At 71.7% G+C, this 115,343-nt stretch carries 90 protein-coding genes, 1 tRNA gene, 1 rRNA gene and 2 pseudogenes; 61 read left to right on the top strand and 33 right to left on the bottom strand.

The window, feature by feature from the left end:
* From rrf to KUM03_RS07770, 3 genes are all read left to right on the top strand, one after another.
* Window positions 1–91 (top strand): 5S ribosomal RNA (gene rrf / locus KUM03_RS07760); the annotation flags it as partial.
* A gap of 114 nt (window positions 92–205) precedes the next feature.
* Window positions 206–868 carry a DegT/DnrJ/EryC1/StrS family aminotransferase gene (locus KUM03_RS07765; RefSeq protein WP_254399007.1) on the top strand — a complete coding sequence of 221 codons (663 nt, stop codon included), beginning with the start codon at window positions 206–208 and terminating at the stop codon, window positions 866–868.
* Window positions 869–947: 79 nt separating this feature from the next.
* A tRNA-Thr gene (locus KUM03_RS07770) sits at window positions 948–1,023 on the top strand.
* A gap of 56 nt (window positions 1,024–1,079) precedes the next feature.
* Here the strand turns inward: KUM03_RS07770 and KUM03_RS07775 are convergent.
* Window positions 1,080–3,833 carry a SpoIIE family protein phosphatase gene (locus KUM03_RS07775; RefSeq protein WP_217246282.1) on the bottom strand — a complete coding sequence of 918 codons (2,754 nt, stop codon included), beginning with the start codon at window positions 3,831–3,833 and terminating at the stop codon, window positions 1,080–1,082.
* Between the two features lie 391 nt (window positions 3,834–4,224).
* Here KUM03_RS07775 and KUM03_RS07780 point away from each other — a divergent pair, with 391 nt between their 5' ends.
* From KUM03_RS07780 to KUM03_RS07825, 11 genes are all read left to right on the top strand, one after another.
* Window positions 4,225–9,702, top strand: a complete 5,478-nt coding sequence (locus KUM03_RS07780) for a HAMP domain-containing protein (RefSeq protein WP_217246283.1) — start codon at window positions 4,225–4,227, stop codon at window positions 9,700–9,702.
* Window positions 9,703–10,119: 417 nt separating this feature from the next.
* Window positions 10,120–10,794 (top strand): two-component system response regulator, encoded by a 675-nt coding sequence (locus tag KUM03_RS07785; protein WP_217246284.1) that lies wholly within the window; start codon window positions 10,120–10,122, stop codon window positions 10,792–10,794.
* Window positions 10,795–10,950: 156 nt separating this feature from the next.
* Window positions 10,951–13,698, top strand: a complete 2,748-nt coding sequence (locus KUM03_RS07790; RefSeq protein ID WP_217246285.1) for a DNA translocase FtsK — start codon at window positions 10,951–10,953, stop codon at window positions 13,696–13,698.
* Window positions 13,699–13,961: 263 nt separating this feature from the next.
* Complete coding sequence (locus tag KUM03_RS07795) at window positions 13,962–14,837, top strand: helix-turn-helix domain-containing protein (protein WP_217246286.1); 876 nt, start codon at window positions 13,962–13,964, stop codon at window positions 14,835–14,837.
* Between the two features lie 91 nt (window positions 14,838–14,928).
* A complete protein-coding gene (gene rimO / locus KUM03_RS07800; RefSeq protein WP_217246287.1) occupies window positions 14,929–16,419 on the top strand; it encodes a 30S ribosomal protein S12 methylthiotransferase RimO in 1,491 nt (496 codons plus the stop codon).
* Window positions 16,416–17,120, top strand: coding sequence for a CDP-diacylglycerol--glycerol-3-phosphate 3-phosphatidyltransferase (gene pgsA / locus KUM03_RS07805; protein WP_217246288.1), 705 nt, complete (start codon window positions 16,416–16,418; stop codon window positions 17,118–17,120). Before rimO ends, pgsA begins: the two co-directional genes overlap by 4 nt.
* Complete coding sequence (locus tag KUM03_RS07810; RefSeq protein ID WP_217246289.1) at window positions 17,117–17,662, top strand: CinA family protein; 546 nt, start codon at window positions 17,117–17,119, stop codon at window positions 17,660–17,662. The genes pgsA and KUM03_RS07810 overlap by 4 nt, the downstream gene beginning before the upstream one ends.
* A gap of 109 nt (window positions 17,663–17,771) precedes the next feature.
* Entirely contained in the window at window positions 17,772–18,152 is a 381-nt protein-coding gene (locus tag KUM03_RS07815) for a helix-turn-helix domain-containing protein (protein WP_007387871.1), read from the top strand.
* A gap of 228 nt (window positions 18,153–18,380) precedes the next feature.
* Window positions 18,381–18,851: a Dps family protein gene (locus KUM03_RS07820; protein WP_217246290.1), complete on the top strand. Its 471-nt coding sequence runs from the start codon at window positions 18,381–18,383 to the stop codon at window positions 18,849–18,851.
* A gap of 7 nt (window positions 18,852–18,858) precedes the next feature.
* Window positions 18,859–19,161, top strand: a complete 303-nt coding sequence (locus tag KUM03_RS38170) for a hypothetical protein (protein ID WP_308406277.1) — start codon at window positions 18,859–18,861, stop codon at window positions 19,159–19,161.
* Window positions 19,162–19,256: 95 nt separating this feature from the next.
* Window positions 19,257–19,742: an SRPBCC domain-containing protein gene (locus KUM03_RS07825; RefSeq protein ID WP_217246291.1), complete on the top strand. Its 486-nt coding sequence runs from the start codon at window positions 19,257–19,259 to the stop codon at window positions 19,740–19,742.
* A gap of 1 nt (window position 19,743) precedes the next feature.
* Here KUM03_RS07825 and KUM03_RS07830 read toward each other — a convergent pair whose 3' ends face one another.
* Both KUM03_RS07830 and KUM03_RS07835 read right to left on the bottom strand, forming a co-directional pair.
* Entirely contained in the window at window positions 19,744–20,595 is an 852-nt protein-coding gene (locus KUM03_RS07830; RefSeq protein ID WP_217246292.1) for a DNA-formamidopyrimidine glycosylase family protein, read from the bottom strand.
* 23 nt (window positions 20,596–20,618) lie between these two features.
* On the bottom strand, window positions 20,619–25,712 hold the full coding sequence (locus KUM03_RS07835; protein ID WP_217246293.1) for an ATP-dependent helicase: 5,094 nt from the start codon (window positions 25,710–25,712) through the stop codon (window positions 20,619–20,621).
* A 175-nt stretch (window positions 25,713–25,887) separates the two neighbouring features.
* Between KUM03_RS07835 and KUM03_RS07840 the strand changes: the two genes are divergently transcribed.
* The 3 genes from KUM03_RS07840 to KUM03_RS07850 are packed head-to-tail and all read left to right on the top strand — an operon-like array spanning window position 25,888 to window position 27,799.
* Window positions 25,888–26,754 carry an AraC family transcriptional regulator gene (locus KUM03_RS07840; RefSeq protein WP_217246294.1) on the top strand — a complete coding sequence of 289 codons (867 nt, stop codon included), beginning with the start codon at window positions 25,888–25,890 and terminating at the stop codon, window positions 26,752–26,754.
* Window positions 26,751–27,494 (top strand): AzlC family ABC transporter permease, encoded by a 744-nt coding sequence (locus KUM03_RS07845; protein WP_217246295.1) that lies wholly within the window; start codon window positions 26,751–26,753, stop codon window positions 27,492–27,494. The genes KUM03_RS07840 and KUM03_RS07845 overlap by 4 nt, the downstream gene beginning before the upstream one ends.
* Window positions 27,491–27,799, top strand: coding sequence for an AzlD domain-containing protein (locus KUM03_RS07850; protein WP_217246296.1), 309 nt, complete (start codon window positions 27,491–27,493; stop codon window positions 27,797–27,799). Before KUM03_RS07845 ends, KUM03_RS07850 begins: the two co-directional genes overlap by 4 nt.
* 41 nt (window positions 27,800–27,840) lie before the next feature.
* On the opposite strand, the gene KUM03_RS07855 is transcribed toward KUM03_RS07850, so the two are convergent.
* Window positions 27,841–28,794 carry a hypothetical protein gene (locus KUM03_RS07855; RefSeq protein WP_217246297.1) on the bottom strand — a complete coding sequence of 318 codons (954 nt, stop codon included), beginning with the start codon at window positions 28,792–28,794 and terminating at the stop codon, window positions 27,841–27,843.
* Window positions 28,795–28,874: 80 nt separating this feature from the next.
* On the opposite strand from KUM03_RS07855, the gene KUM03_RS07860 reads away from it, so the two are divergent.
* Window positions 28,875–29,069: a DUF3046 domain-containing protein gene (locus KUM03_RS07860; protein ID WP_007445009.1), complete on the top strand. Its 195-nt coding sequence runs from the start codon at window positions 28,875–28,877 to the stop codon at window positions 29,067–29,069.
* Window positions 29,070–29,129: 60 nt separating this feature from the next.
* Window positions 29,130–30,374, top strand: a complete 1,245-nt coding sequence (locus KUM03_RS07865; RefSeq protein ID WP_308406279.1) for an AI-2E family transporter — start codon at window positions 29,130–29,132, stop codon at window positions 30,372–30,374.
* A 5-nt stretch (window positions 30,375–30,379) separates the two neighbouring features.
* Here the strand turns inward: KUM03_RS07865 and KUM03_RS07870 are convergent, their stop codons facing one another.
* Complete coding sequence (locus KUM03_RS07870) at window positions 30,380–30,580, bottom strand: type II toxin-antitoxin system VapB family antitoxin (protein ID WP_217246298.1); 201 nt, start codon at window positions 30,578–30,580, stop codon at window positions 30,380–30,382.
* 277 nt (window positions 30,581–30,857) lie between these two features.
* Between KUM03_RS07870 and recA the strand changes: the two genes are divergently transcribed.
* On the top strand, window positions 30,858–31,976 hold the full coding sequence (gene recA / locus KUM03_RS07875) for a recombinase RecA (protein WP_217246299.1): 1,119 nt from the start codon (window positions 30,858–30,860) through the stop codon (window positions 31,974–31,976).
* A gap of 3 nt (window positions 31,977–31,979) precedes the next feature.
* Window positions 31,980–32,714 (top strand): recombination regulator RecX, encoded by a 735-nt coding sequence (gene recX / locus KUM03_RS07880; RefSeq protein WP_217246300.1) that lies wholly within the window; start codon window positions 31,980–31,982, stop codon window positions 32,712–32,714.
* A gap of 43 nt (window positions 32,715–32,757) precedes the next feature.
* Here the strand turns inward: recX and KUM03_RS07885 are convergent, their stop codons facing one another.
* The 8 genes from KUM03_RS07885 to KUM03_RS07915 all read right to left on the bottom strand — a co-directional run bounded on the left by KUM03_RS07885 (window position 32,758) and on the right by KUM03_RS07915 (window position 39,158).
* Entirely contained in the window at window positions 32,758–33,150 is a 393-nt protein-coding gene (locus KUM03_RS07885; RefSeq protein ID WP_217246301.1) for a rhodanese-like domain-containing protein, read from the bottom strand.
* Entirely contained in the window at window positions 33,147–33,704 is a 558-nt protein-coding gene (locus KUM03_RS07890; protein ID WP_217246302.1) for a cysteine dioxygenase, read from the bottom strand. The genes KUM03_RS07885 and KUM03_RS07890 overlap by 4 nt, the downstream gene beginning before the upstream one ends.
* A gap of 76 nt (window positions 33,705–33,780) precedes the next feature.
* Window positions 33,781–33,936 (bottom strand): putative leader peptide, encoded by a 156-nt coding sequence (locus KUM03_RS39180; protein ID WP_374225276.1) that lies wholly within the window; start codon window positions 33,934–33,936, stop codon window positions 33,781–33,783.
* Window positions 33,937–33,979: 43 nt separating this feature from the next.
* Entirely contained in the window at window positions 33,980–35,608 is a 1,629-nt protein-coding gene (locus KUM03_RS07895) for an FAD-dependent monooxygenase (RefSeq protein WP_217246303.1), read from the bottom strand.
* A gap of 175 nt (window positions 35,609–35,783) precedes the next feature.
* Window positions 35,784–36,683: an amino acid ABC transporter permease gene (locus KUM03_RS07900; RefSeq protein ID WP_217246304.1), complete on the bottom strand. Its 900-nt coding sequence runs from the start codon at window positions 36,681–36,683 to the stop codon at window positions 35,784–35,786.
* Window positions 36,680–37,345 (bottom strand): amino acid ABC transporter permease, encoded by a 666-nt coding sequence (locus tag KUM03_RS07905; RefSeq protein ID WP_217246305.1) that lies wholly within the window; start codon window positions 37,343–37,345, stop codon window positions 36,680–36,682. Before KUM03_RS07905 ends, KUM03_RS07900 begins: the two co-directional genes overlap by 4 nt.
* 84 nt (window positions 37,346–37,429) lie before the next feature.
* Complete coding sequence (locus KUM03_RS07910; protein ID WP_217246306.1) at window positions 37,430–38,269, bottom strand: glutamate ABC transporter substrate-binding protein; 840 nt, start codon at window positions 38,267–38,269, stop codon at window positions 37,430–37,432.
* A 112-nt stretch (window positions 38,270–38,381) separates the two neighbouring features.
* The gene (locus tag KUM03_RS07915; protein WP_217246307.1) at window positions 38,382–39,158 is read right to left on the bottom strand and encodes an amino acid ABC transporter ATP-binding protein; all 777 of its coding nucleotides are present in this window, start codon (window positions 39,156–39,158) and stop codon (window positions 38,382–38,384) included.
* A 318-nt stretch (window positions 39,159–39,476) separates the two neighbouring features.
* Between KUM03_RS07915 and KUM03_RS07920 the strand changes: the two genes are divergently transcribed.
* Entirely contained in the window at window positions 39,477–40,163 is a 687-nt protein-coding gene (locus KUM03_RS07920; protein ID WP_217246308.1) for a response regulator transcription factor, read from the top strand.
* Window positions 40,164–40,172: 9 nt separating this feature from the next.
* Window positions 40,173–41,615, top strand: coding sequence for a HAMP domain-containing sensor histidine kinase (locus tag KUM03_RS07925; RefSeq protein ID WP_217246309.1), 1,443 nt, complete (start codon window positions 40,173–40,175; stop codon window positions 41,613–41,615).
* On the opposite strand, the gene KUM03_RS07930 is transcribed toward KUM03_RS07925, so the two are convergent.
* Window positions 41,594–42,589 (bottom strand): TAXI family TRAP transporter solute-binding subunit, encoded by a 996-nt coding sequence (locus KUM03_RS07930; RefSeq protein WP_217246310.1) that lies wholly within the window; start codon window positions 42,587–42,589, stop codon window positions 41,594–41,596. The two genes, KUM03_RS07925 and KUM03_RS07930, sit on opposite strands and share 22 nt — an antisense overlap.
* A gap of 110 nt (window positions 42,590–42,699) precedes the next feature.
* On the opposite strand from KUM03_RS07930, the gene KUM03_RS07935 reads away from it, so the two are divergent.
* On the top strand, window positions 42,700–43,128 hold the full coding sequence (locus KUM03_RS07935) for a MazG nucleotide pyrophosphohydrolase domain-containing protein (protein WP_217246311.1): 429 nt from the start codon (window positions 42,700–42,702) through the stop codon (window positions 43,126–43,128).
* A gap of 100 nt (window positions 43,129–43,228) precedes the next feature.
* Here KUM03_RS07935 and KUM03_RS07940 read toward each other — a convergent pair whose 3' ends face one another.
* Window positions 43,229–44,479 carry a cation:proton antiporter gene (locus KUM03_RS07940; protein ID WP_217246312.1) on the bottom strand — a complete coding sequence of 417 codons (1,251 nt, stop codon included), beginning with the start codon at window positions 44,477–44,479 and terminating at the stop codon, window positions 43,229–43,231.
* 4 nt (window positions 44,480–44,483) lie between these two features.
* On the bottom strand, window positions 44,484–44,969 hold the full coding sequence (locus KUM03_RS07945) for a cation:proton antiporter regulatory subunit (protein WP_073731731.1): 486 nt from the start codon (window positions 44,967–44,969) through the stop codon (window positions 44,484–44,486).
* A 102-nt stretch (window positions 44,970–45,071) separates the two neighbouring features.
* Here KUM03_RS07945 and KUM03_RS07950 point away from each other — a divergent pair.
* From KUM03_RS07950 to KUM03_RS07965, 4 genes and pseudogenes are all read left to right on the top strand, one after another.
* Window positions 45,072–46,112 (top strand): annotated as a pseudogene (locus KUM03_RS07950) (HAMP domain-containing sensor histidine kinase); the annotation flags it as partial.
* A gap of 188 nt (window positions 46,113–46,300) precedes the next feature.
* Window positions 46,301–46,963: a response regulator transcription factor gene (locus tag KUM03_RS07955; RefSeq protein WP_217246314.1), complete on the top strand. Its 663-nt coding sequence runs from the start codon at window positions 46,301–46,303 to the stop codon at window positions 46,961–46,963.
* A 97-nt stretch (window positions 46,964–47,060) separates the two neighbouring features.
* Entirely contained in the window at window positions 47,061–48,578 is a 1,518-nt protein-coding gene (miaB, locus tag KUM03_RS07960) for a tRNA (N6-isopentenyl adenosine(37)-C2)-methylthiotransferase MiaB (protein ID WP_217246315.1), read from the top strand.
* A gap of 49 nt (window positions 48,579–48,627) precedes the next feature.
* Entirely contained in the window at window positions 48,628–49,350 is a 723-nt protein-coding gene (locus KUM03_RS07965; protein WP_217246316.1) for a class III extradiol dioxygenase subunit B-like domain-containing protein, read from the top strand.
* A gap of 139 nt (window positions 49,351–49,489) precedes the next feature.
* Here the strand turns inward: KUM03_RS07965 and KUM03_RS07970 are convergent, their stop codons facing one another.
* Together KUM03_RS07970 and KUM03_RS07975 are read right to left on the bottom strand one after the other, a co-directional pair.
* Complete coding sequence (locus KUM03_RS07970) at window positions 49,490–49,783, bottom strand: antitoxin (protein ID WP_217246317.1); 294 nt, start codon at window positions 49,781–49,783, stop codon at window positions 49,490–49,492.
* A 24-nt stretch (window positions 49,784–49,807) separates the two neighbouring features.
* Window positions 49,808–50,080: a hypothetical protein gene (locus KUM03_RS07975; protein WP_217246318.1), complete on the bottom strand. Its 273-nt coding sequence runs from the start codon at window positions 50,078–50,080 to the stop codon at window positions 49,808–49,810.
* A 183-nt stretch (window positions 50,081–50,263) separates the two neighbouring features.
* Between KUM03_RS07975 and miaA the strand changes: the two genes are divergently transcribed.
* From miaA to hflX, 6 genes are all read left to right on the top strand, one after another.
* Window positions 50,264–51,202, top strand: coding sequence for a tRNA (adenosine(37)-N6)-dimethylallyltransferase MiaA (gene miaA, locus KUM03_RS07980; protein ID WP_217246319.1), 939 nt, complete (start codon window positions 50,264–50,266; stop codon window positions 51,200–51,202).
* A 107-nt stretch (window positions 51,203–51,309) separates the two neighbouring features.
* Window positions 51,310–51,810, top strand: coding sequence for a hypothetical protein (locus KUM03_RS07985; RefSeq protein ID WP_217246363.1), 501 nt, complete (start codon window positions 51,310–51,312; stop codon window positions 51,808–51,810).
* Between the two features lie 130 nt (window positions 51,811–51,940).
* Complete coding sequence (gene dapF, locus KUM03_RS07990; RefSeq protein WP_217246320.1) at window positions 51,941–52,810, top strand: diaminopimelate epimerase; 870 nt, start codon at window positions 51,941–51,943, stop codon at window positions 52,808–52,810.
* A gap of 216 nt (window positions 52,811–53,026) precedes the next feature.
* The gene (locus tag KUM03_RS07995) at window positions 53,027–55,195 is read left to right on the top strand and encodes a bifunctional (p)ppGpp synthetase/guanosine-3',5'-bis(diphosphate) 3'-pyrophosphohydrolase (RefSeq protein ID WP_217246321.1); all 2,169 of its coding nucleotides are present in this window, start codon (window positions 53,027–53,029) and stop codon (window positions 55,193–55,195) included.
* A 194-nt stretch (window positions 55,196–55,389) separates the two neighbouring features.
* Window positions 55,390–56,877, top strand: a complete 1,488-nt coding sequence (locus KUM03_RS08000; protein ID WP_217246322.1) for a M1 family metallopeptidase — start codon at window positions 55,390–55,392, stop codon at window positions 56,875–56,877.
* Window positions 56,878–57,033: 156 nt separating this feature from the next.
* The gene (gene hflX, locus KUM03_RS08005; RefSeq protein ID WP_217246323.1) at window positions 57,034–58,527 is read left to right on the top strand and encodes a GTPase HflX; all 1,494 of its coding nucleotides are present in this window, start codon (window positions 57,034–57,036) and stop codon (window positions 58,525–58,527) included.
* A gap of 111 nt (window positions 58,528–58,638) precedes the next feature.
* On the opposite strand, the pseudogene KUM03_RS08010 reads toward hflX, so the two are convergent.
* Window positions 58,639–59,853: pseudogene (locus KUM03_RS08010) on the bottom strand (serine protease).
* A 74-nt stretch (window positions 59,854–59,927) separates the two neighbouring features.
* The gene (locus KUM03_RS08015) at window positions 59,928–61,157 is read right to left on the bottom strand and encodes a serine protease (protein WP_217246324.1); all 1,230 of its coding nucleotides are present in this window, start codon (window positions 61,155–61,157) and stop codon (window positions 59,928–59,930) included.
* A 323-nt stretch (window positions 61,158–61,480) separates the two neighbouring features.
* On the opposite strand from KUM03_RS08015, the gene KUM03_RS08020 reads away from it, so the two are divergent.
* The 4 genes from KUM03_RS08020 (at window position 61,481) to KUM03_RS08035 (ending at window position 67,517) form a co-directional block, all read left to right on the top strand.
* Window positions 61,481–62,656: an aminotransferase class III-fold pyridoxal phosphate-dependent enzyme gene (locus KUM03_RS08020; RefSeq protein WP_217246325.1), complete on the top strand. Its 1,176-nt coding sequence runs from the start codon at window positions 61,481–61,483 to the stop codon at window positions 62,654–62,656.
* A gap of 42 nt (window positions 62,657–62,698) precedes the next feature.
* Entirely contained in the window at window positions 62,699–64,636 is a 1,938-nt protein-coding gene (locus KUM03_RS08025) for an IucA/IucC family siderophore biosynthesis protein (RefSeq protein WP_217246326.1), read from the top strand.
* Window positions 64,637–64,689: 53 nt separating this feature from the next.
* Window positions 64,690–65,400, top strand: coding sequence for a GNAT family N-acetyltransferase (locus KUM03_RS08030; RefSeq protein ID WP_217246327.1), 711 nt, complete (start codon window positions 64,690–64,692; stop codon window positions 65,398–65,400).
* A 134-nt stretch (window positions 65,401–65,534) separates the two neighbouring features.
* Window positions 65,535–67,517, top strand: coding sequence for an ATP-dependent DNA helicase (locus KUM03_RS08035; RefSeq protein ID WP_217246328.1), 1,983 nt, complete (start codon window positions 65,535–65,537; stop codon window positions 67,515–67,517).
* A 127-nt stretch (window positions 67,518–67,644) separates the two neighbouring features.
* Here KUM03_RS08035 and lexA read toward each other — a convergent pair whose 3' ends face one another.
* Complete coding sequence (lexA, locus tag KUM03_RS08040) at window positions 67,645–68,424, bottom strand: transcriptional repressor LexA (protein ID WP_073731750.1); 780 nt, start codon at window positions 68,422–68,424, stop codon at window positions 67,645–67,647.
* A 603-nt stretch (window positions 68,425–69,027) separates the two neighbouring features.
* Between lexA and nrdR the strand changes: the two genes are divergently transcribed.
* On the top strand, window positions 69,028–69,582 hold the full coding sequence (gene nrdR, locus KUM03_RS08045; protein WP_217246329.1) for a transcriptional regulator NrdR: 555 nt from the start codon (window positions 69,028–69,030) through the stop codon (window positions 69,580–69,582).
* Between the two features lie 166 nt (window positions 69,583–69,748).
* The gene (locus KUM03_RS08050) at window positions 69,749–72,652 is read left to right on the top strand and encodes a vitamin B12-dependent ribonucleotide reductase (protein ID WP_217246330.1); all 2,904 of its coding nucleotides are present in this window, start codon (window positions 69,749–69,751) and stop codon (window positions 72,650–72,652) included.
* Between the two features lie 84 nt (window positions 72,653–72,736).
* Here KUM03_RS08050 and KUM03_RS08055 read toward each other — a convergent pair whose 3' ends face one another.
* A complete protein-coding gene (locus KUM03_RS08055) occupies window positions 72,737–73,270 on the bottom strand; it encodes a TerD family protein (protein WP_217246331.1) in 534 nt (177 codons plus the stop codon).
* Between the two features lie 157 nt (window positions 73,271–73,427).
* Here KUM03_RS08055 and KUM03_RS08060 point away from each other — a divergent pair, with 157 nt between their 5' ends.
* The 3 genes from KUM03_RS08060 (at window position 73,428) to KUM03_RS08070 (ending at window position 75,738) form a co-directional block, all read left to right on the top strand.
* Window positions 73,428–74,033 (top strand): YdbC family protein, encoded by a 606-nt coding sequence (locus tag KUM03_RS08060; protein WP_073731754.1) that lies wholly within the window; start codon window positions 73,428–73,430, stop codon window positions 74,031–74,033.
* Window positions 74,034–74,160: 127 nt separating this feature from the next.
* Window positions 74,161–74,820: a histidine phosphatase family protein gene (locus tag KUM03_RS08065; RefSeq protein ID WP_217246332.1), complete on the top strand. Its 660-nt coding sequence runs from the start codon at window positions 74,161–74,163 to the stop codon at window positions 74,818–74,820.
* 12 nt (window positions 74,821–74,832) lie between these two features.
* On the top strand, window positions 74,833–75,738 hold the full coding sequence (locus KUM03_RS08070) for an ADP-ribosylglycohydrolase family protein (protein ID WP_217246333.1): 906 nt from the start codon (window positions 74,833–74,835) through the stop codon (window positions 75,736–75,738).
* A gap of 296 nt (window positions 75,739–76,034) precedes the next feature.
* Here the strand turns inward: KUM03_RS08070 and KUM03_RS08075 are convergent, their stop codons facing one another.
* Complete coding sequence (locus tag KUM03_RS08075) at window positions 76,035–77,582, bottom strand: MFS transporter (RefSeq protein ID WP_217246364.1); 1,548 nt, start codon at window positions 77,580–77,582, stop codon at window positions 76,035–76,037.
* Between the two features lie 184 nt (window positions 77,583–77,766).
* Here KUM03_RS08075 and KUM03_RS08080 point away from each other — a divergent pair, with 184 nt between their 5' ends.
* From KUM03_RS08080 to KUM03_RS08090, 3 genes are all read left to right on the top strand, one after another.
* Window positions 77,767–78,390 (top strand): TetR/AcrR family transcriptional regulator, encoded by a 624-nt coding sequence (locus tag KUM03_RS08080; RefSeq protein ID WP_217246334.1) that lies wholly within the window; start codon window positions 77,767–77,769, stop codon window positions 78,388–78,390.
* A gap of 81 nt (window positions 78,391–78,471) precedes the next feature.
* Window positions 78,472–79,173, top strand: a complete 702-nt coding sequence (locus KUM03_RS08085) for a ribonuclease HII (RefSeq protein WP_217246335.1) — start codon at window positions 78,472–78,474, stop codon at window positions 79,171–79,173.
* Between the two features lie 68 nt (window positions 79,174–79,241).
* On the top strand, window positions 79,242–79,874 hold the full coding sequence (locus tag KUM03_RS08090; RefSeq protein ID WP_217246336.1) for a hypothetical protein: 633 nt from the start codon (window positions 79,242–79,244) through the stop codon (window positions 79,872–79,874).
* Window positions 79,875–80,068: 194 nt separating this feature from the next.
* On the opposite strand, the gene KUM03_RS08095 is transcribed toward KUM03_RS08090, so the two are convergent.
* Both KUM03_RS08095 and KUM03_RS08100 read right to left on the bottom strand, forming a co-directional pair.
* Window positions 80,069–80,683, bottom strand: a complete 615-nt coding sequence (locus KUM03_RS08095) for a hypothetical protein (protein WP_217246337.1) — start codon at window positions 80,681–80,683, stop codon at window positions 80,069–80,071.
* A 282-nt stretch (window positions 80,684–80,965) separates the two neighbouring features.
* Window positions 80,966–83,131: a RecQ family ATP-dependent DNA helicase gene (locus KUM03_RS08100; protein ID WP_217246338.1), complete on the bottom strand. Its 2,166-nt coding sequence runs from the start codon at window positions 83,129–83,131 to the stop codon at window positions 80,966–80,968.
* A gap of 141 nt (window positions 83,132–83,272) precedes the next feature.
* Between KUM03_RS08100 and KUM03_RS08105 the strand changes: the two genes are divergently transcribed.
* The 8 genes from KUM03_RS08105 to KUM03_RS08140 all read left to right on the top strand — a co-directional run bounded on the left by KUM03_RS08105 (window position 83,273) and on the right by KUM03_RS08140 (window position 96,190).
* On the top strand, window positions 83,273–84,832 hold the full coding sequence (locus tag KUM03_RS08105) for a DUF4192 domain-containing protein (protein WP_217246339.1): 1,560 nt from the start codon (window positions 83,273–83,275) through the stop codon (window positions 84,830–84,832).
* Window positions 84,833–85,593: 761 nt separating this feature from the next.
* A complete protein-coding gene (locus KUM03_RS08110) occupies window positions 85,594–87,513 on the top strand; it encodes a glycogen debranching N-terminal domain-containing protein (RefSeq protein ID WP_217246340.1) in 1,920 nt (639 codons plus the stop codon).
* A 131-nt stretch (window positions 87,514–87,644) separates the two neighbouring features.
* Window positions 87,645–88,403 carry an NUDIX domain-containing protein gene (locus KUM03_RS08115; protein ID WP_217246341.1) on the top strand — a complete coding sequence of 253 codons (759 nt, stop codon included), beginning with the start codon at window positions 87,645–87,647 and terminating at the stop codon, window positions 88,401–88,403.
* Between the two features lie 124 nt (window positions 88,404–88,527).
* Window positions 88,528–90,861 (top strand): ATP-binding cassette domain-containing protein, encoded by a 2,334-nt coding sequence (locus tag KUM03_RS08120; protein ID WP_217246342.1) that lies wholly within the window; start codon window positions 88,528–88,530, stop codon window positions 90,859–90,861.
* Window positions 90,862–91,022: 161 nt separating this feature from the next.
* Window positions 91,023–91,910, top strand: a complete 888-nt coding sequence (whiH, locus tag KUM03_RS08125; protein WP_073731767.1) for a sporulation transcriptional regulator WhiH — start codon at window positions 91,023–91,025, stop codon at window positions 91,908–91,910.
* 429 nt (window positions 91,911–92,339) lie between these two features.
* Window positions 92,340–93,884, top strand: a complete 1,545-nt coding sequence (locus KUM03_RS08130) for an RNA polymerase sigma factor (protein WP_217246343.1) — start codon at window positions 92,340–92,342, stop codon at window positions 93,882–93,884.
* Window positions 93,885–93,967: 83 nt separating this feature from the next.
* Window positions 93,968–95,194, top strand: a complete 1,227-nt coding sequence (locus KUM03_RS08135) for an IS30 family transposase (RefSeq protein ID WP_217246344.1) — start codon at window positions 93,968–93,970, stop codon at window positions 95,192–95,194.
* Window positions 95,195–95,332: 138 nt separating this feature from the next.
* A complete protein-coding gene (locus tag KUM03_RS08140) occupies window positions 95,333–96,190 on the top strand; it encodes a trypsin-like serine protease (protein ID WP_217246345.1) in 858 nt (285 codons plus the stop codon).
* A gap of 111 nt (window positions 96,191–96,301) precedes the next feature.
* On the opposite strand, the gene KUM03_RS08145 is transcribed toward KUM03_RS08140, so the two are convergent.
* Window positions 96,302–96,532 (bottom strand): hypothetical protein, encoded by a 231-nt coding sequence (locus tag KUM03_RS08145; protein ID WP_019325822.1) that lies wholly within the window; start codon window positions 96,530–96,532, stop codon window positions 96,302–96,304.
* A 441-nt stretch (window positions 96,533–96,973) separates the two neighbouring features.
* On the opposite strand from KUM03_RS08145, the gene KUM03_RS08150 reads away from it, so the two are divergent.
* The 3 genes from KUM03_RS08150 to KUM03_RS08160 all read left to right on the top strand — a co-directional run bounded on the left by KUM03_RS08150 (window position 96,974) and on the right by KUM03_RS08160 (window position 101,309).
* Complete coding sequence (locus tag KUM03_RS08150) at window positions 96,974–99,100, top strand: type IIA DNA topoisomerase subunit B (RefSeq protein WP_217246346.1); 2,127 nt, start codon at window positions 96,974–96,976, stop codon at window positions 99,098–99,100.
* A gap of 113 nt (window positions 99,101–99,213) precedes the next feature.
* Window positions 99,214–99,720, top strand: a complete 507-nt coding sequence (locus KUM03_RS08155; RefSeq protein ID WP_217246347.1) for a DUF485 domain-containing protein — start codon at window positions 99,214–99,216, stop codon at window positions 99,718–99,720.
* On the top strand, window positions 99,717–101,309 hold the full coding sequence (locus KUM03_RS08160) for a cation acetate symporter (RefSeq protein ID WP_217246348.1): 1,593 nt from the start codon (window positions 99,717–99,719) through the stop codon (window positions 101,307–101,309). Before KUM03_RS08155 ends, KUM03_RS08160 begins: the two co-directional genes overlap by 4 nt.
* Window positions 101,310–101,331: 22 nt before the next feature.
* On the opposite strand, the gene KUM03_RS08165 is transcribed toward KUM03_RS08160, so the two are convergent.
* The 4 genes from KUM03_RS08165 to KUM03_RS08180 form a co-directional block, all read right to left on the bottom strand.
* Complete coding sequence (locus tag KUM03_RS08165; RefSeq protein ID WP_217246349.1) at window positions 101,332–102,012, bottom strand: response regulator; 681 nt, start codon at window positions 102,010–102,012, stop codon at window positions 101,332–101,334.
* Window positions 102,009–103,724 carry a sensor histidine kinase gene (locus KUM03_RS08170; protein WP_217246350.1) on the bottom strand — a complete coding sequence of 572 codons (1,716 nt, stop codon included), beginning with the start codon at window positions 103,722–103,724 and terminating at the stop codon, window positions 102,009–102,011. Before KUM03_RS08170 ends, KUM03_RS08165 begins: the two co-directional genes overlap by 4 nt.
* A 128-nt stretch (window positions 103,725–103,852) precedes the next feature.
* Entirely contained in the window at window positions 103,853–104,797 is a 945-nt protein-coding gene (locus KUM03_RS08175) for a sucrase ferredoxin (RefSeq protein ID WP_217246351.1), read from the bottom strand.
* 53 nt (window positions 104,798–104,850) lie between these two features.
* Window positions 104,851–106,110 (bottom strand): citrate synthase, encoded by a 1,260-nt coding sequence (locus KUM03_RS08180; protein WP_217246352.1) that lies wholly within the window; start codon window positions 106,108–106,110, stop codon window positions 104,851–104,853.
* 114 nt (window positions 106,111–106,224) lie between these two features.
* Here KUM03_RS08180 and KUM03_RS08185 point away from each other — a divergent pair, with 114 nt between their 5' ends.
* Window positions 106,225–107,397, top strand: a complete 1,173-nt coding sequence (locus KUM03_RS08185) for a citrate synthase/methylcitrate synthase (protein WP_217246353.1) — start codon at window positions 106,225–106,227, stop codon at window positions 107,395–107,397.
* A gap of 135 nt (window positions 107,398–107,532) precedes the next feature.
* On the opposite strand, the gene KUM03_RS08190 is transcribed toward KUM03_RS08185, so the two are convergent.
* On the bottom strand, window positions 107,533–107,769 hold the full coding sequence (locus KUM03_RS08190; protein WP_079187841.1) for a hypothetical protein: 237 nt from the start codon (window positions 107,767–107,769) through the stop codon (window positions 107,533–107,535).
* A 56-nt stretch (window positions 107,770–107,825) separates the two neighbouring features.
* Complete coding sequence (locus KUM03_RS08195) at window positions 107,826–108,377, bottom strand: DUF6082 family protein (RefSeq protein WP_217246354.1); 552 nt, start codon at window positions 108,375–108,377, stop codon at window positions 107,826–107,828.
* A gap of 320 nt (window positions 108,378–108,697) precedes the next feature.
* On the opposite strand from KUM03_RS08195, the gene KUM03_RS08200 reads away from it, so the two are divergent.
* A complete protein-coding gene (locus KUM03_RS08200) occupies window positions 108,698–109,780 on the top strand; it encodes a GTP-binding protein (protein ID WP_217246355.1) in 1,083 nt (360 codons plus the stop codon).
* A gap of 18 nt (window positions 109,781–109,798) precedes the next feature.
* Here the strand turns inward: KUM03_RS08200 and KUM03_RS08205 are convergent, their stop codons facing one another.
* Window positions 109,799–112,255: a DNA topoisomerase (ATP-hydrolyzing) subunit A gene (locus KUM03_RS08205; protein ID WP_217246356.1), complete on the bottom strand. Its 2,457-nt coding sequence runs from the start codon at window positions 112,253–112,255 to the stop codon at window positions 109,799–109,801.
* Window positions 112,256–112,575: 320 nt separating this feature from the next.
* Here KUM03_RS08205 and KUM03_RS08210 point away from each other — a divergent pair, with 320 nt between their 5' ends.
* A complete protein-coding gene (locus tag KUM03_RS08210; protein ID WP_217246357.1) occupies window positions 112,576–113,943 on the top strand; it encodes a pitrilysin family protein in 1,368 nt (455 codons plus the stop codon).
* The gene (locus tag KUM03_RS08215; protein WP_217246358.1) at window positions 113,940–115,328 is read left to right on the top strand and encodes a pitrilysin family protein; all 1,389 of its coding nucleotides are present in this window, start codon (window positions 113,940–113,942) and stop codon (window positions 115,326–115,328) included. Before KUM03_RS08210 ends, KUM03_RS08215 begins: the two co-directional genes overlap by 4 nt.
* Window positions 115,329–115,343 lie beyond the last annotated feature (15 nt).

The following is a 115,343-nucleotide window of genomic DNA, read 5'->3' on the forward strand; positions in this document are numbered from 1 at the left end:
GCCCGGTTACATTCCGAACCCGGAAGCTAAGCCTTACAGCGCCGATGGTACTGCAGGGGGGACCCTGTGGGAGAGTAGGACGCCGCCGAACAATTATTCAAAGGGTTGGACCCCGAACTTCGGTTCCGGGTCCAACCCTTTTTTGTTGTCCGTCACTTGAAGTTCACGTTGCGCTACCAGCATCTGCCGTATGGGTACTGCAGCAATGCTCAGGGCCGCCGGCGTAGGAGTCGGCGACGAGGTCGTCGTACCTGCCTTCGGGAACGTGGAAGTCGCGGAGGCCGTGGCTCTGGCCGGCGCTCTGCCGGTGTTCGCCGACATAGATCCTGCCTCGTACTGCCTGGACGCCTCGGCGGTGGAGGCGGCGCTGACGTCCCGTACTGCCGCCGTCGTCGTGGTCCACCGCTTCGGCAGGCCGGCGGACCTGGGGCCGCTGCACGCGGTCGGCCGGCGGCACGGGCTGCTCATACTGGAGCACGGCGAGTCCGAGGCGCCGTACGACGAGGTGGCGCAGCGGCGGCAGCGGGCGGCCTACCTGGACGGGAAGTTGAAGGGGGTGCGCACTCCGGACTGGGGAGACGGGCACACCTATCAGCAGTACGTGGTGCGAGTGCCGGGCAACGGGCGTCCGGACCGGGACGCCTTCGCACGGGCCGTGCGGTTGCGCGGGGTCGGATGCTGGGTGCCGGTGAAGACGCCGGTGCACCGGATGCCGGGCTTCCGTCGGTGCGTGTCGCTGCCCGAGACGGAGCGGGCGGCCGACGAGACGCTCGGCCTGCCGGTCGACGCCGCGCTGACCAAGAGGGACATGCAGCGGATCGTGTCCGCCTGCAATGCCCTGGGCGGGCTTCTGCAGCAGGCCTTCTGAAAGGCGTGGTTGGGAGCACCGGTCTGTTCGGGGTATGATCTATTCCGTTGCCGCGGGGGAAACCTCGAAAAAGTGACAGGCCCCTATAGCTCAGTCGGTAGAGCGTCTCCATGGTAAGGAGAAGGTCAACGGTTCGATTCCGTTTGGGGGCTCCACCACGAAAGGCCCCGCCCAATAGGGCGGGGCCTTTCGCATGCCCTGATGCGACCGGTCAGTCCGCGTGCGGCTCCGGGACGCGCATCGCCAGGATCGCCATGTCGTCGGACGGGGCGTCCGAGGCGAAGCGCTCGACCGCGCGCATGATTCGGGCCGCCACAGCGCCCGCCGTGAGCCCGGTGCAGGTGGTGAGGACGTCGGCGAGGCCGTCGTCGCCCAGCATGCGCGTGCCCTCCCGGCGTTCCGTGACGCCGTCCGTGACGCAGAGCAGGACGTCGCCCGGGTCGAGGGTGACCGTCTGCTCGTAGAGCTCCAGGTCCTCGATGACACCGAGGAGCGGCTGAGGTTCGGCGGCGGGCTCCACCATGCCGTTCTGGCGCAGGCGGAGAGGGAGCGGGTGGCCGGCGCAGACCACCTTCAGCTCGGCGCTGCCGTCCGCCTGGGGGCGCATCTCGCCGTACAGGAGGGTGAGAAAGCGGCTGCGGGCGCCCTCGTCGAGGATGGCGGAGTTCAGGCGCTCCAGGACCGCCGGGCCGCTGAGACCCTCGCGGGCGAGCAGGCGCAGGGCGTGCCGGGCCAGGCCCGTGACGGCCGCCGCGTTCGGGCCCGTACCGCAGACGTCGCCGATGGCGAAGCCGTACGCGTCGTCGCGGATGGGGAAGAGGTCGTAGAAGTCGCCGCCGACCTCGTTGCCCTCGCCGGCCGCGCGGTAGATGACCTCTACCTCGACGCCGTCGATGACGGGGAGCTCCGGGGGCAGCAGGCTGCGCTGGAGGGACTGGCTGATGGCCGTGCGCTCCGAGTACAGGCGGGCGTTGTCCAGGGCCAGGGCGGCCCGGCGGGACAGGTCCTCGGCGAGTTCCAGGATCTCCTGGCGGAAGTGCTCGTCGGTCGGCTTGCCGAGCGTCAGCATGCCGATGACGCGGTTGCGGGCGACGAGGGGGAGGACGACGGTCTCGCCGCCGACCGCGGCCGCCGTGGCGAGCGTCGGGCCGATGCCGGTGCTCAGCTGGGGTGTCGTACCGCTGTTCAGGCCCAGGTCGCGCATGGAGGTGCGCAGGGCGGCCTGGTGGGCCAGCTCGCCGGGAGCCGACCAGACGCGGGCGCCGGGGGTGGGCACCGGGTCGGGCGGGGCGATCTTCGAGAGCAGGGACTTGATGCCGTCGATGAGTTCCTCGTCCTCGTGCAGGACGTAGGAGAGGTACGGCTCCGAGGCCTGGTCGGCGATGGTGTAGACGGCGCACCAGGTGGCCAGGGTCGGGACCGTCATCTGCGCCATCAGGGCCAGGGTCTGGTCGCGGTCCAGGGTGCCGGCGAGGAGGTCGGAGGCCTCGACGAGGAAGCTGAGCGAGCCGCGGCGCAGGCGCTCCAGCTCGCCCAGGCGGGCGGACTCGACGGCCAGGGCGATGCGGTCGGCGGCGAACTGGAGGCGCAGCGCCTCCTCGTTGGAGTACCGGCCGGCGGCCTCCGCGGCGACGCCGAGGGAGCCGGTGAGGCGGCCCTCGACCTTGAGCGGGACGGTGACGACGGAGCGCATGCCGGTGCCGTTGAGCAGCGGGACGGCGCCGGGGACCGCGGCCAGGTCGTCGTGGACGGCGGGCATGCGGGCGGAGCCGTAACGGCCGGGGCCGGCCTCGACGGGGACCCGCGCGAAGCGCTGGCGGGCGGAGGGCAGGCCGGTGGAGGCGCGGACCTCCAGCTCCGTCTCGTCGTCGGTCGCCAGGAGCAGGAAGGCGGCGTCCGCGTCGAGCATGTCGCGGGCGCGTTCGACGGTGCGCTGGAGGAGGCCGTCGAGGTCGTCCGGGGCGGGGGAGCCGATGAACACCTCGAAGGGGTCGGTGCTCTGGCCCTCGGAGGAGCTGGAGGTGTCGGAGGCCGGTACGCGCAGCGGCGTCTGCAGGACGGCGCGTTCGTGGTCGCGCACGAGGAGGCAGACCGTGGAGGGCTCGCCGCCGGCGTCGCGGACGCGGAGGTGGGAGGCGTAGACCGGGGTGACGCGGCCGTTGGCGTCCCTTATGCCGTAGCTGCCTTCCCAGCGGGAGAGCTGGAGCGCCTCCGCGATGCCGGTACTGGTGCCCGGCGTGTGCGGCCAGGCCGCGAGGTCGGTCAGCGGCTTGCCCACGACCTGCTCGGCGGCGTAGCCGAAGAGCTCACCGGCGTCCTCGTTCCAGGACGTGACGGCGCCGGTGCGGTCGATCTGGACGACGGCGACGCGGACGCGGCCGTCGGCGAGCGGGAGCAGGTCGGCGGGGAGCGACGGTCCCGCGGCGCGGGTGCCGACCGGGCGCTCGGGCAGGTGGAGGTGGAACCAGACGTTCTTCAGTGTGGGCGTGTACTCGACACCCCAGCGGTCGGCCAGGGCCGCGCACAGCTGGAGTCCGCGGCCGCCCTCGCGGTCGAGGCTGCCCATGGTGGCGGGGGAGCCCTGGAGCGGGACCTCGCGCTCGGGGTAGTGGTCGGCGACCTCGATCCGTACGCCGTCGTCGCTGCGCAGGCAGACGACGTCGGCGGTGGTGCCGGCGTGCACCACGGCGTTGGTCACCAGCTCGCTGGTGAGCACCACGGCGTCGTCGACGATGTCGGCATGGCCCCAGCCCTGCAGCGTGTCCCGGACGAAGGACCGGGCGCTCGCCACCGATCGTCCGACGGGCTCGAAGCTGGCGGCCGCGCGCGCGGTGATCACAGAACTCCTCGACCCTCTCTCCCCGTGCACGGCCTCATGGCCGACCGGCTCGCGCCGCTGCTGCGGCAGTCCACCCGTCGGCCCGGGATCCGGGGGCTGCTCCCCCGGGATCAGTCCGGTGGTCATTCCGGCCGCCCCTCCGATGCCCGCTCGTCTCCGTGCCACCGCCCAGGCCGGACGGACCGGCATGGCTGGACAGCCGCATGCAAGGTTACTTACCTTCGCCGTCCATGCGGATGCCGGTCTGCAGTGTTTACGCCCAGAGGGTGTGCGGACGATGTGCGAAGCTGCCGAACTGTTATGGCCTGGTTCGGCCGGGGTGAAACACTGGGCAAGCTTCCAGTGAAGGTCCGGGCAGGTTGAATGCGCACCCAGTGCGGCGGGCAGCAGCCCCGGAGCGGTCCGGCGAACCCGTGCGGACCGCGTGGCAGCACAGGCAGTACGCGGCAGTAACCGGTCCGCCGAGAGGTGGCGGCCGGGCACAGCAGTAACGGTCGACCCCTGCGGGAGGGACACAGTGGAGTCTGGCGCAGCGACGCGGGGCACTAAGGCGCGCGCGAAAGGCGGACAGTCCCTGAGTAACCAGGGCAAAACGCGGGGCGGCAGTACGACGGTGGACACGGCCGCGCTGAACCGGCTGCTGACGGCACTGGTGGCGATGCGGGAGGGCAACTTCCGCAAGCGGCTCACGGTGTCCGGCGACGGCGTGATGTCGGAGATCGCGGCGGTCTTCAACGAGGTCGCCGACCGCAATCTGCACCTCACGGGCGAGCTGGCCCGGGTGCGGCGGGTGGTCGGACGTGAGGGAAAGCTCACCGAGCGGCTGGAGACGGGGGCCTGCGAGGGCTCCTGGGCGGCCGCCATCGACAACTCGAACGCGCTGGTCGACGACCTCGTACGGCCGGTCTCCGAGGTCAGCCGAGTGCTGTCGGCGGTGGCGGACGGTGATCTGTCGCCGCGCATGGAGCTGCGCACGCAGTCGACGGAGGGCACCGGGCAGCCGCTGCGCGGGGAGTTCCTGAAGGTCGGCCGGACGGTGAACAACCTGGTCGACCAGTTGTCGACGTTCACGGACGAGGTCACGCGGGTCGCCAGTGAGGTCGGCACCGAGGGCAAGCTCGGCGGGCAGGCCCGGGTGCGCGGTATGTCCGGTTCGTGGAAGGACCTGACGGACTCCGTCAACACGATGGCGTACCGGCTCACCGCTCAGGTGCGGGACATCGCCCTGGTGACGACGGCGGTGGCCAAGGGCGATCTGTCCCGGAAGGTCACGGTGCACGTGGCCGGCGAGATGCTGGAACTGAAGAACACCGTCAACACGATGGTGGACCAGCTCTCCGCGTTCTCCTCAGAGGTGACGCGCGTCGCCCGGGAGGTGGGCACCGAGGGCGCCCTGGGCGGGCAGGCCCAGGTGCCGGGCGTGGCCGGGGTGTGGAAGGAGCTGACCGACTCCGTCAACACCATGGCCGGGAACCTGACGGCCCAGGTGCGGGAGATCTCCCACGTGACGACGGCGGTCGCCAACGGTGACCTGTCGAAGAAAGTGACGGTGCCGGCCCGCGGTGAGGTCGCGCAGCTCGCCGAGACGATCAACCAGATGACCGAGACGCTGCGGATCTTCGCGGACGAGGTCACGCGGGTGGCCAACGAGACCGGTGGCGAGGGTCAGCTGGGCGGTCAGGCGAACGTGCCGGGTGCGGCGGGGATCTGGAAGGACCTGACGGATTCCGTCAACACGGTCTTCCGGAACCTGACGACTCAGGTGCGCGACATCGCCGCGGTGACGACGGCGGTGGCCAGCGGTGACCTGTCGCAGAAGGTCACCGTGGACGTGGCCGGCGAGATGCTGGAGCTGAAGAACACCGTCAACACGATGGTCGACCAGCTGTCCGCCTTCGGTGCCGAGGTCACGCGCGTGGCCCGCGAGGTCGGAGTCGAGGGCGAGCTGGGCGGCCAGGCGCAGGTGCCGGGCGCGGCGGGGACCTGGAAGGACCTGACGGACTCCGTCAACACGGCGTTCCGGAACCTCACCGGTCAGGTGAGGAACATCGCCCAGGTGACGACGGCGGTGGCCAACGGCGACCTGTCGCAGAAGGTCACCGTGGACGTCTCCGGCGAGATGCTCCAGCTGAAGAACACCGTGAACACGATGGTGGACCAGCTGTCGTCCTTCGCCGACCAGGTGACGCGGATGGCCCGGGACGTGGGCACGGAGGGCCGCCTCGGCGGTCAGGCGCGGGTCGACGGGGTGTCGGGCACCTGGAAGGAGCTGACGGACTCCGTCAACTCGATGGCGTCCAACCTCACCGGTCAGGTGAGGAACATCGCCCAGGTGACGACGGCGGTGGCGCGTGGCGACCTGTCCCAGAAGATCGACGTCGACGCGCGCGGCGAGATCCTGGAGCTGAAGAACACCATCAACACGATGGTGGACCAGCTGTCGAGCTTCGCGGAGCAGGTCACGAGGGTGGCCCGCGAGGTGGGCACGGAGGGCCGCCTCGGCGGTCAGGCGCAGGTGCCGGGCGTGGCCGGTGTGTGGCGCGACCTGACCGACTCGGTGAACGGCATGGCCGGAAACCTCACCGCGCAGGTGCGCAACATCGCGCAGGTCGCGACGGCGGTGGCGCGCGGTGACCTGTCCCAGAAGATCACCGTGGACGCGCGCGGGGAGATCCTGGAGCTGAAGAACACGTTGAACACGATGGTGGACCAGCTGTCGTCGTTCGCCCAGGAGGTCACGCGCGTCGCGCGCGAGGTGGGCACCGAGGGCATCCTCGGCGGCCAGGCGGAGGTGCAGGGCGTCTCCGGCACCTGGAAGGACCTCACGCAGTCCGTGAACGGCATGGCCAACAACCTGACCATGCAGGTGCGCAACATCGCCGAGGTGACGACGGCCGTCGCCAAGGGCGACCTGTCGAAGAAGATCACCGTGGACGCCAAGGGCGAGATCCTGGAGCTCGTCACCACCGTCAACACGATGGTGGACCAGCTGTCGTCCTTCGCCGAGCAGGTCACGCGCGTGGCCCGCGAGGTCGGTACGGAGGGCATCCTGGGCGGCCAGGCGAGCGTGCCCGGTGTCGTGGGTATCTGGAAGGACCTCAACGACAACGTCAACCTGATGGCCAAGAACCTCACCGTCCAGGTGCGGAACATCTCCCAGGTTGCCGCGGCCGTCGCCAACGGCGACCTGACACGGACGGTGACGATCGAGGCCCGCGGCGAGGTCGCGCAGCTCGCCGACACCTTCAACACCATGGTGCGGACGCTGCGTTCCTTCGCCGACCAGGTGACCAAGGTGGCGCGCGAGGTGGGCACCGACGGCATCCTGGGCGGTCAGGCGCAGGTGCCGGGGGTGGCGGGCACCTGGAAGGACCTCACCGAGTCGGTGAACCAGATGGCGTCCAACCTGACCGGTCAGGTGCGCAACATCGCCATGGTCACCACGGCCATCGCCAAGGGCGACCTGACCAAGAAGATCGACATCGACGCGCGCGGCGAGATCCTGGAGCTGAAGACGACCATCAACACGATGGTCGACCAGCTGTCGTCGTTCGCCGAGGAGGTCACCCGCGTGGCCCGCGAGGTGGGCACCGAGGGGCAGCTCGGCGGTCAGGCACGCGTGCGTGACGTCGACGGAACCTGGCGGGACCTGACGGAGTCCGTGAACGAGATGGCCGGGAACCTGACCCGGCAGGTGCGTGCCATCGCGCGCGTGGCGACCGCGGTGACCCGCGGCGACCTGAACCTGAAGATCGACGTGGACGCCTCGGGTGAGATCTCCGAGCTCCAGGACTACATCAACAAGATGATCGCCAACCTGCGCGACACCACGATCGCCAACAAGGAGCAGGACTGGCTCAAGGGCAACCTCGCCCGGATCTCCGCGCTGATGCAGGGCCGCCGGGACCTCCAGGACGTGGCCTCGCTGATCATGAGCGAGCTGACCCCGGTGGTCTCCGCGCAGCACGGCGCGTTCTTCCTCGCCATGCCGCACGTCGACGGCCAGGAGCAGGCCGGCGCCGACGGCGACCAGTACGAACTGCGCATGCTCGGCTCGTACGGCTACTCGATGGGCTCCATGCCCACCTCGTTCCGGCCGGGGGAGGCGCTGGTCGGCACGGCGGCGCAGGAGAAGCGCACGATCCTGGTGGAGAACGCGCCGAGCGGCTACCTGAAGATCTCCTCCGGGCTCGGGGAGGCCCCGCCCGCCCAGGTGATCGTCCTGCCGGTGCTGTTCGAAGGGCAGGTGCTCGGGGTCATCGAGCTGGCGTCCTTCACCCCGTTCACGCAGATCCAGAAGGACTTCCTCAACCAGATCGCCGAGATGATCGCGACCAGCGTCAACACCATCTCCGTCAACACCAAGACGGAGGTGCTGCTGAGTCAGTCGCAGGAGCTGACCGAGCAACTGCGCGAGCGGTCCGAGGAGTTGGAACAGCGGCAGAAGGCGCTCCAGTCGTCCAACGCCGAACTGGAGGAGAAGGCCGAACTGCTGGCGCAGCAGAACCGCGACATCGAGGTGAAGAACACCGAGATCGAGGAGGCGCGGCAGGTCCTGGAGGAGCGCGCGGAGCAACTCGCGGTCTCCATGCGCTACAAGAGCGAGTTCCTGGCCAACATGTCGCACGAGCTGCGTACGCCGCTCAACTCGCTGCTGATCCTGGCCAAGCTGCTCGCCGACAACGCGGACGCCAACCTGTCCCCGAAGCAGGTCGAGTTCGCCGAGACGATCCACGGCGCCGGCTCCGACCTGCTCCAGCTCATCAACGACATCCTCGACCTGTCGAAGGTCGAGGCGGGCAAGATGGACGTCTCGCCGACGCGCATCGCGCTGGTCCAGCTCGTCGACTACGTGGAGGCCACCTTCCGGCCGCTGACCGCGGAGAAGGGCCTGGACCTGTCGGTGCGGGTGTCGCCGGAGCTGCCCGCCACGCTGCACACCGACGAGCAGCGGCTCCTCCAGGTGCTGCGCAACCTGCTGTCCAACGCGGTGAAGTTCACCGACTCGGGAGCGGTCGAGCTGGTCATCCGGCCGGCCCGGGACGACGTTCCGCAGGCCATCCGGGAGCAGTTGCTGGAGGCCGGTTCGATGACCGACCCCGACGCGGAGCTGATCGCGTTCTCGGTGAGCGACACGGGCATCGGCATCGCGGCCAGCAAGATGCGGGTGATCTTCGAGGCGTTCAAGCAGGCCGACGGCACCACCAGCCGCAAGTACGGCGGTACGGGCCTCGGGCTGTCCATCTCGCGGGAGATCGCGCAGTTGCTGGGCGGCGAGATCCACGCGCAGAGCGAGCCGGGCCGCGGGTCGACGTTCACGCTGTACCTGCCGCTGCACCCGAGCGAGCTGCCCGCGCACGGCTACCAGCAGCCCCTGCCGGCCCTGGAGCCCGGCGGGGCGCTCGCCACGCCGGGCGCCGATGTCGCGCTGCCGGGGGCGCAGGCCGAGCTGCCCGCCGAGGTGAAGTCGTACCAGGATGCCCAGAACGGCGCCGCCTCCCTCTTCCGGCGCCGTCGCCGGGCCGCGTCTCAGGCCGCGCAGGGACCCGCCGCGCAGCCGGAGCAGCAGCCGTCCGCCGAGCAGGACCCGGCGCCGCACTCGAGCCGTGGCATCCGGTTCGGCGGGCAGAAGGTGCTGATCGTCGACGACGACATCCGCAACGTCTTCGCGCTCACCAGCGTCCTGGAGCAGCACGGCCTGTCCGTGCTGTACGCCGAGAACGGGCGCGAGGGTATCGAGGTGCTGGAGCAGCACGAGGACGTGGCGGTCGTCCTGATGGACATCATGATGCCCGAGATGGACGGATACGCGACGACCACGGCGATTCGCCGGATGCCCCAGTTCGCCGGTCTGCCGATCATCGCGCTGACCGCGAAGGCGATGAAGGGCGACCGGGAGAAGGCCATCGAGTCGGGCGCCTCCGACTACGTGACGAAGCCGGTCGACCCCGATCACCTGCTGACGGTGATGCAGCAGTGGATGCGGGAGGAGTGAGGGCCGGGTCCTCGCGGGCACGGGGCGGTACTTCGGGGCAGCGTGTCGGCGGTCCCTTCGGGCACAGTGCCCGGGTTGTGAACGGGGGCCGTCCGCACGGCACCGTCGGGCGGTGTGCGAACGTGGGTGTACGCACGTGGCGGGAAGCGTCGGAGTTCACGCCGGGTCGCTGACTCAGTGTGCCCGCGGCCGTGTAGAAGCGCGGGATTCGGGGAACCTTCTGGTCCCCCGCCGCGTTTCTGCTACGTGCACAGTGACATCGCGGTGACAGGGTGTGGCGACAGGCGGGGTGCGGCTACGATGACCGGCACAAGGACGGGCGGCGCAAGGGAGTCGTCCCCTGGGGCGGCACCCGCCGGTGCTGCGCCAAGTCCTGCGGACAGGGGAGGCCCCACGCCGGGGCGAGGAGGGCGGGCCATGGTGCAGAAGGCCAAGATCCTCCTGGTCGATGACCGGCCGGAGAATCTGCTGGCGCTGGAGGCGATCCTCTCGGCGCTCGATCAGACGCTGGTGCGGGCATCGTCCGGGGAGGAAGCGCTCAAAGCACTGCTCACGGACGACTTCGCGGTCATTCTGCTGGACGTCCAGATGCCGGGCATGGACGGTTTCGAGACCGCCGCGCACATCAAGCGGCGGGAGCGGACCCGGGACATCCCGATCATCTTCCTCACCGCGATCAACCACGGCCCGCACCACACCTTCCGCGGGTACGCGGCGGGCGCGGTGGACTACATCTCCAAGCCGTTCGACCCGTGGGTGCTGCGCGCGAAGGTCTCCGTCTTCGTCGAGCTCTACATGAAGAACTGCCAGCTGCGCGAGCAGGCGGCGCTGCTGCGGCTCCAGTTGGAGGGCGGCGGCAAGGCGGCGGCCGGCGAGGCCAAGGAGCCGGCGGGGCTGCTCGCCGAGCTGTCGGCGCGGCTGGCGGCAGTCGAGGAGCAGGCCGAGGCGCTCTCCAAGCAGCTGGGCGACGAGTCGACGGATGCGGCGGCGGTGGCGACGGCGGCCCACCTGGAGCGCAAGCTCACCGGGCTGCGGCGGGCGCTGGACGCCCTGGAGCCGGGCTCGTCCGGAGGGCAGGCCGCGGTCAACTGAGCGTCCCAGTCGGCGCCGTCCCCGTGTGACGTGCCGTGAGGGCACGTCAGGGGCAGTACTGGAGACGTCAGTTCCGCTTTCACCCGGGGGCGACACGAACGGGTGAAGCGGTGGGCACACGTGTCGACCGCCGTCTCCCCCGGTAACCTCACACCTATGGCCTCACGTCCCTCCGCAGCCAAGAAGCAGCCCGCGAAGAAGGCGGCCGCTCCCGCGAAGGGTCCGGCGAAGAAGGCCCCTGCCAAGAAGGCGCCGGCGAAGAAGGCACCCGCCAAGAAGGCCGCGGCGAAGAAGCCCGCGCCCAAGCCGGCGCCCAGCCCCACGGGAGGCGTCTACCGGGTCGTGCGCGCCCTGTGGCTGGGCATCGCCCACGCCGTCGGCGCCGTCTTCCGCGGCATAGGGCAGGGCGCGAAGAATCTCGACCCGGCGCACCGCAAGGACGGCGTCGCCCTGCTGCTGCTGGGCGTCTGCCTGATCGTCGCCGCGGGCACCTGGGCCGACCTCAAGGGTCCCGTCGGCGACCTCGTCGAGATCCTCGTCACCGGCGCCTTCGGCCGACTCGACCTGCTCGTCCCGATCCTGCTCGGCGCCATCGCCGTACGCCTGATCCGGCACCCGGAGAAACCGGAGGCCAACGGCCGGATCGTGATCGGCCTCTCCGCGCTCGTCGTCGGAGTCCTCGGCCAAGTCCACATCGCCTGCGGCTCACCGGCCCGCGGGGAGGGCATGCACGCCATAAGGGACGCCGGCGGCCTCATCGGCTGGGGCGCGGCGACCCCGCTGTCGTACACCATGACCGACGTCCTGGCCGTACCGCTGCTCGTGCTGCTCACCGTCTTCGGGCTGCTGGTCGTCACGGCCACCCCGGTCAACGCCGTCCCGCAGCGGCTGCGGCAGCTCGGCGTACGGCTCGGCCTCGTCCGCGACCCGGAGGCCGACGAGTACGGCGACGACGACGAGCGGTACGACGAACAGTGGCGCGAGGCGCTGCCCGCGCGGTCACGCAAGCGCGGGGGACCGGCCGCCGAGCCGTACGACCCCGACGGGGCGGAGCAGGAGGCGCTCGCCCGGCGCCGTACCAGGCCCCGGCGGTCCGCCGTGCCGCAGCCCGACATGGACCGGCCGATGGACGCCGTGGACGTCGCCGCCGCGGCGGCCGCCGCCCTCGACGGCGCCGTACTGCACGGAATGCCGCCGTCCCCGCTGGTCGCCGACCTCACCCAGGGCGTGAGCACGGGGGAGCGGGAGTCGTCGGCGCCGACCCCGACCCCGACGCCGGTCCCGGCGGCGCGTCCGCAGCCGGGGAAGCTGAAGAAGGAGGCCGTCGGCGAGGAGACTGGCGAGGCGGGCGTCCCGGACCTCACCAAGACGCCGGTCCCGCAGGAACGGGAGCTTCCGCCGCGCGCCGAGCAGCTCCAGCTCTCCGGCGACATCACCTACTCGCTGCCGGCCCTCGACCTCCTCACCCGCGGCGGCCCCGGCAAGGCGCGCAGCGCCGCCAACGACGCCATAGTCGCCTCGCTGACCACCGTCTTCACCGAGTTCAAGGTCGACGCCGCCGTCACCGGCTTCACGCGGGGCCCGACGGTCACCCGTTACGAGGTGGAGCTCGGGCCCGCCGTGAAGGTCGAGCGGATCACCGCGCTGGCCAAGAACATCGCCTACGCCGTCGCCAGCCCCGACGTGCGGATCATCAGCCCGATCCCCGGCAAGTCCGCGGTCGGCATCGAGATCCCCAACACCGACCGGGAGATGGTCAACCTCGGTGACGTGCTGAGGCTGGCCGAGTCCGCCGAGGACGACGACCCGATGCTGGTCGCCTTCGGCAAGGACGTCGAGGGCGGCTACGTCATGCACTCGCTGGCGAAGATGCCGCACATGCTGGTCGCCGGCGCCACCGGCTCCGGCAAGTCGTCCTGCATCAACTGCCTGATCACCTCGGTCATGATGCGGGCGACCCCGGAGGACGTCCGGATGATCCTGGTCGACCCCAAGCGCGTCGAGCTGACCGCGTACGAGGGCATCCCGCACCTGATCACGCCGATCATCACCAACCCGAAGCGGGCCGCCGAGGCGCTCCAGTGGGTCGTGCGCGAGATGGACCTGCGCTACGACGACCTCGCCGCCTACGGCTACCGGCACATCGACGACTTCAACCGCGCGGTGCGCGAGGGCAAGGTCAAGCCGCCCGAGGGCAGCGAGCGCGAGCTCCAGCCGTACCCGTACCTGCTGGTGATCGTCGACGAGCTGGCCGACCTGATGATGGTGGCGCCGCGCGACGTGGAGGACGCCATCGTGCGCATCACACAGCTCGCGCGCGCGGCCGGCATCCACCTGGTGCTCGCCACCCAGCGGCCGTCCGTGGACGTCGTCACCGGCCTGATCAAGGCCAACGTGCCCTCGCGGCTGGCCTTCGCCACCTCCTCCCTCGCCGACTCGCGGGTCATCCTCGACCAGCCCGGTGCGGAGAAGCTGATCGGCAAGGGCGACGGCCTCTTCCTGCCGATGGGCGCGAACAAGCCGACCCGTATGCAGGGCGCCTTCGTCACCGAGGAGGAGGTCCAAGCGGTCGTCCGGCACTGCAAGGACCAGATGGCGCCCGTCTTCCGGGACGACGTCACCGTCGGGACCAAGCAGAAGAAGGAGATCGACGAGGACATCGGCGACGACCTCGACCTGCTGTGCCAGGCGGCCGAGCTGGTCGTCTCCACGCAGTTCGGGTCGACCTCCATGCTCCAGCGCAAACTGCGCGTCGGCTTCGCCAAGGCCGGGCGGCTGATGGACCTGATGGAGTCGCGCAGCATCGTCGGGCCGAGCGAGGGATCGAAGGCTCGTGACGTTCTTGTGAAGGCTGACGAGCTGGACGGCGTGCTCGCCGTGATCCGGGGGGAGTCTGAGGGGTAGGGAACGGTAAGCGAGGGGTTCCGCCGACGGAGAGTCACGGCGGCCGGCCGGCCGATCGTGACTCACCCGTTAGGGATCATTGAGCAACCGTTTCCTCATGGCGTACGTCAAGTTGAGGGAAACGACAAACAGATAGTCCACCATCGGGATGCCGGGCCATACCGATGGCGTACAAAGTCGTACCGCCCGGTTGCCCCACCCGTTTGCACCCCCCCTAGACTGAACGTCCAGCACAGGCGGCTAAACGCTCGAAAGGCGCCCCCGTGTCCATCGGCAACTCCCCTGAAGACGAGCGTCCGATCGCAGACGTGTCCCCAGATGTTCCTGACGAGGTCTCCGAAGACGCCCCTCAGGAATCCGGCCCCTCCGTCGGCCGCGCCCTGCAGCAGGCGCGGATCGCCGCCGGGCTGACCGTCGACGACATCACCACCGCCACCCGGGTCCGGATCGCCATCGTGCACGCCATCGAGGCGGACGACTTCGCTCCGTGCGGCGGGGACGTGTACGCGCGCGGCCACATCAGAACCCTCGCCAAAGCCGTCGGGCTGGACCCGGCGGAACTGCTCGCCCAGTTCGACGCCGAGCACGGCGGCCGCCCGGCGCCGACGCCGGCCGCTCCCCTGTTCGAGGCGGAACGCATCCGTCCGGAGCGGCGCGGGCCCAACTGGACCGCCGCCATGGTCGCCGCGATCGTCGCCGTGATCGGCTTCGTCGGCTTCTCGTTCGTCAAGGGCGGCGACGACGGCGGCAACGAGGCGAGCGTCGCCGAGGGCGCCCAGCCGTCGGCCGGCGAGTCCGCCTCGCCTAGCGCCAAGCCGAAGAAGCCCGCCGATCCCAAGCCGGAGCCGACCGACAGCGCCATCGCCGCCGCGCCCCGGGACAAAGTGACCGTCAAGGTCACCGCCGCCGACGGACGCAGCTGGATCTCCGCCCAGGACCACAACGGCCGGCTGCTCTTCGACGACATCCTCGAGAAGGGCGACTCCAAGACCTTCCAGGACAACGAGAAGATCAAGCTCGTCCTCGGCGACGCCGGCGCCATCGAGCTCTACGTCAACGGCAAGAAGATCGACGACGACTTCCAGCCGGGCGCCGTGGAACGCCTGACGTACACGAAGGGCGACCCGCAGGTCGGATAGGGGACCGAGGGGACGCGTCACCACGGGGTTGGCCGGGATCGGCCAACCCCGTCGACATGGGCTGTCGGCGGGACGAAGTACTCTTGAGCCCATGCCTGAAAGCCGTACCGTCGCACTCGTCACCCTTGGCTGCGCCCGTAACGAGGTGGACTCGGAGGAGCTCGCAGGCCGTCTGGAGGCGGACGGCTGGAAGCTCGTCGACGACGCCGAGGAAGCGGACGTCGCCGTCGTGAACACGTGCGGCTTCGTCGAGGCCGCCAAGAAGGACTCCGTAGACGCCCTCCTGGAGGCCAACGACCTCAAGGGCCACGGCAGAACGCAGGCCGTCGTGGCCGTGGGCTGCATGGCCGAGCGGTACGGCAAGGAGCTCGCCGAGGCGCTGCCCGAGGCCGACGGCGTCCTCGGCTTCGACGACTACTCCGACATCTCCGACCGCCTGCAGACCATCCTGAACGGCGGCATCCACGCCGCCCACACCCCGCGTGACCGGCGCAAGCTGCTGCCGATCAGCCCCGCCGAGCGCCAGGAGGCCGGTGCCTCCGTCGCCCTGCCCGGGCACGCCCCGGCCGACCTGCCCGAGGGCGTCGCCCCCGCCTCCGGGCCCCGCGCGCCTCTGCGCCGCCGTCTGGACGGCTCCCCGGTCGCCTCGGTGAAGCTGGCCTCCGGCTGCGACCGGCGCTGCTCCTTCTGCGCCATCCCGTCCTTCCGCGGCTCCTTCATCTCGCGCCGCCCGAGCGACGTGCTGAACGAGACGCGGTGGCTGGCCGAGCAGGGCGTCAAGGAGATCATGCTGGTCTCCGAGAACAACACCTCCTACGGCAAGGACCTGGGCGACATCCGCCTGCTGGAGTCCCTGCTGCCGAACCTCGCCGAGGTCGACGGCATCGAGCGGGTGCGCGTCAGCTACCTCCAGCCCGCCGAGATGCGCCCCGGCCTGATCGACGTGCTGACCTCCACCGAGAAGGTCGTGCCCTACTTCGACCTCTCCTTCCAGCACTCCGCGCCGAACGTGCTGCGCGCGATGCGCCGCTTCGGCGACACCGACCGCTTCCTGGAGCTGCTGGACACCATCCGGAGCAAGGCGCCCGAGGCCGGCGTGCGCTCCAACTTCATCGTGGGCTTCCCCGGCGAGTCCGCCTCCGACCTCGCCGAGCTGGAGCGGTTCCTGAACCACGCGCGGCTGGACGCCATCGGCGTCTTCGGCTACTCCGACGAGGAGGGCACCGAGGCGGCGACCTACGACGACAAGCTGGACGAGGACGTCGTCGCCGAGCGGCTGGCACGCGTCTCCCGCCTCGCCGAGGAACTCGTCTCCCAGCGGGCCGAGGAACGCGTGGGCGCGACCGTGCGGGTCCTCGTCGAGTCCGTGGAGTCCGCCGACTCCGCCGACGAGGGGGACGGCGTCCGCGGGCGGGCGGAGCACCAGGCGCCCGAGACCGACGGCCAGGTGCTGCTCACGAGCGGCGAAGGGCTGCGGGTCGGAAGTATGGTCGAGGCGAAGGTGGTCGGTACGGAGGGTGTCGACCTGGTGGCCGAGCCGCTGCCGGGGTCGTCCGCGTGGCGTGAGGAGGCCGGCAGATGACGGGAGTCCCGGCGTCCGCGGCGGGCGGTTCCTCCGGTGCGCGCAGGACCGGCGGTGCGACCGAGGGCGGAGCCGCCGGGCGCGGCGGCAAGATCGCGGCCGCCGCCGTCAACCAGGCGAGCGTGTGGAACGTCGCCAATCTGCTGACGATGCTCCGGCTGCTCCTCGTACCGGCCTTCGTCGCCCTGATGCTCGGCAACGGCGGGTACGACCCGGCCTGGCGCTCCTTCGCCTGGGCCGCCTTCGCCGTCGCCATGATCACCGACCTGTTCGACGGGCACCTGGCGCGCACCTACAACCTCGTCACCGACTTCGGGAAGATCGCCGACCCCATCGCCGACAAGGCGATCATGGGGGCGGCGCTCATCTGTCTGTCCGCCCTGGGTGACCTGCCGTGGTGGGTGACGGCCGTGATCCTCGGCCGGGAACTCGGGATCACCGTGCTGCGTTTCGTGGTCATCCGGTACGGCGTCATCCCCGCGAGCCGGGGCGGCAAGCTCAAGACCCTCACCCAGGGTGTGGCCGTCGGCATGTACGTCCTGGCGCTGACGGGCCCCCTGGCGACCCTGAGGTTCTGGGTGATGGCGGCGGCGGTCGTCCTGACCGTGGCGACCGGACTGGACTACGTGAAACAGGCCATTGTGCTGCGCCGCCGGGGAATCGCCGAGCGCAGAGCGGCGTTGAAGGAGACGGAAGTTTGAGTTCCACGGCCGCCGACGTGGTGCGGCTACTCACGGTCAGGGGCGAGACCCTCGCGGTCGCCGAGTCACTGACCGGTGGACTGGTGGCGGCCGGGATCACTGCGGTCCCCGGCGCCTCCAAGGCTTTCCGGGGATCGGTCACCGCCTACGCGACGGAGCTGAAGCGGGACCTGCTCGGCGTCGACGGGGAACTGCTCACGGCGCGCGGAGCGGTGGACCCGCAGGTCGCCGCCCAGATGGCGGCGGGCGTGCGGAAGGCGCTGGGCGCCGACTGGGGCATCGCGACGACGGGCGTGGCCGGCCCCGACCCGCAGGACGGACAGCCGGTGGGCACGGTCTTCGTGGCCGTGGACGGGCCCTGCGCAGGAGACGGTGGTTCCGCCCGTGGCGGAAAAGTGGAGGCGCTGCGGTTGAACGGCGATCGCGCGGAAATTCGTATGGAGAGTGTACGGAGCGTACTCGCACTCCTCTTGAGGGGGCTTGCGGGCGAACAGACCGGGAATGAGCGGGCACAGGATACGGAACGGAACGGGGGGTTTTGATGTTTGCAGCCCTGAGTGAACACGACATCGCTCCCCGCACGGCCGCGGCGCGAGGCGGTACGGTGGGGCGTGAAGGATGCGGTTACACGGTCCGAGGAGGGAGCCACCGATGATTCTGCTCCGTCGCCTGCTGGGTGACGTGCTGCGTCGGCAGCGCCAACGCCAGGGCCGTACTCTGCGCGAAGTCTCCTCGTCCGCCCGAGTCTCACTCGGCTATCTCTCCGAGGTGGAGCGGGGGCAGAAGGAGGCCTCTTCCGAACTGCTCTCCGCCATCTGCGACGCGCTGGACGTACGGATGTCCGAACTCATGCGGGAAGTGAGCGACGAGCTCGCGCTCGCCGAGCTGGCCCAGTCCGCTGCGGCCACGCCCAGCGAGACCGTTCCCGCGCCGGTTCGCCCGATGCTTGGTTCCGTGTCGGTGACCGGTGTGCCGCCGGAACGGGTGACCATCAAGGCGCCCGCGGAGGCGGTGGACGTCGTCGCCGCCTGAGCGCTGCGAACGTGTGCGTGTGAGGCCCCGGCCGGGGCTTCTCCGGGAAGCCGGAGAGGTGCGGTCGGGGTTTTTGCGTGCGTGTTCGGGACTCTTGCGTGTGCGGCGGCAGGAGCGCCGGTGGGTGACGGCCGGTCGTGTCCGGTTTGCCGGTCTTCGGTGGTGCGGTCATCGTGGAAGGACTGGCCGTGGCGGGAGCGGCCGGGGGGCCGACCGACGGAGGTGTGGATGTACGTCGTGAAGAGCCCGTTGTCCGACGCGGACCTGAAGGCCGTCTCCGAGGCGCTCCAGGGCGGCCTCGTGGACCTGGTGGACCTGGCCCTGGTGGCCAAGCAGATCCACTGGAACGTGGTCGGCCCGCGGTTCCGCTCCGTCCACCTCCAGCTCGACGAACTCGTCGACACCGCGCGCACGCACTCGGACACCGTGGCCGAGCGGGCCTCGGCGCTGGGAGTCTCCCCTGACGGGCGTGCCGCGACCGTGGCCGTCGGCAGCGGCATCGACGTGACGCCGGACGGATGGGTCGACGACAACACCGCGGTGCAGACGATCGTGGACGCGCTGGGCGCGGTGATCACGCGGATGCGGGAGCGGATCGCGGCGACCGGGGACCCCGACCCGGTGAGCCAGGACATCTTCATCCAGATCACCGCCGATCTCGAGAAGCAGCACTGGATGTTCCAGGCCGGGAACGGCTGACGCGGCCGTGGTGTCGGCGCGGGCCGCTCGCCGGGCGGCCGCGCTGGGGGCCGGCACGCTGTGGTGGTGGGCCGTGCTGCGCCTGGCGCTCGAACCCGGGGCCGGGGTGCTCGAAGGGGCGGTCGCGGTCGGTGGCTGGGGGCTGAGTGTGCTGCCGGTGCACTGCGTTCCCAGGCGGCAGGCGGTGGGGGCGATGGGCGCGGGGCGGTGGCGGCGGGCACTGCTCGCGGCCGTGGGCGGCCGGGGATCGCCGAGGGGTGGTGCGGACGGGGGCCGAGGTCCGGAGGGGCCCGGCCGGACGGGGACATGACTCAGCGGCTGCAAGGGCTTCGGGCGGCAGCGCTTACTGCTCGCCGCAGAAGCAGACCCCGACGACGCGCCCAACCCGATGGAAGGACCGGATCGATGAGCGTCACCAGTCTGAACAAGGACCTCGAGAACCTGACCCTCACCCCGATCGCCGACTTCTCCGCTCCCGTGGAACGGGTGTGGGAGCTGTGGTCCGACCCCCGGCAGCTGGAGCGCTGGTGGGGCCCGCCGACCTACCCGGCGACGGTGGAACAGCACGACCTGACCCCGGGCGGGGACGTCACGTACTTCATGACCGGACCGGAGGGGGACAAGTACCGCGGCTGGTGGCGGGTCGCCACGGTGGACGCGCCGACGTCCCTGGAGTTCACCGACGGGTTCGCCGACCAGGACGGTGTGCCCGACGCCGACATGCCGACGACCACGACCAGGGTGACGCTCACCGAGCGCGACGGCGGCACCCGTATGGAGATGCTGTCGGTCTTCGACACCCGGGAGCAGATGGACCAGCTGATGAAGATGGGCATGGAGGAGGGGCTGCGCGAGGCGGCCGGCCAGATGGACGGCCTGCTCGTCGGCTGAGTCAGCGCGGCCCGCGCTGCCACCCGGGCTCGCCCCGCGGGCCGGTGGCGGCGCGAACGGGGGCGGGGCCGGCCTGGCAGACCGGGCACCAGTACGTGGGACGCTCACGCGAGCCGTCGCCCTGGTTGGCCACCCGGACCGGGGTACCGCAGCGCAGGCAGGGCCGGGGTGCCCGGCCGTACACGAACAGGTCCGCGCCGCGCAGGCTCCCCGTCGTACGGCGGACCGGGCGGTCGCGGTTCGCCTCCAGCAGCCGCTTCGCCAGCGCGGGTACCTTCGCGGCGTGCGTGGCGGGCAGCTCGCCGACGGGCAGCCAGGGAGTGACGCCGAGCAGGAAACAGAGCTCGCACTTGTAGACATTGCCGATACCGGCGAGGTTGCGCTGGTCCAGCAGGGCCTCGCCTAGGGGGCGGGCGGGGTCACCCAGCAGGTTGGCCAACGCCTGGTCGGGGTCCCAGTCCGGGCCCAGCAGGTCGGGGCCGAGGTGGCCGACGGCGCGCCCCTCGTCGGCCGTGCGGAGGATCTCCAGCACCGGGAGGCGGTAGCCGACGGCCGTGCGGTCGACGGTGCCCAGCACGGCGCGGATCTGGTGCGCCGGCCCGCCACTCCAGCGCCGGCCCGCCGCGAACACCTTCCAGGAGCCGTCCATCCGCAGGTGCGAGTGCACCGTCAGACCGCCCTCCACGCGGGCCAGCAGATGCTTGCCGCGCGGGGTGACGTCCAGGACCGTGCGGCCGGTCAGGTCGGCCGTGGCGTAGCGGGGGACGCGGAAGTCGCTGCGCGTCAGCACCTCGCCCGCGAGGGCGTCGTGCAACCGCCGCGCGGCCTGCCAGACCGTGTCTCCTTCGGGCATGGGTCAAGGGTGGCATGGCAGGCTCAGGCGCGGATGCGCAGACCGCGCGGGGTGGCGACGAACCCCGCGTTCTCCAGCAGCGGGCCGAACGGGGAGGTCAGAGCCGCCGCGCCGTTGACACGCTCCACCGTGACCGTGCCGAGGGAACCGGCACGGGCAGCATCGGCGAGCGCCTCCGTCGCCGCGCGCAGGCGCGGATCGTCCGTGGGCAGACCGTCGGGGGCGGACGGCCACAGCAGGAGCGTCTTGCCGCCGCGCTCCATGTACAACGCGGGCTCGCCCTCGACCAGCACCACCAGGGACCCCGCCTTGCGGCCGGGTTTGTGCGTGGAGCCGGCCGGGGGCTCGGGCCAGGGAAGCGCGGCGCCGTACGCGTTCGCCGGGTCGGCGGCGGCCAGTACGACGGCGGGCGGACCGGCGGGAGCACGGCCGCGACGGTCGGCGAATCCGGTGCCGTACGGACCGCGCCGGCCGCCGAAGCCGCCGTCAGCGCCTCCGGGGGGCCCTCCGAAGCTGCCGGAACCGCCCTGTGCGCCGCCGCCGCGCGGGCCGCCGGCGCCCGGCTCGGCGTAGTCGCGGGGTGAGGTGTAGTCGCGGGGTGAGATGTAGTCACCACGGGACGGGGACCGGCCCAGACCGTCTGGATCCGCGAAGACGTCGTCCCAGGGGTCCGGGGCACCGGAAGTGCCGGAAGCGCCGGAAGCGCCGGGCGGCGACCCGTGGCTGCCGGGCGGGAAGCCGTCGGACGGGGCGTCGAACGAGCCGTCGTAGGGGCCGGCCCAGGGCGAGCCGGGGACCGGGCCGGGGAAGCCGTCGGACGCCGCCGGGCTGTCGGGGCCGCCGGCGAGGGGCGCCGGTCCCGGAGGGCCCTCGCCGCGCTCCCGGGCGTTCGCCACCGCACGCAACCGGTCCACGGCGCCCTCCATGGCGAACTGCGCCGCCCCGAGCCCTTCCACGACATAGCCCCGCCGGGCCTGCCCGCTCTCCTCGAAGGCGGCCAGAATGCGGTACACCGCCGAGAAACCCCCCTCGACGCCCTCGGCGGCGACCGCGCCCCTGGTCACCACGCCGTGCCGGTCGAGGAGCGTGCGGGCCAGCGCATGAGCGCGCACCGTCGTGTCCGGCTCGCGGGCCGGGAGCAGCGACCACCGTCCGGCGACGGTCGGCGGGCCGCCGCGGGAGGCGGGCCGGGCGGCGGCCGTGAGCGAGCCGTAGCGTCCGCGCGGGACGGATCGCTTGGCGCGGTGAGCGGTGGAACCCGCGGTGCGGCCGGAGCCCAGCAGGGAGCGCAGGGGCGCGAGCGTGTCGTTGGTCAGCCGTCCGGACCACGCCAGCTCCCACAGGGCGTCGGCCAGCTGTGGATCGGTGACGTCCGGGTGGGTGGTCGCACGGACCTGGTCGGCGATCTGGCGGAAGAAGAGGCCGTACCCGCCCGAGAGGGCGCTCAGGACGGACTCGTGCAGAGCGGTCGTTTCCAGGGGGTGCGGAGGCGGCAGGAGCACCGGGGCCGCGTCCGCGAGGTAGAGCGAGACCCAGCCGTCCTTGCCGGGGAGCGAGCCGGCTCCGGCCCACACCACCTCGCCGGCGGCCGTGAGCTCGTCCAGCATCGCCGGGTTGTAGTGCGCGACCCGCGACGGCAGGACCAGTTTCTCCAGGGCCGAGGCGGGCACCGAGGCGCCCTGCAACTGCTCGACCGCGCGGACCAGCCCGTCGACGCCGCGCAGTGCGTGCCCCTTGCCGATGTGCTGCCACTGGGGGAGGAACTGCCCGAGCGCGGCCGGCGGAACCGGCTCCAGTTCGTGCCGGAGCGCGGCCAGGGAACGGCGCCGCAACCGGCGCAGGACGGTCGCGTCGCACCACTCCTGGCCGATACCGGCCGGATGGAACTCGCCCTGCACGACCCGGCCCGCCGCCGCGAGCCGCTGCAGGGCGCCCTCGGTGACCGCCACGCCGAGGCCGAAGCGGGCCGCCGCGGTGACCGACGTGAACGGGCCGTGGGTGCGGGCGTGGCGGGCGAGGAGGTCGCCGAGGGGGTCCTTGACCGGCTCGGTGAATGCCTCCGGCACGCCGACGGGCAGGGCCGTGCCCAGCGCGTCGCGCAGCCGCCCCGCGTCCTCGATCGCCGCCCAGTGGTCGGCCCCGGCGATCCGCACCTTGATCGCGCGCCGCGCGGCGGCCAGCTCCGGCGCCCACCGAGGCTCGGCACCCCGCTCGGCCAGCTCGGCGTCGGTGAGCGGACCGAGCACCCGCAACAGGTCCGCGACGCCCTCCGGGTCCTTCACCCGGCGGTCGTCGGTGAGCCACCGCAGCTCGCGCTCCAGCTCGGTCAGCACCTCCGCGTCGAGCAGCTCGCGCAGCTCCGCCTGGCCGAGCAGTTCCGCCAGCAGCCGGGAGTCCAGCGACAGGGCGGCGGCCCGGCGCTCGGCGAGGGGCGAGTCGCCCTCGTACAGGAACTGTGCGACGTAGCCGAAGAGCAGCGAGCGGGCGAACGGCGACGGCTCCGGCGTGGTGACCTCGACCAGACGCACCTTGCGCGACTCCAGGTCGCCCATCAGCTCGACCAGCCCGGGCACGTCGAAGACGTCCTGGAGGCATTCGCGGATCGCCTCCAGGACGATCGGGAACGAGCCGTACTCGCTCGCCACCTCCAGCAACTGCGCGGCGCGCTGCCGTTGCTGCCACAGCGGGGTGCGCTTGCCGGGGCTGCGGCGCGGCAGCAGCAGCGCACGGGCGGCGCACTCACGGAACCGGGACGCGAACAGCGCCGAGCCGCCCACCTGGTCGGTGACGACCCGGTCGACCTCCCCCTTGTCGAAGACGACGTCGGCCGCGCCGACGGGCGCCTTCTCGGCGTCGTACTCGAGGCCCGGCTTCGCGGGGTCCTGGTCGAGGAAGTCCAGGCCCATCAGGTCGGCGTCCGGCAGGCGCAGCACGATGCCGTCGTCGGCGTGCATGACCTGCGCGTCCATGCCGTACCGCTCGGTCAGCTTGGCACCGAGCGCCAGGGCCCACGGGGCGTGGACCTGCGCGCCGAAGGGGGAGTGGACCACGACCCGCCAGTCGCCCAGCTCGTCCCGGAACCGTTCGACCACGATGGTGCGGTCGTCGGGGACGTGTCCGCAGGCCTCGCGCTGTTCGTCGAGGTACGACAGCACGTTGTCCGCCGCCCAGGCGTCCAGCCCGGCGGTGACCAGGCGCAGCCGGGCGTCCTCCTTGGCGAGGGAGCCGACCTCGCGCAGGAACGCGCCCAGCGCGCGGCCCAGCTCCAGGGGGCGGCCCAGCTGGTCGCCCTTCCAGAACGGCAGCCGGCCCGGCACACCGGGAGCCGGGGAGACCAGCACCCGGTCGCGGGTGATGTCCTCGATCCGCCAGGAGCTGGTGCCGAGCGTGAAGACGTCCCCCACGCGGGATTCGTACACCATCTCCTCGTCGAGCTCGCCGACCCGGCCGCCGCCCTTCTTCGGGTCGGCTCCGGCGAGGAAGACACCGAAGAGCCCGCGGTCGGGGATCGTGCCGCCGGACGTGACCGCGAGGCGCTGCGCGCCCGGCCGGCCGGTGACCGTCCCGGCCACCCGGTCCCACACCACGCGCGGGCGCAGCTCCGCGAAGGCGTCGGACGGATAGCGGCCCGCGAGCATGTCCAGGACCGCCGTGAAGGCCGACTCCGGCAGCGAGGCGAACGGGGCGGCGCGGCGGACGGTGGCGAGCAGGTCGTCGACCTGCCAGGTGTCCAGGGCCGTCATCGCCACGATCTGCTGCGCCAGGACGTCCAGCGGGTTGGCCGGGATCCTGAGCGCCTCGATGGCGCCGTCGCGCATCCGCTCGGTGACCACGGCCGCCTGCACCAGGTCCCCGCGGTACTTGGGGAAGACCACGCCCGTGGAGACGGCGCCGACCTGGTGTCCCGCGCGGCCGACACGCTGGAGGCCGGAGGCCACGGAGGGCGGCGACTCGACCTGGACGACCAGGTCGACGGCGCCCATGTCGATGCCCAGCTCCAGGCTGGACGTCGCCACCACCGCGGGCAGGCGGCCCGCCTTGAGGTCCTCCTCGACCAGGGCGCGCTGCTCCTTGGAGACCGAGCCGTGGTGGGCGCGGGCGATCACGGGCGGGGCACCCTGCGCGGCGCCCGACCCGCCCATGAGCTCCGCGGGGGAGTGGTGCTCGCCCAGCGGCTCGCCGGTGGCCCGCTCGTACGCGATCTCGTTGAGCCTGTTGCACAGGCGTTCCGCCAGGCGCCGGGAGTTGGCGAAGACGATCGTGGAGCGGTGCGACTGGACGAGGTCGGTGATGCGCTCCTCGACGTGCGGCCAGATCGACGGTCGCTCCGCGCCCTCGTTGCCGTCCGCGACCGGGGAGCCACCCAGCTCGCCCAGGTCTTCGACCGGGACGACGACGGACAGGTCGAACTCCTTGCCCGACTCCGGCTGGACGATCTCCACCTTGCCGCGCGGGGCCAGGAACCGGGCGACCTCGTCCACGGGGCGGACCGTCGCCGACAGCCCGATGCGGCGGGCCGGCTTCGGCAGCAGCTCGTCCAGCCGCTCCAGGGTGAGGGCGAGATGGGCGCCGCGCTTGGTGCCCGCCACCGCGTGCACCTCGTCCAGGATCACCGTCTCGACGCCGGTCAGCGCGTCGCGCGTGGCCGACGTCAGCATCAGGAACAGGGACTCCGGGGTGGTGATCAGGATGTCCGGCGGACGGGTGGACAGGGCACGGCGCTCGGCGGCCGGGGTGTCGCCGGAGCGGGTACCGACCTTGACCTCGGGCTCGGGCAGACCGAGGCGCACGGATTCCTGGCGGATGCCGGTCAGCGGACTGCGTAGATTGCGCTCGACGTCGACGGCCAGGGCCTTGAGCGGGGAGACGTACAGGACCCGGCAGCGCTTCTTGGGGTCGGCGGGCGGAGGTGTCGAGGCCAGCTGGTCCAGGGCGGCGAGGAAGGCGGCCAGCGTCTTGCCGGAGCCGGTGGGGGCGACCACCAGGACGTCGGAGCCCTCCGAGATGGCCTGCCACGCCCCCGCCTGGGCGGCGGTGGGCGCGGAGAAGGCCCCCGTGAACCAGCCGCGGGTCGCGGGGGAGAAGCCGTTCAGGGCTCGGTGTGCGGAGCTGACCATGGATCCATCGTGCACCCGAGCACTGACAATCGGCCTGAGCTGGGCGGATGCGGGGTGCCTGCGGCTGCGGTGGCAGGGCGGCAGCGTCGCGTCGCCCGGCTGACTGGGACGGGCGCGGCGGGTGGCCGCTGCCGACCGACGGGGCCGCGCGGAAGCGGTGACGGAGAATGGACGCATGGCGGGATCGAGTGAGCGGGCGCGGCACTGGCGGTACCCGGAGCTGCCCGGCGTCGACCTGCTCCGAGCCCAGTACATACGGAAGACCTTCATCCGCCACACGCACGAGCACTTCGTCATCGCCGCCATCGCCGACGGAGTGGAGATCTTCCACCACGGCGGGAGCGACCAGCACGCAGGGGCCGGATCGCTGGCCCTCGTCAACCCGGACACCCCGCACACGGGCCGGGCAGGCGTACCGGAGGGCTGGCGTTACGGGGCCGTCTACCCGGCGCCCGAGCTCGTGGCCGGCATCGCGGCGGAGACGACCACGCTGCGCGGGACGCCCGGATTCGTCAGGCCGGTGCTCGACGACCCGTACACCGTCGAGCTGGTGCACCGCGTGCTGCGGGCCGCCGACGAGGGGAACGCGCTCGCCGCCGACACCCTGCTGCGCGTGGCCGTCACCCGGCTGCTGCGGCTGAACGGCGGTGCGCTGCCGCGCCGGGAGGTGCGTACGGCCGGGACGCGGATCGCGGCACGCGCGCGTGCCGTGCTGGAGGAGCGGATGGCCGGCCCGCCGAGTCTGGAACGGCTCGCCGCCGAACTCGGCAGCAGTCCCTTCGCGCTGCTGCGCGCCTTCCGGGACGCCTACGGGATGCCGCCCCACACCTGGCTGACGGACGCCCGGGTGCGCCGGGCACGGCGGCTGCTGGACACCGGGACGTCACCGGCCGAGGCCGCCGTGGCGGTGGGCTTCACCGACCAGCCGCACCTGAACCGGCACTTCGCGCGGATCGTGGGTGTGCCGCCCGGCGCCTACCAGCGGGAGCGCAAGAACGTACAAGACGCGCGGCGGAGACTTCTCCTACCGTCCGAGGAGTGACAGATCAGACAGTAGTCCCGGAAACGAACGTGGAGGGCAAGCCGGACGCCGCCGTCGTACGGGACGCCCTAGGTGTCGGAGTCGCCGTCGGACTGTCCGGGTTCGCCTTCGGGGTGACCTCGGCCGGCAGCGGACTGACACTGGCGCAGACCTGCGCGCTCAGCCTCCTGGTGTTCACCGGGGCGTCCCAGTTCGCGCTGGTGGGGGCGCTGGCGGCCGGCGGAAATCCCCTCACCGCCGCGGCGGGGGCCTTCTTCCTGGGCGTGCGCAACGCCTTCTACGGATTGCGGCTGTCGCAGTTGCTGGCCCTCCCGCGCGCGGTGCGCCCGTTCGCCGCGCAGTGGGTGATCGACGAGACGACGGCCGTGGCCCTCGCCCAGCCCACGCGGCGCGGCGTCCGGATCGGGTTCACGGTCACCGGACTCACCCTGTACCTGCTGTGGAACCTCACCACCCTGCTCGGCGCGCTGGGTGCGGAGGCCATCGGGGACACCGACGCCTGGGGGCTCGACGCCGCCGGGCCCGCGGTCTTCCTGGCGCTGCTCGCACCGATGCTGAGGACCACCACGGAAAGGATGGTCGCCGCCCTGGCCGTCCTCCTGGGGCTCGGCCTGCTCCCCGTCCTTCCCGCCGGTGTGCCCGTTCTGGTGGCCGCACTGGCGGCCCCGGTCGTCCTCTGGGCGCGCGGACGCCGCGGGAGCGGGGCCGGTCGGGACTTGGCGCGGGAGGAGGACCGTTGAGCGTCTGGATCGCGATCGGCGTGACCGCGGTGGGGTGCTATGCCGTCAAACTCATCGGGCTGCTGGTGCCCGCGGGCGCGCTGGAGCGGCCCCTGGTCCGGCGCCTCGCCGCCCTGCTGCCCGTGGCGCTCCTCGCCGCGCTCACCGCGCAGCAGACCTTCGCCGACGGGCAGACGCTGGTGCTGGACGCGCGGGCCGCAGGAGTCGCCGCGGCAGCCTTGGCGCTGGTCCTGCGCGCGCCGTTCCTGCTCGTCGTCGCGGCGGCCGTGGTGGTGACCGCGGGCGTACGGGCCATGGGCGGCTGACGAGCCCGCAAGCCCACGAGCCCGGTCAGCCGGTCAGCCGATCAGCCGATCGGGCGGCCGTACGCGCGGAGCGTGCGCAGGGCCTCGAGCGTCACCCCGGGACGGGCCTCCAGGGCGGGAGCGGCTGCCCAGCGGCGCCAACGGACGGGCCAGCCCCCGTCCTCCTCCTGCTCCGAGGCGAGGAAGTCGAGGGAGCGGGCCATCTCGGCGTCCGTGAACCACGCGCGCGCGAGGGAGTGCGGGTGGCCCGCGTAGTCGTGGGGGAAGTGGTGCTCGCCCGGGGCGTAGCCGGGGGAGACCGGATACGCGTCGCGGTCGTCCGGGTCCAGCACCGCGAGGCGCTGTCCGCGCACGAGTCGGCCCAGCCGGTCGGCGGCCGCCTCCGCGCGGGGACGGTCGGAAGCGCTGTCCAGGAAGGCCACGGCGGCCTCGATCTCGTAGGGGTGAGAGGTCTCCAGCGACTCCGCCGCCTGCCAGCAGAAGTCCGTCGCCCGGAACAGCCAGGCGTGCCAGACGTCGTTGCGGTGCAGCAGGCCGACCACCGGCCCCGTGGCGAGCAGCTCGCCGGGCGGGTCGTCCACGACCGGTACGAACGGGGCCGCCGGATACCCCCGCTGACTGGGATGGACCGCGGGCAGGGCGCCGTCCCGCGTGGACACGGAGGTCAGGTAGCGGCACATCCGCTCCACGCGCTGTCCGCCGCAGCTGCCGACGGCGTCCAGGACGCGCAAGGCACGCGCGGTGTGCAGAGGCTGGCTGACCGGGCCGCGCAGATCGGGTTCCAGCCCGTGACCGTACCCGCCGTCCTCGTTGCGGTAGGCGTCCAGGGCGCTCTCCACCGGACGGGCGTCGCCGTCGCGGAAGTGGTACGCGAACAGGCGCTGTTCCAGCACCCGCGCGGTGAGCCAGACGAAGTGCTCCGCGCATGCGAGCGGAGAGCGCCCGGCGGGAGGCGGGGGTGTCGTGGGGAGTGGGGAAGATCCGTTTTCGGCCATGGTCAGACCGTAGGACGGAAAGCGGTCCCGGTACGTGGTCCCGGCACGGGGCCCACCCTCAGGGGCGGGATACTGGAGTCATGCGGTTGACGGTCTTCTGGGAGCGGATGACGGATCACTTCGGTCCGGGCTACGCCGACACCTTCGCGCGCGATCACGTGATGGCGGAGCTGGGCGGGCGTACGGTGCACGAGGCGCTGGACGCCGGCTGGGACGCCAAGGACGTGTGGCGGGTGGTCTGCACCGTCATGAACGTGCCGCGGGAGCAGCGCTGACCGGGCATGAAGATCAGCGAACGGGACTCCGCCGTCCGCGGCGTGGGTGAGACTTGATCCGTGGCACCCACTGACGAGACCGGGCAGGCGACCCGGCACGCATCCACGACCGGCACGACGCCGCCCGACCCGCCCCCGCCCGGGGGCGCCGCCGGGCCGGGCGCGCGCATGCCGCGCTGGCTGCCGCGCGCCATGGTGCTCGCTCTCGCGCTCATCGCCGTCTTCCAGCTGGGCAGCTGGGCCTTCCACCAGCTCACCGGCCTGCTGATCAACATCCTCATCGCGTTCTTCCTGGCCCTCGCCATCGAGCCCGCGGTGAGCTGGATGGCCGGGCGCGGCATGCGCCGCGGACTGGCCACCTTCTTCGTGTTCCTCCTCGTGCTGATCGCCGCCGCCGGGTTCGTCACGCTGCTCGGCTCCATGCTCGCGGGCCAGATCGTCAAGATGGTCGAGGACTTCCCGGAGTACCTCGACTCCGTCATCAACTGGGTCAACGGCCACTTCCACACCGAGCTGAGACGGGTCGACATCCAGGAGGGCCTGCTCCGCTCCGACTGGCTGCGCAACTACGTGCAGAACAGCGCCACCGGCGTCCTGGACGTGTCGGCCCAGGTACTCGGCGGGCTCTTCCAGCTGCTGACGATCCTGCTGTTCTCCTTCTACTTCGCCGCCGACGGCCCCCGGCTGCGACGCGCGCTCTGCTCCGTCCTGCCGCCCGCCCGGCAGGCCGAGGTGCTGCGCGCGTGGGAGATCGCCGTCGACAAGACGGGCGGCTATCTGTACTCGCGCGGTCTGATGGCGCTCGTGTCCGGTGTCGCGCACTACATCCTGCTGGAGTTCCTGGAGGTGCCGTACGCCCCCGCGCTCGCCGTGTGGGTGGGCCTGGTGTCGCAGTTCATCCCCACCATCGGCACCTATCTCGCGGGTGCCCTGCCGATGCTGATCGCCTTCACGGTCAACCCCTGGTACGCGCTGTGGGTGCTGGTCTTCGTGGTGATCTACCAGCAGTTCGAGAACTACGTGCTGCAGCCCAAGCTGACGTCCAAGACCGTGGACATCCACCCCGCGGTCGCCTTCGGCTCGGTCGTCGCGGGCACAGCCCTGCTCGGTGCGGTCGGTGCGCTGATCGCCATTCCGGCGATCGCCACGCTGCAGGCGTTCCTGGGGGCGTACGTCAAGCGCTACGACGTCACGGACGATCCGCGCGTCCACGGACGCCGGATCCGCCGGCCGGCCGGGGCCGGAGGTTCCACGCGTCTGCGCAAGCTGTGGGCCAAGAGGCCGGAGGACGGGGCCGGCTCTTAGGCCAATCAGCCCTGCGGCTCCTGCGGCTTGGCGTCGACCTCCCGCAGTCCGAGGTCCGTGCCGCCGGTGCGGGTCTCCGTGCGGTGGCCGCGGGCGATGTAGTCCCGCACCACCGCCTCGACGGCGTCCTGGGGCGAGCCGATGCCGGCCAGGACCATCACCTCCACCACCAGTTCGGCGTCAAGACTGATGTTGATCTTGGCCACGGTGCCCCCTCTTCTCGTCGCGACCGCACTCTAGCCAGGTGGCCGCCGGGCCGGCAGACGTACGCTCGGAGGAGCCGCGTGGTGCGCTTGACACGAAAATCGAACATCCATTCTCATGGAGGCTCCGGCGAGGCTCGTGACGGGTGATTCGACTGGGTTTGGACGGAGAAGTGCCCGAGTTATCCACAGGCCGGACCCGCATCGGGGCGCATTGTCAGTGGCAGGCATTAGCGTCTTTGACGTGAAGCGATCGAATCAAGCAAACCGGGTGGAACCCATGGCAGGAACCGACCGCGAGAAGGCCCTGGACGCCGCGCTCGCACAGATTGAACGGCAATTCGGCAAGGGCGCGGTCATGCGCATGGGCGAGCGGTCGAGGGAGCCCATCGAGGTCATCTCGACCGGGTCGACCGCGCTCGACGTGGCCCTCGGTGTCGGCGGCATCCCGCGTGGCCGGGTCGTGGAGATCTACGGCCCCGAGTCCTCGGGCAAGACGACCTTGACCCTGCACGCCGTGGCGAACGCGCAGAAGGCCGGCGGCCAGGTCGCGTTCGTGGACGCGGAGCACGCCCTCGACCCCGAGTACGCGCAGAAGCTCGGCGTCGACATCGACAACCTGATCCTGTCCCAGCCGGACAACGGCGAGCAGGCCCTGGAGATCGTGGACATGCTGGTCCGCTCCGGTGCCCTCGACCTGATCGTCATCGACTCCGTCGCCGCGCTCGTGCCGCGTGCGGAGATCGAGGGCGAGATGGGCGACAGCCACGTCGGCCTCCAGGCCCGGCTGATGAGCCAGGCCCTCCGGAAGATCACCAGCGCGCTCAACCAGTCCAAGACCACCGCGATCTTCATCAACCAGCTCCGCGAGAAGATCGGCGTCATGTTCGGCTCCCCGGAGACCACGACCGGCGGCCGGGCGCTGAAGTTCTACGCCTCGGTGCGCATCGACATCCGCCGCATCGAGACCTTGAAGGACGGCACGGAGGCAGTCGGTAACCGCACCCGCTGCAAGGTCGTCAAGAACAAGGTCGCGCCGCCCTTCAAGCAGGCCGAGTTCGACATCCTCTACGGCCAGGGCATCAGCCGCGAGGGCGGTCTGATCGACATGGGCGTGGAGCACGGCTTCGTCCGCAAGGCCGGCGCCTGGTACACGTACGAGGGCGACCAGCTCGGCCAGGGCAAGGAGAACGCGCGCAACTTCCTCAAGGACAACCCCGACCTCGCCAACGAGATCGAGAAGAAGATCAAGGAGAAGCTGGGCGTCGGGGTCCGTCCCGAGGAGCCGGCGGCCACCGAGCCGGCACCGGACGCCGCCGCGGCCGACGCCGCACCGGCGGTGCCCGCCCCCGCGACCGCCAAGGCCACCAAGTCCAAGGCCGCGGCAGCCAAGAGCTGATCCGTGACGCGACGAACCGACTGGGCGGTGACCACGTACGAGACGGATTCGTTCGCCGTCGACGCCGGTGACGGAGGCGAGGCGCGCCACGGTGACGGCGAGGCGCGCCGCGCAGGCGGACGGGGCCGTGGAACAACGGGCGGCGGGCGCGGACGGCGCCGGCGCGAGCGCGCGGAGCCGTCCGCGGAGGACGGAGGCGCCACCTCCTCGTCGAGGGCCGAGAAGGCGGAACCTCCGCGGGACCCGGTGGAGCAGGCACGGGCGATCTGCCTGCGCCTGCTCACCGGGACCCCGCGCACCCGCAAGCAGCTCGCCGACGCGTTGCGCAAACGAGAGATCCCCGACGAGGCCGCCGAGGAGGTGCTGTCCCGGTTCGAGGAGGTCGGACTGATCAACGACAGCGCCTTCGCGGACGCCTGGGTGGAGTCCCGGCACCACGGCCGCGGGCTGGCCCGGCGCGCCCTCGCCAGGGAGCTGCGGACCAAGGGCGTCGACACCACGCTCATCGACGCAGCGGTCTCCCGGCTGGACTCCGAGCAGGAAGAGGAGACCGCACGCGAGCTGGTCGCCCGGAAGCTGCGCGCCACCCGGGGCCTTGACCGCGACAAGAGACTGCGCCGCCTCGCGGGCATGCTCGCCCGCAAGGGCTATCCCGAGGGCATGGCCCTGCGGGTGGTCCGCCAGGCGTTGGAGGAGGAGGGCGAGGACACGGAGTTCCTCGGCGAGGAGGGATTCTGATCGGTACCAGGGCGCCGGGTCTCGGAAGCGTCCGGCCGGCCGGTTACGGAGTGACGACCGGCAGTCCCGCCGCCCGCCACGCCTGGAACCCGCCGATCAGATCGGTCGCCCGGTGCAGTCCCAGACGGTGCAGGGACTCCGCCGCCAGGCTGGAGGCGTAGCCCTCGTCGCAGATGACGACGACACGCAGGTCATGGCCCGTGGCCTCGGGGATACGGTGGCTGCCCCGCGGATCCAGGCGCCACTCCAGCTCGTTGCGCTCGATCACCACGGCGCCGGGGAGCACACCGTCCCGTTCGCGGAGGGCTGCGTAACGGATGTCGACCAGCAGCGCCGTGCCGGCCGTGGCGGCGTCGTACGCCTCGTGCGGCCCGATCCGCGGGTAGCCGCTGCGCACCCGTTCCAACAGTGCGTCGATGCCGGTCGGCTCCCTCATTGCCAGTCCTCCGGACGCTCGACCTGCTCCAGGCGCAGGATGTGGCCGCTGCGGCTGTAGCGGCGGATGCGCGGCAGGGGCGGGTAGTAGGCGTGCACGGAGATCGCGTGCGACTCGGTCGACTCGTTGAGGACCTCGTGCACGTGGTGCCGCCCGAAGGCGCGTCCCTCGCCGGCAGGCAATCGGCGTTCCCGGTCCACGCCGTCGGTGAGTTCCAGGGATTTCCAGCCGTCGGCGGGCAGACGGGCGGCGAGGGCGTTCTCCTTGAGTTCGCCCGCCGCGGTCACGAAGGCACCGACCGACTCGGCGTGATCGTGCCAGCCGGTGCCGGTACCGGGCGGCCAGCCGATCAGCCAGGCCTCGCTGCCGCCGGGCCCGGCCAGCCGCACCCAGGTGCGGCCCTCGGGATCGAGTGGGAGAGAGGCGATCAGATCGGTGTCGGCGGCCGTGCGCCGCGCGAAGTCGAGCAGTTCGGCGTGTGCGGGCGCGGCGGTGGCCGCAGAGAGTGAAGCGGAGGCGGAGGAAGACGCAGAGGCAGGGGAGGAGACAGTCACGGATACCGTCCTGTGTGGTTCGCGAAGAGCGCGCGGCGGCACGTCGAGCGGCGCGCGCGAAAAAAGTGATGCGAATTCAGCAGGACGGGCGACACACGCAGCCCGCGTAGCGGACGAGGTCCATGTGGACCCTCCGCCACAGGCGCACACAGGTGTCGGTCACGATCCGGAGTAGACCACGGCGGTGCCGGCCGGTCAACTCACCGTCACCATGCGGACGGCGACCGGCCACAGCCGGTCGCCCACGAGTCGTCGACGCGGACCGTGCCCGCCGGTCAGCGGCGGGACCCGGCCACCGCGCCCGCCTCCGCCTCGTCCTCCGCGGCCGTCGCGCTCGCCGCCGCCCCGCCCAGCGCGGTCTCCGCCGCCGCGTACAGGTCGGCCGGACGTACGCCGCTCTGCGCCGAGACCAAGTGGCCGTCGGGCCGCACGAGCAGCACGGTGTGGGCGGCGGCACCCGAGTACGCCTCGGCGACGAGCAGTTCGGCGCGATGCGGCAGCGCCGTCACCGCGGCCGCCAGCCGCGGCATGATCCCGGCGGTCACCCAGTGCTTCCGGTCCCACACCCCCGTGCCCGGCGCGACCAGCACCACCAGCAGCGCCCCGCGCCCGAGCCGGTCGCGCAGCCGAACGAACGTGCCGTCCTCAGCCGTGACCCGCACGTCGCTTACGGGCGAACCCGGCGACGTGCCGACGACCGTCTCCCCCGTGAGTTTCCCGGGCATGAGCGGCGAGTCGGCGTACGCCCCCGGCGCGCCCAGCGCTCCGCGCCCCAGGTGGCCGTCGGCGAGCAGCGCGTCGTTGCCCCGGGACGAGCCAGGCACGTAGGCACGCAGTCCCCCGCCGCCGCGCAGCAGCGGAAGTACCTGGTCGGCGGCGCGCAGCCGCGCGGCGATCGCCGTACGCCGCTCCTCCTGGTAACTGTCGAGCAGCGCGTCACGCGGCCCGTGATGCCAGGCCAGGGCCAGTTTCCAGGCGAGGTTGTCGGCGTCCCGCAGTCCTTCCTCCAGGCCCTGCGTGCCGAGCGCGCCCAGGAGGTGGGCCGCGTCCCCGGCGAGGAAGACGCGTCCCACCCGCCAGCGGCGGGCCAGCCGATGATGGACGGTGTGCACGCCGGTGTCGAGGAGCTCGTACGACGGAGTCACCCCCTCGGCCCAGCCGGTGAGCGTCTCACGAACGCGATTCACCAGCAGTTCGGGTGTGACCAGTTCCTTCCCGGGCGGCAACAGCCAGTCCAGGCGCCAGACACCGTCCGGCAGGGGGCGGCCGACGATCTCTCCCGCCGACGGACCCGACGTCCGCCACGGCGGCATCCGGTGGAGCAGCGCCTCGTCGGTCCACGGGAGTTCCGTACGCAGCGTGGCCACGGCGTATCGTTCCACCGCCGTACGGCCGGGGAAGCGGATGTCCTGGAGCTTGCGGACGGTGGAGCGGGGGCCGTCGCAGCCGACCAGGTAGCTGCCGCGCCACCAGGTGCCGGCGGGCCCGCGGGTGTGGGCGGTGACGCCGGAACCCTCCTGCTCGATGCCGTCGAGACGGCTGTCGACGGCGACCTTCACGAGCGTTTCGCGGGCGAGCGCGGCGCGCAGGACGCCGGTCAGTTCGTGCTGGGCGATGTGCAGCGGCGCGGGGTCGGCGTCGCCGAATTCGACCTCGCGCGTCACCTGCTTGCGCCGCATCGACCGCCATCCGGCCCAACGGGAACCCAGTCCCGTCAGCGGTGTTCCGGTGAGCCGCTCGACGAGGGCGACGGTGTCCTCGCGCAGCACGACGGTGCGCGCGGGGCGCGGTTCGTCCTTGCCCGGCCCTTCGTCGAGGACGACGCAGGGCACCTCCTGCCGCGCCAGTGCCAGGGCGAGCGTGAGCCCGACGGGCCCCGCTCCGGTGACGATCACCGGGTCCACGGTGCGGCGCCCCCTGCCCGTGGCGGTGTCCCGGGGGACGTAGGTGAACAGGACGTTGGAGCAGGGTGCACGGTCACAGAACGTATGCAACCCATTGGCGCTGCTTGCGTCAAGCGACGGAGGCAGTGGCGATCATGCCACTGCCTCCGTTGGTGTTGTGCGGGGTGACCGAGTGTCAGGCGTTGGCACCACCGGCGCCGGTCGCCGACGTTCCGGGGATTCCGGCGTCGTCCGCCTTGAGCACCGCGCCGGTCGACTTCTTGCCCCGCCGCAGCCGGCGCTCCAGCCAGCTCGCGAAGCTGGTGAGGGCGAAGTTGAGCGCGATGTAGATGACCGCGATGACGGTGTAACTGGCGATGACGTTGGCACCGTAGTAGGCGCTCATCGTGTTCGCGGAGGCGAGCAGCTCGGGGAAGGTGAGGACGGCACCGCCGAGGGCCGTGTCCTTGAGGATCACCACGAGCTGGCTGACGATGGCCGGCAGCATCGCGGTGACCGCCTGGGGCAGCAGGATCAGTCGCATCGACTGGCCCTTGCGCAGCCCGATGGCCATCGCCCCTTCGGCCTGCCCCTTGGGCAGCGCGAGGATACCGGCGCGGACGATCTCCGCGAGGACGGAGGCGTTGTACAGGACCAGACCCGTGATGACCGCGTACAGGGGACGGTCGTCGGTGCTCACGTTCGTGTACTCGGCGAACAGTGCGAGACCGAAGATCATCAGGACCAGTACGGGGATGGACCTGAAGAACTCCACCACAACCGAGACCGGGACCCGCACCCACGCGTGGTCCGACAGCCGTGCGATGCCCAGTACGGCGCCGAGCGGTAGCGCGATGACCATTGCGAGAGCGGCGGCCTTCAGGGTGTTCTGCAGACCTGGCCAGATGTACGTCGACCATGGTTCGCCGCTGGTGAAGAACATCTGCCACTTCGCCCAGTCGAGCTGGCCCTTCTCGTCGAGAGCCTTGTAGACCCACCAGAGCAGGGCCGCGAGGGCGACCAGGAAGACGGCTGTGAAGAGTATGTTGCGCCGCTTGGCGCGCGGGCCTTGGGCGTCGTAGAGAACAGAGCTCATCGCTTCACCGCCACCTTCTTGCCCACCCAGCCGAGGATCAGGCCGGTCGGCAGCGTCAGGACCACGAAACCGAAGGCGATGACCGCGGAGATCAGCAGCAGCTGAGCCTCGTTCTCGATCATGTCCTTCATCAGTGCCGCCGCTTCGGCGACGCCAATGGCGGCAGCCACCGTGGTGTTCTTGATGAGCGCGATCAGTACGTTGGCCAGCGGGCCGACGGTGGAACGGAACGCCTGTGGCAGCACCACCAGGCGGAGCACCTGACCGAAGCTGAGTCCGATCGCCCGGGCAGCCTCCGCCTGACCGACAGGGACCGTGTTGATGCCGGCACGCAGCGCCTCGCACACGAAGGACGACGTGTAGAGGACCAGGCCGAGGACGGCGAGCCGGAAGTTGATCGTCTCGAAGTCACCGCCGCCCAGGTCGACCCCCAGCGTCTGGTTCAGACCCAGGGACGCGAACAGGATGATCACCGTGAGCGGAATGTTCCGCACGATGTTCACGTATGCGGTCCCGAAGCCGCGCATCAACGGCACCGGGCCGACCCGCATGCCGGCCAGTATGGTGCCCCAGATCAGGGAGCCGACGGCCGAGAGCACAGCGAGCTGCACTGTCGTCCAGAAGGCTCCCAGCAGGTCGTAATCCTGAAGAAAGTCGAACACGATCTCCCGCGCTTCCGCGTGTAGGGATGCCCGCCAGGGTGCGCCGTCCCTTCCGGAGGACGGCGCACCCTGTCAGGCCCGGCCTCAGCTCTTGACGTCGCCGATCTTCGGCGCCGGCTCGTTCTTGTAGTTGGCCGGGCCGAAGTTGTCCTTGACGGCCTTGTCCCAGGCACCGTCGGCGACCATGGCCTCGAGCGCGTCGTTGATCTTGGCCTTGAGGTCGCTGCCCTTCTTGACGCCGATGCCGTAGTTCTCGTTGGTCATCTTGAAGCCGCCGAGCTTGAACTTGCCCTTGAACTGCTCCTGCGAGGCGTAGCCGGCGAGGATCGAGTCGTCGGTGGTCAGCGCGTCGATGGCGCCGGTCTGCAGACCGTTGAGGCAGGCGGAGTACGTCGGGTAGTTCTGCAGCTGCGCGTCGGGAGCCAGCTTGTCCTTGACGTTCTGGGCCGAGGTCGAACCGGTGACGGAGCAGAGCTTCGCGTCGTTCAGGTCCTCCGGCGACTTGATCTTGTCGTCGTCGGCGCGGAGCAGGACGTCCTGGTGGGCGAGCAGGTACGGGCCGGCGAAGTCGACCTTCTCCTCGCGCTTGGGGGTGATCGAGTACGTCGCGGCGATGAAGTCGACGTCACCGCGCTGCAGCATGGTCTCGCGGTCGGCGCTCTTCGACTCCTTCCACTCGATCTGGTCCTCGGAGTAGCCGAGCTTCTTGGCGACGTACGTGGCGACGTCGACGTCGAAGCCCTCGTAGCCGTCCGGGGTCTTCTGGCCGAGGCCCGGCTGGTCGAACTTGATGCCGATGGTGATCTTCTTGTCGCCCCCGCCGGAGGAGCCGTTGTCGCCCCCGTCGTCGGAGCCGCACGCGGTGGCGGTCAGGGCGAGGGCGAACACGGTGGCCGAGGCGGCGGTGACCTTGCGGAGCTTCATGGTGAACATCCTTTGGCTGTGATCGAACGGCGATCGGGCGATCAGATGATCGGGCGATCAGAGGTTCAGGTGATCGGATGCGGCCGACGCGGGGTGTCGGAGCCGCACCGGGTCAGTGGTGCAGGATCTTCGACAGGAAGTCCTTGGCACGGTCGCTGCGCGGGTTGCTGAAGAACTGGTCCGGCGTGGCCTCTTCGACGATCCGGCCGTCCGCCATGAACACCACGCGGTTGGCCGCCGACCGGGCGAAGCCCATCTCGTGGGTGACCACGATCATGGTCATGCCGTCCTCGGCGAGCTGCTTCATGACCTCCAGGACCTCGTTGATCATCTCGGGGTCGAGAGCCGACGTCGGCTCGTCGAAGAGCATGACCTTCGGGTCCATGGCCAGCGCCCGCGCGATGGCGACGCGCTGCTGCTGGCCACCGGAGAGCTGCGCGGGGTACTTGTCCGCCTGGGCGCCGACGCCGACCCGGTCGAGGAGGGCGCGTGCCTTCTCCTCGGCCTTCTTGGCGTCGACCTTGCGGACCTTGACCTGGCCGAGGGTGACGTTCTCGAGCACGGTCTTGTGCGCGAAGAGATTGAAGGACTGGAAGACCATGCCGACGTCGGCCCGCAGCCTGGCCAGCTCCTTGCCCTCGGCGGGCAGCGGCTTGCCGTCGATCGCGATCGATCCCGAGTCGATGGTCTCCAGGCGGTTGATGGTGCGGCACAGGGTGGACTTACCGGACCCGGAGGGCCCGATGACCACGACGACCTCGCCGCGGGTGATCGTCAGGTCGATGTCCTGGAGCACGTGCAACGCGCCGAAGTGCTTGTTGACACTCTTCAGGACGACCAGTTCGCCGGTCGAGGCCTTGTCTTCCTTGGCCACCGATACTTCGGTCATCGCTCTCGGGCTCCGTCCTCCTCGGTTTCGGAGGACAGTAGTAACGCCGATCGACCTGCGTCTCTATATCTGAGGGGAATCTGAGCATCACGATCCGATAGCAATCGGACACGAGTCGTAGCACTTGTGAGCAGGGCGCATATCGGCCGGATAACTTCGAGCGGCCGCAACCGGAACCCTCTTGACGCCGTCCCCCTCCATCGGCGTCACTGCACAGGACGCACGCGCGCGTGCGTGCGGTTCCGCATCTGCTCGATGCCCGCCCACCATGACGATCAACCCCCCAGACGTACGGCCGATGAACCGAAGGGAGCCCGGATGAGACTGCTGCTCGTCGAGGACGACAACCACGTGGCCGCCGCCCTGTCCGCGATCCTGGCCCGGCACGGCTTCGACGTCACCCACGCGCGCAGCGGCGAGGAGGCGCTCCAGGCGCTCGTCCCCGACGGCGACTGCTTCGGCGTCGTCCTGCTCGATCTCGGTCTGCCCGACCAGGACGGCTACGAGGTCTGCGGCAAGATCCGCAAGCTCACCGCCACCCCGGTCATCATGGTCACCGCCCGCTCCGACGTCCGTTCCCGCATCCACGGCCTGAACCTCGGCGCCGACGACTACGTGGTCAAGCCGTACGACACCGGAGAGCTGCTCGCCCGCATCCACGCCGTCAGCCGGCGCACCGCCCACGAGGACGCCACGGGGAGCACCGAGACCGTGGTGCGCCTGGGAGCCGTGCGCATCGAGCTGCCGACGCGCCAGGTCAGCGTGGACGGTGCGGCCGTCCAGCTCACCCGCAAGGAGTTCGACCTGCTCGCCCTGCTCGCGCAGCGACCCGGGGTGGTCTTCCGCCGGGAGCAGATCATCAGCGAGGTGTGGCGCACCAGCTGGGAGGGCACCGGGCGCACCCTGGAGGTGCACGTCGCCTCGCTGCGCGCCAAGCTGCGTATGCCGGCGCTCATCGAGACCGTCCGCGGCGTCGGCTACCGCCTCGTCGCCCCCGGCGCGTAGCGGGGCCGGGTGAGCACACGCCTTCTCCCGCTGCTCATCGTCCTGATGGCGGCCGTACTCCTCGCGCTGGGCGTCCCCCTGGGCGTGAGCGTCGCCCGCGCCGAGCAGCAGAAGGTCGTCATCGACCGCATGGACGACACCGCGCGCTTCGCGGCGCTCGCCCAGTTCGTCACCGAGGAGGTGCCGGGCGGCTCCCGCCCCACCAGCACGGACGAGCGCCTGGAGACCCTCCAGACCGAGCTGACCAGCTACCACGAGGTGTACGGCATCAAGGCGGGCGTCTTCTACCGCAACCACATCCCGATGGCCAACGCGCCGACGACCTGGTTCCTGCCGCAGACGGGCGAGGTGCGCGAAGCCTTCGACGAGGCACTGCTCAGCCGCCGCAGTCACGACCCCCAGCAGGTGTGGCCCTGGCAGGACGGCACCCTGGTGGTCGCCTCGCCGGTCATCCGGGACGGGGACGTCGTCGCCGTCGTGGTCACCGAGTCGCCCACCGACTCGATGGCGTCGCGCACCCTGCGCGGCTGGCTGATCATCGCCGCCGGGGAGACGGCGGCGATGCTGCTCGCCGTCGGCGCCGCGCTCCGGTTGACGGGCTGGGTGCTCAGGCCGGTGCGTGTCCTGGACGCCACGACGCACGACATCGCCACCGGACGCCTCAAGTCCCGGGTCGCGCCCGCCGGGGGACCGCCGGAGCTGAGGCGGCTGGCGCGGTCGTTCAACGAGATGGCGGACCACGTGGAGGACGTGCTGGAGCAGCAGCGCGCCTTCGTCGCCGACGCCTCGCACCAACTGCGCAACCCCCTCGCGGCACTGCTGCTGCGCATCGAACTGCTCGCCCTGGAGCTGCCCGAGGGCAACGAGGAGATCGCCTCCGTCCAGACCGAGGGCAAACGCCTGGCCCGGGTCCTGGACGACCTGCTCGACCTGGCGCTGGCCGAGCACACCCAGGCGGACCTCGCGGTCACCGACATCGGCGCGCTGGCCGCCGAGCGGGTGGCCGCCTGGGCGCCGACGGCCGAGGCCAAGGGCGTACGACTGGTGGGGGACTGCCCGCCGACCACCGGGTGGGCCGATCCGGTGGCGCTCTCCAGCGCCCTGGACGCGGTGATCGACAACGCGGTGAAGTTCACGCCCGCCGACGAGACCGTACGCGTCACGGTCGCCTCCACCGGGGACTCGGCGACCGTCGTGGTCACCGACGAGGGCCCCGGGCTGACCGACGACGAACTCGCGCGCGTGGGGGACCGTTTCTGGCGCAGCGGCCGGCACCAGAACATCAAGGGCTCCGGCCTCGGCTTGTCCATCTGCCGGGCGCTGCTCGCGGCGGGCGACGGATCGATCACCTTCGCCCACCACGAACCGCGCGGCCTGGCGGTGACGGTCACGGTGCCGCGGTCGGGCAACCGCGGGGAGCCGGCTCAGTCCTACGGCTTGACCGACCGGTAGTAGCGCCGGGCGCCCTCATGCAGCTCCAGGGGGTCGGTGTAGATCGCCGTGCGCAGGTCCACGAGCTGAGCGGAGTGGACGTGCGCCCCGATGCCGTCGCGGCTGTCCAGGACCGTCCTGGTCAGCCACTCGGTGAGCCGCGGATCCATGTCCGCGCGGGTGACCAGCAGGTTGGACACCGCCATGGTGGGCACCACGGCGCCGTTCTGCACGGTCGGGTAGGCCGACTCCGGCATGTTGGTGGTGCGGTAGTAGCGGGTCGCGCCGCCGGACTCGTGCAGCTTGGTGACGAGGTCCTCGGTGATGGGCACGAACCGGAAGGCGGAGGTCTCCGCTATCTGCCGGAGCCCGTCCGTCGGCACGCCGCCCGACCAGAAGAACGCGTCCAGCTCCTCGCCCAGCCGTCCCGGCCCGGTGTCGATGCCGTCCGCGCTGGGCCTGATGTCCGTCTCCGGGTCGATGCCCACGGCCTTCAGCAGCCGGGTGGCGATCAGCCGGACCCCCGAGTTCGGCAGCCCTATGGCCACCCGCTTGCCGCGCAGGTCGGCGACGGACTGGATGTCCGAGTCGCTGGGCACCACGAGCTGCACGTAGTCGTCGTAGAGGCGGGTGACTCCGCGCAGCGCCTCGGCCCCGGGCCGGCCGGCGAGCTTGTACGTCTCCACCGCGTCGGCCGCGGCGATGGTGAAGTCGGCCTCCCCGGACGCCACCCGCTCGACGTTCTCCTGGGAGCCCGCGCTCGTCATCAGCCGCACGTTCAGTTCCGGCATGTCCTTGCGCAGCTCGGTGCGCAGCAGCTCGCCGTACTTCTGGTAGACCCCCGCGCGGGTGCCCGTGCTGAACGTGATCGTCCCGCCCGGCGGCTCCTCGCCCAGGGGCAGCAGCCACCACAGCAGCAGCCCGAGGGCGACGGCACCGGCGACCGCGCCCTGTACGGCGTGGTGCCCGCCGATGCGGGAGAAGAACGAGGACATGTGCGCGATCCTGCCAGCCCCCACCCCGGCTGACCAGGGCCGAGCTCACACGACGGGGGCGTCGCGGCGTCCGGGGCCGGCTGTCAGTGGTGATCGCTACAGTCGGTGGCATGAGCTCTTCGCCCGCCGACCTGGTCCGCGCCTTCCACCACGCCTTCGGGCTCGACGTCCGCGGCGTCCCGGCCGAGGTGCCGCCCGAGCTGGCCGCGCACAGAGGCGAGCTGCTCGCCGAGGAGGCCGCGGAGGTCGCCGAGGTGTCGGTGACGGGGCCGCTGGACCGGCTCGCGCACGAGCTGGCCGATGTGGTCTACGTCGCCTACGGCACGGCCCTCGTCCACGGCATCGACCTCGACGAGGTGATCGCCGAGATCCACCGCTCCAACATGACCAAGGTGGGCCCCGACGGCCACATCAGCCGCAGAGCCGACGGCAAGATACTCAAGGGCGACCACTACGAGGCACCGGACGTCTCCGGCGTCCTGCGCAGACAGGGGTGGACGCCGCGGACGGCGGTCGCCGGGGAGGCGCGGGACGCCTGAAGCCGGTGCCCGACGTGCGGTGACCCCGGCACCTGTCTATCGGTACCGGGGTCAGTCGGGTCGTACACCGCTGCCGACGTCCGCCGAAGGCCGCGCCGCGTCAGTCGCCCACCGACGCCTCCGCCCCCGTCGGGCGAGGCGTCCCGTCGGCCCTGCCTGGCAGACCGCCGGAGCCGGCAGGGCGGTCGGGGTTGTCGCGACGGCGGAACAGGCGCATCGCCAGCGGTTCGGTGAAGCGGGCGGTGAGCGGGCCGAGGACGACCAGGATGAGGACGTAGGCCGTGGCCAGCGGGCCCAGGGACGGCTCGATGCCGGCCGAGACCGCGAGGCCCGCGATGACGATCGAGAACTCGCCGCGCGCCACCAGCGCCCCGCCGGCACGCCAGCGGCCCTTCACGGAGATTCCCGCCCGCCGCGCCGCCCAGTAACCGGTGGCGATCTTGGTCACCGCGGTGAGCAGGGCCAGCGCCAGCGCGGGCAGCAGCACCGGCGGAATGCTCGCCGGGTCGGTGTGCAGCCCGAAGAAGACAAAGAAGACCGCGGCGAACAGGTCCCGCAGCGGGCTCAGCAGCGTGTGCGCGCCCTCGGCGACCTCCCCGGACAGCGCGATGCCCACCAGGAAGGCGCCCACCGCCGCCGACACCTGGAGCTGCTGCGCGACACCCGCGACCAGGATCGTCAGGCCCAGCACCACCAGGAGCAGCTTCTCCGGGTCGTCGCTCGAGACGAACCGCGAGATCAGACGGCCGTAACGCACCGCCACGAACAGCACCGCGCCGGCCGCCGCCAGCGCGACCGCCAGCGTGATGCTCCCGGTCATCAGACCGGCACCGGCCACCAGAGCCGTGACGATCGGCAGGTACACCGCCATCGCCAGGTCCTCCAGGACCAGCACGCTCAGGATCACCGGCGTCTCGCGGTTGCCGACCCGGCCGAGGTCGCCGAGCACCTTGGCGATGACACCGGACGACGAGATCCAGGTCACGCCCGCCAGGACCACGGCGGCCACCGGACCCCAGCCCAGCAGCAGCGCGGCCACCGCACCCGGCACCGCGTTGAACGCGCAGTCCACGAGACCGGCCGGATAGTGGGACTTGAGATTGGTGACCAGGTCACCGGCCGTGTACTCGAGGCCGAGCATCAGCAGCAGCAGGATGACGCCGATCTCGGCGCCGGTGGCGACGAACTCCTCGCTCGCGCCCAGCGGCAGCAGCCCGCCCTCGCCGAACGCCAGGCCGGCCAGCAGGTACAGCGGGATGGGGGAGAGGCGGTAGCGGCCGGCGAACCGGCCCAGCAGCCCGAGCCCCAGAATGATGGAACCGAACTCGATCAGGAGAACCGCGGAGTGCACCGGCTCACTCCTGCCCGAGTATCGCCGCGGCGGCGTCGACACCCTCGCGGGTGCCGATGACGATCAACGTGTCACCACCCACCAGCCGGAAGTCCGGCGCCGGCGACGGAATCGCCTCGGCCCGGCGCAGCACGGCGACGATGGAGGCACCGGTCTCGGTGCGCATGCAGGTCTCGCCCAGCAGCCGGCCGTTCCAGCGGGACGTCGCGGCCACCTCGATCCGCTCGGCGACCAGCCCCAGGTCGGTGGTGTAGAGCAGGTTGGCGCTGTGGTGGGATGGTTTGAGCGCGTCGATCAGCGCGCCCGCCTCCGGGCCGGCCAGCCGGAGCGAGTGGGCGCAGGAATCGGGGTCGTCGGCCCGGTACATGTTCACCGTCCGGGTGCCGTCGCGGTGCGCCACCACCGACAGATGGCGGTGTTCGCGGGTCACCAGGTCGTACTGGACCCCGATACCCGGCAGCGGCGTCGCCCTCAGGCGTGGAGCTGACACGAGCTTTCCCCTCATTCGTCTTGCGTCCCTTGCCGCACTTCGCGCACGTGCGTGACGTGCTCACGGCCCCGCCATGCTGTCATCCGCACGTACGGTGGCGATATGGGTGTCGTGACGGATATACGCAGCCGCACACGGTCGGCGAAGCTGGTCGAGGCGGTGTCGTGCGCGAGGGCCGGGAGGAGCGGGAAGAGGACCGTGTCGCTTTTCTGGCGGATCTTCTCGCTCAACGCCGCGGGCCTGGTCGTCGCCACCGCACTGCTGCTCGGCCCGGTCACCGTCTCGACCCCCGTCCTGCGGCACGAAGCCCTGATACTGCTCGCCGGTCTCGTGGTCCTGCTGGCCGGGAACGCGTTCGTCCTGCGCATAGGACTCACCCCGCTGCAACGGCTGGGCCGCGCGATGACCACCGCCGACCTGCTGGTGCCCGGCGCCCGTCCGACGGTCGCCGGACCGGCCGAGGCGGCGGAACTGATCGCGACGTACAACACGATGCTCGACCGGCTCCAGGCCGAGCGCGCCGCCGGCGCCGGCCGGGCGCTGCACGCCCAGGAACGCGAACGCCACCGCATCGCCCGCGAGCTCCACGACGAGGTCGGCCAGACACTCACCGCCGTACTCCTCCAGCTCAAGCGCGTCGCCGACCGGGTGCCCGGGGAGCTGCGCGAGGAGGTGTCCCTGGCGCAGGAGGCCACTCGGGCCGGGCTGGACGAGATCCGTCGCATCGCCCGTCGGCTGCGCCCCGGCGTCCTGGAGGAACTCGGTCTCTCCAGCGCGCTGCGTTCGCTCGCCGCCGAGTTCACGCACCACGGTCTGACCGTCCACCACCACGTCCCCGGTGACCTGCCACCGCTCGCCCCGGAGGCGGAACTCGTCATCTACCGGGTCGCGCAGGAGGGCCTGACCAACACCGCCCGCCATGCCGCCGCCGACCGCGCGGAGCTCCACCTCCGCCCGCTGTCCGACGGCGTCGAACTGCTCGTCCGTGACAACGGCACCGGTCTGGGGTCGGCCGCCGAGGGCGCCGGCATCCGCGGCATGCGGGAGCGGGCGCTGCTGGTGGGGGCCGATATCCACTTCGAACCGGCTCCCGGCGGCGGCAGCGACGTACGGCTGCGCGTTCCGGTCGCGCTCGGGAGCCGAGGCGGCGACCGGGCCCGGCAGGAAGACCGACCGAGGGACCGACTCGCAGACCGGCACGCGGACAACGACGCAGACCAGCACGCAGACGATCACGCAGCCGCAGCCGCAGCTGCAGCCGCAGACAAAGACGCAGCCCCCTTCACAGCCCGACCCGCACGCCGACATACAGACCGCCCCGGAGACCGCCCTTGACGTCCGCACGGCCACCGATCCGCGTCCTGCTCGCCGACGACCACACCCTCGTACGCCGGGGAGTCCGGCTCATCCTGGACGGTGAACCGGACCTCACGGTCGTCGCCGAGGCCGGGGACGGGGCCGAGGCGGTCGCGGCGGCCCGGACCACCGAGGTCGACCTCGCCGTCCTGGACGTCGCCATGCCCCGCATGACGGGCCTGCAGGCGGCGCGCGAGCTCTCCCGCCGCCTGCCCGAACTGCGCATCCTCATCCTGACCATGTACGACAACGAGCAGTACTTCTTCGAGGCGCTCAAGGCCGGAGCCTGCGGATACGTACTCAAGTCCGTCGCCGACCGCGACCTGGTCGAGGCGTGCCGGGCGGCCGTACGCGACGAGCCGTTCATCTACCCGGGCGCCGAGCGGGCCCTGGTCCGTTCGTACCTGGACCGCCTGCACGGCGGTGGCGGCCTGCCCGACCGGCCCATCACCGAACGCGAGGAGGAGATCCTCAAGCTGGTCGCCGAGGGCCACACCTCCAAGGAGATCGGCGAGCTGCTGTTCATCAGCGCCAAGACCGTGGAGCGCCACCGCGCGAACCTCCTCCAGAAGCTGGGCGTCCGCGACCGCCTGGAGCTCACCCGGTACGCGATCCGCGCCGGCCTCATCGAACCCTGAACCGCCCCGACCGGCCCTGACCAGCCTTGACGGGGTCCGGTCCGGGTTATCCACAGGCGGCCAGGGACACCGTCGCCGACCGCCTACCCTTATTGCCATGAGCAGCATCGACCGGAGCCAGTCAGTGGGCGGCCCACGCACCTATGAAGTACGCACCTACGGGTGCCAGATGAACGTCCACGACTCCGAGCGATTGTCCGGTCTGCTGGAGGACGCGGGCTACGTCCGCGCCCCCGAGAGCGCCGACGGCGACGCGGACGTCGTCGTCTTCAACACCTGCGCCGTCCGGGAGAACGCCGACAACAAGCTGTACGGCAACCTCGGCCACCTCGCCCCGAAGAAGGCGAGCCGCCCCGGGATGCAGATCGCGGTCGGCGGCTGCCTGGCGCAGAAGGACCGCGACACCATCGTGAAGCGGGCACCTTGGGTGGACGTCGTCTTCGGCACCCACAACATCGGCAAGCTGCCGGTGCTCCTGGAGCGCGCCCGCGTCCAGGAAGAGGCGCAGGTGGAGATCGCCGAGTCCCTGGAGGCGTTCCCGTCCACGCTGCCCACCCGGCGCGAGAGCGCGTACGCGGCCTGGGTCTCCATCTCCGTCGGCTGCAACAACACATGCACCTTCTGCATCGTCCCGGCACTGCGCGGCAAGGAGAAGGACCGCCGCCCCGGCGACATCCTCGCCGAGGTAGAGGCCCTGGTCGCGGAGGGCGTCTCCGAGATCACCCTGCTCGGGCAGAACGTCAACGCCTACGGCTCCGACATCGGCGACCGCGAGGCGTTCAGCAAGCTGCTGCGGGCCTGCGGGAAGATCGACGGCCTGGAGCGCGTGCGTTTCACCTCCCCGCACCCGCGTGACTTCACCGACGACGTCATCACCGCCATGGCCGAGACGCCGAACGCCATGCCGCAGCTCCACATGCCGCTCCAGTCCGGGTCCGACCCGGTGTTGAAGGCGATGCGCCGCTCCTACCGGCAGGAGCGCTACCTGGGCATCATCGAGAAGGTGCGGGCCGCCATCCCGCACGCGGCGATCACCACCGACATCATCGTGGGCTTCCCCGGCGAGACCGAGGAGGACTTCGAGCAGACCCTGCACGTGGTCCGCGAGGCCCGGTTCGCCCAGGCCTTCACCTTCCAGTACTCCAAGCGGCCCGGCACCCCGGCCGCCGAGATGGACGACCAGATCCCCAAGGCGGTCGTCCAGGAGCGCTACGAGCGTCTCGTCGCCCTCCAGGAGGAGATCTCCTGGGAGGAGAACAAGAAGCAGGTCGGCCGCACCCTGGAGCTGATGGTCGCCGAGGGCGAGGGCCGCAAGGACGGCACCACCCACCGCCTCTCCGGCCGCGCCCCCGACAACCGCCTGGTGCACTTCACCAAGCCCGACCAGGAGGTCCGCCCCGGCGACGTGGTGACCGTCGAGGTCACCTACGCCGCCCCGCACCACCTCCTCGCCGAGGGCGCGGTGCTCGACGTGCGCCGTACCCGCGCGGGCGACGCCTGGGAGAAGCGCAACGCGGCCGAGCAGGCCAAGCCCGCGGGCGTGCTGCTGGGTCTGCCGAAGATCGGCGTCCCCGAGCCCCAGCCCGCCGTGGCGAGCGGCTGCGGCTGCGACTGACCGCAGGGCGTGCGGTTGCGGACGGCGGTCCGGGGATACGCTGCCGATCATGCTTGTCGCAGCCGCCGTCTGTCCCTGCCCGCCGCTCCTCGTGCCGGAGGTCGCCGCGGGTGCCGCACCCGAGCTGGATGCCGCGCGTGCCGCGTGCACGGACGCGTTGGGCGTGCTCGCCGCCGCGCGGCCCGACCGGCTGGTGGTCGTCGGGCCCGCCGCCGACGCGGGGCCGGAGATCTATCCGCAGGGCACCCCGGGGACCTTCCGGGGCTTCGGGGTGGACATGGACGTCCGCCTGGGCACGGGACGTGGCCTCGGGACGGAGCGGACGGGACGCGAGCTGCCGTACGGCCTGGCCGTGGGCGCCTGGCTGCTCGGGCGCGCCGGTTGGGCCGACAGCCCCGTCGAAGGGGTCGGCGTGGGGGAGGAACTGCCCGCCGAGCGCTGCGCCGCCCTCGGACGGGACCTCGCCGCCCGGCCCGGGCGGCTCGCGCTGCTGGTGCTGGGCGACGCCAGCGCGTGCCGCACCCTCAAGGCCCCCGGTTACCTCGACGAACGGGCGGCGCCCTTCGACGCGGAGGTCGCGCGGGCGCTGGCAGCGGCGGACCCGGCCGCCCTGGCGGCCCTGGACGTCACGCTGGCGCGCGAGCTGAAGGCCTCCGGCAGGGCGCCGTGGCAGGTCCTCGCGGGCACGGTCGGCGACGCCGGCCTCGCCGGCGCGCTGCTGTACGAGGACGCGCCGTACGGGGTGGGATACGTGGCGGCGACCTGGTCATAGCAGCGGCCGTCGCCTGGTCGCAGCCGCAGCCGCAGCCGCAGCCACCCGCCGCACGCGCGCCGGCGGACGGTCCGGAGCCGGGTGGCTCGTGACCGTCCGCCGATGCGCGTGCGACCGTCCGCGCGGGGACGGGTGACTCTCAGGAAGCCGGCGGCGGCCCGGCGGGCGGGGGGCCGCCCGGGGTGGTGCCCGGCGTGCCTCCGCCTCCGGGCGTGCCGTCGTCGTCCTTGTGGGCGAGGCGGTCCATGGCGCCCTTGGCCTTGCCGGTACCCGTCTGGATCCGGTCGCTGTACTTGCCCTTGGTCCTCTCGTCGACGGTCCTCGCCACCTTGTCGAGACCGCGATCGACCTTGTCCCCGTGCTGCTGCGCGAGGTCGGAGACCTTGCCCTTCGCCGGTCCCAGTCTGGCCTTCAAGTTGTCCATCAGACCCATGGTTCGCCTTCCCTCACGGGGCGGTCAGGTGCGGGCGCCCTTGTCGGCCTCGTTGTCGACAACCTCCCCGGCGGACTGCTGCTTGGGGATGCCGACGCCTTCCGCATCGGCGGCCTCGGCGGACTCGTCGGCCTCCGCGGACTCCGACGTGTTCCGGGGGCCGGAGTCGGCCGTCTCCACGGCCTGTGCCGTCTCCTCCGCCACACGCTCGGTGTCCGGGGTGTCGGTCCGTGCCTCTTCGGCCGACGCCTCCTCGGTGGTCTTCGACCTCCGAAGAAGCCGTGCAAAAACGCCCATATCAACTCCATACGTTACTCGTGCGGGCGAAATCCCGCGGCATCCGGTGCGTCCGTTTGCGCGGCCGGGGCCATGGCCCCGGTGGCCCGGGGAGCGGGGACTTCGCAACGGGCAACGACTCCCGTCCCGCGCCGTCACGTAACTCGTTCGAGGGCAGGGCGAGAGGTTTGGGAGACTGGTGCGGTGAGCAGCGCACCCCCCGCCCCCCGCGTCATCGCCGTAGTCGGACCCACTGCGGCCGGAAAGTCCGATCTGGGCGTATTCCTGGCCCAGCGGCTCGGCGGCGAGGTCGTCAACGCCGACTCCATGCAGCTCTACCGCGGGATGGACATCGGCACCGCGAAGCTGACGCCCGAGGAACGCGGCGGCATCCCGCACCATCTGCTCGACGTCTGGGACGTGACGGTCACGGCCTCCGTCGCCGAGTACCAGCGGCTGGCCCGCGAGCGGATCGACGCGCTGCTCGCCGAGGGGCGCTGGCCGGTCCTCGTCGGTGGCTCCGGCCTCTACGTCCGCGGGGCGGTCGACAACCTGGAGTTCCCCGGCACCGACCCCGAGGTCAGGGCCCGGCTGGAGGAAGAGCTCACCCTGCACGGCCCGGGAGCGCTGCACGCCCGGCTGGCCGCTGCCGACCCCGAGGCGGGCCGCGCCATCCTGCCCAGCAACGGACGCCGCATCGTGCGCGCCCTCGAGGTGATCGAGATCACCGGCAGGCCCTTCACCGCCAACCTCCCCGGCCACGACTCCGTCTACGACACGGTCCAGATCGGCGTGGACGTGGCCCGTCCCGAGCTGGACGAGCGCATCGCCCGCCGCGTCGACCGGATGTGGGAGGAAGGTCTGGTGGACGAGGTGCGCTCCCTGGAGGCGCGCGGGCTGCGCGAGGGGCGTACGGCGTCGCGCGCGCTCGGCTACCAGCAGGTGCTCGCGGCGCTCGCCGGCGAGTGCACGATGGACGAGGCGCGGACCGAGACCGTCCGTGCCACCAAACGCTTCGCGCGCCGTCAGGATTCATGGTTCAGGCGCGATCCGCGGGTGCACTGGTTGAGTGGAGCTGTGGCGGACCGCACGGAACTTCCGCAGCTCGCGCTGTCGTTGGTCGAACGACCGGTTACAGCCTGATCACGTGATGGCATCGGGACGCCCCGGCCGTCATCCGGGCCTTCGACGGCGTGCCATCATCGAGCTTCGATCGACCGAGTGAGTCCTAGTTGGGAGGGCGCGTGGCGATGGAGGCCGGCCCTCGCGACACCGCACCAAGCACCGAGCACGGCGCCGCCGACCACGACGGCCCGGAGCCGGACGGAGCAGCCCTGAGCCCCGACGGTCCCGACGAGACGCCGGAGAGCGTGACGACGGACGGCCCAGAGCCCGCCGAGATGTACGGCGACGAGGTCGAGGTCGAGCTGCGTCCGCAGCGACGGCTGCGCATCTGGCAGCTCGCGCCCATCGTGGGCCTGGCCGCGGTCGGCTCCCTGATGTTCGCCTTCCCGCTCGCCTTCGACTTCGGCGACAGCGGCGCCGTGATCGCGATGCTGGGTCTGCTGATCTGCTCCTGCGCGGCCGGCTGGGGCATGATGGCCGCCCGCCGCGTCGGCTACACCCTGCCGGGGCTGCCGCAGCGCGGCTCGGGACGCCGTGCCGACTGGCGGATGATCCTCGTGTACGCCCTGGCCGTCGCCGCCGTCGTAGTCCTGGCCGTGTGGCGGGTCGCCCGCCTGCGCGGGTGACCCGAGCCCACCGGCACGCGTGACCCGAGGCCGCCGGCCCCACCGACCCGGGTCCACCGCCACGCGTCCGGCGCGTGCGCACGCGCCCGCCCCACGACGGCACGCCATGCTCACCCCGTACGATCGAGGAATGAGCACGCGGATCGCCTTCCTCAAGGGTCACGGCACCGAGAACGACTTCGTGATCGTCCCGGACCCGGAGAACGCCGTCGAACTGCCCCCCGCAGCCGCAGCCGCCCTGTGCGACCGCCGCGCGGGCATCGGCGGAGACGGCCTGCTGCACGTCGTGCGGTCCGCGGCGCACCCCGAGGCCCGGCACATGGCCGCCGAGGCCGAGTGGTTCATGGACTACCGCAACGGCGACGGCTCGGTCGCCGAGATGTGCGGCAACGGCGTACGCGTCTTCGCCCGCTACCTCCAGCGCGCCGGCCACGCCACCGAGGGAGACCTCGCCGTCGCCACGCGCGGGGGCGTGAAGACCGTGCACCTCGCCAAGAACGGAGACGTCACCGTCGGCATGGGCCGCGCGCTGCTCCCCGAGGGCGACGTCGAGGTGAGCGTCGGCGAGCGCAGCTGGCCCGCGCGGAACGTGAACATGGGCAACCCGCACGCGGTGGCCTTCGTCGCCGACCTCGACCACGCGGGCGACCTGTACACCGCGCCGCCGTTCCGGCCGGCCACCGCCTACCCGGACGGGGTGAACGTCGAGTTCGTAGTCGACCGCGGCCCGCGCCACGTCGCCATGCGCGTGCACGAGCGCGGTTCCGGGGAGACCCGCTCCTGCGGCACCGGCGCCTGCGCCGTGACCGTCGCCACCGCCCGCCGGGACGGCGCCGACCCGGCCGTCACGGGCACCCCGGCGACGTACACCGTCGACGTGCCGGGCGGCACCCTGGTGATCACCGAGCACCCCGACGGCGAGATCGAGATGACCGGCCCCGCGGTGATCGTCGCCGAAGGCGAGTTCGACGCGGAATGGCTCGAGGGGGTGCTCGTCTGAACCACAGCCCGGTCCATGACACTCAGTGCGAAAACGTAAACCCTCGGTCCATCGCTCGAATGGGTGATCCGTTTCACGCTCCGCGAGAGGCGGTCGGCCGCACGTGATGGGCTCGATAGCATCAAGCACCGGCCCGGACGGGGGAACGACACCATCCCTTGAGCCGCGTCCGCCCCGGGATGCCCCGTCCGCCGGTCCACGCAGCCGGAGGTGCCCATGAACGCGGAGGCCGTGAATCCAGCGAGCCCGGGACCGGTGCCGCCCGCGACCACCGGCGCCGTCGCTCCGTCCGCGCCCCGCAGGAAGGCCCGCCCCCGGATCGACCTGCGCCGCCTGGGCCGCGCCGCACTGCTCGGCTCCGCCGCCCGCGGCCGGCTGCCCGACGCCATCGGCCACGTCGTCGAGGCCCACCGCGCCCACCACCCCGACGCCGACCTCGACCCGCTGCGCCGCGCCTACGTGCTGGCCGAGTCCTCGCACCGCGGCCAGATGCGCAAGAGCGGCGAGCCGTACATCACGCACCCCCTCGCCGTCACCCTGATCCTCGCCGAGCTCGGCGCCGAGACCACCACGCTGACCGCGTCCCTCCTCCACGACACCGTCGAGGACACCGACGTCACCCTGGACCAGGTCGGCGAGGAGTTCGGCGCCGAGGTCCGCTACCTCGTCGACGGCGTCACCAAGCTGGAGAAGGTCGACTACGGCGCCGCCGCCGAGCCCGAGACCTTCCGCAAGATGCTCCTCGCCACCGGCAACGACGTCCGCGTGATGTCGATCAAACTCGCCGACCGGCTGCACAACATGCGCACCCTCGGCGTCATGCGCCGCGAGAAACAGGAGCGCATCGCCAAGGTCACCCGCGACGTCCTCATCCCGCTCGCCGAACGACTCGGTGTCCAGGCGCTCAAGTCCGAGCTCGAGGACCTGGTCTTCGCGGTCATGCACCCCGAGGAGTACGCGCACACGCGTGAGCTCGTCGCCGCGAACGCCGCCCGCGCCCAGGACCCGCTGGCCGAGGTCGCCGAGGACGTGCGCAAAGTGCTGCGCGAGGCCGACATCAGTGCCGAAGTCCTCATCCGGCCCCGCCACTTCGTCTCCCTGCACCGCGTCTCCCGCAAACGCGACCCGCTGCGCGGCGCCGACTTCGGCCGCCTCCTGGTGCTCGTGCAGGAGGACGCCGACTGCTACGCCGTCCTCGGCGAACTGCACACCTGTATGACGCCGGTGGTCTCGGAGTTCAAGGACTTCATCGCCGTACCCAAGTTCAACCTCTATCAGTCGCTGCACACCGCGGTTGCCCGCCCGCAGGACGGCCAGGTCGTCGAAGTCCTCGTCCGCACCCACCAGATGCACAAGGTCGCCGAGGCCGGAGTCGTCGCCCTCGGCAACCCCTACGCCCAGCCGACGGAGGACCAGAGCACGGGCGACGGGGAGCGCGCCGACCCGACCCGCCCCGGCTGGCTCTCCCGGCTGCTCGACTGGCAGCGCGGCGCCCCCGACCCGGACACCTTCTGGTCCACCCTCCGCGAGGACCTCGCCCAGGACCGAGAGATCACCGTCTTCCGCCCCGACGGCGGCACCCTCGGCCTGCCCGACGGCGCGACCTGCGTGGACGCCGCCTACGCCCAGTACGGCGAGGACGCGCACGCGGCCATGGGCGCGCGGGTCAACGGCCGCCTGGCGACCATGAGCACGGTGCTGCGGGACGGAGACACCGTGCAGCTCCTGATGGGGCAGGACCCCGCTTCCGAGCCCTCCCGAGAGTGGCTGGAGCACGCCCGTACGCCGGCCGCGCGGATCGCCATCCAGCGCCGGCTCGCGGCCCGCCCCGAGCAGGCGTCCACCGAGCCGGAGAACGCGTCCCGCGGCTCCCTGGCAGGTGACGCACCCGCCGCCCGCCCGGCGTCCGACGGACCGGCACCCCGCCCCGTCTCCGCCGACGTCCTCGCCGACCGGCCGGGGGCGGCCGTACGGCTGGCCGGCTGCTGCACTCCCGTACCGCCCGACGAGATCACCGGATTCGCCGTGCGCGGGGGAGTGGTGACCGTGCACCGCGCGGAGTGCGCAGTGGTGGCGCGCATGAAGGGTGCGGGGCGACCGGAGGTCGGCGTGCGCTGGGGGGAGAGCACCCAGTGCAGGGTCACCCTGCTCGCCGAATCGTTCGGCCGGCCGCACCTGCTGGCCGACCTCACCGAGGCGATGGCCGTCGAAGGCGCCGAGATCGTCTCCGCGACCGTCGAGCCGCCCGACCGGCAGCGGGTCCGCCACACGTACACCGTCCTGCTGCCCGACGCGGCACGGCTGCCCGGCCTCATGCGCGCGATGCGCGACGTGCCCGGGGTGTACGACGTGAGCCGGGCGCAGCCACAGACCACGGGCGTCTGAGCCGCACCGTCCCGACCGGCCGACGGTCGGGACGGTGCCCGCGCGGTCGGCCATCGCCTCGCCGTCCCGGAGGCCGCTCCGCGCCCCCCGCGCCGCTGGTCGGCATCTCCGCGCCCCCGCCGGAACGCACCCGTTCGGGTGCCCCGGGCGCGCGTCGGCGTCGCGGCCAGGGTGCGCGCTGATAGCCGTGGGGCATGCCGCACACCCCGCACCCCCCGGCTTCCCGCCCCCACGGGCGAGCCCGCCGCCGGCTCAGGGCCGCCGCGCTGCTCGCCTCGGCCGTCTCCGTATGCCTGGTCGCCGCGAGCGCCCCGCCGACCCCCCTGGGCGTCGGCGACCGCCTCTACCCGCACCTGGGCAACCCCGGGTACGACGTGGCGGCGTACGACCTCTCCTTCACCTACTCCGGCAGCAACAGCGAGCCGCTGAAGGCCGTCACCGTCATCGACGCCAGGACGACGGCCGACCTGGACCGGGTCAACCTCGACTTCGCCCACGGCAAGGTCGACTCCGTCGAGGTCGACGGCGAGCCCGCGGCCTTCGCCACCGCCGGTGAGGACCTCGTCGTCACGCCCGAGGACCCGCTCGACGAGGACGAGTGGACGCGGATCACCGTGCGGCACACCAGCGACCCCGTGTACCCGGAGGACCGCGAGGGCGGCTGGGTGCGGACCTCGGACGGGCTCGCCATGGCCAACCAGGCGGACGTCGCCCACCTGGTGTTCCCCTGCAACGACCACCCCTCCGACAAGGCGGACTTCACCTTCAGCGTCACCGCCCCGGACGGCCTCACCGCCGTCGCGAACGGCCTGCCGACGGGCGTCGACCGGACGGGCGGAACCACCACCTGGACGTACCGGACCGCGCACCCCATGGCCACCGAGCTGGCCCAGGTGTCCATCGGCCGCTCCACGGTGCTGCACCGCACCGGCCCGCATGGACTGCCCGTCCGGGACGTCGTACCGACCGAGCACCGCGCGGCGCTCGAACCGTGGCTGAAGAAGACGCCCGACCAGATCGCCTGGATGGAGGAGAAGGTCGGGCGCTACCCCTTCGAGACGTACGGGCTGCTCATGGCCGACGCCACCACCGGCTTCGAGCTGGAGACCCAGACGCTCTCCCTGTTCGAACGGGAACTGTTCACCGAGCCGGGCTACCCGAAGTGGTACGTCGAGTCGATCATGGTGCACGAACTGGCCCACCAGTGGTTCGGCAACAGCGTCGGCCCCGCCACCTGGTCCGACCTGTGGCTCAACGAGGGCCACGCCACCTGGTACGAGGCGCTCTACGCGGACGAGACCGCCGACAAGCCCCTTCAGGCGCGGATGAAGGCCGCCTACGGCGCGTCCGACGGCTGGCGCGCCAAGGGCGGACCGCCCGCCGCCCCGAAGCCGCCCACCTCCGGCAGCAAGACCGGCATCTTCCGCGCCAACGTCTACGACGGCGCGGCCCTCGTCCTCTACGCCCTGCGCCAGGAGATCGGCCGCCCGGCCTTCGAGCGCCTCGAGAGGGCCTGGGTCACCCGCCACCGGGACGGCACGGCGACGACCGCCGACTTCGTCCGGCTCGCCTCCGAGACCGCCGGCCGTGACCTGGGCGACTTCCTCCACGGCTGGCTGTACGGCGAGAAGACCCCGCCGATGCCCGGACACCCCGACTGGAAGCCGGTGGCCGGGGAATAAGCCGGTGACGAGACGGCCCGGGCCGTGCGACCATCTTCAGGACGGCGCGGTACGGGCCGCGGGAATCTCCCCGGCGGTTCGTTCGTTGTGAAGAGTGTCGCAGCAGCGCACCGCCGCGCGACTCGTCGATTCGTTTCCCAGCTACGTAAGGATCCAATGACCTCCTCTTCTTCCCCTTCCCAGGACACCAAGCGTCTCGCGCAGACCTACCCCGAGGGCCTTCGGGCCGATGCCCTGATGGAAGAGGACGTCGCCTGGAGCCACGAGATCGACTCGGAGTGGGACGGCGAGCAGTTCGACCGCTCCGACCGCGCGGCTCTGCGCCGGGTGGCGGGCCTCTCCACCGAGCTCGAGGACGTCACCGAGGTCGAGTACCGCCAGCTCCGCCTGGAGCGGGTCGTCCTCGTCGGCGTCTGGACCTCGGGCACCGTGCAGGACGCGGAGAACTCGCTGGCCGAGCTGGCCGCCCTCGCGGAGACCGCGGGTGCGCTCGTGCTCGACGGCGTCGTCCAGCGCCGCGACAAGCCCGACGCCGCCACCTACATCGGCTCCGGCAAGGCCGAGGAGCTGCGGGACGTCGTCCTCGAAACGGGCGCGGACACCGTCATCTGCGACGGTGAGCTCAGCCCGGGGCAGCTGATCCACCTCGAGGACGTCGTCAAGGTCAAGGTCATCGACCGCACGGCCCTGATCCTGGACATCTTCGCCCAGCACGCCAAGTCCCGGGAGGGCAAGGCGCAGGTCGCGCTCGCGCAGATGCAGTACATGCTGCCGAGGCTGCGCGGCTGGGGTCAGTCGCTGTCCCGGCAGATGGGCGGCGGCAAGGGCGGCGGCCTCGCCACCCGTGGTCCCGGTGAGACCAAGATCGAGACGGACCGGCGCCGGATCCGCGAGAAGATGGCGAAGATGCGCCGGGAGATCGCGGAGATGAAGACCGGCCGCGAGATCAAGCGCCAGGAGCGCCGGCGCCACAAGGTGCCGTCCGTGGCCATCGCGGGCTACACCAACGCCGGCAAGTCCTCGCTGCTCAACCGCCTCACGGGCGCGGGCGTGCTGGTGGAGAACGCGCTGTTCGCCACCCTCGACCCGACCGTGCGCCGCGCCGAGACCCCTAGCGGCCGCCTGTACACGCTGGCGGACACCGTCGGCTTCGTCCGGCACCTGCCGCACCACCTGGTCGAGGCGTTCCGCTCCACGATGGAGGAGGTCGGCGACTCCGACCTGATCCTCCACGTGGTCGACGGTTCGCACCCGGCTCCGGAGGAGCAGCTGGCCGCCGTGCGCGAGGTGATCAGGGACGTCGGCGCCACCGACGTACCCGAGATCGTCGTGGTCAACAAGGCCGACATGGCCGACCCGCTGGTGCTCCAGCGGCTGCTGCGGGTCGAGAAGCGTTCCATCGCGGTCTCGGCACGCACCGGCCAGGGCATCGACGAGCTGCTCGCGCTGCTCGACAACGATCTGCCGCGCCCGTCGGTCGAGATCGAGGCGCTCGTGCCGTACACCCGCGGCAAGCTGGTCGCCCGCGCCCATGACGAGGGCGAGGTGATCTCCGAGGAGCACACCCCGGAGGGCACCCTGCTCAAGGTGCGGGTGCACGAGGAACTGGCGGCGGAGCTCACGCCGTACGTTCCCGCGCCGCTTGCCTGAGGCCGAGGCCCCGGCACCGTACGACGACGAGGGCCCGTCCCCTGCCAGGCAGAGGACGGGCCCTCGTCATGCGCGGATCACTGCCCGCCGCGGGTCACTGCCCGCCGACGGTCACTGTCCGCCGTACGTCCGGCTCATGTTCTGGTACATCGCCTCGGCCTCCGGGCCGAGCTGCGGGCCCGCCAGCCAGGTGTTGTCGAGCGGCCCGATCGACGTGTTCGAGACCAGCTTCGTCTCGCCGTCCACCACCCGGAACCAGCCGCCGCCGGAGGAACCGCCGGTCATGGTGCAGCCGATGCGGTACATCGTCGGCAGCGACGGGCTCAGTGACAGCCGGCCGGGCCGGTCGACGCACTTGAACATCTTCAGGCCGTTGTACGGCGGGGCCGCCGGGTAGCCCCAGGCGCCCATGCTGCCGACCTCGGTCGCGGAGGGGGCGGAGAAGTCCACCTCCAGCGCCGCGCCGACCGTCTCCTCCAGGGACTTGCTGCCCTGCTCCGGCTTCACGTGCAGCACCGAGTAGTCGTGCGCGGCGCCGTCGCCGCCGTCCTCCGCACCGCCCTGGATCCACTGGTTGGAGGTCGAGGCCCAGTCGGCTCACCAGGTGCCGTACGGGGCCATCTCGGTGGTCGTCGCACCCGCCAGCTCCGCCTCGGACTTGCCGAGGTCGTTGTACGACGGCACGAACGCGATGTTGCGGTACCAGCCGCCGCTGCCGCCGGCGTGCACGCAGTGGCCCGCGGTCCACACCAGGTTGGACTTGCCCGGGTTGTTCACGTCCTTGATGACCGTGCCGGAGCAGACCATCGACCCCTCGGGGGAGTCGAAGAAGACCTTGCCGACCGGTGCCGCGTTGTCGTGGTACGGCGTCTTCTCGGCCACGGCCTCGACGGGTGCCGGCTCCGGATCGGTGGCGCCCTGGTCGGCGGCGGTGTCCTTGGTGGTGACCGTCTTGTCGGCCTCCTTCGCGGACTGCATCCGGTCCGGCTTCCACAGGCCCTCGATCACCGGATTGACGAAGTCCTTGGCCTCACTGAGCCACTTGTCCTTGTCCCAGTCCTTCCAGCCGCCGTCCTTCCACCTGTCGACGTCGATGCCGTGCTCCTTGAGCCGGTCCGCGAGGTCGCCCGGGAGCTGGACCCCGCCGCCACCGGTGTCGCCGGCGTCTGCCGCCTGGGAAGTGTCGCCGCTGGGCTTCGCGTCGGCCTCGTCCTTCTCCGAACCGCCGCACGCGGTGGCGGTCAGCGCCAGGGCGGCGACCAGGCCGGTGGCGGCGAGGACGGTGCGCCGCCGGCGTGGCGCGGCGGGCATGGGTACGGAACGCATGGTGGATCGACCCCCGTTGGAACGTGTGGATGTGGAACGTACAGATGTCGTCGAGCGCTGCGCTCAGCCCGCGCTCACTGACCGGCGAACTTGCCGCTCACCGCGTCGAAAACGCCCTTGGCCTCCTCGCCCAGCCGCGGACCGGCCAGCCAGCCCGCCGTCACCGGGCCGATCGAGGTGTTGGACACCAGCGCCGGCTCGCCGTCGGAACCGGCCGCCACCCAGCCGCCGCCGGACGAACCGCCGGTCATGGTGCAGCCGATGCGGTACATCGTCGGGTCCGAGGCGCTGATCGACAGCCGTCCGGGCTTGTCCTCGCACTGGAACAGCTTCTGACCGTCGTACGGCGGGGCGGCCGGGTAGCCGATCGCCTTGATGCTCTCGGTCTCCGGCACGGCGGGCGCGTCGAAGTCGACCGGCAGCGCCGCGCCGACCGTCTCCTCCAGCGACCTGCCGTCGCTGCCCTTCTCCGGCGTCACGTGGATGACGGCGAAGTCGTACGAGGCGCCGTCGCCACCGGTCGCTCCGCCCTGCTCGATCCACTGGTCCGAGGTCTGCGCCCAGTCGCCCCACCAGACACCGTAGGGAGCGACGTCCTCCTTGGTGGCGTTCTGCAGTTCCTCGGTCGACATGCCCGTGTCGTTGTACGACGGCACGAAGGCGATGTTGCGGTACCAGCCGCCGTTCTTGCCGGCGTGCACGCAGTGGCCCGCGGTCCACACCAGGTTTGACTTGCCGGGGTTGGCCGGGTCCTTGACGACGGTGGCCGAGCACACCATCGAGCCCTTGGGCGAGTCGAAGAGCAGCTTGCCGGCCGTGGCGGCGCTGTCGTGGTACTTGGGCGGCACGGCCGCCGCCTGGACGGGCGCCGGCTCCGGGTCGGTGACGCCCTGGTCACCTGTGAGGTCGTTCTCGTCGACCTCCTGGTCCGGCTCCTCGGCGTCCCGCATCCGGTCCGGGTCCCACAGGTCCTCGATGATCGGGTTGACGAAGTCCTGCGCCTCGCGCAGCCAGTCGTCCTTGTTCCAGTCCTTCCAGGCGCCGTCCCGCCACTTGTCGACGTCGATGCCGTGTTCCTTGAGCTTGTCCTTGATGTGGTCCGGGATCCGGATCTCGCCGTTGCCCGCGTCCGCGGCGGACGCGGAGGCCGAGGCGTCGCCGCCCGCCTCGGGGTCGCCGGACTCGCACGCGGTGGCGGTGAGCGCGAGCGCCGAGACGAGCGCGACGGCGACCGGTGCGGAGGAGGTCCTGCGCCGCCCGCGCTCGTGTCCGCGCGTGGTGAACGACGGCCGTATGGATCGCATGGTGGTGACTCCCCCTGGTGTGAACTGCATAAGAACGGGCCACACACTATGCGGTCGCTGTGGGGGAGTTCCGACGGTACGGCAACGGTTCGGATACAAGCGGCCTGACCTGGCACGCCGTTGCCGCGAGGATCCGGACGGCCACCCGTAACCCGGCCGACCGTCCGCGGTTGTAGCGGTGGGGGGCCCGCTGTCCGGGTGCGGCCCCCGTGCCGAGAGCGGCCGGCGAGCCGGACGCGCGGGGACAGCGGGAGGTCGCAGCCGTGGCGAAGAGCGCAGTACGCAGGGAAACCGCGCGGGAGTGTGCTCCGAGACGCGGGCCGGTGCGCGACGCCGCGGCCGGCACCGTGGCGAGCGTCCTTCCGGTCGTACCGGTCCGGGCCCGGGGGCTCACCATCGAGGGCGCCGACGGCCGCCGTTACCTCGACTGCGTGTCCGGGGCGGGGGCGCTGCCGCTGGGGCACAACCACCCGGTCGCCCTGCGGGCGATCCGCGAAGTCCTCGACACCGGCGCCCCCTTGCAGGTCGCCGGCCTCACCACTCCCGTCGAGGAGGCCTTCGTCACCGAACTGATGCGTACGTTGCCGCCCGGACTCGCCGACCGCGCGCGCGTGCGGTTCTGCGATCCGGCCGGGAAGAACCCGGTCGCCACCGCCGCCGGACTGGTCCGTGCCGCCACCGGCCGAACCCGGGTGATCCGCCCCACGGACGCGGACCACGGGGCCGGGGCCGGTCTCACCGACCCGAGGCCGGAAGAAGCGCTGCCCGCCGGAATGCTCCTGGAACCGGTCCGGAGCCGGGACGGCGTGCTCCCCACGCCGGACGCCGTGCTGCGCCGCCTGCGCCGCGGCACGGCCGAACGGTCCGTTCCGCTGATCGTCGACGAGACCGAGACCGGTGTCGGGCGAACCGGGGCCTTCTGGGCGGTCGAACACAGCGGTGTCGTCCCCGACATCCTGGTCCTCTCCAAGGCGATCGGCGGCGGACTGCCCCTCGCCGCCGTGGTGTACCGCGAAGACCTGCACACCGGGGAGGGGAGCGCCTTCCGCGGCAATCAGCTCGCCATGGCCGCGGGCGCAGCCACCCTCGCCCACGTCCGCGAGCACCGTCTCGCCGAACACGCCGCGGCCCTGGGCGGCCGGACGCTGGGCCGGCTGCGCGGCCTGGCGGAGGACTTCCCGTGCGTCGGCGACGTGCGGGGGCTCGGTCTGATGATCGGCATCGAGCTGACGGCACCGGACGGTACGGCCGACGCGGCCCCGCGCGGCACTCGCCTCGGTACCGCCGCCGCCGTCCAGCGGGAGTGCCTGCGCCGAGGACTGATCGTGGACCTCGCGGGCCCGTCCGGGAACGTCGTACGACTGCTGCCGCCGCTGATCGTCACCGAGGAGCAGATGTCGGCGGTGCTGGACCGCCTCGCCGACGCGGTCCAGGCGGTGGAGCGGGGCCCGAGCGGTCACGCCCCACCGCACGGGGTGCGCGCCGCGCGCCGGCTGTAGCGACCCGCAGCCCAGGCCCCCAGCACGTCACGAGGAACCGCGTTGCACACCACCCCCACACCGGAACCGGCGGCCACCACGGACGCCGCCCCGTCCATCACCGCCGCTGCCGCCCGCGCCGCCCACGCGTCGCCCTCCGGCCCCGTGCCCGCCCCCGGGCCGGCTTCCGGCGTCGTTCCCGCGCCCGCGACCCCCGTCGACGCGTCGGGCGGGCCGGAACCGTACGCCGACGCGCAGGCCGCGGCCGTGGAGAACCTGCTGCGCTGCTGGGCGCGCGAGACCGACGCCCGTGCCCCCGACGACGGCAACCTCGCCGTACCGCTGCCGTCGAGCGGTACCGCCCTGGCCGTTCCCGTCCTCTACTGGTCGCCGACGGGATGGCACCGCTTCGGCGCCCCGCGTCTGGCCGACGCGCCCGCCTCGGCCCCACCCGCCGACGCCGTCACCGTCGCCGCGCTGCTCGCACGGGAGACGGCCGACGGTCGGGAGGCCGACGGAACCGACCTCGTGGCCCGCGTCGCGGACTCCGTCCGCCGCACCGCCGCGATCCTCAGCGAACGGCCGAAGGGCCCGGCGCACGCCCCCGGCGCCCGCGACACCGCCGGCACCTCCACCGAGCCGGACCTCTTCCTCGCCGCCGAACAGGCACTCGTCCTCGGACATCCGCTGCACCCCACCCCGAAGAGCCGGGAGGGCCTCACCGAGGCGGAAGCGCGGCTGTACTCACCCGAACTGCACGGCGCCTTCCCCCTGCACTGGCTGGCCGTCGCCCCCTCCGTCCTCGCCACCGACTCCGCGTGGACCGAGCGGGGCCGCCCGGTCAGCGCGCCCCGGCTCGCCGCGCGCCTCCTCGGAGACGGGGCGGCGGCGCCGGACGGACACGCGGTCCTGCCCCTGCACCCCTGGCAGTTCCGCGCCGTACGGCACAGGCCGGAGACCGAGGCACTGCTGGACGCCGGGCTGCTCAGGGACCTCGGTGTCCAGGGCGTCCCCTGGCACCCCACCTCATCCCTGCGGACCGTCCACCGCACCGGCGCCCCCGCCATGCTCAAGCTCTCCCTGGCCCTGCACATCACCAACTCACGCCGGGAGAACCTCCGCAAGGAACTCCATCGCGGCGTGGAGGTGCACCGTCTGCTGCGCAGGGGCCTGTCCGGTCAGTGGCGGGCCGCCCACCCGTACTTCGACGTCGTCCGGGACCCGGCCTGGCTCGCCGTCGACGGACCGGACGGCAGGCCCGTCCCAGGGCTCGACGTCGTCGTCCGGCACAACCCGTTCCGGCCCTCGGACGACGTCTCCTGCGTGGCGGCTCTCGTCGCGCCGCGGCCGGACGGCCGCGACCGGCCCACCGCCCGCGTCCCGCGCTCCCGACTGGCCGAGGTCGTCACCCGGCTGTCCGGGCGGACCGGCCGTCCCCGCGAAGCGGTCGCCGCCGAGTGGTTCCTGCGGTACCTCCACCACGTCGTGCGGCCCGTCCTGTGGCTGGACGCCCACGCCGGGATCGCCCTGGAGGCGCACCAGCAGAACACGCTGCTCCTGCTGGACGCCGACGGCTGGCCCGCCGGCGGCCGCTACCGCGACAACCAGGGCTACTACTTCCGTGAGTCGCGGCGCGCGGAACTCGACGCCCGGTTGCCCGGCATCGGTGAGCACAGCGACACGTTCGTCACCGACCGGGTCACCGACGAGCGCTTCGCGTACTACCTCGCCATCAACAACGTGTTCGGTCTCATCGGCGCCTTCGGCTCCCAGCGACTCGCCGACGAACGGCTGCTGCTCGCGGCCTTCCGCCTCTTCCTCGAAGACGTCGCCTCCGGTCCCGGTCGGCTGGACAGCCCGCTGCCGGCGCTGCTCCTCGACTCGCCCGTACTCCGCTGCAAGGCCAACCTGCTGACCCGTCTGCAGGGCCTCGACGAACTGGTCGGGCCGGTGGACACCCAGTCCGTCTACGTCACCATCGCCAACCCGCTGCACGCCTGAGCGAGCCGTTGCGTCTCCCCTTCCTCGTCCCCGTCCCCCGAAAGAGCGACCCCGTGACTTCCACCGACGCGAGCGCCGACGACACCATGGACCTGCACCTGCCCGCGGAGTTCATCGCCCTCTTCGGAAGGGACGGGAAGGACGGGACAGAGGGCGCGCCCGACGAGACGCCGCCGCCCCGGCGGACCGGCGGCGACCTGCTCGACCGCGTCACCGACTGGGGCCCGGTCGCCACCACGGCGGGCGAGTTCCACCTGGTGCCCGTCCACGCCGAGCGGGACCTGCCGCTCATCGACCGCTGGATGAACGACCCCGCCGTCGCCGAGTTCTGGGAGCTGACCGGACCGCAGACCGTGACCGAGGACCACGTACGGTCCCAGCTGGCCGGTGACGGCCGCAGCGTCCCGTGCCTCGGCCTGCTGGAAGGGGTGCCGATGAGCTACTGGGAGCTGTACCGCGCCGACCTCGACCCGCTGGCCCGGTACTGTCCCGTACGACCGCACGACACCGGCCTCCACCTGCTGATCGGCGACGCCGCCGACCGCGGCCGGGGCATCGGGACGACCTTGATCAGTGCCGTCGCCGAGCTCGTCCTCGGCAGGCGGCCCGCCTGCACGCGTGTGCTCGCCGAACCCGACGTCCGCAACCGTCCGTCCGTCGCCGCGTTCCTCGGCGCCGGGTTCCGGTTGTCCGGCGAGATCGACCTGCCGGCCAAGCGGGCCGCCCTCATGATCCGCGACCGGTCCCCGCGCGAGGTGCCGTGACGTCCGCGCCGCCCGCTCGCCGACCACCCCGCCCAGGAGCCACTCGTGCCGCCGCCGTCCCCACAGCCCCACCCGCCCCTCGCAGCCGCCTTCCGCGCCCGTTTGTCAGTCCCGGGCCGTAGGGTGGTCGCGCTATGACGAAGCCCTCTCTCCCCGAACTCCTGCACGCCGCCGTCACCGCCGTCGGCGGCACGGAGCGTCCCGGCCAGGTGGCCATGGCCGAAGCCGTCGAGGAAGCCATCGACGGCGGCTCCCATCTGCTGGTCCAGGCCGGCACCGGCACCGGCAAGTCGCTCGGGTACCTGGTGCCCGCGCTGGCCCAGGGGGAGCGGGTCGTCGTGGCCACGGCGACCCTGGCCCTCCAGCGCCAGCTGGTCGAGCGCGACCTGCCCCGCACGGTCGACGCGCTCCACCCGCAGCTGCGCCGCCGCCCGGAGTTCGCGATGCTCAAGGGCCGGTCGAACTACCTGTGCCTGCACCGGCTCCACGAGGGAGTGCCGCAGGACGAGGAGGAGGGCCTCTTCGACCAGTTCGAGGCCGCCGCACCCACCAGCAGGCTGGGCCAGGACCTGCTGCGGATGCGCGACTGGGCGGACGAGACCGAGACCGGCGACCGCGACGACCTGACGCCCGGCGTCTCCGACCGGGCCTGGTCGCAGGTCTCGGTCTCGTCCCGGGAGTGCCTGGGCGCCTCGAAGTGCGCGTACGGCGCGGAGTGCTTCGCCGAGATGGCCCGGGAGCGCGCCAAGCTGTCCGAGGTCGTCGTCACCAACCACGCCCTCCTCGCCATCGACGCCATCGAGGGCGCCCCGGTCCTGCCGCAGCACGAGGTGCTGATCGTCGACGAGGCGCACGAACTGGTCTCCCGGGTCACCGGGGTCGCCACCGGAGAGCTGACCCCAGGCCAGGTCAACCGGGCGGTGCGCCGGGCCGCGAAGCTGGTCAACGAGAAGGCCGCCGACCAGCTCCAGACCGCCGCCGAGGGCTTCGAGCGGCTGATGGAGCTGGCGCTGCCGGGCCGTCTGGAGGAGATCCCGGAGGACCTGGGGTACGCGCTGATGGCGCTGCGTGACGCCTGCCGTACGGTCATCTCCGCGATCGGCACGACCCGGGACAAGTCCGTGCAGGACGAGGACGCCGTGCGCAAGCAGGCGCTCGCCTCCGTGGAGTCCGTGCACGACGTGGCGGAGCGCATCACCAACGGCTCCGAGTGGGACGTCGTGTGGTACGAGCGGCACGACCGATTCGGAGCTTCCCTACGCGTCGCTCCCATGTCCGTCGCGGGCCTGCTGCGGGAGAAGCTCTTCGCGGACCGCTCGGTGATCCTCACCTCCGCCACCCTGAAGCTGGGTGGCGACTTCAACGGCGTCGGAGCCTCCCTGGGCCTCGCCCCCGAGGGCACCGAGGGCGAGGACGTGCCCCAGTGGAAGGGGGTCGACGTCGGCTCGCCCTTCGACTACCCCAAGCAGGGCATCCTGTACGTCGCCAAGCACCTGGCCCGCCCCGCCCGGGACGGCGACCGCGGTGACATGCTCGACGAGCTCACCGAGCTGATCCAGGCGGCCGGCGGACGCACGCTGGGGCTGTTCTCCTCGATGCGTGCGGCCCAGCTGGCCGCCGAGGAGCTGCGCTCCCGCATCCCGGAGTACCCGATCCTGCTTCAGGGCGAGGAGACGCTCGGCGAGCTGATCAAGAACTTCGCCGCCGACCCGGAGACCTGCCTCTTCGGCACGCTGTCCCTCTGGCAGGGTGTGGACGTCCCCGGGCCGAGCTGTCAGCTGGTCGTGATGGACAAGATCCCGTTCCCGCGACCGGACGACCCCTTGATGAGCGCCCGCCAGAAGGCGGTGGAGGAGGCCGGCGGCAACGGCTTCATGGCGGTCGCCGCCACGCACGCCGCCCTGCTCATGGCCCAGGGCGCGGGGCGTCTCGTACGGGCGTCGGGCGACCGCGGTGTGGTCGCCGTACTGGACCAGCGCCTGGCCACGGCGCGGTACGGGAGCTATCTGAAGGCCTCTCTGCCCGACTTCTGGTTCACCACGGACCGCAATCAGGTCCGCAAGTCGCTCGCCGCGATCGACGCGGCGGCCCGGCGGACGGAGTCGGAGGGCGACTGAGCAACCGTGCCGCGGCGCTGTGCGGTTGCCGGACAGCGCGGGGCCCCGGAACCGGCGCAGAGGTTCCGGGGCCCGGTCGGGGTGGCGGGCCAGTCGGCTGTCGCCGCGTACCCGCCCGCCGTGGCGCTCAGACGCGGCGCAGTACGGCCACCACCTTGCCGAGGATGGTCGCGTCGTCACCCGGGATCGGCTCGTACGCCGCGTTGTGCGGGAGCAGCCACACGTGGCCGTCCTCCCGCTTGAAGCGCTTGACGGTGGCTTCGCCGTCGAGCATCGCGGCCACGATGTCGCCGTTCTCGGCGACCGGCTGGCGGCGGACCGTGACCCAGTCGCCGTCACAGATGGCGGCCTCGATCATCGAGTCGCCGACGACCTTCAGGACGAACAGCTCGCCGTCACCGACCAGCTGCCGGGGCAGGGGGAAGACGTCCTCGACGGACTCCTCGGCGAGGATCGGGCCTCCGGCCGCGATGCGCCCGACGAGCGGGACGTACGACGCGGCGGGCTTGCCGGCGGTGTCCGTGGGCTGCACCGAGGCGGCCTGGTCGGAGCCGCGTACCTCGTAGGCGCGCGGGCGGTGCGGGTCGCGGCGCAGGAAACCCTTGCGCTCGAGTGCCATCAGCTGGTGCGCGACGGAGGACGTGCTGGAAAGACCGACGGCCTGACCGATCTCCCGCATCGACGGCGGGTAGCCGCGCCGCTGCACGGAGTCGCGGATGACTTCGATCACCCGGCGCTGGCGGTCGGTCAGTCCCGAGCTGTCCGCCCGGATGCCCGGAGGTCGGCCCGGCAGGGAGCGCTTGTGCCCCTCTGGACTCGCGGCGTCGCTCATCGCGTGCATCGGCTCAGGTCGGCCCTGGGGGCGGTCCTGGGCAGTGATGGCGGCACTGTCGGCGGTGGTGGTCACGTCGGCCCCTCTCGATGGTCTCCCTGCTGCCCAACGGTAGTAGCTTTCGAAAGGTTGCGCCAAACACACGTTCGAGTGAAAAAACGCGAATCGCTCGCCTGAATCGCATGTCTGGGTGTATGGCTACCGCGGTGCCCGACGGACAAAAGCGCTCATTGCTGTACTCTTCACCGCCGTGGCGACAACCTCGGGGATGTCGCTCCAGTCTGCCATCCGGCATCCCGTTCGACGGCGCGGGTCCCTCCATCTGTGCGGTAGCCCCACGCCCCCTCCCCGCGGCGGCCACGGTATCTCCGCATGCCCTCGCTGGATACGGCCGTGCGTGTGCATCTGCGCGTGTGGGCGTGCGTGCACAGGTGCGTGCGAGTGACCGCTGGGCCGTCGCGGCCGTACGAGTCCGGTACGGACCGGCGCGACACGCGTGCAGGGCGTGTATGTATGAGCCAATCCCCACATCTAGTGGTTGGATTGCGGGAGCAGCCCACAAGTTGTGGTCCCCCGGGTCTTCGGGCCCGCCGCGATCGCCTATGCTTGGGGCTGCTTCGAGGGGCCTGAAGGGCCCTTTGTGGCTATTGGGTCTGCTGTGAGGAGGGTTCGGAGTTCATGCACTGCCCCTTCTGCAGGCACCCCGACAGTCGTGTCGTCGACAGCCGCACCACCGACGACGGCACGTCGATCCGCAGGCGCCGCCAGTGTCCCGACTGCTCCCGTCGTTTCACGACCGTGGAGACGTGCTCGCTCATGGTGGTGAAGCGGTCCGGGGTCACCGAACCGTTCAGCCGCACCAAGGTGATCAACGGCGTGCGCAAGGCCTGTCAGGGCCGGCCCGTCACCGAGGACGCGCTCGCACAGCTCGGCCAGCGGGTCGAGGAGGCGGTGCGGGCCACCGGAAGCGCCGAGCTGACCACCCACGACGTGGGGCTGGCCATCCTCGGCCCGCTGCAGGAACTCGATCTGGTCGCCTATCTGCGATTCGCCTCCGTCTACCGGGCGTTCGACTCGCTCGACGACTTCGAGGCAGCGATCGCGGAGCTCAGGGAGACGACGGGGCGTCCCGGCACGGACGGCGACGGCGACGCCGGTGCGGGGAGCCAGGAGAACGACCGCGGGTCCACGGGGGCGGCACAGGTCCCCGAGCCCGCAGGCGCCGCCGACTGACCGGCGGGCCGGACCCGGACTTCGGCGCCCGGGCCCGGCCGGTCGACGGCGAATGAGAAGACCTGTCGCGGGCGGAGCGAGAGATGCCCGCGACATCAGACAGAACACCGTGCCACGGGAACAATCGGGGCACTTCAGGGCGTTTTCGCCCGTACAGGGAGGCGGCATGACAGAGACGGCGAGCGGTCCGGCACGGAGTTCCCGCGCCAAGGGCACCAAGGCGGGCAAGGGACTCCGCGTCGAGCGCGTCCACACCACTCCCGGCGTCCACCCCTACGACGAGGTGACCTGGGAGCGTCGTGACGTCGTCATGACCAACTGGCGCGACGGCTCGGTCAACTTCGAGCAGCGTGGTGTCGAGTTCCCCGAATTCTGGTCGGTGAACGCGGTCAACATCGTCACCAGCAAGTACTTCCGGGGCGCCGTCGGCACCCCGCAGCGCGAGGTGAGCCTCAAGCAGCTCATCGACCGCATCGTGAAGACGTACCGGAAGGCCGGTGAGGACCACAAGTACTTCGCCTCGCCCGCCGACGCCGAGATCTTCGAGCACGAGCTGGCCTACGCCCTCCTGCACCAGATCTTCAGCTTCAACAGCCCGGTCTGGTTCAACGTCGGCACGCTCCAGCCGCAGCAGGTCTCCGCCTGCTTCATCCTGTCCGTCGACGACTCCATGGAGTCGATCCTCGACTGGTACAAGGAAGAGGGCATGATCTTCAAGGGCGGCTCGGGCGCCGGCCTGAACCTGTCCCGCATCCGCTCCTCCAAGGAGCTGCTCTCCTCCGGCGGCAACGCCTCCGGCCCGGTCTCCTTCATGCGCGGCGCGGACGCCTCCGCCGGCACCATCAAGTCCGGCGGCGCCACCCGCCGCGCCGCCAAGATGGTCATCCTCGACGTCGACCACCCCGACATCGAGGACTTCATCCAGACCAAGGTCAAGGAAGAGGAGAAGATCCGCGCCCTGCGCGACGCGGGCTTCGACATGGACCTGGGCGGCGACGACATCACGTCCGTCCAGTACCAGAACGCCAACAACTCGGTCCGCGTGAACGACACGTTCATGAAGGCCGTGCAGGACGGCGGCAAGTTCGGCCTGACGTCCCGCATGACCGGCGAGGTCATCGAGGAGGTCGACGCCAAGGCGCTCTTCCGCAAGATGGCCGAGGCCGCGTGGGCGTGTGCCGACCCGGGCATCCAGTACGACGACACCATCAACGCCTGGCACACCTGCCCGGAGTCCGGCCGTATCAACGGCTCGAACCCGTGCAGCGAGTACATGCACCTGGACAACACGTCCTGCAACCTCGCCTCGCTGAACCTGATGAAGTTCCTGAAGGACGACGGCAAGGGCAACCAGTCCTTCGACGCCGAGCGCTTCTCCAAGGTCGTCGAGCTCGTCATCACCGCGATGGACATCTCCATCTGCTTCGCGGACTTCCCGACCCAGAAGATCGGCGAGAACACCCGCGCCTTCCGCCAGCTCGGCATCGGCTACGCCAACCTCGGCGCCCTGCTGATGGCGACCGGCCACGCCTACGACTCCGACGGCGGCCGCGCCCTGGCCGGCGCCATCACCTCCCTGATGACCGGCACGTCGTACCGGCGTTCCGCCGAGCTCGCCGCGATCGTCGGCCCGTACGACGGCTACGCCCGCAACGCCAAGCCGCACCTCAGGGTCATGAAGCAGCACTCCGACGAGAACGCCAAGGCCGTCCGCATGGACGACCTGGACACGCCGGTCTGGGCCGCCGCCACCGAGGCTTGGCAGGACGTGCTCCGCCTCGGCGAGAAGAACGGCTTCCGCAACTCCCAGGCGTCCGTCATCGCCCCGACCGGCACCATCGGTCTCGCGATGTCCTGCGACACCACCGGCCTCGAGCCCGACCTCGCCCTGGTCAAGTTCAAGAAGCTGGTCGGCGGCGGCTCGATGCAGATCGTCAACGGCACCGTCCCGCAGGCCCTGCGCCGCCTGGGCTACCAGGAGGAGCAGATCGAGGCGATCGTCGCCCACATCGCCGAGAACGGCAACGTGGTCGACGCCCCCGGTCTCGCGCACGAGCACTACGAGGTGTTCGACTGCGCGATGGGCGAGCGCTCCATCTCCGCGATGGGCCACGTCCGCATGATGGCCGCGATCCAGCCGTGGATCTCCGGCGCCCTGTCCAAGACGGTCAACCTGCCGGAGTCGGCGACCGTCGAGGACGTCGAGGAGGTCTACTTCGAGGCGTGGAAGATGGGCGTCAAGGCGCTCGCCATCTACCGCGACAACTGCAAGGTCGGCCAGCCCCTCTCCGCCAAGAGCAAGTCGGTCAAGGACACGGAGAAGGCGGAGATCACCGAGAAGACCGAGGCGGCCATCCGCGAGACGGTCGAGAAGGTCGTCGAGTACCGCCCGGTCCGCAAGCGCCTCCCGAAGGGACGTCCCGGCATCACCACGTCCTTCACCGTCGGCGGCGCCGAGGGCTACATGACGGCCAACTCCTACCCGGACGACGGTCTCGGCGAGGTCTTCCTGAAGATGTCCAAGCAGGGCTCGACCCTCGCGGGCATGATGGACGCCTTCTCCATCGCGGTCTCCGTCGGCCTCCAGTACGGCGTGCCGCTGGAGACGTACGTCTCGAAGTTCACCAACATGCGCTTCGAGCCGGCCGGCATGACGGACGACCCGGACGTGCGGATGGCGCAGTCGATCGTCGACTACATCTTCCGCCGCCTGGCGCTGGACTTCCTGCCCTTCGAGACGCGTTCCGCGCTCGGCATCCACTCCGCCGAGGAGCGCCAGCGCCACCTGGAGACCGGTTCGTACGAGCCGTCCGACGACGAGCTCGACGTCGAGGGCCTGGCCCAGTCGGCGCCGCGCGCCCAGGAGCTGAAGGCCGTCGTCACGCCGAAGGCCGAGGTCGAGGCGGCCAAGCCCGCTCCGCAGCAGGCGCACACCAGCGCCGAGCTGGTGGAGATGCAGCTGGGCATCCAGGCCGACGCCCCGCTGTGCTTCTCCTGCGGCACGAAGATGCAGCGCGCCGGTTCCTGCTACATCTGCGAGGGCTGCGGCTCGACGAGTGGCTGCAGCTGACCTGTAGGGCTCAATGACCTGTAGGGCTCAATGAGTAAGGGGCGTCCACCAGGGTGGACGCCCCTTACTCATGCACGCGCGTCGTCAGGACCGGCGCACCGCGCCCATGGTGGCGGCGAAGACCGCGGGGTCACCCTCGAAACCATGGACGCCGGCCCGGAACTCCCACGCCCCCGTCTCGTCCCTCACGAACTCCGCGACCGTCGCCGCCCTCGCGCCCAGGACCCCGCCGAAGTCGTCCGTGGCCAGGTCGGTGTAGCCCTCCCGGATGCGCAGGCCCGGGTTGGTCACGTCACCGAAGGTCTGGTCCTCGGTGCGCTGCTGGATCGCGACCCCGACCACCACGCGCGCGTACCGCGCGTCGAGCCGTTCCAGCTCAAGGGTCATGACCTCGTCGAAGCCGAAGCCCTTGCCGTCCTGGCTGTCCCGGTTGAGATAGATGGTGCCGTCGGGGGAGCGGCTGTCGTGGTGCACCACATAGGCGGGAGCACCGTACGGGTCCCTGGCCAAGTAGGTCCCGGCGACGATGTCCAGATCGGCGGGTGGCTGCCCCGCCGGGTTCGGATCCCACCGCAGCGCGACCTCGACCTTGCCCATGCCTTTGCTGAGGCCGTTCACAGACTTCCCCTTCCAGGTCCCCCGCCCCTGCCCGGCCACCTCAACTGCCGAGCGGTGACGGCCGGTTGTCCATCCTGCCACGCACAGCGACGCCGGTGCGGGCAAGCGGTCCGCCGGACAGTGACCGGTGCCACGTTCCTGGCCTTACGATGGCGCGGTGCTGGTCAAGTGGATTCGCTGCACCGTGGTGGACCGCCGGGGGTTCGAGCGGGGGCAGCGAAAGTGGGCGGGGCTTCCGGGGGAGCCGGGTTTTCGGGGGCAGGGGGGCGGCTGGAGCCGGGGGCGACCGGACGTGGCGCACGTCTTCGCCTTCTGGGAGAGCCGTGCCTTCTACGACTCCTTCATGGCCCGCTCCCACGACCGGCTCGCCTCGGCCCAGGCGGGCACCTTCAAGGACGCGCAGGTCAGGCTCTTCGACTACCGCTTCGACGTGAAAACCGGATTCGAACCCCGCTTCACGGACGCCGACCTGCTGCGGGTGGCGCTCTGCCGCGTGCACGAGGAGCGGGCCGAGCACTACGTCCTCATGCAGGAGAAGGTCTGGAACCCGGCGATGGCCGGCTCGCCCGGCATGATCCGCGGGCTGTTCGGCGAGGCGCCGGGGAACGAGTACCTGGTGCTGTCCATGTGGCGGTCGGCCGCCGAGCACGGCAAGTACCGCACCGAGCGGGTGGAGCGGCTCGCCCTGCGCGCCCAGACGGAGGCCGACATCGCGGCGCTGACCGGGGACATCGTGCAACTGGAACCCTCCTGGACCGTCTGAGGACCCGGCCGGCACCCCCGGCGTCGGTGTGCGAGCCTTGACGGCCGGTGTGAGAAGTGTGTGACGTACGCCGTACGGCGCCCCTTCGAGTGCTTGGTTCCGCTCGTCTCGATCTAGGGTTCAAGGCATGGCACGACCACGGCGCATCGTTCTGGTCCGGCACGGCGAGTCGACCGGCAACATCGACGACACCGTGTACGAGCGCGAACCCGATCACGCCCTCGCCCTCACCGAGCAGGGGCGGGCGCAGGCGGAGGAGACCGGGAAGGCGCTGCGCGAGGTGTTCGGCCGCGAGCGGGTCAGCGTGTACGTCTCCCCGTACCGCCGCACGCACCAGACGCTGCACGCCTTCCACCTGGACCCGGGGCTGATACGGATCCGGGAGGAGCCCCGGCTGCGTGAGCAGGACTGGGGCAACTGGCAGGACCGCGACGACGTGCGCCTGCAGAAGGCCTACCGGGACGCCTACGGCCACTTCTTCTACCGCTTCGCCCAGGGCGAGTCCGGTGCCGACGTGTACGACCGGGTCGGTGGCTTCCTGGAGAGCCTGTTCCGCAGTTTCGAGGACCCCGACCATCCGCCGAACGTGCTCCTGGTCACCCACGGTCTGGCCATGAGGCTGTTCTGCATGCGGTGGTTCCACTGGACGGTCGCGGAGTTCGAGTCGCTGTCGAACCCCGGGAACGGCGAGATGCGGATGCTCGTTCTCGGTGAGGACGGCAAGTACAGCCTTGACCGGCCCTTCGAACGCTGGCGAGATCCGGAACCGTACGGGATCACCGGATAGAGTGGCGAGGCGATGACCGCTCATTCAACTCCCGACGGGCGCCTGGACCGCGCCCTCTCCAGCCTGCGCGGACTGTCGGTGGGGGACGCGCTGGGCTCACAGTTCTTCGTGCCCGCGAACTACCCGCTGCTCAAGGACCGTGCGTTGCCGCCCGGCACCTGGCAGTGGACGGACGACACGGAAATGGCCTGTTCCGTGGTCTCCGTCCTGGCCACCCACCACCGCATCGACCAGGACGCGCTGGCCCTCTCCTTCGCCCACCACCACGACTTCGACCGCGGCTACGGCCCCGCGGTCAACCGGCTGCTGCGCCTGGTCCGCGAGGGCGGCGACTGGCGCGAGCTCGCCGCCGCGCTCTTCAACGGCCAGGGATCCTGGGGCAACGGTGCGGCGATGCGCATCGCCCCGCTGGGTGCCTGGTACGCGGACGACCCGGAACAGGCCACCCACCAGGCGGAGATCTCCGCCTACCCCACGCACCAGCACCGTGAGGCGGTGGTCGGCGCCATGGCGGTCGCCGCTGCCGCCGCACTGGCCGCGGACCCCGGCGGGCCTCCCACCGCACACGCGCTCCTGGACGGCGTGATCGCGCTGGTGCCGAAGAGCGCGGTCGGTGCCGGGCTGCGACGCGCCCGGGACATGCTCGACTACGGCGACGCCGCGACGGTCGCGGCCGTACTGGGCTGCGGCAGGCGTACCACCGCCCATGACACCGTTCCCTTCGCCCTCTGGTCGGCCGCGCGGGCCCTCGGGGAGTACGAGCGCGCCTTCTGGACGACCGCCCAGGTCGGCGGGGACGTGGACACCACGTGCGCCATCGTGGGCGGCGTGGTCGCCGCGGGTGAGGCGGGTGCGCCGCCGGCGGACTGGGCGGAGCGGGTCGAGGCGCTGCCCGGATGGATGGCCACGACCGCATAGCCACGCTCCGTACATGCCGGGAACTCTGCGTGACCGCTGCCCGTTGTCATGACATCCGCCGTGCGAGGCAGGCAGCTTCGTACGAGGCCGGGGTGCCGTGAGAAGGGGGGAGCGGGGACATGGAAGCTCTGTGGCTGCCGCTCGTCGCGCTGCCGCTCTTGGTGCTTCTCACGCGGTCGAGCACGCGGGCGAGGGGGCGTGGGCCCGGACCGGGCGGGTACCGGTCGGTCGGATTCCATCGGCGGGCGGGCGTGCCGCCCGCCGATGGAATCCGCCCGGCCGCCGGTACGGCGGCGTCAGCCGATCCCCGGACCGGCCGAGCCGGACAGGGCCTCCAGGTCGCTCTTGCGCACCCGGATCACCAGCCACGCCGTGGCCAGGGCGAGGACGGCCATGGCCGCGGCCGGGATGAAGGCCGCCGAGATACCCTGCGCCAGCACGTCGTGCCCCCAAGGTGCCGGCAGCTGCTGTGTCCGGGCGAACTCCGCCTTCTGCTCCGCCGAGCCGTCGGAGAGGAAGTCCGGCACCTGCTTCTCCGCCTCGTTCTTGCTGGCCGTGCCGAAGACCGTCGTCAGGATGGCGAGGCCGATCGATCCGCCCACCTGCTGCATCGTGTTGAGCAGGCCGGACGCGGCGCCAGCCTCGTGCTGGGCGACCCCGGAGACGGCGGTCAGTGTCAGCGTCACGAAGTTCAGCCCCATGCCGAACCCGAAGATCAGCATCGGCCCGAGGACGCCGCCGACGTACGAGCTGTCGGAGCTGATCAGGGCCTGCCAGCCGAGCCCGATCGCGGCGAGCGTCGAGCCCGCGATCATGAACGGCTTGGGGCCGAAGACCGGCAGGAACCGCTGGGACAGGCCCGCACCCAATGCGATCACCACCGTGACCGGCAGGAAGGCCAGGCCGGCTTCGATGGGGGTGTAGCCCAGCACGTTCTGCACGAACAGCACGATGTAGAAGAACATGCCGAACATCGCCGCGGCCAGGCTCAGCATGATCACGTACGTGCCGGAGCGGTTGCGGTCGGCGAACATCCTCAGCGGGGTGATCGGCTCCTTGGCCCGCCGCTCGATGAACACGAAGGCCAGCAACAGGACCACGGCGGCCGCGAAGGAGCCGATGGTCAGGTTGTCCCGCCAGCCCTCGTCCGCGGCGCGGATGAAGCCGTAGACGAGGGACGCCATACCCGCCGTCGAGGTCACCGCCCCGGCTATGTCGAAGCGGCCGGAGTGCCGTTCGGACTCGTTGATGTACAGCGGGGTGAGCACGGCGATCAGTACGCCGATGGGTACGTTGACGAAGAGCACCCAGCGCCAGTCGAGCCACTCGGTGAGCATGCCGCCCGCCAGCAGACCGATGGCGCCACCGCCCGCCGACACGGCCGCGAAGACACCGAAGGCCCGGTTGCGTTCCGGTCCTTCGGGGAAGGTGGTGGTGATGAGGGCCAGCGACGTGGGCGACGCGATCGCGCCTCCCACGCCCTGCAGGACGCGAGCCGCCAGCAGCTGCCAGGGTTCCTGGGCGAAGCCACCGAGCAGCGAGGCGAAGGTGAACAGCAGGATGCCGGTCATGAAGACCCGGCGCCGGCCGAGGATGTCACCGGCCCGGCCGCCGAGCAGCAGCAGACCGCCGAAGGTGAGCGTGTAGGCGCTGACGACCCAAGTGAGGTCGGTGGTGCTGAAGCTCAGCGCTTCTTGAATGTGCGGGAGGGCGATGTTCACAATCGTCGCGTCGAGTACCACCATGAGTTGGCAGGCCGCGATGACCGTGAGCGCGATGCCGGGACGCCCCTCCCGGCGGGCAGCTCCCGGCTTGTGGTCCGGTATCAGAGAGGTTGTCACTATGTGTCCCCCACGAACGAATTAGTGAACGCTCGCGTTCACTGTTGCTTCAACGTTAGTGACTCCCGGACAGAGAACGCAAGCGTTCACTTTTTGAGGTGTCGTGCGGTCCGTCCCCCGCTGTGGCCGCCCGGTGCGCCTCACGTCCCCGAAAACCCGTTGTCCCCGCTCATTGGAGACCTACGACATGGTTGCTTCGCACTGGGCGGCCGCCTCCGCCCAGACGCCTCCCTCCCGCCGGCGTGGCGCCGTCCTGGAACGCGCGATCCTCGACGCCGCGCTGGAGCAGCTCGGAACGGTCGGCTGGAACGGTCTGACGATGGAGGGCGTGGCAGCCGGCGCGCAGACCGGCAAGGCGGCCGTCTACCGCCGCTGGCCGTCCAAGGAGGACCTCGTCGCGGACGCACTGAGGTCCGGGCTGCCGCGCTTCGACGACGTGCCAGACCTGGGGAGTGTGCGCGACGACCTGCTGGCGCTGTGCCGCAGAGCGCGCGACGCGATGTTCTCGCGCCCGGGATTCGCCTTGCGGTCAGTCATTCACGAATGCGACAGCGTGCAGGCCGAGCGCTTCCATGCGGTGATCTTCAAGGGAGTGATCGAGCCGACCCTCGCGATGCTCCGCGAGGTCATCACCCGTGGAATAGAGCGGGGTGAAGTGCGACGTGACGCGGCGAACGCATATGTCTTCGACGCCATCCCGGCGATGATGATGTACCGCTCCAAGATTTGTGGAAGCGAATGGACGGACCAGGAGATCGAGGAAATGATCGACCGGATGATGGTGCCGCTGCTGCGGCCCGAAGGAGCCTGATCCCCGGGCGGCACGGGCCCCCGTGAGTTTGGGGAACCGGGGTGTCGCCGGCGGTTCGGGGCGGCGTAGGCTAAGGGCGTCATGCCCTACGAACCGCCTACTCACACCGTCGAGCGCTCACTCCGCGCCACGACCGGAGCGAAGATCATTGCCGGTGTCGACGAGGTGGGGCGCGGCGCGTGGGCCGGGCCGGTCACGGTCTGCGCCGCGGTCACCGGCTTGCGACGGCCCCCGGTGGGGCTCACCGACTCCAAGCTGCTCACCATCAAGCGACGCACCGAACTCGCCGAGGAACTGCGGACCTGGGTGACGTCTCACGCCCTGGGGCACGCCTCGCCGGAGGAGATCGACGCCATGGGGATGACCGCGGCGCTTCGACTGGCGGCGGTGCGCGCTCTGGAAGGCCTGCCGATCCGCCCCGACGCCGTCATCCTCGACGGCAAGCACGACTACCTCGGGGTGCCCTGGCAGGTCCGTACGGTGATCAAGGGTGACCAGTCCTGCGTGGCTGTCGCGGCGGCCTCGGTGCTCGCCAAGGTCCAGCGCGACAAAATGATGGCCGAACTGGGTGTCGACCATGCAGACTTCGCTTTCGCGGACAACGCCGGATACCCGTCTCCCGTGCACAAGGCCGCACTGGAGGAGCGGGGGCCCACTCCGCACCACCGGTTGTCGTGGGCGTATCTTGATGCGCTGCCCCAGTGGCGGCACCTCAAGAAGGTCCGCAGTTGGGTGGACGGAAGCGTTCCGGAAATCGAGGGCCAGCTCGGATTCGATTTCTGACCGCTCCGCTCGCAGGCACGTGCCACCCGCCGACGCGAGCCGCACCAACGTTTGATAAATATCAGCCCATGCCTCTCATTCCCGAGGAGCCTCAGATTCACGAGAAGGCCCAGGGTCCCCGCGCCACTCCGGCCAGCGGCCGCACCGCGCCGACCCCTCGCCCCGTACCCGGCCCCCGCCCCGCGGCTCCGCCGCGCCCCGGCCGTCCCGGTCCCGCGCGGCCGGCGCCGCCGGCGCAACGCTCGTCGCGTGACTCGTCCGCCGCCAAGCCCGGCCCGTCGGGCCCGGCTGCTCCGGCCGCCGCCCCGGCCAGTGTGCAGATCCAGCTGGTCCCGGCTTCTCCCGAGGGCGCGCTCGACGCGGCCGAGGAGGCCGTGGACCTGCTGCTGGACTCGGGCCGCACTCCCGGTGACGTGCTGGTGATCACCACTGGCGATCCGCACCCGTGGGCCGCCCACGAACTCTCCTTCGGCGACGCGGCCTACTGGGCGCAGCATGACGCGGGCGACGACGTCTTCTACACGGACGCCGCCGTCGCGAGCCGTGCCACGTCGAGGCCGGTGGTCGTGGTGGCGCTCAACGGAGGTCCCGAGGACTCCGCCGTCACCGCCCTGTCCGCGGCGCACGCCCGGGCCGGCGCCCTGCTGATCGTCTGCGGTGATCCGCAGCGCATCAACTCGGTGCTGGGCGCAGGGGTCTGAGCCCGCTCGACCGGGGGCGGCGGACACCGTTGTGATGCGGGGCCGTTCCGCCGGCCCCGCACAGTGCGGGGCTCGTCATGCCCCCGTGGCCGCGGTGCTCCTCGCATCGTGGGGCCGTTGTCGGGTTCTCCCACGGACCTGACGCCGCACGGGACTTCGTGGCGCGGTGCTCCGGTGCACCGTGCCCGTGGGGCTCAGCGGGCCGCCGCACGACGCAGTACGTCCGAGGCGACGCCGCCGGTACGCGGTGGCGGGAGCGGTGCCTGAGACGTGGCGAACGGCTCCGGTGCCGAGGACGCGTTTGGCCGACGGCCGCCGCGGCCCTCGCCCAAGACCTGCCAGCCGTCCCGGGTCAGCGTGATGTACGCGCCGCAGCGCAGCCCATGCAGCGTGCACGCGTCCCGCAACCCCCACATCCACGCACCGTCCTCCTCCGTCCAACGCGCGTCGCCATCACGGCAGTAGAGCAGCACGGCGGTGCGCACCGGAGTGCGGCGCCGCAGATCGTGCGGGATGACGCGACGCAGCTGGGCGAGCAGTGCGTTGCGGAACATCCAGCCGTCGGCCGCGGCCCGGCGGCTGGTGAACGAGGCGCTGGCACGCAGTCGTTCGTCGGGATCGAGCACGGCCACGATCGCGGTCGCGGGCCCCGGACGGTGTCGCGAATGGAGTCCGCTGACGACCTCTCGCGGATTGCGCAGCAGTGGGATTCCGGCGGCGGCCCACTCCGCAGGTTCGAGCATACGAGTGGCGGTTGCGGCGGACGACGACAAGGATGCCGCCGAGGACGGAGCGAATCCGAAGGTCACGTTCCTCCCTTCGGCTACACGCCCACACTGCGGGCGGGGTCGGATTCGGGGGAGCGCGCACCGCAGTGAAGCCCTGCCGGATCACGGACGAGCCGTGCGGGGAGCGGACTTCAATTCTTCCTGTCGAACTGGGATGCGGCAACGAGCAATTGGGACCGACGACCGTTATCGGATGATGCGCGTCCTATATCCCTACCCAGAGCGCGGCCGGGTGACGCACGGGACGCACCACCGGCAGCCGCGCGAGGCCCCGGCCCCGCGAAGCGCGCGCACGGCCGGGTGTCACCCCTGCACGGCCAGGACCAGTGGCAACACTTCCTGCGCGCCCGCGCGGCGCAGCAGCCGGGCCGCCACCGCGAGGGTCCAGCCGGTCTCAGTACAGTCGTCCACGAGCAGAACCGGGCCGTCAAGACCGTCCAGGGTGGCGGCGAGCGCCGGCGGCACCGTCAGCGCGCCGTCGAGTGCCTTGAGCCGCTGCGCGCTGTTGCTGCGGGACGCCGCGGGCGCCTCGCCCGTGTACTCGACCGAACCGAGCAACGGCAGCCTCCCGACCTGGGCGATGCGCGTCCCCAGCGAGTGGATCAGCTGAGGCCGGGTCCGCGAGGCGATCGTCACCACCCCCGCCGGGCGGGGCCGTCCCTCGGCGGCGCCCGGAGCCCAGCCGCCCGGCCCCTTGGCCCAGTCGGCCAGTACCGTCACGACGGCCTGGGCCACATCGTCCGGCACCGGGCCGTCCGGAGCCTGCGCGGAGAGCATCGGTCGCAGCCGGTTGCCCCAGCCGATGTCGGACAGCCGGCCCAGGGCCCGGCCTGTGGAGGCCTGTTCACCGGCCGGAATGCGCCCCTTCAGGTCCACCCCGATCGCCGGCAGACCGGTCGGCCACATGCGGCGCGGCTCCACCTCCACGCCCGCCCGGCCCAGATCGACCCGCGCGGCGTCGAGGCTGTCGGTGGAGGTGTCCGTGGTGAAGCGCGGGCCCGCGCAGTTGTCGCAGTGGCCGCAGGGCTTGGCCCCCTCGTCGTCCAACTGGCGTTGCAGGAACTCCATCCGGCACTCGCTCGTCGAGGCGTAGTCGCGCATCGCCTGCTGCTCGGCCTTCCGCTGCCGCGCCACCCAGTCGTACCGCTCGGAGTCGTACGACCACGACTGCCCGGTCGCGATCCAGCCCCCCTTGACCCGCTTGACCGCGCCGTCCACGTCGAGGACCTTGAGCATGGTCTCCAGACGAGAGCGCCGCAGCTCCACCAACGGCTCCAGGGCGGGCAGGGAGAGCGGCCGCTCGGCCCCCGCGAGGATGTCGAGGGTGCGGCGCACCAGCTCCTCCGACGGGAAGGCCAGCGAGGCGAAGTACTCCCAGATCGCCTCGTCCTCCTTGCCCGGCAGGAGGAGCACCTCGGCGTGCTCCACGCCGCGCCCGGCACGGCCGACCTGCTGGTAGTACGCGATGGGCGAGGAGGGCGAGCCCAGGTGCACCACGAACCCCAGGTCGGGCTTGTCGAAGCCCATGCCCAGCGCCGACGTGGCGACCAGTGCCTTGACCCGGTTGGCGAGCAGATCGTCCTCGGCCTGCTGCCGGTCCGCGTTCTCCGTCTTGCCGGTGTAGGAGGCCACGGTGTGGCCGCGGTGCCGGAGAAAGGCGGTGACCTCCTCGGCGGCGGCCACGGTGAGGGTGTAGATGATCCCGGAGCCCGGGAGCCGGTCGAGGTGGTCGGCGAGCCATGCCATCCGGTGCGCGGCGTCGGACAGCCGCAGCACGCCGAGGCTGAGGCTCTCCCGGTCCAGCGGACCGCGCAGCACCAGCGCGTCCGAGGTGCCTCCGGTGCCGAGCTGCTCCGCCACGTCGGCGGTCACCCGGGCGTTGGCCGTGGCAGTGGTGGCCAGGACCGGTACGCCGGGCGGGAGGTCGGTGAGCATCGTGCGCAGTCGCCGGTAGTCCGGACGGAAGTCGTGGCCCCAGTCGGAGATGCAGTGGGCCTCGTCCACCACGAGCAGCCCGGTCGCGGCGGAGAGCTTGGGCAGCACCTGGTCACGGAAGTCCGGGTTGTTGAGCCGCTCGGGACTCACCAGCAGCACGTCGACCTCACCGGTGGCGATCTCGTCCTGGATCGCTTCCCAGTCCTCGGTGTTGGAGGAGTTGATCGTCCGGGCGCGGATGCCGGCCCGCGCCGCCGCCTCGACCTGGTTGCGCATCAGTGCGAGCAGCGGGGAGACGATCACGGTGGGGCCGGCGCCGCGCTCGCGCAGCAGGGCGGTCGCCACGAAGTAGACGGCGGACTTGCCCCACCCCGTGCGCTGGACGACCAGGGCCCGGCGCCCTTCGGCGACCAGCGCCTCGATCGCCCGCCACTGGTCGTCCCGCAGCCGGGCGCCGCCGGACGCGTCCCCGACGAGGCGGGCGAGGACCGCGTCGGCGGCTGTCCGGAGATCCGCGTTGCTCGTGTGCTCCATACGTTCCATACAACAGGACGGGACTGACAGCCGGACGTGCGGGAGGAAGGGGCGCGGTCGCCGAGTGTCCGGTGACGCGTCCCTGATCAGAGTTATCCACAGGGCAAAGCGGAACTTCATGATTCGCGAGATCGTCGGGCCATGACGAACCACAGCGAAACGACCGGACCCTCCGACAACGGTGACATCGAGGGATTCGAGCACTCCGGCCGGACGGCCCGCTTCCCGGACGACCAGCCCCGCGACGAGCCGCAGGTCACCCTCCGCACCCCTGCCGAACTGGCCGACGCCCTGCCGTACCTGCTCGGATACCGCCCCGAGGACAGCATCGTCCTGGTCGCCCTGCGCGACCGGGACGGACGCGGTCGTTTCGGTGGCCGGGCCCGGCTCGGCGTTCCCGCGAACCCGGACGACTGGGCCGGCGCGGCCGGACAGCTGGCCCACGGCCTGGTGACCGGCAGTGAACGCCGAGGGGTTCGCCCCGAGCAGATGGTGGCCTACCTCTGCCAGGAACCAGCGCCGGGCGAGACCGGCCGGGACGTGATGGAACGACTGCGGCCGCTGGCTCAGCAACTGCGCGTCGAGTGCGGCGCCCTCGACGTTCCGGTGGTCGAGGCGCTCTGCGTCTCGGCGGGGCGCTTCTGGTCGTACGTCTGCGACGACCGGGCCTGCTGCCCGGCCGAAGGCACGCCCATGGGGCTGCCAGGCACGTCCGTGCTGGCCGCAGCGGCCACGTACGCCGGAATCCAGGTGCGCGGCACGCTCGGCGAACTGCGCGCCAGGCTCCTGCCACGTGAGAGCGAGGTGGCCCTCGAGCAGGAGGCCGCCCTGGACGCGGCGGCCGTGCCGCTGGTGACGCGGATCCTCGACGACGCCGGGCGCTCGGAGGTGGCGGAGGAGACGCTGCACCTGGCACAGCGGGTGATGCGACGCCTTGCTGAGGCCCGGCCCGTGTCCGGAATGGCCGCCGAAGACCTGCGCGACGATCTACTGCTCGGACACGACGAGGCGGCGACGATGATCCTCGGCCTCCAGGACCGTGCGACCCGTGACCGCGCCGCGGAGTGGATGGAGGGGGACGAGGCGGCACCCGCGCTGCGCCTCTGGCGGGCCCTGGCCCGTCGCTGCGTCGGATCGTACGGTGAACACGCGGCCGCACCGCTCACCCTCGCCGGATGGGTCGCCTGGTCCACGGGCGACGAACTGGAGGCCCGTGAGGCCCTGGCCATGGCACTCGGCGCGGACCCCGACTACCTCTTCGCCCGGCTCCTGCACCAGGCGTGCAACGAGGGGCTCGACCCGGAGTCGGTCCGTCGCTGTCTGCGTGCGGAGCGCGGGGGCCGGGAGGCTCCGAGGGGCGGCGTGCCGGACGGCGAGAAGCAAGCCGACGGGGCAGCGGAACGCGAGCCGGCCGACCCCTTCCCGGCACCGCGGGCACCTCTCGGCCGTCGGCGTCGCACGCGCTCCGGCGTGACGGCCGACGGAGTCCCCCGTCGGCCGAGGGCGGCGCGTGGTCGTGAGCCGGGTGTGAAGCTCAGGCGGCCTCGCACTGCGGCGTCGGGGGAGCGCCCGGGTCCCGCGCGGACGGGCCGTGCGCGTTCGCGAGCCGCGGAGGAGAAGGGCGCGGGTCGGACGGGCACCTGCGCGGGAGGCGCGCGCACGGGAGACCACGGGGCCGAAGGGGGCGGCGAGCGGCTGTGAACGCGCACGGGGGGGGGGTGGGATCGTCACCAGGCCGACGGTGGTCGCCGGGGCGCGCCGGACGCCGGTAGGCAGCCCCGCAGCGCTGTGCGGCCGGCGTCCCCGGCCGCCCTTCCTCAGCCGCCCTTCCTCGGCCGTCCTTCCTGGCTGCCCTCCCGGCCAACGCCCTTGGACCGTCGTCCTTCGGCTGTGATCCACGGCCATGGTCTTTCCGCTGTGGTCCCCGGCCGTGGTCGACCGGCGAGGACCGGCCGCCGTGGCCGCGGACGCGGTCCGTGGACCGCGCGCCTCCGGGCGCCGGGGCCGCCACCCCTGGGCGTGACCTGGAGGTCACCCGTTCCGTTCACCTGAGTGGCCGAATGCCCGGACGGGCCCGGGGCACGGCACCGCCCGTTTCGAAACCACCACACGGCGTCGCTCCGATCGAGGGCGTCGAGCAGAGAGGGAGGTCTCCCATGTACCAGCCGATCCGGTCCTCGTCCGCCGTCACGGACCTCGGCGTGAGCGGCCGCCGGGGCACCCAGGCGCCGTCACTCGCCGGGCCTGCGGTGCCGGTCAGGAGAAGCGGTCCGGGGCCGGGGCGGAACCCTGGCGCACCGGCTGCCCGGGTCGGACCGCCCTCGGCGCTGTCGGTCTCCCGGCCCGGTGGGGAGTCGGCGGGCACCGGTCTTGCGGGTGTTCGGGCAGACCGCGCCCCTGCTCAGCGCACACCGCCCGGAAGGCCGTACAGCCCCGGGGAGCTGCCGCCCACCCACAGGACCATGATCGGCGTGGCGCTCCCCGGCCTCGTGATCTCCACGGAGCAGGGCCAGCTGAACGGCCTGGGCCTGGAGGGGTTCTACCGCGCGGGCCGGCGCCTGCTGTCCCGGTGCCGCCTTCGCGTGGCCGGACGTGAACCGCTTCCCTCCCAGGCCAGGATGACCGGCGCCGACGGTACTCGCTTCGTCGGCACGCTTCGGACGGCCTCCGCGCCGGGGCCGGATCCGGACGTGATGATCGAGCGCACCCGCCACGCCGACGGCACGGAGCGGATCACGCTGCGCAGTTGGGCATCCGTCCCGCTGCGCCTGCCGGTGGAGGTGGTACTCGGTACCGACCTGGCCGACCTCGGAGCGATCGCCGCGGGCGAAGCGGGGCCGGACCTGCCGGCCACCGTGCACGGCTCCGGGCTGCGGTGGACCCGCGGCACGGGCGGCGCGTCGGTGACGGCGGTCCCACCGCCCGCCGAGGCACTGGCCTCCGCGGGACTGCTGCGATGGGAGTTCGTGCTGCCCGCGGGCGGCAGCGCCGGCGTCGAACTGCGCGTACGGCCGGACGGCGCCGGGCCCGTCCGGGCAGTGGGCCGTACGGCGGCCGATCCGCTGGCCTCCGCGCACGCCACCGGTGACGACCCCGGGGTCTCCGCTCTCCTGCGGACCAGCATCGAGGACCTCAGGGCCCTCCTGGTGCGCGATCCCGCGCACCCCACCGGCGTCCACCTGGCCGCCGGCGTCCCCTGGCGCTGCGGTCCGGCCCCCGCCGAGGCCCTCGCCGCGGCCCGGATGGCGCTTCCCCTCGGCACCCGGCTCGCCGCGGGTACCTTGCGCGCCCTCGCCCGCACCCAGCAGCCCGGCCCGGGACCGAGATCCGGCATGATCCCCGGACCGGGGCGCGGCACCGGCCCGCACCTGCCGCCGGGCTGCACCGGCACGGAGGCCACCCTGCTCTTTCCCGTGCTCCTCGCGGAGGCCCGCCGCTGGGGGCTCGGCGCACAGGAGACACAGGAGCTGCTGCCCGCCGCCGAGGGGTGTCTGACCTGGCTGCGGGCCACCGTAGGCAACGGCACGTACGTACCTGATCCGCACCCCCACGGGCCCGCCCGCTGCGAGACCCAGGCCCAGGCCCACCGCGCCGCCCTGCTCGGCGCCGAACTGCTCGACGACCTCGGCAGGCCGGGCGGCGACTGGCTGCGGGAGTGGGCCCAGCGGCTGCGCACGGCGTTCCGGCGCGACTTCTGGATCGACGACGCGACGGGCGGAAGACCCGCGGCGGCCCGTACCCCGGACGGACGCCTCGTGCCGCACCTGAGCGCGGCCGCCGCCCACCTCCTGGACACCGGGCTGCTCGGCGGGGGCTCGGTCGCACCAGGCCTGCTCGACCCGGTCCAGACCGGCAGACTCGCCCGGTTGCTCGGCAACCCGGTCATGGACTCGGGCTGGGGGCTGCGTGGCCTGGCTGCCACCGAGGCGGGATACAACCCCTTCGGGCATCGTGCGGGGGCGGTGCACGTCCAGGAGACGGCGACAGCGGTGGCGGGTCTGGCCGCCGCCGGTCACGACAAGGAAGCAGGCTCGCTGCTGCGCGGGGTACTGGCCGCGGCCGGTGCCTTCGGCCACCGCTTGCCGGAGATGTTCGCGGGGGAACAGCGCACCGACACGAGCGCTCCGCTGCCGCACCCGGCGGCCTGCCGCCCCGCCGCCACCGCGGCAGCCGCAGGGGTACTGATGCTGACCACGCTCGCGGGTATCCGCCCCGACGCCCCGGCCGGGACCGTCACCCTGCGGCCCGTACGCAGCGCACCCCTGGGAGAGCTCGGCCTGACGGGGCTGAGGGTCGCGGGAGAGCCCTTCTCCGTGCGGGTCAGCCGACTGGGCCTGGCCATGGTCGAAGAGGCCGCCGACGGGCTGCGACTAGGGGCTTGACCAGGCCGGACCTCTCCTCGCCCGACGGCAGGGAGCAGACGGTGCCAAGAAGACCCGACAGCCACGGACCAGCCGTCGATGCGACCGGCGAGGGGAGTGTTTATCGTCAGGCAGACGACTATGATCGCCGCATGCCCTACGACCCGTCAGCCTTTCCGCCCTTCGCCGTCACTGTGGACCTGGTCGTACTGACCGTACGTCGCCACTCCCTGTGCGCGCTGGCGGTGCGCAGGGGCGAGCCTCCGTTCCAGGGCCGCTGGGCGCTGCCCGGTGGCTTCGTACGGGCCGGCGAGGACCTGGCGCAGGCGGCGGCGCGGGAGCTGGTCGAGGAGACGGGACTGTGCGTCCACGACCCCGCCGCGCCCACCCAGGACAATGGCGCCCACCTGGAGCAGCTCGCGACGTACGGCGACCCCGAGCGGGACCCCCGGATGCGGGTGGTGAGCGTCGCCCACCTCGCGCTCGCTCCGGACCTGCCCGCGCCCCGGGCGGGCGGTGACGCCAGCAACGCACGCTGGGCGCCGGTCGAGGAAGCGCTCGAGCAGGCCGGTCACGGCCGCGACGGCGAACCGCCGGCACCCCTCGCCTTCGACCACACCCAGATCCTGGCGGACGGCGTGGAACGAGCCCGCTCCAAGATCGAGTACTCGTCGCTGGCCACCGCCTTCTGCCCACCGGAGTTCACCGTCGGCGAGCTGCGCCGCGTCTACGAGGCGGTGTGGAGCGTGGCGCTCGACCCGCGCAATTTCCACCGCAAGGTGACGGGCACTCCGGGCTTCCTTGTCCCCACCGGTGGTACGACCACCCGCCAGGGCGGCCGCCCCGCCCAGCTCTTCCGGGCCGGCGGCGCCACTCTCCTCAACCCCCCGATGCTGCGTCCCGAGGTGTGAGGCCGCTGCGGGAAAGGATCCCGGAGCGAACGGCGAACAAAAGAGCGACGAGGCCCGGCCTCGCGTGCCCCGGAGAGCCGTATGATGCCCGAAAAACCGGATATGGCACGCTATCTTGCTGCGGGTGATCGAGGCCTTCGGACTGACCAGCAACCCTCGCAAGGAGCTCCCGCCCGCCGTCGACGACGTCTCCCTCGAGGCGCGCGCGGGCCGCGTCACCGCACTGCTCGGAGCATCGGGCGCCGGCAAGACGACAGCGCTCAGACTCATGCTCGAACTCCAGCGCGGCCGCGGCCTCACCTGCTTCAGAGGCCGCCCCCTGCACCGCATCGCCCATCCCGCACGGGAGGTCGGCACAGTGCTGGGAGAGGTGCCGGGACATCCGGCCCGCACGGTTCGCGGCCATCTGCGCATGCTCTGTGCGGCGGCCGGAGTTCCCGTCCGGCGGGCCGACGAAGTCCTCGAGTCGGTCGGCCTCGTGAGTATGCGCGACGAACGCCTGGGCACCCTCTCCCGCGGCATGGACCGACGTCTCGGACTGGCCTGCGCACTGCTTCCCGACCCGCACACCCTGGTGCTCGACGACCCCGCCGGCGCCCTGTCCGCCCGTGAGGCCGGCTGGGTGCACGCCACGCTGCGCGCATACGCGTCCCACGGCGGGACCGTCCTGTTCAGCACGGCCGATCCCAAGGAGGCCGCGCGGACCGCCGATCACGTCGTGACGCTGGAGCGGGGCAGAGTCGTCGCCGACCAGGAAGCGGCGGAGTTCTCGCGCACCCGGCTGCGTCCCCGCGTCGCCGTGCGCACTCCGCACGCCGCACGACTGGCCGCGGTCCTGGTCAAAGAGGCGCGTGCGGGCCGACGTTCCGTCGAGGTCGTGCGCGAGGGTGGCAATCGCCTGGCGGTGTACGGCAGTACGTGCGCCGACATCGGTGACACCGCGTTCCGGCACAGGATCCTCGTACATCAACTGGCCGACGAGGTCGGAGACATGGGGCCGGGAGCCGGCGCGAAGCCCGCGCCCCGGCAGCACGAGGGTGACCCCGTGCCGTCTGCCGAGTCCAGGCCGTCGGCCGACGCCGCGGCGCAGTCGGCCCCCGGGAAGGCGCTCCCCGGCGCAGACGCCCCGCAGCCGCCACCGGAACCGGCGAAGCCCGGTGCTGCCGGCGAAGCGCCGCCCCCGGCTGTCGCGGCGCTGTCGGCGGTCGACGCCGCCGGGGAACCGGCGGCAGGCGCCGCCGGCGAGGGATTGCCGGAGGCGGCCGAGGACGGGGCACCGTCGGCGGGCGCCGACACCGAGGCATTGCCGACGGTCGACGACCCCGGGACACCGTCGGCAGGCACCGGCCCCGAGTCCCCGCCCGCCGCTGCCGAGCCCCGGCCGGGCACCCCCCGCCCGGCCCTGGACGGTCCCCGGCCCGGACCCGATGCCGCCCCGCTTCCGTCCGGCGGCCGTGAAACCGCCGACAGCGACGGCCGAGCCCGCCCCGCCCCGCACACAGTCACCGACACCCCGGCGCCCCACGACCCCCGCACACCGGACGCCCGCACGCCGGTCACCCGCTCCTCCCGACCCGACGCCGTTGGCCACCGGCCCTCCCCGCGCCGCCAAGCCTCCCTCACCCCTGCCCCGGCCCACACCAGGGAGGCGGCCTCCTCACTGCCGCCCCCCGTCACCGTCCGCGCCGCCCCCAGCCCGCTGAGACCGCTCCGCTACGAACTCCGCCGCGCGGCCGGCATCAGGACCGGTCTCGTCACCGGCGCCGTCGTCCTCGTGCTTTCCACCGTCACCGCCGTGGTCCTGGCGCGAGTCGGGCACACACCGCAGCCGCGCCTGCTGGCCGCGTGGCCGCGAGAGCTCCCGTTGCCGCCCGCGGCGCTCGGCGCGGGACTGCTCGGGGCGCTCGCCTCCGGCGACGAGTTCCGCCACCCCGCGCTGGCGGCGGACCGCGGCGCCGTCCCCCGGCGCCTCGGGCTGCTGACCGCGAAGCTCCTCGTCTCCGCGGCCACCGCGCTGGGGCTGGCCCTTCTCACCGTGGGCTGCAACGCCGAAGTGCTCCACCTGTTCTACGGACCGGAACTCGCCGGCGTTCCCGCCGACTGGCCCGCACTGGCCGCCGGTTGGCTCGCCCTCGTCGTCGGATGCGGCTGGGCGGGCGTGCTCGCCGCCGGTGTCTTCCGGTCCACCACGGCCGGGCTGGCCGCGGTGGTCGCCGTACCCGTACTCGTCGTGCCGCTCGTACAGAGGGTCTGGGACGGCCCGTCCGTACGGACCGCCGCCGGTCTCCCGATGAGGACGCGCGAGCTTCTCCTGACGACGTGGCCTTTCGGCGGCGAGCGGTATGTGGCCGAAGTGCTGCGCATGATCGCCCAACCCGTCGGCAGCGCACTGACGTTGTCCGTGACCGCTCTGCTCTGCGCATACCTGCTCATGACCCTGCGCAGCAGACCCCAATGACATCCGCCACACCCTTCCGGTCCGACCGTGCGCGCAACTCCCCGGGGAACGCCCATTTCTTTCCGATAAGGCGTCAATTGCGACGGGGTGAGCGATCACCCTTTCGTGTGCTTTTCACCAAAGACCTCAAGGGAGTTGGGAGCGACGCCGACAAAGGATGCGTGACTACCCTTGCGCACTCCATGATGACCGCCGCCCGCTCCGCCGACTCCGGCCTCACGAACCCGGGCGAACTCGACCGCTACCCCTACGCCGAGACGCCCGCCGTCGACCGCGTCGGGGCGCCCGCCTGGGAAGGGGTGGAGACCGAGCTGGGCCGCGTGGGCCGGCGCGCCACGGGCAGCCGTGGGCGCGGACTGCACGGGCAACTCGTCCAGCAGCTGGGACAGATGATCGTTTCCGGCGACCTGGGTGCCGACCGTCCGCTGGTGCCCGAGGAGATCGGCCAGCGTTTCGAGGTGTCCCGCACCGTGGTGCGCGAGTCCCTCCGTGTCCTGGAGGCCAAGGGCCTGGTCAGTGCCCGTCCGAACGTCGGTACGCGCGTGCGGCCCGTCAGTGACTGGAACCTGCTCGACCCGGACATCATCGAATGGCGCGCCTTCGGGCCGCAGCGCGACGATCAGCGCCGCGAGCTCAGTGAGCTGCGCTCGACGATCGAACCGCTCGCCGCGCGCCTGGCCGCCGGGCACGGGCGCGAGGAGGTGCAGCAGCGCCTGTCCGACATGGTCGGGATCATGGGCCACGCCATGCAGCAGGGCGACGCCCTGACCTTCTCGCGTGCCGATGCCGAGTTCCACACGCTCCTCATCCAGATCGCGGGCAACCGCATGCTGGACCACCTCTCCGGAATCGTCTCCGCGGCCCTGCACGTCTCCGGCGGCCCGGTCACGGGCTGTGACCGGCCGAACGACGTCTCCCTGGCGCAGCACGGGCGGATCGTCGACGCCCTCGCCACCGGGGACGGAGCGGCGGCCGAGGCGGCCATGCGCCAGCTTCTGACCGTCCACCCCGAGGTGGAGCGCGTGGTGCCCGCCCCGCGCGAGCACTGACCGCGTTCCGCCGGACCGGCGCGGGCCGGACACGCCAGACCCCTCCTATGGCAGTGGCCGGCCGGCGCGCCGCCACCCCGGACCCCGTGGAATCCGTCGCGATCCCACGGGGTCCGACGGTGCGATGAGAGGCTGAGCCTTCCGGTGTGGCCGGGTCGGAGCGCTCAGGCGACCCTTCTTATTCGTATCTGACCGGTTTTGAACGCTTACGGGGTGTGACTCGGGCCACGCGGATTGGGCGTAACGCTCGTGGGAACAACGCGATGACCTAAGAGGTGACAGCCGCGGAGGGAATACGGACGCCGTTCACGGCGCTGTGCAACTCCCCGGCCTCCGCCCGCGCCGTCGGCCCATTCCAAGCCGGCGGTCGGCCCCTGTCCGCCGTGGACGGGGCCGGAAGCCGTTTTCCAACGTTCCGAGAGGTTGTTCGTGTCGGCCAGCACATCCCGTACGCTCCCGCCGGAGATCGCCGAGTCCGTCTCTGTCATGGCGCTCATTGAGCGGGGAAAGGCTGAGGGGCAGATCGCCGGCGACGACGTGCGTCGGGCCTTCGAAGCTGACCAGATTCCGGCCACTCAGTGGAAGAACGTACTGCGCAGCCTCAACCAGATCCTCGAGGAAGAGGGTGTGACGCTGATGGTCAGTGCCGCGGAGCCCAAGCGCACCCGTAAGAGCGTCGCAGCGAAGAGTCCCGCCAAGCGGACCGCCACCAAGACGGTCGCGGCGAAGCCGGTGACCAGCAGGAAGGCCACGGCGCCCGCCGCCCCGGCCGCGCCTGCCACCGAAACCGGCGCCGTCGCCGAGGAAGAGGCTCAGGCGCCGGCCAAGAAGGCGGCTGCCAAGAAGACGACCGCGAAGAAGGCGGCCGCCAAGAAGACGACCGCCAAGAAGGCGGCGGCCAAGAAGACCACCGCCAAGAAGGACGACGCCGAGCTTCTCGAGGACGAGGCGATCGAGGAGCCGAAGGCCGCGACGGAGGAGCCCGAGGGCACCGAGAACGCGGGCTTCGTGCTGTCCGACGACGACGAGGACGACGCTCCCGCCCAGCAGGTCGCGGCGGCCGGCGCCACCGCCGACCCGGTCAAGGACTACCTCAAGCAGATCGGCAAGGTCCCCCTGCTCAACGCCGAGCAGGAGGTCGAGCTCGCCAAGCGCATCGAGGCGGGTCTGTTCGCCGAGGACAAGCTGGCGAACTCCGACAAGCTCGCCCCCAAGCTCAAGCGCGAGCTGGAGATCATCGCCGAGGACGGCCGCCGCGCCAAGAACCACCTCCTGGAGGCCAACCTCCGCCTGGTGGTCTCCCTGGCCAAGCGCTACACCGGCCGCGGCATGCTCTTCCTGGACCTCATCCAGGAGGGCAACCTCGGTCTGATCCGCGCGGTGGAGAAGTTCGACTACACCAAGGGCTACAAGTTCTCCACGTACGCCACCTGGTGGATCCGTCAGGCGATCACCCGCGCGATGGCCGACCAGGCCCGCACCATCCGCATCCCGGTGCACATGGTCGAGGTCATCAACAAGCTCGCGCGTGTGCAGCGCCAGATGCTCCAGGACCTGGGCCGCGAGCCCACCCCGGAGGAGCTGGCCAAGGAACTCGACATGACCCCGGAGAAGGTCATCGAGGTCCAGAAGTACGGCCGCGAGCCCATCTCCCTGCACACCCCGCTGGGCGAGGACGGCGACAGCGAGTTCGGTGACCTCATCGAGGACTCCGAGGCGGTCGTCCCGGCCGACGCGGTCAGCTTCACGCTGCTGCAGGAGCAGCTGCACTCCGTCCTCGACACCCTGTCCGAGCGCGAGGCGGGCGTCGTGTCCATGCGCTTCGGTCTCACCGACGGTCAGCCGAAGACCCTCGACGAGATCGGCAAGGTGTACGGCGTCACGCGTGAGCGGATCCGTCAGATCGAGTCGAAGACGATGTCGAAGCTGCGTCACCCGTCGCGCTCCCAGGTGCTGCGCGACTACCTCGACTAGATCGCGATCGCAGAGCGACAAGGCCCGGTTCCACCAGGCTTCCGTTCTAGTGGTCGTCGCAACACCCCAGTTCAGGGGATGCGATGGACTTCAAGATCCGGGAGTTGCGGACCGTAGCTCAGGGACGCAAGAAGCTGCTGCGTGAGCGGGAGGCATACTTCCAGCTCATGCAGCAGGGCCTGAGCAACAACGAGGCATGCCAGATCGTCGGCATCAACCCGAAGACCGGCCGACGATGGCGCAACGGGCGCAGCGCCGACCGCAAGCAGAAGGCGGCACCGCCGGTCCGACCGGCGGTGCCGCCTTCTGGCGCATCCCGGTACCTGTGCGACGACGACCGGATCTACATCGCCGACCGGCTGCGGGAGAAGGCCACGATCCGGTCGATCGCCGCTGAACTGGGCCGTAGCCCGTCCACCATCAGCAGGGAGATACGCCGGAACCGGACTGTGGGGACCCGCGGTCAGTGGCACTACCGTCCGCACGCCGCCCAGGCCCGGGCCGATGCACGCCGCCCCCGCCCCAAGCCCGGGAAGATCGGCCAGAACCCCGAACTGCGTGCCTTCGTACAGAACCATCTGGACCTACGGTGGAGCCCTGAGCAGATCTGCCAGGCCCTGCGCGCCCGCTTCCCCGACCGGCCGGAGATGCACGTGGTCCACGAGACCGTCTACCAGGCCCTCTACGTCCAGGGCCGGGGCGAACTACGCCGCGAACTCGCCAAGGCACTGCGAACCGGACGGGTCCGGCGCAAGCCCCGGCGGCAGGCTCAGCAGCGCCAGTCCCGCTTCCGCGACCCCATGGTGATGATCAGCGAACGGCCCGCAGAGGCCGAGGACCGGGCGGTGCCCGGCCACTGGGAGGGCGACCTGATCATCGGCAGGGACGGCGCCTCCGCCATCGGCACCCTCGTCGAACGCTCCACCCGCTACGTCCTGCTGCTGCACCTGCCGAACGGCCGGGGCACGGAGCGGGTCCGCGACGCCCTGGTCGAGACGGTCCAGACGCTGCCGGCCCACCTGAAGCGGTCCCTGACCTGGGACCAGGGCAGCGAGATGGGACGCCACCGCGAGTTCACCGTCGCGACCGACATCCCGGTCTACTTCTGCGATCCGGCCAGTCCTTGGCAGCGCGGCTCGAACGAGAACACGAACGGCCTGCTGCGGCAGTACTTCCCCAAAGGCACCGACCTGTCCGTCCACGCCCGTGAGCACCTGGCCGCCGTCGCCGCCGAACTCAACAGCCGCCCACGCAAAACGCTCGGCTGGGAAACCCCAGCCGAGCGCCTGCATAAACTGCTCACGGCCTGATCAACACGACCACGTGTTGCAACGACCCCTAGAAAGCGCCAGGTGGGGAACCGGGCCTTCGCCTTGCACAGCGGGTGCGCGCCGGGTCGGGCTGGATCACTCTGGGTGTTCCATCACCACCAGGAGTGAGGAGCCTGCATGCGTCGCCTCTTTGCCCGGGCGCTGGCCCGGCCGCTGGTCCTGGCGGCCGCGGCGACCGCGATACCGCTCGCGTCCGCCGCGCCCGCATCCGCCGACAGCATCGTCGTCGGGGGCTTTCCGGTCGAAGTGTCCGACAGCCCGTGGACCGTCGCCCTGTCCAGTCGTGACCGGTTCGGAGGTACGCGGGCGGGACAATTCTGCGGGGGAGTGGCCGTCGGCCGCACCACCGTCCTCACGGCGGCCCACTGCCTGGCCGAGGAGGTTCTCGGCTCGCCGCCCGAGCAGGTGCGTGACCTGAGAATCATCGCCGGCCGCACCGACCTGCTCTCCGATGAGGGCCGGGAGATCCCCGTCCGCGACGTCTGGGTGAACCCGGCGCACGACGCCGTCAGCAATGCCGGCGACTTCGCGGTGCTCACTCTGTCGGAAGCCCTGCCCGCCGGCTCCGCCATAGGGATGGCGGCCGAGGGCGATCCCGCCTACGGGCCCGACACGGGCGCACTCGTCTACGGATGGGGCGACACGTCGGGAGCCGGGGACTACGCCAACAGCCTGCGGGCGGCGCGCGTACGGGTGCTGCCCGACGCGGCGTGCGAGCGGGCGTACCCGGGGAGCGACGACGGACGCTATCTCGCGGGCACCATGCTCTGCGCCGGTGAGGAAGCCGGCGGCCGCGACGCCTGCCAGGGGGACAGCGGTGGACCGCTGGTCGCCCAGGGGAGACTCATCGGACTCGTGTCCTGGGGGAGCGGCTGCGGGCGCCCGGGCAGCCCCGGGGTGTACACACGCGTCTCCGCCGTCCTGCGGACGCTGGGGTGGGACAACCCAGCCGCGCGGCAGTCAGAGGGGGCCTGACAGCCTTCCGAAGCCCGCCGGGCACGCGCACGGGCGGCCACCCCTCGGCTGGAGGGGCGGCCGCCCGTTGACCGGCTTGTGCCGGGTCGGCTCGTCGTCGGGCGCGTCGCGTCAGCGCTCTTCCTCGGAGGAGGATCCCGGAACGGCGGTGAGCCGCTCCGTCTCGTCCTGTATCTCAGCGGCGATCTTCTTGAGTTCCGGCTCGAACTTGCGCCCGTGGTGGGCGCAGAAGAGCAGTTCTCCGCCGCTCAGCAGGACGACGCGCAGGTATGCCTGGGCGCCGCAGCGGTCGCAGCGATCAGCGGCCGTCAGCGGGCTTGCGGAAGTCAGAACAGTAGTCACGTCGCCTCTTCTCTAGCTCGACGAGCTGTCGTACCAGGGTCAACATCCAACCAGCCCCAAAACGTTCCCGCTCGTGGCTATTCCTCGAAAAAAATTTCCGAGGTGGCCGGCTGTTGCCGGTTGGCGGCGAATGTGCCGTATTGCGTGTCTGTGTGTCGTACGGGTTCGCGCAGTCGGTCAGTGTCGGTCCCGCCGGCTGGGTTGCCGGTTTGTTCATGAGGACGTGCCCGGAGCCTAAATGGTTCATGCCTCGATGGGAACGTGATGTGTACTTCACCCCATCGAGGGATCGAACAAGCATGCGACGCTGGACTAGGGTGAGTCTTCGACGAGGGTGGCGTTACAACGGCTCTACCAGGCCTCGGTACCCTCTGACCGGTGAACCGAGCCGCGCCCTTACCCAGCGGGGCCCCATCTGAAATTCAGCGAGGAGCGAACCGCGTGACCGCCGAGACATCCGTGCCGTCCACTGCGCTGCTGGCAGGAGCAGACCGGGACGGATCCAATTACACCGCGCGGCACCTGCTCGTCCTCGAGGGTCTCGAGGCCGTGCGCAAGCGTCCGGGCATGTACATCGGATCGACCGACAGCCGTGGCCTGATGCACTGCCTGTGGGAGATCATCGACAACTCCGTCGACGAGGCCCTCGGTGGCTACTGCGACCACATCGAGGTGATCCTCCACGACGACGCGTCGGTGGAGGTCCGGGACAACGGCCGGGGCATCCCGGTCGACGTCGAGCCGAAGACCGGCCTGTCCGGCGTCGAGGTCGTCATGACCAAGCTGCACGCCGGAGGCAAGTTCGGCGGCGGCTCCTACGCCGCCTCCGGCGGTCTGCACGGCGTCGGCGCCTCCGTGGTGAACGCCCTGTCCAGCCGGCTGGACATCGAGGTGGACCGCGGCGGGTACACGCACGCCATCAGCTTCCGCCGCGGTGTCCCCGGCGCGTTCACGGGGGCGGGCCCGGAGGCCAAGTTCGAGGCCGGGAGCGGACTGCGCAAGGCCAAGAAGAAGATGCCCAAGACCCGCACCGGCACGCGCGTGCGGTACTGGGCCGACCGGCAGATCTTCCTGAAGGACGCCAAGCTCTCCCTGGACCACCTGCACCAGCGGGCCCGCCAGACCGCCTTCCTGGTCCCGGGGCTGACCATCGTCGTCCGGGACGAGTTCGGCCTCGGCGACGGCGGCAGCAAGGGCGAGGAGTCCTTCCGCTTCGACGGCGGCATCAGCGAGTTCTGCGAGTTCCTGGCCAGTGACAGGCCCGTCTGCGACGTCCTCCGCTTCAGTGGGCAGGGCAGTTTCAAGGAGACGGTCCCCGTCCTCGACGAGCACGGCCAGATGACACCCACCGAGGTCACGCGCGAGCTCGGCGTCGACGTCGCGATGCGCTGGGGCACCGGGTACGACACCACGCTCAAGTCGTTCGTCAACATCATCGCCACGCCCAAGGGCGGCACCCACGTCGCCGGCTTCGAGCAGGCGGTGGCCAGGACGATGAACGAGGCGCTGCGGACCAAGAAGCTGCTGCGGGTGGCCGAGGACGACATCGTCAAGGACGACGCCCTGGAGGGCCTCACGGCGGTCGTGACGGTCCGGCTCGCCGAGCCCCAGTTCGAGGGGCAGACCAAGGAGGTCCTCGGCACCTCGGCGGCCCGCCGCATCGTGAACAACGTCATCAGCAAGGAACTGAAGGCGTTCCTGACCTCCACCAAGCGCGACGCGGCCCAGCAGGCCCGCGTGGTCATGGAGAAGGCCGTCGCCGCGGCCCGCACCCGCATCGCGGCCCGCCAGCACAAGGACGCCCAGCGCCGCAAGACGGCCCTGGAGTCGTCCTCGCTGCCCGCGAAGCTCGCCGACTGCCGCAGCGACGACGTCGACCGCAGCGAGCTGTTCATCGTCGAGGGAGACTCCGCGCTGGGCACGGCGAAGCTCGCCCGGAACTCCGAGTTCCAGGCGCTGCTGCCGATCCGCGGCAAGATCCTCAACGTCCAGAAGTCGTCCGTGACCGACATGCTGAAGAACGCCGAGTGCGGCGCGATCATCCAGGTCATAGGAGCCGGTTCGGGCCGTACCTTCGACATCGACGCGGCCCGCTACGGCAAGATCATCATGATGACCGACGCCGATGTGGACGGCTCCCACATCCGCACCCTCCTGCTGACCCTGTTCCACCGCTACATGCGGCCCATGGTCGAAGCGGGCCGGGTCTTCGCCGCGGTGCCCCCGCTGCACCGCATCGAGCTCATCCAGCCCAAGAAGGGCCAGGACAAGTACGTCTACACGTACTCGGACCGGGAGCTGCGCGACAAGCTCATGGAGTTCCAGAGCAAGGGCGTCCGGTACAAGGACTCCATCCAGCGCTACAAGGGCCTGGGCGAGATGGACGCCGACCAGCTGGCGGAGACGACGATGGACCCGCGGCGCCGTACCCTGCGCCGGATCAACCTCACCGATCTGGAATCCGCGGAGCAGGTCTTCGACCTGCTCATGGGCAACGACGTCGCTCCCCGCAAGGAGTTCATCTCCAGCTCGGCGGCGACGCTGGACCGGTCGCGCATCGACGCGTGACCGTGCGTGACGCGTGCCTCCTGAGCCGTGGATCAGGAGGCGCGGTCACCTGATGGGGTGAAGTGCCGAGGGAAGAAGAGTCGGGGATCTTCCCGTTCTGTCCATCCTTGGGCATGCAGTCAAGCAACGACCCGTCCTGCGCCGAGGCGTCCGGGAGCCCGGGCTACGACGACCCGTGGTACGACGCCCTCGCCTCCGGCTGGGGCGAGTCGGCCGGCGCCGGTGCCCCCGAGCCGGTGGCGGTGCCGCCGATGCGCGCGGAACCGGCCCCGGCGCCGCCGCGGGACGCGGCCGACGTCTACCTGGAGGTGCAGCGCAGCGCGGCCTTCCAGGAGGTCCGCAGCCGCTACCGGCGGTTCGTGGTGCCGGCGGTGGCCGCCTTCTTCGCCTGGTACATCGCGTACGTGGTGACCGCCACCACGGCGCCCGAGCTGATGGCCCGGCCGGTGGCGGGGGCGGTCAACGTGGCGATGCTCGCCGGGCTCGGCCAGTTCCTCACCACCTTCCTGCTCACCTGGGCGTACGCCCGGCACGCGAGGCTGCGCCGAGACCGGGCCGCGCTCGAACTGCGCTGGGACACCCAGGAACTGACACGCGGTGTGCGGGGCGATGCGTCGTGACCGGTGACCACCAGACGCTGGCGCTGCTGCTGTTCAGCACGTTCGTCGCCGTCACACTGGGGATCACGACGTGGGTGAGCCGTCACCGGCACGGCTCGGCGGAGGAGTTCTACGCGGGCGGCCGCTTGTTCTCCCCGATGGAGAATGGTTTTGCCATCGCCGGCGACTACATGTCGGCGGCCTCCTTCCTCGGCATCTCAGGAGTCATCGCGCTCTACGGCTACGACGGGATGCTCTACTCGGTGGGCTTCCTGGTCGCCTGGCTCGTCGTGCTGTTCCTCGTCGCGGAACTGGTGCGCAACTGCGGGAGGTTCACCCTCGCGGACGTCGTGGCGGCACGGATGCGCGAGCGGCCGGTCCGGATCGCCGCCGGAACGTCCTCCGTCACCGTGTCCGTCATGTACCTGGTGGCACAGATGGTGGGCGCCGGCAGCCTGGTCGCCCTGCTGCTCGGCGGCACGAGCGAGGCGGCGCGCACCTGGACCGTCATCGGCGTCGGCGCCCTGATGGTGATCTACGTGTCGCTGGGCGGGATGCGGGCCACCACCTGGATCCAGATCGTGAAGGCGGTGCTGCTGCTCGGCGGCACCGTGGCCCTGACCACGCTGGTGCTGGTGCGCTTCCACGGCGACGTCGACCGGCTGCTGCGCACGGCGGCCGAGCGCAGTGGCCACGGCGAGGCGTTCCTCGCACCCGGACTGGCGTACGGCGGGGACTGGACCTCGCGCTTCGACTTCATCAGCCTGGGACTCGCCCTGGTGCTGGGCACGGCGGGGCTGCCGCACATCCTGTCCCGCTTCTACACGGTGCCCACCGCCCGGGCCGCGAGGCGGTCGGTCGTCTGGTCGATCGGTCTCATCGGAGGCTTCTACCTGATGACGATCGTGCTCGGCTTCGGCGCGGCGGCCCTGGTCGGCCCCGACGCGGTACGGGCCTCGAACGCCGCCGGGAACACGGCCGTCCCCCTGCTCGCCCTCGACCTGGGCGGCGGCGCGGGATCCACCGGGGGCACGGTGCTGTTCGCGGTCGTGGCCGCCGTCGCCTTCGCCACCATCCTCGCGGTGGTCGCGGGCATCACCCTGGCCTCCTCGGCGTCCGTGGCCCACGACCTGTACGCGTCCCTGCGGCGCCGGAACGCCGAGCCGCGCAGCGAGGTCGCCGTGGCACGTGTCGCCGCCGTCGCCATCGGCGCGGTCGCGATCGCGCTCGGCCTGCTCGCCCGGGACCTCAACGTCGCGTTCCTGGTGGGCCTCGCCTTCGCCGTCGCCGCGTCCGCAAACCTGCCGGTGCTGCTCTACTCGCTGTTCTGGCGCGGCTTCACCACGCGCGGCGCCGTATGGGCCGTCTACGGCGGCCTCGTCCCCGCCGTGGTGCTGGTCCTGCTGTCGCCCGTGGTGTCGGGCAGCCCGCAGTCGCTGTTCCCGGGCGTCGACTTCCAGTACTTCCCGTTGCAGAACCCCGGTCTCGTGTCGATCCCGCTGGGCTTCCTGGCCGGGTGGATCGGCACGGTCACCTCAGCCGAGGTCCCGGACGAGGCCAGGCACGCCGAGACCGAGGTGCGGTCACTGACCGGGGCGGGGGCCGTGTAGGAGACGGCGGTACTGTCTTGCCTCAGGCGCGGGTCGCCCACACGTAACGGTGCTCCGGGCGGCCCGCGTCGCCGTACTTGAGGGTCAGCCTGGCCCGCCCGGTACGCTCCAGAAGCTTCAGATAGCGCTGGGCGGTCTGTCGGCTCACTCCGGTCCGTTCGGCGATCTCCTGGGCGGAGAGCGCACCGTCGGCCTTCATCAGGCACTGGCGCACCAGCTCGGCGGTGGTGGGGGAGTGCCCCTTGGGCAGTCCCGGCTCCGACGGCGCCGACAGCGCGCCGAAGATCCGGTCCACCTCCGCCTGCTCCGCCTCGCCTCCGCCGTCGAGCGTGCGCCGCAGTTCCGCGTACGCCTCCAGCTTGGCGCGCAGCCCCGCGAAGGAGAACGGCTTGACCAGGTACTGCAGCGCACCGTGCCGCATCGCCGCCTGGACGGTCGCCACGTCCCGCGCCGCCGTCACCATGATCACGTCGGTCTGGTGGCCGCGGCGCCGCATCTCCTGGACGACCTCCAGGCCGGTGCGGTCGGGCAGGTAGTGATCCAGCAGGATCAGGTCCACGCGGGGCAGTGTCTCCACGCCCCGCAGGGCCTCCAGCGCGTTGTGCGCCTGCCCGGCGACGTGGAAGCCCGGTACCTTCTCGACGTAGGCGGCGTTGACCCGCGCGACCCGCGTGTCGTCGTCCACGACCAGGACCTCGATCATCGGGACTCCTCCTTGGCAGCGGTGTTCACGTGGGCGGCGACGGCAGGGGCGGCGGGGGCGGGCCCGCCGTCCGGCTGGGCCGGGAGCGGTTCGACCGGGTCCCGTTCCGTCAGGGCTTCGGGCAGTACGACGACGAACTCCGCGCCACCGCCGTGCGCCTCGCCGACGGTGGCACTGCCGCCCTGGCGCTCGGCGAGCCTGCGCACCAGCGACAACCCGATGCCCCGCTGCCGGTGTGCCGGCGGCTCCTTGGTGGACCAGCCCGTCGTGAACACGAGCTCGCGGTGTTCCGCGGGGATGCCGGGCCCGGTGTCGCGCACCCGGAGCGTGGCCGCGCGTCCCCGCGCTCGCAACTCGACCTCCACGCGCGCGTGCGGCGTACCCGCGACGGCGTCGAGCGCGTTGTCGACCAGGTTGCCGACGATGGTGACGAGCCCCCGGGAGTCGACCAGGCGGTCCGGCAGTCGCGTCCGCTCCGACACCCACAGGGCGACCCCGCGTTCGGTCGCCACGGTCGCCTTGCCGACCAGCAGCGCGGCGAGGAGCGGGTCCTCGATGCGCTCAGTGATCTGCTCGGCGGTGACCCGGTGATCGCCCACCACCTCGCCGATGAACTCCACGGCGTCGTCGTACATCTCCAGTTCCAGCAGTCCCAGCAGGGTGTGCATGCGGTTGGCGTGCTCGTGGTCCTGCGCGCGCAGGGCGTCGATCAGGCCGCGCGTCGAGTCCAGCTCCCGTCCGAGCTGTTCCAGCTCGGTGCGGTCGCGCAGGGTGGCGACGGCGCCCCCGTCGTCGGTCGGCATCCGGTTGGCGACGAGAACCCGCTGGCCGCGCACGGTCAGCAGGTCGGTCCCGGTCACCCGGCCGGCCAGGACGTCGGCTGTGCGTCCGGCGCCCAGCGCCTCGTCGGGGGAGTGGCCGACGGCCTCCCCGCCGATGCCCAGCAGGCGCTGCGCCTCGTCGTTGAGCAGGCGCACCCTGCCGCCGCGGTCCAGGGCGACGACGCCCTCCCGGATGCCGTGCAGCATCGCCTCGCGCTCCGCCAGCAGCCCCGCGATGTCCGAGAAGGCCAGGTCCCGCGTCTGCCGCTGCACCCGGCGGGAGATGAGCCAGGCGGCCAGCGCGCCGACGGCCAGGGCGCCGCCGGCGTACGCGAACAGCCCGGGGATGGCGTGGATCAGCCGCGCCCGGACACTGTCGTACGCGATACCCACCGACACCGCGCCGACGATGTCGCCCTCGCCGTCGCGCAGCGGCACCTTGCCGCGCGCGGAGCGGCCCAGTGTGCCGTCGTCGATCTCCATGACCTCGCGTCCGGCCAGGGCCTGCCCCGGATCGGTGGAGACGACCTCGCCGACCCGCTCCGGATCGGTGTGCGACCAGCGCACGCCCCGCCGGTCCATCACGACGACGTACTCCGCCCCCGTGGCCTCACGGATCCGCTCCGACTCCCGCTGCACCGGGCCGCTCGCGGTCGGCGCGGTGTCGCGCAGGTCCCGGACGATCTGGGGCTGCTGTGCGGTGGTCTGCGCGATCGCGAGGGCCCGGCGCATCGCCTGGTCGTCCAGCTGGTCGCCGAGCGGCGCCAGGAACAGGCCGGTCGCGAGCACGGCGACCCCCGCGGCGATCGCCAGCTGCATCAGCAGCACCTGCGAGAACACCCGCCGGGGCAGGCCGAGGCGCAGGCGGCGGGCGGGGGGAGCGGAACTCATACCCATGACGGTACGTGGGCGTGGCGACGTGCCGTAGAGGGGTGTGGCGCGGATCTCCCGAGCGCCTGACGTGCGTGTCCCGGCAGGGCGCACCGGGTCGGCCGGTGCCTCACGCTCCGGCCCGGCCGTCAGCTCGCGAGCGCCGCCGTCACCGCCAGTTCGCGTACCGCCGTGACCTCCATCCGCGCGGGCGAGCCCAGCACCGACGCCGCGCAGCTCTCCGGACGCGGCGGTGCCGCCGCACTCTGCACGACGGTGACCCGCCAGTGCCGTCCGTCGGTGTGGGCCACGGTCACCTCCCAGCGGGGGGCCGCACCGTCCGTCCGCACGACGTCCAGTGCCTGCGCCGCGTCCTCGTCGACGGCCGCGCGCACGGCCAGCTCGGCGGCCTGCCCCGGACGCTCCCACGCGGAGTTCCCACGGCAGTCCTCGACCACGATCCGTCCCTGGCGCGCACTGTGCAGGACCTCCTTGACCGCGTGACCCTGGACCCGCCCGTAGGCGTAGCCGTGCGGCAGCACCAGTACGGTCGGCGAGAAGCGGTGACCACCCAGATGGGTGACCTCCCAGACGTCCCCGTCACCGGAAGCGGCGAGTTCCGCCGCGAGCGGCCGGCCGAGGAGTGCGCAGCACCGGTCGCGTTTGCCGTTGGTGCAGACGAGGGCGAGCGGATCGCCCAGGTGGGGAGCGCCGTCGAGCACCGAGTCGAAGGCGCGGCGGTCACCCTTGCCGAGCGCGGCGAGATCGAGGTCGAGCAGCCGGCGTGGGTCGGTGAGCGTGGTGCCGTGCAACCACACGTTCCCGGGCACGGTGTGGGCCGCGTACACCCGGCGTTCGGAAAGGGTGTGGCGGTCCGCGTGGCGTCCGGGCCTGCGGATGAGCGCGACGCGTACGCCCGTGCCCTTCACGGCCGCCTCCAGGGCGCGCCCCAGCGCGGGATCCAGGTGGCTCGACGTCAGCGCCTTGGCGCCCCACGGGCCGGGCTGCTCCAGCAGCAGCCAGGTCCTCGCGACGGGCGCGGTGCCCGCGACGGGTTCGTCGAGGTTCCGGGAGACGGATGAGCACGTACTCACAGAGGTGAGCCTAACCTGACTTGCGCCGCCGCGACTTCCAGCCGCGCTCGGCACTACTCCGGCAGTGGCTGAGGCGGCCGGGGCCCCGAGTAGAGCCCGCTCGGCCGCATGCGCAGCGGCCGCTCCCCGTACTCCTCCAGCGCGTGGGCGATCCAGCCCGCCGTCCGGGCGACGGCGAAGATCGTCTCGGCGGCGGTGGAGGACATGCCGCAGGACGAGGTGAGCACTCCGAGCGCCAGATCGACGTTGGCGTGCAGCGGGGTGTGGCGGGCGGCGGTCGCCTGGACGTCGCGGGCCGCCGCCAGGGCGGGGGCCGCCCGGGGGATGTCCTCCAGGAGGGCGAAGAGCGCACGCGCGCGTGGGTCCTCGCCGGGATACAGGCGGTGACCCAGTCCGGGGACGCGGCGACCCGCCCTCAGCTCCTCGGCGACCACCGGCGCAGCGCTGCCCCGGTCGAGCACCTCCAGCAGCAGCCGGTGGGCGAGTCCGCCCGCCGCGCCGTGCAGCGGACCCTCGATCACGCCGAGGCCCGCGGACACGGCCGCGTAGGCGTGCGCCCGGGCCGACGCGGCCACGCGCACGGCGAGCGTGGAGGCGGCCAGGTCGTGGTCGACGAGCAGCGCGAGCGCCGTGTCGAGAGCACGCAGCGACGCCTCGTCCGCGGGGAGTCCGCTGAGCCGCGTCCACAGGCGGTGGGCGAGCGGGCCCCGGTCGTGCCCGGCGTGCCGCACCGGGGGAAGGGCGGCGACGAGGGTGGGGACGAGGGTGCGCGCGGTGCCCAGCACGGCTTCCTCGGACAGGTCGAAGCGGAGCGGGTCCGCGGCCGCCGCGGCGACGACGGCGACGCGCAGGCGGTCGGCGGGCCCCGCGTGTTCGGGCAGGGCGTCGACGGCTCGCCGGGCGGCTGCCATGGAGGCCTCGGGCGCGGTGAACTCGATGCCGGGTCGCATCCGGCCCGTCCACAGCCACTCGGCGACCTCCTCGTAGCTGTGGCGCGCGGCCAGTTCCACCGCGTCGACGCCCCGGAAGTAGAACCGGTCCTTCTCGATGAGCGTGATGCGCGTGCGGACGGCAGGCTCCTGGCCGGGGGCGGGGGCCGTGCCGCTTTCGCGCCGGTGGCGGCGGGCGAGCGCCCGCACCTCCCCGGCGTCGAACGTGCTGCCCCGGCCCCCGGGCGTGCGCCGGCTGCCGAGCAGGCCGCGGCTGACGTACGCGTAGACGGTCTCGGGTTTCACCCCTAGCAGTTCGGCCGCCTCCCTGGTGGTCAGGCGGTGCTCGCCGTCGGCGGGGCGGCCGGGTTCGTGATCGCGCATGGGGGTCACCGTATCGACTCCGGGGGATGGACTTGACCCGTACATTGATTTAATCAATGTTGACAGACTTTACATCAACTATGGACAGTGGAACTCAAGTCCAGGGAGGTAATCGTGACCGTGAACAGAACCGCATCCGCCGCTCCGCTCGTGGAGGTGCCGCGAGGGCTCGCGGGTGTCGTGGTGGCCGACACCGAGGTCGGTGATGTGCGAGGGCGGGAGGGGTTCTACCACTACCGCCAGTACTCGGCCGTCGAGCTCGCCGAGCGCAGGTCTTTCGAGGACGTCTGGCATCTCCTGGTCCACGGCGCGCTGCCGGACGCGCGGCGCGGCGCCGCGTTCGCCGCCGAGACCGCGGCACTGCGGCGGCTCCCCGGGACGGTGCGCTCGGCACTGCCCGCCATCGCGGCCGCCGGCGGGCGCTCCGGCCCGCTCGCCGGAATGCGCACTGCCCTGTCGCTGCTGGGCGCGGCCCAGGGCTTCGGGCCCGTCTACGACCTGCCGGCCGAGCGGCGCCGCCAAGACACGCTGCTGGCCGCCGCGGCCGTACCGACGCTGCTCACCGCGCTGTACCGGCTGGGACGCGGGCTCGAGCCGGTGGAGCCCCGTGAGGACCTTCCCTATGCCGCCAACTACCTCTACATGCTGACCGGTTCGGAGCCGGACCAGGAGCGCGCACGGGCGATCGAGCAGTACTTGATCTCCACCATTGACCACGGATTCAACGCGTCAACCTTCACCGCGCGGGTCATCGCTTCGACGGGGGCGGACGTCGCGGCCTGCCTGGCAGGCGCGGTGGCGGCCTTGTCCGGACCGCTTCACGGCGGGGCGCCCAGCCGTGCGCTGGACACCCTGGACGCGATCGGCACGCCCGACCGCATCGACTCCTGGATCCGCGAGCGGGTGCTCGCCGGCGACCGCATCATGGGCTTCGGTCACGCGGTCTACCGCACGGAGGATCCACGCTCGCGGATGCTCCGTGGGGTGGCGCGGCGGTTCGGAGGCCCGCGCGTGGAGTTCGCCGTCGAGGTGGAGCGACAGGTCGAGGCGATCCTCGCGGAGCTGAAACCGGGGCGCGAGCTGCACACGAACGTCGAGTTCTACGCGGGCGTGGTCATGGAACTGTGCGGTCTGCCGCGCGAGATGTTCACGCCGACCTTCGCGGCGGCGCGGGTGGTGGGCTGGAGCGCGAACATCCTGGAACAGGCGCGGGACTCGAAGATCATCCGCCCTGCGGCACGGTATGTGGGGCCGGGCGCGCCGGTCGGGGTGCCCGCGGCAGGCTGAGCATACGAGCGGCCTGGTGCCGTTCGGGCGCCAGGCCTCAGCGGAGGGGCGTCGAGCGGGGGCGGGGTTCCGCACTGCTCGGCGATGGGGCTTCCGGCACGGGCGGCGGTGGACACGGCCGGAGACGTGGGCGGTTCAGGCGTCGGGGATGTCGGCCTTGGCGCGGATCAGGGTTTCCCGGCTGATGACCACGATGCGTTCGTAGTCCGCGCGAGAGGCATCGGCGGGGAGCTCACGTTCCAGCGCCTCGGTGGCCTCCGTGCCGATCACGGCGAAGTTGCCGTCACTCAGCTCGAAGAGATCCGGGCAATTGGCTCCCGAGGTGCTGCCACGCGAGCTTGGAGGCACACCGATGCGGCGCACGATTTTCAAGGGGTACCGGTCCTTACGCAGACTGGGCACACTGTCGGCAGCACGTTACTGGAAGTTCAAGGCGTGGGAGGCGTCCCCACCACCCACCACTCGTCCGTGTCGGCCTCGTCCAGATCCTTGATGAGGCCGTCCACCATCGCGCCGATCCGGGTCTCGTCGGCGGACGCCTTCAGTGTCGCGCGCTGCGCCTTCGACGCTTCCCAGTACTCCCGCATCAGCGGTGTCTGGAAGATCTCACGCAGACGTCCGAACAGCTCCTCGTGGTCCATCAGGCCCGCCTCGTAGACGTGGAAGAGGTTGACGTACCACGCGTTGGCGTAGAAGAACTGGCGCCGCTTCTCGGCGGGAATGTCCTTGTCGTAGGTGTCGATCACCGCGGCCAGGGACGGGTCGTCGATCGCCCGCGCGAGCAGTTCCCAGTGCATGCGCTGCTGGTGGGCCAGCGCCCGGCGCCGGGTGGCCAGTTCTTCCAGTTCCAGCCGCTTCACTTCGAGGCGCTGTGCCTCCAGCCGCCGCTGCCGCGCGGCCAACGCCACTCCGGCCGTGGCGAACAGCATGCCCGCCGCGGCGGAGCCGAACCTCCCCGTGATCTTCTTCCGTGTGACCATGTCAACCCCCGAATCAGGCGACCGCCCGCCGGTCGTCGAGTGCGGGTCGGCTGACGGGGACCGGCGAGCGATGGGCGGCGCTTGCCGCCTCCGGAGTGCCGAGCTGCGCTGATCGGCGGGGAGGCGGAGAGGAGGCGCACGGAGGGAAGCGAGGGTCGCACACTCCGGCGCCTTGTCCAGACGTCTGCCCAGCGAGTGGTGCTAACAATCGTTCACACCGCGTCGGCCGCGTCGGCTCGTATCCTGATCAGGCAATTCCGTACGTGGATGTACGCCTTGCCACGGGCCGGCGTACGCGTGGTGGAGAGAGAGGTCGCACGGTGGGGCAGCCCCCGACTCCGCAGCAGATCCCGGTCGTCGTACTCGCCGGATTCCTCGGCTCCGGGAAAACCACGCTCCTCAACCACCTCCTGCACCGCAGCGGAGGCAGCCGTATCGGCGCCATCGTCAACGACTTCGGGTCGATCGAGATCGACGCGATGGCCGTGGCCGGCGCACTCGGCGACTCCACCGTGTCGCTCGGCAACGGCTGCCTGTGCTGTGCGGTCGACGCGACCGAACTCGACGGGTACCTGGAGCGGCTCGCACGGCCCGAGACCGGCATCGACGTGATCGTCATCGAGGCCAGCGGCCTCGCCGAGCCGCAGGAACTCGTGCGCATGCTGCTCGCCAGCGACCAGCCGGGCGTCGTCTACGGCGGGCTGGTCGAGGTCGTCGACGCCGCCGAGTTCGACGCCACGCGCGCGAAGCACCCCGAGATCGACCGGCACCTGGCCCTTGCCGACCTGGTCGTCGTCAACAAGACCGACCGGGCCCCGGACGCCGAACGCGTGCTCGCGCTCGTCCGCTCGCTCGCCGACCGCGCCGCCGTCGTGCCCGCGACCTACGGCCGCATCGATCCCGAGTTCCTCTACGACTGCCGTCCGAGCGAGGAGCGCGTAGGACAGCTGTCCTTCGACGACCTGCACGACCACTCCGCGCACGGCGCGTACGCCGAACACCTGCACGCCGCCTACGACACCCTGTCGTTCGTCTCCGACCTCCCGCTCGACCCGCGCGGACTCATGCGGTTCCTCGACAGCCGCCCCGAGGGCCTGTACCGGATCAAGGGCTACGTCGACTTCGGCCCGTACGACTCGCGCAACCGCTACGCCGTCCACGCCGTCGGACGCTTCCTGCGCTTCTACCCCGAGCCCTGGCCCCCCGGCGAGCCCCGCCGCACCCAGCTGGTGCTCATCGGCTCCGGCATCGACGCCCCTGCCCTCGGCAGACGACTCGACGCGTGCCGCAGGGGCGCCGACGCCCCACCCGCCGACGAGCACGGCATGTGGGGCGTCCTTCGCTACGTACTGGACCCCGAGGGGGCGGAGCAGAGCGGCGAGGAGCCGCCGCTCATGCCCTGATCACACCTGACCTCCTCGTCAGGCCGGACCCGCCACCACCGAAACCGTCTTCGGCAGCGACACGCCCGAGCCGTCGCGGCGCGGGTCGATCTCCGGGAGCTGGGCCGGGGAGCCGTTCTTCTGCGCGGCGAGCGCCGGGACGGCTCCGGCCCAGGCGAACGCCAGGCAGTCCTCGCCCTTCAGGAACCGCTGGCAGCGCACGCCACCCGTGGCGCGGCCCTTGCGCGGGTACTGGTCGAAGGGGGTGAGCTTGGCCGTGGTCTGGACGGAGTCGTCCAGCGTGCCGCGCGAACCGGCGACCGTGAAGACCACCGCGTCCGCGGCCGGGTCCACCGCCGTGAAGGAGATGACCTTCACGCCCTCGGCGAGCTTGACGCCCGCCACGCCGCCCGCCGGACGGCCCTGCGGACGGACCTGGGAGGCCTGGTAGCGCAGCAGTTGGGCGTCGTCGGTGATGAAGACCAGGTCCTCCTCGCCGGTGCGCAGCTCGGCGCCGCCGACGATCCGGTCGCCGTCCCTGAGGGTGATGACCTCCAGCTCGTCCTTGTGGGACGGATAGTCGGGCACCACTCGCTTGACCACGCCCTGTTCCGTGCCGATCGCCAGCCCCGGCGACGACTCGTCCAAGGTGGTCAGGCAGATGACCGTCTCGTCGTCCTCCAGGGACACGAACTCCGCGAGCGGCGCGCCGCCCGAGAGGTTCGGCGTCGGCATGGACTCAGGGAGCTGGGGCAGGTCCACCACGTTCACCCGCAGCAGCCGCCCGCCGGAGGTCACCACGCCCACCTCGCCGCGTGCCGTGGCGGGCACCGCCGAGACGATCAGGTCGTGCTTGACCCGCTTGGCCTTGGCGTCCGTGACCAGGGGCTCGTCGTTCACCGTGCGGGCGAGCAGACCGGTCGAGGACAGCAGCACCCGGCACGGGTCGTCCGCCACCTGGAGCGGAACGGCGGCGACCGGCGCCCCGGACGACTCCAGCAGGACCGTGCGGCGGTCGGTGCCGAACTTCTTGGCGACCGCGGCCAGTTCGGCCGAGACCAGCTTGCGCAGCTCCGCGTCCGAGTCGAGGATCCGGGTCAGCTCCTCGATCTCCGCGTTGAGCCGGTCCTTCTCGGCCTCCAGCTCGATGCGGTCGTACTTGGTGAGCCGGCGCAGCGGCGTGTCCAGGATGTACTGGGTCTGGACCTCGCTCAGCGAGAAGCGCTCCATCAGGCGCTGCTTGGCCTCGGCCGAGTTCTCGCTGGAGCGGATGAGACGGATGACCTCGTCGATGTCCACCAGCGCGACGAGCAGGCCCTCGACCAGGTGCAGACGGTCCCGGCGCTTGCCTCGGCGGAACTCGCTGCGGCGCCGCACCACGTTGAAGCGGTGGTCGAGGTAGACCTCCAGCAGCTCCCTGAGGCCCAGGGTGAGGGGCTGGCCGTCCACCAGGGCGACGTTGTTGATGCCGAAGGACTCCTCCATCGGCGTCAGCTTGTAGAGCTGTTCGAGGACCGCCTCGGGCACGAAGCCGTTCTTGATCTCGATGACCAGGCGCAGACCGTGCTCGCGGTCGGTGAGGTCCTTGACGTCCGCGATGCCCTGGAGCTTCTTCGAGCCGACCAGGTCCTTGATCTTCGCGATGACCTTCTCGGGGCCGACCGCGAAGGGCAGCTCGGTGACGACGAGGCCCTTGCGGCGGGCCGTGACGGTCTCCACGGACACCGTCGCGCGGATCTTGAACGTGCCGCGGCCGGTCTCGTAGGCGTCCCGGATGCCGGGCAGGCCGACGATCCGGCCGCCGGTGGGCAGGTCGGGGCCCGGCACGTGCTTCATCAGCGCGTCCAGGTCTGCGTTCGGGTACCGGATGAGGTGCCGGGCGGCCGCGATGACCTCGCGCAGGTTGTGCGGCGGCATGTTCGTGGCCATGCCGACCGCAATGCCGGAGGCGCCGTTGACCAGCAGGTTGGGGAAGGCGGCGGGCAGCGCCACCGGCTCCTGCTCCTGGCCGTCGTAGTTCGGGCCGAAGTCGACGGTGTCCTCGTCGATGGACTCCGTCATCAGGCCGGCGGCATCGGCCATCCGGCACTCGGTGTACCGCATGGCGGCCGGCGGGTCGTCGTTGCCCAGCGAGCCGAAGTTGCCGTGGCCGTCCACCAGGGGCACGCGCATCGAGAAGGACTGGGCCATGCGCACCAGGGCGTCGTAGATCGACGCGTCGCCGTGCGGGTGCAGCTTGCCCATGACCTCGCCGACGACGCGGGCGCACTTCACGTAACCGCGCTCGGGCCTGAGGCCCATCTCGTTCATCTGGTAGACGATGCGGCGGTGCACGGGCTTGAGGCCGTCCCGGGCGTCCGGCAGCGCACGGGAGTAGATGACCGAGTACGCGTACTCGAGGAAGGAGCCCTGCATCTCGTCGACGACGTCGATGTCGAGGATCTTCTCCTCGTACGAGTCGTCGGGCGGCGGGGTCTTCGTACTACGGCGGGCCATCGCTGCCGGCTCCTTGCTGAAGCGTGAACGGTGATCTGACGCGGTCCATTGTGGACCGCGGCACTGACAGCGACCGACCAGGACCCGTCACGGGCTGCCCGGCCCGGCGCTGCCCGCAGAGTACGCCCTCGTTCCGCACGCCCGTCCCCGGGCCGCCGACCCCGTTCTCGCTCTCGGCGTACGCGGTCCGGGAACTCCACCGGCCGCCCGCACGCTTGCATACAGTGGCAGGATCGGCAGGATCGGCGGAATTCCGCAGTTCCGACCAGTGTTTCCACCCGGCTGACTCCGCTCAGCATTCCGCGATCGAAGGGACGTACATGCCCATGGGTCACACGGCCACAGCCCAGGCAGACTCCGGCGGCCTGACAGCGACCGAGCACCGCCTGGCCAACGGCCTGCGCGTGGTGCTCTCCGAGGACCACCTGACCCCGGTCGCGGCGGTGTGCCTCTGGTACGACGTCGGTTCGCGCCACGAGGTCAAGGGACGTACCGGCCTGGCTCACCTTTTCGAGCACCTCATGTTCCAGGGCTCCGCCCAGGTCAAGGGCAACGGCCACTTCGAACTGGTGCAGGGCGCCGGCGGCTCGCTCAACGGCACCACGAGCTTCGAGCGCACCAACTACTTCGAGACCATGCCCGCCCACCAGCTGGAGCTCGCCCTCTGGCTGGAGGCCGACCGCATGGGTTCCCTGCTGGCCGCCCTGGACGAGGAGTCCATGGAGAACCAGCGCGACGTCGTCAAGAACGAGCGCCGTCAGCGCTACGACAACGTTCCGTACGGCACCGCCTTCGAGAAGCTCACCGCCCTGGCCTACCCGGAGGGGCACCCCTACCACCACACGCCGATCGGCTCGATGGCCGACCTGGACGCGGCGACCCTGGAGGACGCGCGGGCGTTCTTCCGCACGTACTACGCGCCGAACAACGCGGTGCTGTCCGTCGTCGGCGACATCGACTCCGAGCAGACGCTCGCCTGGATCGAGAAGTACTTCGGCTCCATCGCCTCGCACGACGGCAAGCAGCCCCCACGGGACGGCTCACTGCCCGACATCATGGGCGAGCAGCTGCGCGAGGTCGTCGAGGAGGAAGTCCCGGCCCGCGCCCTGATGGCGGCCTACCGCCTGCCGGAGGACGGCACGCGCGCGTGCGACGCGGCCGACCTGGCCCTCACCGTCCTGGGCGGCGGCGAGTCCTCCCGCCTCTACAACCGGCTGGTGCGCCGCGACCGCACGGCCGTCGCCGCCGGGTTCGGCCTGCTGCGGCTCGCCGGAGCGCCTTCCCTGGGGTGGCTGGACGTGAAGACGTCCGGTGACGTCGAGGTGCCGGTCATCGAGACCGCCATCGACGAGGAGCTCGCCCGGTTCGCCGAGGAGGGCCCGACGGCCGAGGAGATGGAGCGCGCCCAGGCGCAGCTGGAGCGCGAGTGGCTGGACCGCCTGGGCACCGTCGCGGGCCGCGCCGACGAACTGTGCCGCTACGCCGTCCTGTTCGGCGACTCCCAGCTCGCCCTCACCGCCGTGCAGCGGGTGCTCGAGGTGACGGCCGAGGAGGTCCAGGAGGTCGCCAGGGCCCGCCTGCGCCCCGACAACCGCGCGGTGCTCGTCTACGAGCCCACCGCCCCCGCCGACGAGACCGCCGCCGACGCGGACGACGCCACCGACGAGAACGAGGAGGCGGCCAAGTGACCGAGCTCGCCACCATGGACTTCCACTCCCAGCCGCAGGGCGGCGAGCCCAAGCCGTGGGCGTTCCCCGCCCCCGAGCGCGGCAGCCTCGACAACGGCCTCACCGTGCTGCACTGCCACCGGCCCGGCCAGCAGGTCGTCGCCGTGGAGGTGCTCCTCGACGCGCCCCTGGACGCCGAGCCCGCCGGACTCGACGGCGTCGCCACCATCATGGCGCGCGCCTTCTCCGAGGGCACCGACAAGCACTCCGCCGAGGAGTTCGCCGCCGAGCTGGAGCGCTGCGGCGCCACCCTCGACGCGCACGCCGACCACCCCGGCGTCCGGCTGAGCCTGGAGGTGCCCGCCTCGCGCCTCGCCAAGGCCCTCGGCCTGCTCGCCGACGCCCTCAGGGCACCCGCGTTCGCGGACGGCGAGGTCGAACGCCTGGTCCGCAACCGGCTCGACGAGATCCCGCACGAGCTGGCCAACCCGGCCCGCCGCGCGGCCAAGGAGCTCTCCAAGGAGCTGTTCCCAGCCGGCTCACGCGTGTCGCGCCCGCGCCAGGGCACCGAGGAGACGGTGGCGAACGTCGACTCCGCCGCCGTACGGGCCTTCTACGAGAAGCACGTGCGTCCCGCCACGGCCACCGCCGTGGTCGTCGGCGACCTCACCGGCATCGACCTCGGCGCGCTGCTCGGCGACACCCTGGGCGCGTGGACCGGCTCCGCCGCCGAACCGCGCCCCGTGCCCCCGGTGACCGCCGACGACCGGGGCCGGGTCGTCATCGTGGACCGTCCCGGCGCCGTCCAGACGCAGCTGCTGATCGGCCGCACCGGCGCCGACCGGCACGACCGCGTCTGGCCCGCACAGGTCCTCGGCACGTACTGCCTCGGCGGCACCCTCACCTCCCGCCTGGACCGCGTGCTGCGCGAGGAGAAGGGCTACACCTACGGCGTACGGGCATTCGGGCAGGTCCTGCTCTCCGCGCCCGACGGCACCGGCGCCGCGATGCTCGCCATCAGCGGCTCCGTCGACACCCCCAACACCGGCCCCGCGCTGCAGGACCTGTGGACGGTGCTGCGCACGCTCGCGGAAGGCGGACTCACCGACGCCGAGCGCGACGTCGCCGTGCAGAACCTGGTGGGCGTGGCGCCGCTGAAGTACGAGACGGCGGCGGCCGTGGCGAGCACGCTGGCCGACCAGGTCGAGCAGCACCTGCCCGACGACTACCAGGCCGCGCTCTACCGCCAACTCGCCGCCACCGGCACCGTGGAGGCCACGGCGGCGGTCGTGAACGCCTTCCCGGTGGACCGCCTGGTGACGGTGCTCGTCGGCGACGCCGCGCAGATCAAGACGCCCGTCGAGGCCCTCGGCATCGGTGAAGTCACCGTGGTGTCGGCCGAGTAGCGCCACGCGCGCGTG

Origin of the sequence: Streptomyces sp. AC602_WCS936, assembly GCF_019049125.1 — a bacterium.
Taxonomy (GTDB): domain Bacteria; phylum Actinomycetota; class Actinomycetes; order Streptomycetales; family Streptomycetaceae; genus Streptomyces.

Coding starts and splice junctions, on each gene's coding strand:
- KUM03_RS07785 (WP_217246284.1), top strand. CDS start 10,120: ATGGTGCAGAAGGCCAAGATCCTCCTGGTCGATGACCGGCCGGAGAAT.
- KUM03_RS08035 (WP_217246328.1), top strand. CDS start 65,535: ATGACGAAGCCCTCTCTCCCCGAACTCCTGCACGCCGCCGTCACCGCC.
- KUM03_RS07885 (WP_217246301.1), bottom strand. CDS start 33,150: ATGAGGGAGCCGACCGGCATCGACGCACTGTTGGAACGGGTGCGCAGC.
- KUM03_RS07970 (WP_217246317.1), bottom strand. CDS start 49,783: ATGGGTCTGATGGACAACTTGAAGGCCAGACTGGGACCGGCGAAGGGC.
- KUM03_RS07965 (WP_217246316.1), top strand. CDS start 48,628: ATGCTTGTCGCAGCCGCCGTCTGTCCCTGCCCGCCGCTCCTCGTGCCG.
- KUM03_RS08070 (WP_217246333.1), top strand. CDS start 74,833: ATGACCGCTCATTCAACTCCCGACGGGCGCCTGGACCGCGCCCTCTCC.
- KUM03_RS07835 (WP_217246293.1), bottom strand. CDS start 25,712: ATGGTCAGCTCCGCACACCGAGCCCTGAACGGCTTCTCCCCCGCGACC.
- KUM03_RS07775 (WP_217246282.1), bottom strand. CDS start 3,833: ATGACCACCGGACTGATCCCGGGGGAGCAGCCCCCGGATCCCGGGCCG.
- KUM03_RS08180 (WP_217246352.1), bottom strand. CDS start 106,110: ATGCGCGATCACGAACCCGGCCGCCCCGCCGACGGCGAGCACCGCCTG.
- KUM03_RS07820 (WP_217246290.1), top strand. CDS start 18,381: ATGTACGTCGTGAAGAGCCCGTTGTCCGACGCGGACCTGAAGGCCGTC.
- miaB (WP_217246315.1), top strand. CDS start 47,061: ATGAGCAGCATCGACCGGAGCCAGTCAGTGGGCGGCCCACGCACCTAT.
- KUM03_RS07825 (WP_217246291.1), top strand. CDS start 19,257: ATGAGCGTCACCAGTCTGAACAAGGACCTCGAGAACCTGACCCTCACC.
- KUM03_RS08065 (WP_217246332.1), top strand. CDS start 74,161: ATGGCACGACCACGGCGCATCGTTCTGGTCCGGCACGGCGAGTCGACC.
- KUM03_RS07815 (WP_007387871.1), top strand. CDS start 17,772: ATGATTCTGCTCCGTCGCCTGCTGGGTGACGTGCTGCGTCGGCAGCGC.
- KUM03_RS08135 (WP_217246344.1), top strand. CDS start 93,968: ATGGACTTCAAGATCCGGGAGTTGCGGACCGTAGCTCAGGGACGCAAG.
- KUM03_RS07915 (WP_217246307.1), bottom strand. CDS start 39,158: ATGACCGAAGTATCGGTGGCCAAGGAAGACAAGGCCTCGACCGGCGAA.
- KUM03_RS07840 (WP_217246294.1), top strand. CDS start 25,888: ATGGCGGGATCGAGTGAGCGGGCGCGGCACTGGCGGTACCCGGAGCTG.
- KUM03_RS07765 (WP_254399007.1), top strand. CDS start 206: ATGCTCAGGGCCGCCGGCGTAGGAGTCGGCGACGAGGTCGTCGTACCT.
- dapF (WP_217246320.1), top strand. CDS start 51,941: ATGAGCACGCGGATCGCCTTCCTCAAGGGTCACGGCACCGAGAACGAC.
- KUM03_RS08050 (WP_217246330.1), top strand. CDS start 69,749: ATGACAGAGACGGCGAGCGGTCCGGCACGGAGTTCCCGCGCCAAGGGC.
- KUM03_RS08105 (WP_217246339.1), top strand. CDS start 83,273: ATGACGAACCACAGCGAAACGACCGGACCCTCCGACAACGGTGACATC.
- KUM03_RS08085 (WP_217246335.1), top strand. CDS start 78,472: ATGCCCTACGAACCGCCTACTCACACCGTCGAGCGCTCACTCCGCGCC.
- KUM03_RS08015 (WP_217246324.1), bottom strand. CDS start 61,157: ATGCGATCCATACGGCCGTCGTTCACCACGCGCGGACACGAGCGCGGG.
- KUM03_RS07995 (WP_217246321.1), top strand. CDS start 53,027: ATGAACGCGGAGGCCGTGAATCCAGCGAGCCCGGGACCGGTGCCGCCC.
- KUM03_RS08090 (WP_217246336.1), top strand. CDS start 79,242: ATGCCTCTCATTCCCGAGGAGCCTCAGATTCACGAGAAGGCCCAGGGT.
- KUM03_RS08165 (WP_217246349.1), bottom strand. CDS start 102,012: ATGATCGAGGTCCTGGTCGTGGACGACGACACGCGGGTCGCGCGGGTC.
- KUM03_RS07985 (WP_217246363.1), top strand. CDS start 51,310: ATGGAGGCCGGCCCTCGCGACACCGCACCAAGCACCGAGCACGGCGCC.
- KUM03_RS08155 (WP_217246347.1), top strand. CDS start 99,214: ATGCAGTCAAGCAACGACCCGTCCTGCGCCGAGGCGTCCGGGAGCCCG.
- KUM03_RS07790 (WP_217246285.1), top strand. CDS start 10,951: ATGGCCTCACGTCCCTCCGCAGCCAAGAAGCAGCCCGCGAAGAAGGCG.
- KUM03_RS08205 (WP_217246356.1), bottom strand. CDS start 112,255: ATGGCCCGCCGTAGTACGAAGACCCCGCCGCCCGACGACTCGTACGAG.
- nrdR (WP_217246329.1), top strand. CDS start 69,028: ATGCACTGCCCCTTCTGCAGGCACCCCGACAGTCGTGTCGTCGACAGC.
- KUM03_RS08170 (WP_217246350.1), bottom strand. CDS start 103,724: ATGAGTTCCGCTCCCCCCGCCCGCCGCCTGCGCCTCGGCCTGCCCCGG.
- KUM03_RS08210 (WP_217246357.1), top strand. CDS start 112,576: ATGCCCATGGGTCACACGGCCACAGCCCAGGCAGACTCCGGCGGCCTG.
- KUM03_RS07975 (WP_217246318.1), bottom strand. CDS start 50,080: ATGGGCGTTTTTGCACGGCTTCTTCGGAGGTCGAAGACCACCGAGGAG.
- recA (WP_217246299.1), top strand. CDS start 30,858: ATGGCAGGAACCGACCGCGAGAAGGCCCTGGACGCCGCGCTCGCACAG.
- hflX (WP_217246323.1), top strand. CDS start 57,034: ATGACCTCCTCTTCTTCCCCTTCCCAGGACACCAAGCGTCTCGCGCAG.
- KUM03_RS08115 (WP_217246341.1), top strand. CDS start 87,645: ATGCCCTACGACCCGTCAGCCTTTCCGCCCTTCGCCGTCACTGTGGAC.
- KUM03_RS08100 (WP_217246338.1), bottom strand. CDS start 83,131: ATGGAGCACACGAGCAACGCGGATCTCCGGACAGCCGCCGACGCGGTC.
- KUM03_RS08140 (WP_217246345.1), top strand. CDS start 95,333: ATGCGTCGCCTCTTTGCCCGGGCGCTGGCCCGGCCGCTGGTCCTGGCG.
- KUM03_RS07900 (WP_217246304.1), bottom strand. CDS start 36,683: ATGAGCTCTGTTCTCTACGACGCCCAAGGCCCGCGCGCCAAGCGGCGC.
- KUM03_RS08000 (WP_217246322.1), top strand. CDS start 55,390: ATGCCGCACACCCCGCACCCCCCGGCTTCCCGCCCCCACGGGCGAGCC.
- KUM03_RS07920 (WP_217246308.1), top strand. CDS start 39,477: ATGAGACTGCTGCTCGTCGAGGACGACAACCACGTGGCCGCCGCCCTG.
- KUM03_RS08080 (WP_217246334.1), top strand. CDS start 77,767: ATGGTTGCTTCGCACTGGGCGGCCGCCTCCGCCCAGACGCCTCCCTCC.
- KUM03_RS07855 (WP_217246297.1), bottom strand. CDS start 28,794: ATGGCCGAAAACGGATCTTCCCCACTCCCCACGACACCCCCGCCTCCC.
- KUM03_RS08195 (WP_217246354.1), bottom strand. CDS start 108,377: ATGGTCACACGGAAGAAGATCACGGGGAGGTTCGGCTCCGCCGCGGCG.
- rimO (WP_217246287.1), top strand. CDS start 14,929: ATGCCTGAAAGCCGTACCGTCGCACTCGTCACCCTTGGCTGCGCCCGT.
- KUM03_RS07930 (WP_217246310.1), bottom strand. CDS start 42,589: ATGTCCTCGTTCTTCTCCCGCATCGGCGGGCACCACGCCGTACAGGGC.
- KUM03_RS07830 (WP_217246292.1), bottom strand. CDS start 20,595: ATGCCCGAAGGAGACACGGTCTGGCAGGCCGCGCGGCGGTTGCACGAC.
- KUM03_RS08110 (WP_217246340.1), top strand. CDS start 85,594: ATGATCGGCGTGGCGCTCCCCGGCCTCGTGATCTCCACGGAGCAGGGC.
- KUM03_RS07910 (WP_217246306.1), bottom strand. CDS start 38,269: ATGAAGCTCCGCAAGGTCACCGCCGCCTCGGCCACCGTGTTCGCCCTC.
- KUM03_RS07860 (WP_007445009.1), top strand. CDS start 28,875: ATGCGGTTGACGGTCTTCTGGGAGCGGATGACGGATCACTTCGGTCCG.
- pgsA (WP_217246288.1), top strand. CDS start 16,416: ATGACGGGAGTCCCGGCGTCCGCGGCGGGCGGTTCCTCCGGTGCGCGC.
- KUM03_RS07935 (WP_217246311.1), top strand. CDS start 42,700: ATGAGCTCTTCGCCCGCCGACCTGGTCCGCGCCTTCCACCACGCCTTC.